At 70.8% G+C, this 112462-nt stretch carries 110 protein-coding genes, 2 tRNA genes and 1 pseudogene (1 of these 113 cut by a window edge); 69 read left to right on the forward strand and 44 right to left on the reverse strand.

Translation table 11 applies throughout. The features are described from left to right. Positions 1-747 carry an MBL fold metallo-hydrolase gene (locus AW271_RS13180; protein ID WP_062336450.1) on the reverse strand — a complete coding sequence of 249 codons (747 nt, stop codon included), beginning with the start codon at positions 745-747 and terminating at the stop codon, positions 1-3. 81 nt (positions 748-828) lie between these two features. Between AW271_RS13180 and AW271_RS13185 the strand changes: the two genes are divergently transcribed. The 8 genes and pseudogenes from AW271_RS13185 (at position 829) to AW271_RS13220 (ending at position 6139) form a co-directional block, all read left to right on the forward strand. Further along, positions 829-1215 (forward strand): YciI family protein, encoded by a 387-nt coding sequence (locus tag AW271_RS13185; protein ID WP_062336452.1) that lies wholly within the window; start codon positions 829-831, stop codon positions 1213-1215. After that, a complete protein-coding gene (locus AW271_RS13190; protein ID WP_062336455.1) occupies positions 1212-2405 on the forward strand; it encodes an RNA polymerase sigma factor in 1194 nt (397 codons plus the stop codon). The genes AW271_RS13185 and AW271_RS13190 overlap by 4 nt, the downstream gene beginning before the upstream one ends. A gap of 85 nt (positions 2406-2490) precedes the next feature. Continuing rightward, a pseudogene (locus AW271_RS13195) lies at positions 2491-2724 on the forward strand (DUF998 domain-containing protein); the annotation flags it as partial. 19 nt (positions 2725-2743) lie between these two features. Next, positions 2744-3565 (forward strand): alpha/beta fold hydrolase, encoded by an 822-nt coding sequence (locus AW271_RS13200; RefSeq protein ID WP_062336459.1) that lies wholly within the window; start codon positions 2744-2746, stop codon positions 3563-3565. Continuing rightward, positions 3558-4112, forward strand: coding sequence for a TetR/AcrR family transcriptional regulator (locus AW271_RS13205; protein WP_062336461.1), 555 nt, complete (start codon positions 3558-3560; stop codon positions 4110-4112). The genes AW271_RS13200 and AW271_RS13205 overlap by 8 nt, the downstream gene beginning before the upstream one ends. 12 nt (positions 4113-4124) lie before the next feature. Next, positions 4125-4847 (forward strand): dienelactone hydrolase family protein, encoded by a 723-nt coding sequence (locus AW271_RS13210; RefSeq protein WP_062336463.1) that lies wholly within the window; start codon positions 4125-4127, stop codon positions 4845-4847. Between the two features lie 85 nt (positions 4848-4932). Beyond that, positions 4933-5463 carry an EF-hand domain-containing protein gene (locus AW271_RS13215; RefSeq protein WP_062336465.1) on the forward strand — a complete coding sequence of 177 codons (531 nt, stop codon included), beginning with the start codon at positions 4933-4935 and terminating at the stop codon, positions 5461-5463. A gap of 31 nt (positions 5464-5494) precedes the next feature. Next, a complete protein-coding gene (locus tag AW271_RS13220) occupies positions 5495-6139 on the forward strand; it encodes a pentapeptide repeat-containing protein (protein WP_062336469.1) in 645 nt (214 codons plus the stop codon). Here the strand turns inward: AW271_RS13220 and AW271_RS40655 are convergent. From AW271_RS40655 to AW271_RS13235, 3 genes are read right to left on the reverse strand one after another with little or no spacing between them, the layout of a single operon-like run. After that, the gene (locus AW271_RS40655; protein ID WP_062336471.1) at positions 6083-6946 is read right to left on the reverse strand and encodes a PrsW family intramembrane metalloprotease; all 864 of its coding nucleotides are present in this window, start codon (positions 6944-6946) and stop codon (positions 6083-6085) included. The genes AW271_RS13220 and AW271_RS40655 overlap by 57 nt on opposite strands. Beyond that, positions 6943-7509 carry a hypothetical protein gene (locus AW271_RS40660; RefSeq protein WP_062336473.1) on the reverse strand — a complete coding sequence of 189 codons (567 nt, stop codon included), beginning with the start codon at positions 7507-7509 and terminating at the stop codon, positions 6943-6945. Before AW271_RS40660 ends, AW271_RS40655 begins: the two co-directional genes overlap by 4 nt. A 43-nt stretch (positions 7510-7552) precedes the next feature. After that, positions 7553-8593, reverse strand: a complete 1041-nt coding sequence (locus AW271_RS13235) for an acetate/propionate family kinase (protein WP_062336475.1) — start codon at positions 8591-8593, stop codon at positions 7553-7555. A gap of 40 nt (positions 8594-8633) precedes the next feature. Here AW271_RS13235 and AW271_RS13240 point away from each other — a divergent pair, with 40 nt between their 5' ends. Next, complete coding sequence (locus AW271_RS13240; protein ID WP_062336477.1) at positions 8634-10931, forward strand: phosphoketolase family protein; 2298 nt, start codon at positions 8634-8636, stop codon at positions 10929-10931. Here AW271_RS13240 and AW271_RS13245 read toward each other — a convergent pair. Next, the gene (locus AW271_RS13245; RefSeq protein ID WP_062336479.1) at positions 10928-12253 is read right to left on the reverse strand and encodes an MFS transporter; all 1326 of its coding nucleotides are present in this window, start codon (positions 12251-12253) and stop codon (positions 10928-10930) included. The genes AW271_RS13240 and AW271_RS13245 overlap by 4 nt on opposite strands. Positions 12254-12407: 154 nt before the next feature. Between AW271_RS13245 and AW271_RS13250 the strand changes: the two genes are divergently transcribed. Further along, positions 12408-12749, forward strand: a complete 342-nt coding sequence (locus tag AW271_RS13250) for a winged helix-turn-helix transcriptional regulator (RefSeq protein WP_342778487.1) — start codon at positions 12408-12410, stop codon at positions 12747-12749. On the opposite strand, the gene AW271_RS13255 is transcribed toward AW271_RS13250, so the two are convergent. Continuing rightward, entirely contained in the window at positions 12727-13890 is a 1164-nt protein-coding gene (locus tag AW271_RS13255; RefSeq protein ID WP_157554076.1) for an AbeC-like domain-containing protein, read from the reverse strand. The two genes, AW271_RS13250 and AW271_RS13255, sit on opposite strands and share 23 nt — an antisense overlap. A 101-nt stretch (positions 13891-13991) precedes the next feature. Here AW271_RS13255 and AW271_RS13260 point away from each other — a divergent pair, with 101 nt between their 5' ends. Continuing rightward, positions 13992-14960 carry a zinc-binding alcohol dehydrogenase family protein gene (locus tag AW271_RS13260; protein ID WP_369408374.1) on the forward strand — a complete coding sequence of 323 codons (969 nt, stop codon included), beginning with the start codon at positions 13992-13994 and terminating at the stop codon, positions 14958-14960. Here the strand turns inward: AW271_RS13260 and AW271_RS13265 are convergent. From AW271_RS13265 to AW271_RS13275, 3 genes are read right to left on the reverse strand one after another with little or no spacing between them, the layout of a single operon-like run. Then, the gene (locus tag AW271_RS13265) at positions 14902-16317 is read right to left on the reverse strand and encodes a hypothetical protein (RefSeq protein WP_062336485.1); all 1416 of its coding nucleotides are present in this window, start codon (positions 16315-16317) and stop codon (positions 14902-14904) included. The genes AW271_RS13260 and AW271_RS13265 overlap by 59 nt on opposite strands. Continuing rightward, positions 16314-17657: a hypothetical protein gene (locus AW271_RS13270; RefSeq protein ID WP_157554078.1), complete on the reverse strand. Its 1344-nt coding sequence runs from the start codon at positions 17655-17657 to the stop codon at positions 16314-16316. The genes AW271_RS13265 and AW271_RS13270 overlap by 4 nt, the downstream gene beginning before the upstream one ends. A 44-nt stretch (positions 17658-17701) precedes the next feature. Beyond that, complete coding sequence (locus tag AW271_RS13275) at positions 17702-19030, reverse strand: hypothetical protein (protein WP_062336489.1); 1329 nt, start codon at positions 19028-19030, stop codon at positions 17702-17704. Positions 19031-19174: 144 nt separating this feature from the next. On the opposite strand from AW271_RS13275, the gene AW271_RS13280 reads away from it, so the two are divergent. The 6 genes from AW271_RS13280 (at position 19175) to AW271_RS13305 (ending at position 23674) form a co-directional block, all read left to right on the forward strand. Next, on the forward strand, positions 19175-20038 hold the full coding sequence (locus AW271_RS13280) for an ABC transporter substrate-binding protein (protein ID WP_062336491.1): 864 nt from the start codon (positions 19175-19177) through the stop codon (positions 20036-20038). Further along, complete coding sequence (locus AW271_RS13285) at positions 20035-20883, forward strand: amino acid ABC transporter permease (RefSeq protein ID WP_062337494.1); 849 nt, start codon at positions 20035-20037, stop codon at positions 20881-20883. Before AW271_RS13280 ends, AW271_RS13285 begins: the two co-directional genes overlap by 4 nt. Further along, complete coding sequence (locus AW271_RS13290; protein WP_062336493.1) at positions 20880-21605, forward strand: amino acid ABC transporter ATP-binding protein; 726 nt, start codon at positions 20880-20882, stop codon at positions 21603-21605. The genes AW271_RS13285 and AW271_RS13290 overlap by 4 nt, the downstream gene beginning before the upstream one ends. A 70-nt stretch (positions 21606-21675) precedes the next feature. After that, positions 21676-22203, forward strand: coding sequence for a cysteine hydrolase family protein (locus AW271_RS13295; protein ID WP_062337496.1), 528 nt, complete (start codon positions 21676-21678; stop codon positions 22201-22203). After that, positions 22200-23093 carry a GlxA family transcriptional regulator gene (locus tag AW271_RS13300; RefSeq protein WP_062336496.1) on the forward strand — a complete coding sequence of 298 codons (894 nt, stop codon included), beginning with the start codon at positions 22200-22202 and terminating at the stop codon, positions 23091-23093. Before AW271_RS13295 ends, AW271_RS13300 begins: the two co-directional genes overlap by 4 nt. Before the next feature lie 41 nt (positions 23094-23134). Then, positions 23135-23674: a hypothetical protein gene (locus tag AW271_RS13305; protein ID WP_062336497.1), complete on the forward strand. Its 540-nt coding sequence runs from the start codon at positions 23135-23137 to the stop codon at positions 23672-23674. On the opposite strand, the gene AW271_RS13310 is transcribed toward AW271_RS13305, so the two are convergent. After that, complete coding sequence (locus AW271_RS13310) at positions 23649-24293, reverse strand: response regulator (protein ID WP_062336499.1); 645 nt, start codon at positions 24291-24293, stop codon at positions 23649-23651. The genes AW271_RS13305 and AW271_RS13310 overlap by 26 nt on opposite strands. Continuing rightward, complete coding sequence (locus AW271_RS13315) at positions 24290-25219, reverse strand: sensor histidine kinase (RefSeq protein ID WP_062336502.1); 930 nt, start codon at positions 25217-25219, stop codon at positions 24290-24292. Before AW271_RS13315 ends, AW271_RS13310 begins: the two co-directional genes overlap by 4 nt. Positions 25220-25402: 183 nt before the next feature. Here AW271_RS13315 and AW271_RS13320 point away from each other — a divergent pair, with 183 nt between their 5' ends. Together AW271_RS13320 and AW271_RS13325 are read left to right on the forward strand one after the other, a co-directional pair. Further along, positions 25403-25846 carry a CBS domain-containing protein gene (locus AW271_RS13320; RefSeq protein WP_062336503.1) on the forward strand — a complete coding sequence of 148 codons (444 nt, stop codon included), beginning with the start codon at positions 25403-25405 and terminating at the stop codon, positions 25844-25846. A gap of 126 nt (positions 25847-25972) precedes the next feature. Continuing rightward, entirely contained in the window at positions 25973-27256 is a 1284-nt protein-coding gene (locus tag AW271_RS13325) for an ArsB/NhaD family transporter (RefSeq protein WP_062336505.1), read from the forward strand. Here AW271_RS13325 and AW271_RS13330 read toward each other — a convergent pair. From AW271_RS13330 to AW271_RS13340, 3 genes are all read right to left on the reverse strand, one after another. Beyond that, complete coding sequence (locus AW271_RS13330; protein WP_245653049.1) at positions 27247-28407, reverse strand: esterase-like activity of phytase family protein; 1161 nt, start codon at positions 28405-28407, stop codon at positions 27247-27249. The genes AW271_RS13325 and AW271_RS13330 overlap by 10 nt on opposite strands. Before the next feature lie 112 nt (positions 28408-28519). Continuing rightward, entirely contained in the window at positions 28520-29179 is a 660-nt protein-coding gene (locus AW271_RS13335; protein WP_174553089.1) for a potassium channel family protein, read from the reverse strand. Next, positions 29172-30536 (reverse strand): TrkH family potassium uptake protein, encoded by a 1365-nt coding sequence (locus AW271_RS13340; RefSeq protein ID WP_062336507.1) that lies wholly within the window; start codon positions 30534-30536, stop codon positions 29172-29174. The genes AW271_RS13335 and AW271_RS13340 overlap by 8 nt, the downstream gene beginning before the upstream one ends. Positions 30537-30610: 74 nt before the next feature. Here AW271_RS13340 and AW271_RS13345 point away from each other — a divergent pair, with 74 nt between their 5' ends. After that, positions 30611-31069: a MarR family winged helix-turn-helix transcriptional regulator gene (locus AW271_RS13345; RefSeq protein ID WP_062336509.1), complete on the forward strand. Its 459-nt coding sequence runs from the start codon at positions 30611-30613 to the stop codon at positions 31067-31069. A 1-nt stretch (position 31070) separates the two neighbouring features. Here AW271_RS13345 and AW271_RS13350 read toward each other — a convergent pair whose 3' ends face one another. Beyond that, positions 31071-31295 carry a hypothetical protein gene (locus tag AW271_RS13350; protein WP_062336511.1) on the reverse strand — a complete coding sequence of 75 codons (225 nt, stop codon included), beginning with the start codon at positions 31293-31295 and terminating at the stop codon, positions 31071-31073. A 169-nt stretch (positions 31296-31464) separates the two neighbouring features. Here AW271_RS13350 and AW271_RS13355 point away from each other — a divergent pair, with 169 nt between their 5' ends. The 13 genes from AW271_RS13355 to AW271_RS13415 all read left to right on the forward strand — a co-directional run bounded on the left by AW271_RS13355 (position 31465) and on the right by AW271_RS13415 (position 40865). Further along, on the forward strand, positions 31465-32415 hold the full coding sequence (locus tag AW271_RS13355) for an AraC-like ligand-binding domain-containing protein (protein WP_169806326.1): 951 nt from the start codon (positions 31465-31467) through the stop codon (positions 32413-32415). A gap of 19 nt (positions 32416-32434) precedes the next feature. Continuing rightward, on the forward strand, positions 32435-33346 hold the full coding sequence (locus AW271_RS13360; RefSeq protein ID WP_062336515.1) for a BtrH N-terminal domain-containing protein: 912 nt from the start codon (positions 32435-32437) through the stop codon (positions 33344-33346). A gap of 125 nt (positions 33347-33471) precedes the next feature. Continuing rightward, complete coding sequence (gene gvpJ / locus AW271_RS43260; RefSeq protein ID WP_062336517.1) at positions 33472-33906, forward strand: gas vesicle protein GvpJ; 435 nt, start codon at positions 33472-33474, stop codon at positions 33904-33906. Position 33907: 1 nt separating this feature from the next. Next, positions 33908-34666 (forward strand): GvpL/GvpF family gas vesicle protein, encoded by a 759-nt coding sequence (locus AW271_RS13370; RefSeq protein ID WP_062336519.1) that lies wholly within the window; start codon positions 33908-33910, stop codon positions 34664-34666. Continuing rightward, the gene (locus AW271_RS13375) at positions 34666-34899 is read left to right on the forward strand and encodes a gas vesicle protein GvpG (RefSeq protein WP_062336521.1); all 234 of its coding nucleotides are present in this window, start codon (positions 34666-34668) and stop codon (positions 34897-34899) included. The genes AW271_RS13370 and AW271_RS13375 overlap by 1 nt, the downstream gene beginning before the upstream one ends. A gap of 3 nt (positions 34900-34902) precedes the next feature. Further along, positions 34903-35160: a gas vesicle protein GvpO gene (gvpO, locus tag AW271_RS13380; protein WP_062336523.1), complete on the forward strand. Its 258-nt coding sequence runs from the start codon at positions 34903-34905 to the stop codon at positions 35158-35160. A gap of 4 nt (positions 35161-35164) precedes the next feature. Continuing rightward, the gene (locus AW271_RS13385) at positions 35165-35497 is read left to right on the forward strand and encodes a gas vesicle protein (protein WP_083976565.1); all 333 of its coding nucleotides are present in this window, start codon (positions 35165-35167) and stop codon (positions 35495-35497) included. Next, entirely contained in the window at positions 35490-36254 is a 765-nt protein-coding gene (locus AW271_RS13390) for a GvpL/GvpF family gas vesicle protein (protein ID WP_062336525.1), read from the forward strand. The genes AW271_RS13385 and AW271_RS13390 overlap by 8 nt, the downstream gene beginning before the upstream one ends. Further along, positions 36244-36456, forward strand: coding sequence for a gas vesicle protein (locus tag AW271_RS13395; protein ID WP_062336527.1), 213 nt, complete (start codon positions 36244-36246; stop codon positions 36454-36456). The genes AW271_RS13390 and AW271_RS13395 overlap by 11 nt, the downstream gene beginning before the upstream one ends. Next, complete coding sequence (locus AW271_RS13400) at positions 36453-36749, forward strand: gas vesicle protein K (protein WP_062336529.1); 297 nt, start codon at positions 36453-36455, stop codon at positions 36747-36749. Before AW271_RS13395 ends, AW271_RS13400 begins: the two co-directional genes overlap by 4 nt. 185 nt (positions 36750-36934) lie before the next feature. Further along, complete coding sequence (locus AW271_RS13405; protein ID WP_157554080.1) at positions 36935-37504, forward strand: hypothetical protein; 570 nt, start codon at positions 36935-36937, stop codon at positions 37502-37504. A gap of 442 nt (positions 37505-37946) precedes the next feature. Beyond that, positions 37947-38606: a DUF6879 family protein gene (locus AW271_RS13410; protein ID WP_157554083.1), complete on the forward strand. Its 660-nt coding sequence runs from the start codon at positions 37947-37949 to the stop codon at positions 38604-38606. A 354-nt stretch (positions 38607-38960) separates the two neighbouring features. Continuing rightward, complete coding sequence (locus tag AW271_RS13415) at positions 38961-40865, forward strand: tetratricopeptide repeat protein (protein WP_169806327.1); 1905 nt, start codon at positions 38961-38963, stop codon at positions 40863-40865. A gap of 55 nt (positions 40866-40920) precedes the next feature. Here AW271_RS13415 and AW271_RS13420 read toward each other — a convergent pair. Then, positions 40921-41006, reverse strand: a tRNA-Leu gene (locus AW271_RS13420). 131 nt (positions 41007-41137) lie between these two features. Here AW271_RS13420 and AW271_RS13425 point away from each other — a divergent pair. The 3 genes from AW271_RS13425 (at position 41138) to AW271_RS13435 (ending at position 45177) form a co-directional block, all read left to right on the forward strand. After that, the gene (locus AW271_RS13425) at positions 41138-42436 is read left to right on the forward strand and encodes a M20/M25/M40 family metallo-hydrolase (RefSeq protein ID WP_062336537.1); all 1299 of its coding nucleotides are present in this window, start codon (positions 41138-41140) and stop codon (positions 42434-42436) included. A 190-nt stretch (positions 42437-42626) separates the two neighbouring features. Continuing rightward, positions 42627-43070 carry a hypothetical protein gene (locus AW271_RS13430; protein ID WP_245653050.1) on the forward strand — a complete coding sequence of 148 codons (444 nt, stop codon included), beginning with the start codon at positions 42627-42629 and terminating at the stop codon, positions 43068-43070. 187 nt (positions 43071-43257) lie between these two features. Next, positions 43258-45177: a chaplin family protein gene (locus AW271_RS13435; protein WP_169806328.1), complete on the forward strand. Its 1920-nt coding sequence runs from the start codon at positions 43258-43260 to the stop codon at positions 45175-45177. 126 nt (positions 45178-45303) lie between these two features. On the opposite strand, the gene AW271_RS42325 is transcribed toward AW271_RS13435, so the two are convergent. Further along, the gene (locus AW271_RS42325; protein WP_081898449.1) at positions 45304-45489 is read right to left on the reverse strand and encodes a DUF5703 family protein; all 186 of its coding nucleotides are present in this window, start codon (positions 45487-45489) and stop codon (positions 45304-45306) included. A gap of 192 nt (positions 45490-45681) precedes the next feature. Here AW271_RS42325 and topA point away from each other — a divergent pair, with 192 nt between their 5' ends. The 10 genes from topA (at position 45682) to AW271_RS13485 (ending at position 59374) form a co-directional block, all read left to right on the forward strand. Then, entirely contained in the window at positions 45682-48414 is a 2733-nt protein-coding gene (topA, locus tag AW271_RS13440) for a type I DNA topoisomerase (protein WP_062336543.1), read from the forward strand. A 143-nt stretch (positions 48415-48557) separates the two neighbouring features. After that, entirely contained in the window at positions 48558-49808 is a 1251-nt protein-coding gene (locus tag AW271_RS13445; protein WP_062336545.1) for a metallophosphoesterase, read from the forward strand. A 165-nt stretch (positions 49809-49973) separates the two neighbouring features. Then, positions 49974-52004 carry a dTMP kinase gene (gene tmk / locus AW271_RS13450; RefSeq protein WP_062336547.1) on the forward strand — a complete coding sequence of 677 codons (2031 nt, stop codon included), beginning with the start codon at positions 49974-49976 and terminating at the stop codon, positions 52002-52004. Between the two features lie 9 nt (positions 52005-52013). Further along, positions 52014-53195 (forward strand): DNA polymerase III subunit delta', encoded by a 1182-nt coding sequence (locus tag AW271_RS13455; RefSeq protein ID WP_062336549.1) that lies wholly within the window; start codon positions 52014-52016, stop codon positions 53193-53195. Positions 53196-53254: 59 nt separating this feature from the next. Continuing rightward, complete coding sequence (locus AW271_RS13460; protein WP_062336551.1) at positions 53255-53782, forward strand: SigE family RNA polymerase sigma factor; 528 nt, start codon at positions 53255-53257, stop codon at positions 53780-53782. After that, the gene (locus AW271_RS13465) at positions 53779-55434 is read left to right on the forward strand and encodes a TolB-like translocation protein (protein ID WP_062336553.1); all 1656 of its coding nucleotides are present in this window, start codon (positions 53779-53781) and stop codon (positions 55432-55434) included. Before AW271_RS13460 ends, AW271_RS13465 begins: the two co-directional genes overlap by 4 nt. A gap of 66 nt (positions 55435-55500) precedes the next feature. Then, a complete protein-coding gene (locus tag AW271_RS13470) occupies positions 55501-56316 on the forward strand; it encodes a PSP1 domain-containing protein (RefSeq protein ID WP_245653070.1) in 816 nt (271 codons plus the stop codon). Then, entirely contained in the window at positions 56313-57752 is a 1440-nt protein-coding gene (locus tag AW271_RS13475; protein WP_157554087.1) for an alpha/beta hydrolase, read from the forward strand. Before AW271_RS13470 ends, AW271_RS13475 begins: the two co-directional genes overlap by 4 nt. Before the next feature lie 57 nt (positions 57753-57809). Continuing rightward, positions 57810-57883 (forward strand) — tRNA-Thr (locus AW271_RS13480). A 426-nt stretch (positions 57884-58309) separates the two neighbouring features. Further along, positions 58310-59374, forward strand: coding sequence for a hypothetical protein (locus AW271_RS13485; RefSeq protein WP_062336559.1), 1065 nt, complete (start codon positions 58310-58312; stop codon positions 59372-59374). 102 nt (positions 59375-59476) lie between these two features. On the opposite strand, the gene AW271_RS13490 is transcribed toward AW271_RS13485, so the two are convergent. Beyond that, the gene (locus tag AW271_RS13490) at positions 59477-64066 is read right to left on the reverse strand and encodes a ThuA domain-containing protein (RefSeq protein WP_083976573.1); all 4590 of its coding nucleotides are present in this window, start codon (positions 64064-64066) and stop codon (positions 59477-59479) included. A 1057-nt stretch (positions 64067-65123) separates the two neighbouring features. Between AW271_RS13490 and AW271_RS13495 the strand changes: the two genes are divergently transcribed. From AW271_RS13495 to AW271_RS13505, 3 genes are all read left to right on the forward strand, one after another. After that, a complete protein-coding gene (locus AW271_RS13495; protein WP_083976576.1) occupies positions 65124-65810 on the forward strand; it encodes an ABC transporter ATP-binding protein in 687 nt (228 codons plus the stop codon). Beyond that, positions 65807-67969 carry a hypothetical protein gene (locus AW271_RS13500; protein WP_062336563.1) on the forward strand — a complete coding sequence of 721 codons (2163 nt, stop codon included), beginning with the start codon at positions 65807-65809 and terminating at the stop codon, positions 67967-67969. The genes AW271_RS13495 and AW271_RS13500 overlap by 4 nt, the downstream gene beginning before the upstream one ends. Before the next feature lie 175 nt (positions 67970-68144). After that, a complete protein-coding gene (locus tag AW271_RS13505) occupies positions 68145-68567 on the forward strand; it encodes a cellulose binding domain-containing protein (RefSeq protein ID WP_083976578.1) in 423 nt (140 codons plus the stop codon). A gap of 51 nt (positions 68568-68618) precedes the next feature. On the opposite strand, the gene AW271_RS13510 is transcribed toward AW271_RS13505, so the two are convergent. Both AW271_RS13510 and AW271_RS13515 read right to left on the reverse strand, forming a co-directional pair. Beyond that, positions 68619-68903, reverse strand: coding sequence for a fascin domain-containing protein (locus AW271_RS13510; RefSeq protein ID WP_062336567.1), 285 nt, complete (start codon positions 68901-68903; stop codon positions 68619-68621). Positions 68904-69014: 111 nt separating this feature from the next. Next, the gene (locus AW271_RS13515; protein WP_062336568.1) at positions 69015-69701 is read right to left on the reverse strand and encodes an SDR family NAD(P)-dependent oxidoreductase; all 687 of its coding nucleotides are present in this window, start codon (positions 69699-69701) and stop codon (positions 69015-69017) included. 82 nt (positions 69702-69783) lie between these two features. Between AW271_RS13515 and AW271_RS42840 the strand changes: the two genes are divergently transcribed. Further along, entirely contained in the window at positions 69784-70413 is a 630-nt protein-coding gene (locus tag AW271_RS42840) for a TetR/AcrR family transcriptional regulator (RefSeq protein WP_062336569.1), read from the forward strand. Here AW271_RS42840 and AW271_RS13525 read toward each other — a convergent pair. Continuing rightward, positions 70320-71174: a helix-turn-helix transcriptional regulator gene (locus AW271_RS13525; RefSeq protein WP_062336570.1), complete on the reverse strand. Its 855-nt coding sequence runs from the start codon at positions 71172-71174 to the stop codon at positions 70320-70322. The genes AW271_RS42840 and AW271_RS13525 overlap by 94 nt on opposite strands. A 150-nt stretch (positions 71175-71324) precedes the next feature. Here AW271_RS13525 and AW271_RS13530 point away from each other — a divergent pair, with 150 nt between their 5' ends. Both AW271_RS13530 and nhaA read left to right on the forward strand, forming a co-directional pair. Then, the gene (locus AW271_RS13530; RefSeq protein WP_062336571.1) at positions 71325-71792 is read left to right on the forward strand and encodes a VOC family protein; all 468 of its coding nucleotides are present in this window, start codon (positions 71325-71327) and stop codon (positions 71790-71792) included. A 64-nt stretch (positions 71793-71856) separates the two neighbouring features. Then, positions 71857-73659, forward strand: a complete 1803-nt coding sequence (gene nhaA / locus AW271_RS13535) for a Na+/H+ antiporter NhaA (RefSeq protein ID WP_062336572.1) — start codon at positions 71857-71859, stop codon at positions 73657-73659. Here nhaA and AW271_RS13540 read toward each other — a convergent pair. Next, entirely contained in the window at positions 73656-73856 is a 201-nt protein-coding gene (locus AW271_RS13540) for a DUF1918 domain-containing protein (RefSeq protein ID WP_062336573.1), read from the reverse strand. The two genes, nhaA and AW271_RS13540, sit on opposite strands and share 4 nt — an antisense overlap. 149 nt (positions 73857-74005) lie before the next feature. Here AW271_RS13540 and AW271_RS13545 point away from each other — a divergent pair, with 149 nt between their 5' ends. Further along, positions 74006-74857 carry a universal stress protein gene (locus tag AW271_RS13545; RefSeq protein WP_062336575.1) on the forward strand — a complete coding sequence of 284 codons (852 nt, stop codon included), beginning with the start codon at positions 74006-74008 and terminating at the stop codon, positions 74855-74857. Here the strand turns inward: AW271_RS13545 and AW271_RS13550 are convergent. Next, positions 74845-75351, reverse strand: a complete 507-nt coding sequence (locus tag AW271_RS13550) for a monooxygenase family protein (protein WP_062336577.1) — start codon at positions 75349-75351, stop codon at positions 74845-74847. The genes AW271_RS13545 and AW271_RS13550 overlap by 13 nt on opposite strands. A 68-nt stretch (positions 75352-75419) precedes the next feature. Further along, positions 75420-77213 (reverse strand): endonuclease/exonuclease/phosphatase family protein, encoded by a 1794-nt coding sequence (locus tag AW271_RS13555; RefSeq protein ID WP_062336579.1) that lies wholly within the window; start codon positions 77211-77213, stop codon positions 75420-75422. Between the two features lie 144 nt (positions 77214-77357). Between AW271_RS13555 and AW271_RS13560 the strand changes: the two genes are divergently transcribed. The 10 genes from AW271_RS13560 to AW271_RS13605 all read left to right on the forward strand — a co-directional run bounded on the left by AW271_RS13560 (position 77358) and on the right by AW271_RS13605 (position 85509). Then, a complete protein-coding gene (locus AW271_RS13560) occupies positions 77358-77684 on the forward strand; it encodes a PadR family transcriptional regulator (RefSeq protein WP_062336581.1) in 327 nt (108 codons plus the stop codon). Further along, positions 77681-78403, forward strand: a complete 723-nt coding sequence (locus tag AW271_RS42335; RefSeq protein WP_083976580.1) for a DUF1048 domain-containing protein — start codon at positions 77681-77683, stop codon at positions 78401-78403. Before AW271_RS13560 ends, AW271_RS42335 begins: the two co-directional genes overlap by 4 nt. 140 nt (positions 78404-78543) lie before the next feature. After that, entirely contained in the window at positions 78544-80082 is a 1539-nt protein-coding gene (locus AW271_RS13570; protein ID WP_062336582.1) for an ABC transporter substrate-binding protein, read from the forward strand. After that, positions 80079-81062 (forward strand): ABC transporter permease, encoded by a 984-nt coding sequence (locus AW271_RS13575; RefSeq protein ID WP_062337505.1) that lies wholly within the window; start codon positions 80079-80081, stop codon positions 81060-81062. Before AW271_RS13570 ends, AW271_RS13575 begins: the two co-directional genes overlap by 4 nt. Beyond that, positions 81062-81880 carry an ABC transporter permease gene (locus tag AW271_RS41460; protein WP_062336584.1) on the forward strand — a complete coding sequence of 273 codons (819 nt, stop codon included), beginning with the start codon at positions 81062-81064 and terminating at the stop codon, positions 81878-81880. Before AW271_RS13575 ends, AW271_RS41460 begins: the two co-directional genes overlap by 1 nt. Beyond that, on the forward strand, positions 81877-82809 hold the full coding sequence (locus tag AW271_RS13585; RefSeq protein WP_062336586.1) for an ABC transporter ATP-binding protein: 933 nt from the start codon (positions 81877-81879) through the stop codon (positions 82807-82809). The genes AW271_RS41460 and AW271_RS13585 overlap by 4 nt, the downstream gene beginning before the upstream one ends. Next, the gene (locus AW271_RS13590; RefSeq protein WP_062336589.1) at positions 82796-83431 is read left to right on the forward strand and encodes an ABC transporter ATP-binding protein; all 636 of its coding nucleotides are present in this window, start codon (positions 82796-82798) and stop codon (positions 83429-83431) included. Before AW271_RS13585 ends, AW271_RS13590 begins: the two co-directional genes overlap by 14 nt. A gap of 105 nt (positions 83432-83536) precedes the next feature. Continuing rightward, the gene (locus AW271_RS13595; RefSeq protein WP_062336591.1) at positions 83537-84181 is read left to right on the forward strand and encodes a hypothetical protein; all 645 of its coding nucleotides are present in this window, start codon (positions 83537-83539) and stop codon (positions 84179-84181) included. After that, the gene (locus tag AW271_RS13600; RefSeq protein WP_062336593.1) at positions 84178-84981 is read left to right on the forward strand and encodes a nickel/cobalt transporter; all 804 of its coding nucleotides are present in this window, start codon (positions 84178-84180) and stop codon (positions 84979-84981) included. The genes AW271_RS13595 and AW271_RS13600 overlap by 4 nt, the downstream gene beginning before the upstream one ends. Before the next feature lie 222 nt (positions 84982-85203). Then, the gene (locus AW271_RS13605) at positions 85204-85509 is read left to right on the forward strand and encodes an STAS domain-containing protein (protein ID WP_062336596.1); all 306 of its coding nucleotides are present in this window, start codon (positions 85204-85206) and stop codon (positions 85507-85509) included. On the opposite strand, the gene AW271_RS13610 is transcribed toward AW271_RS13605, so the two are convergent. From AW271_RS13610 to AW271_RS13630, 5 genes are all read right to left on the reverse strand, one after another. Continuing rightward, a complete protein-coding gene (locus AW271_RS13610) occupies positions 85493-86308 on the reverse strand; it encodes an alpha/beta fold hydrolase (RefSeq protein WP_062336598.1) in 816 nt (271 codons plus the stop codon). The two genes, AW271_RS13605 and AW271_RS13610, sit on opposite strands and share 17 nt — an antisense overlap. An 81-nt stretch (positions 86309-86389) precedes the next feature. Then, entirely contained in the window at positions 86390-89125 is a 2736-nt protein-coding gene (locus AW271_RS13615; protein ID WP_062336601.1) for a helix-turn-helix transcriptional regulator, read from the reverse strand. Between the two features lie 55 nt (positions 89126-89180). Further along, the gene (locus AW271_RS13620; protein WP_062336603.1) at positions 89181-89975 is read right to left on the reverse strand and encodes an alpha/beta hydrolase; all 795 of its coding nucleotides are present in this window, start codon (positions 89973-89975) and stop codon (positions 89181-89183) included. Between the two features lie 90 nt (positions 89976-90065). After that, positions 90066-92810: a helix-turn-helix transcriptional regulator gene (locus tag AW271_RS13625; RefSeq protein ID WP_062336605.1), complete on the reverse strand. Its 2745-nt coding sequence runs from the start codon at positions 92808-92810 to the stop codon at positions 90066-90068. 74 nt (positions 92811-92884) lie between these two features. Next, positions 92885-95599 carry an ATP-binding protein gene (locus AW271_RS13630; RefSeq protein WP_062336607.1) on the reverse strand — a complete coding sequence of 905 codons (2715 nt, stop codon included), beginning with the start codon at positions 95597-95599 and terminating at the stop codon, positions 92885-92887. A 95-nt stretch (positions 95600-95694) separates the two neighbouring features. Here AW271_RS13630 and AW271_RS13635 point away from each other — a divergent pair, with 95 nt between their 5' ends. Further along, positions 95695-96594, forward strand: coding sequence for an alpha/beta hydrolase (locus AW271_RS13635; protein WP_062336609.1), 900 nt, complete (start codon positions 95695-95697; stop codon positions 96592-96594). Between the two features lie 2 nt (positions 96595-96596). After that, the gene (locus AW271_RS13640) at positions 96597-97910 is read left to right on the forward strand and encodes an MFS transporter (protein ID WP_062336610.1); all 1314 of its coding nucleotides are present in this window, start codon (positions 96597-96599) and stop codon (positions 97908-97910) included. On the opposite strand, the gene AW271_RS13645 is transcribed toward AW271_RS13640, so the two are convergent. After that, complete coding sequence (locus AW271_RS13645) at positions 97901-98416, reverse strand: RICIN domain-containing protein (protein ID WP_083976584.1); 516 nt, start codon at positions 98414-98416, stop codon at positions 97901-97903. The genes AW271_RS13640 and AW271_RS13645 overlap by 10 nt on opposite strands. Before the next feature lie 79 nt (positions 98417-98495). Continuing rightward, positions 98496-99047 (reverse strand): TetR/AcrR family transcriptional regulator, encoded by a 552-nt coding sequence (locus AW271_RS13650; protein ID WP_062336615.1) that lies wholly within the window; start codon positions 99045-99047, stop codon positions 98496-98498. Positions 99048-99129: 82 nt separating this feature from the next. On the opposite strand from AW271_RS13650, the gene AW271_RS13655 reads away from it, so the two are divergent. Continuing rightward, positions 99130-100059 (forward strand): SDR family NAD(P)-dependent oxidoreductase, encoded by a 930-nt coding sequence (locus AW271_RS13655; protein WP_062336617.1) that lies wholly within the window; start codon positions 99130-99132, stop codon positions 100057-100059. On the opposite strand, the gene AW271_RS13660 is transcribed toward AW271_RS13655, so the two are convergent. Continuing rightward, positions 100024-101019, reverse strand: a complete 996-nt coding sequence (locus AW271_RS13660) for a helix-turn-helix transcriptional regulator (RefSeq protein ID WP_062336619.1) — start codon at positions 101017-101019, stop codon at positions 100024-100026. The two genes, AW271_RS13655 and AW271_RS13660, sit on opposite strands and share 36 nt — an antisense overlap. A gap of 88 nt (positions 101020-101107) precedes the next feature. On the opposite strand from AW271_RS13660, the gene AW271_RS13665 reads away from it, so the two are divergent. Then, positions 101108-101689, forward strand: a complete 582-nt coding sequence (locus AW271_RS13665) for a TIGR03086 family metal-binding protein (protein ID WP_062336621.1) — start codon at positions 101108-101110, stop codon at positions 101687-101689. 4 nt (positions 101690-101693) lie between these two features. Here the strand turns inward: AW271_RS13665 and AW271_RS13670 are convergent, their stop codons facing one another. After that, positions 101694-102299 (reverse strand): flavodoxin family protein, encoded by a 606-nt coding sequence (locus tag AW271_RS13670; protein ID WP_062336624.1) that lies wholly within the window; start codon positions 102297-102299, stop codon positions 101694-101696. Between the two features lie 50 nt (positions 102300-102349). Between AW271_RS13670 and AW271_RS13675 the strand changes: the two genes are divergently transcribed. Both AW271_RS13675 and AW271_RS13680 read left to right on the forward strand, forming a co-directional pair. After that, positions 102350-102739 carry a hypothetical protein gene (locus tag AW271_RS13675; RefSeq protein WP_062336626.1) on the forward strand — a complete coding sequence of 130 codons (390 nt, stop codon included), beginning with the start codon at positions 102350-102352 and terminating at the stop codon, positions 102737-102739. Further along, entirely contained in the window at positions 102736-103668 is a 933-nt protein-coding gene (locus tag AW271_RS13680; protein ID WP_062336628.1) for a YihY/virulence factor BrkB family protein, read from the forward strand. The genes AW271_RS13675 and AW271_RS13680 overlap by 4 nt, the downstream gene beginning before the upstream one ends. On the opposite strand, the gene AW271_RS13685 is transcribed toward AW271_RS13680, so the two are convergent. The 11 genes in view from AW271_RS13685 to AW271_RS13735 are tightly spaced (at most 11 nt apart) and all read right to left on the reverse strand, a layout consistent with a single transcriptional unit that may run on beyond the window. Next, positions 103665-104291, reverse strand: coding sequence for a GAF and ANTAR domain-containing protein (locus tag AW271_RS13685; protein ID WP_157554090.1), 627 nt, complete (start codon positions 104289-104291; stop codon positions 103665-103667). The genes AW271_RS13680 and AW271_RS13685 overlap by 4 nt on opposite strands. Before the next feature lie 11 nt (positions 104292-104302). Beyond that, positions 104303-104842 (reverse strand): cysteine hydrolase family protein, encoded by a 540-nt coding sequence (locus AW271_RS13690; RefSeq protein ID WP_062336632.1) that lies wholly within the window; start codon positions 104840-104842, stop codon positions 104303-104305. Further along, entirely contained in the window at positions 104839-106038 is a 1200-nt protein-coding gene (locus tag AW271_RS13695) for a glycosyltransferase (protein ID WP_062336634.1), read from the reverse strand. The genes AW271_RS13690 and AW271_RS13695 overlap by 4 nt, the downstream gene beginning before the upstream one ends. Further along, positions 106035-106940, reverse strand: coding sequence for a glycosyltransferase (locus tag AW271_RS13700; RefSeq protein WP_062336636.1), 906 nt, complete (start codon positions 106938-106940; stop codon positions 106035-106037). The genes AW271_RS13695 and AW271_RS13700 overlap by 4 nt, the downstream gene beginning before the upstream one ends. Beyond that, entirely contained in the window at positions 106937-107920 is a 984-nt protein-coding gene (locus AW271_RS13705) for a glycosyltransferase family 9 protein (protein ID WP_062336638.1), read from the reverse strand. The genes AW271_RS13700 and AW271_RS13705 overlap by 4 nt, the downstream gene beginning before the upstream one ends. Further along, positions 107917-108885 (reverse strand): UDP-glucuronic acid decarboxylase family protein, encoded by a 969-nt coding sequence (locus AW271_RS13710; protein ID WP_062336641.1) that lies wholly within the window; start codon positions 108883-108885, stop codon positions 107917-107919. Before AW271_RS13710 ends, AW271_RS13705 begins: the two co-directional genes overlap by 4 nt. After that, a complete protein-coding gene (locus AW271_RS13715) occupies positions 108882-109748 on the reverse strand; it encodes a glycosyltransferase family 9 protein (protein ID WP_157554093.1) in 867 nt (288 codons plus the stop codon). The genes AW271_RS13710 and AW271_RS13715 overlap by 4 nt, the downstream gene beginning before the upstream one ends. Next, on the reverse strand, positions 109739-110416 hold the full coding sequence (locus tag AW271_RS13720; protein ID WP_062336643.1) for an SDR family oxidoreductase: 678 nt from the start codon (positions 110414-110416) through the stop codon (positions 109739-109741). Before AW271_RS13720 ends, AW271_RS13715 begins: the two co-directional genes overlap by 10 nt. Further along, positions 110398-111756: a PfkB family carbohydrate kinase gene (locus tag AW271_RS13725; RefSeq protein WP_062336646.1), complete on the reverse strand. Its 1359-nt coding sequence runs from the start codon at positions 111754-111756 to the stop codon at positions 110398-110400. Before AW271_RS13725 ends, AW271_RS13720 begins: the two co-directional genes overlap by 19 nt. Beyond that, positions 111753-112304: a D-sedoheptulose-7-phosphate isomerase gene (locus AW271_RS13730; protein WP_062336649.1), complete on the reverse strand. Its 552-nt coding sequence runs from the start codon at positions 112302-112304 to the stop codon at positions 111753-111755. Before AW271_RS13730 ends, AW271_RS13725 begins: the two co-directional genes overlap by 4 nt. Then, a protein-coding gene (locus AW271_RS13735; protein WP_062336651.1) for a glycosyltransferase family 2 protein crosses the window boundary here: on the reverse strand, positions 112289-112462 show its 3' portion. It continues 798 nt past the right edge of the window; only the last 174 of its 972 coding nucleotides appear in the window; the start codon falls outside the window, past its right edge — the gene reads right to left on this strand; its stop codon occupies positions 112289-112291. Before AW271_RS13735 ends, AW271_RS13730 begins: the two co-directional genes overlap by 16 nt.

The raw sequence follows: 112462 nt of genomic DNA on the forward strand, positions 1-112462 counted from the left end.
CTAGACCTCCGCCGTCAGCCCCTCGCCCATGGGGAACCAGGTCAGGGGCAGATGAGCCTGGACGATGCCCTCCCGGCCGTCCCGGAAGTGCGACCAGCCCTCCCAGTGGACGGCGAAGACGTTGGCCGGCGCCATGTCGCCGAGCAGGGTCACCGCGTCACGGCCGGTCATGGTGTAGCGCAGCGGGCCGGTGATCGGGAACCGCACCCCGCCCAGGTGGAAGACGACCGTGCCCGGCTTCAGCGCGCGGGCGGTCTGCCGGAGGGGGGCGTACAGGACGGTGTCTCCCGTGATCCACAACGGGCCGTGGGTCTGGCCGGGCCATTCGAGGGCGAACCCGATGACGTCGCCGACGATGGGGTGGCTCAGCGGCGGACCGTGGCGGCAGGGGGTGGCGGTGACCTTGACGTCGTTCAGGTGGGTGCTCTCGCCGGGGCGCAGGCCGGTGCCGCCGATCCGGGTCGCGCCCGAATGGGTGGTGATCACCAGCGGGACGTCCTTTAAGAAGGCCCGCCCGGCGGCGTCGAGGTTGTCGTCGTGGTGGTCGTGGGTGAGCAGCACCGCGTCGACCGGCCCGATCTCGTCGGGCGTGAGCGCCGGTCCGGCGACCTTGGTCGACGAGGTGCCGAAGCCGAAGTCGTACCTGCGGCCGGGCGCGTCGAAGGTCGGATCGGTCAGCAACCGGAGACCCTCGAACTCGATGAGCAACGTCGGGCCGCCGACATGGGTGAATGTGACCTCCGTCATGCCCCGTATTTTGTCGTTCGGGACATGTCCGGCGGGAGTCCCCGGCTCCGACGTATCGGGTGAGCGAAGGGAGAACAGATCATGAAATACATGATCATGCTGTACGGCTCACAGCGTGACTTCGACGCCATGGCGACCGGCGGCCCCGAGGTGGCCGAGATGCACGCGTTCATGGAGAAGTGGAACAACGACCTGGTGGAGTCGGGCGAGTTCGTCGACGCCAAGGGCCTGTCGGCGCCCGTCCACACACGCCGGATCTCGATGCGGGGCGGGGTGCCGGTCGTCACCGATGGTCCCTACCCCGAGACCCAGGAGGTCCTGGTCGGCTACACGATCGTCGAGTGCGCCGGCTTCGACCGGGCCACCGAGATCGCCGCCCAGCTGGCCCACACGCCCGGCCAGGAGGCCGAGGGGCAGTACGTCGACGTGCGGCCCATCATGGAACACTTCGACGACATGTTCGAATGAGTCGTGACGTGGAGGACCTGCTGCGCGAGCACGCGCCGCGGGTCCTCGCCGCGCTGGTGCGCCGCTACGGCCACTTCGACACGGCTGAGGACGCCGTCCAGGAGGCCCTGCTGGCCGCCGCGACCCAGTGGCCGGCCGACGGGGTCCCCGGGAACCCGAAGGCGTGGCTGATCACGGTCGCCGCCCGCCGCCTGACCGACCTGCTGCGCAGCCAGCGGGCCCGCCGCGAGCGCGAGGAGGCGGTGGCCCGGTGGACCCCGGTCCCGGCCGACCCGCCCGCCGCCGGAGACGACACCCTGGTGCTGCTGTTCATGTGCTGCCACCCGTCGTTGTCGCCGGCGTCGCAGATCGCGCTGACCCTGCGCGCCGTCGGCGGCCTGACCACGGCCGAGATCGCCCGCGCCTTCCTGGTCCCCGAGGCGACCATGACCCGGCGCATCACCCGGGCGAAGCAGACCGTCAAGGAGAGCGGCCAGCCCTTCGGCCTGCCCCGCGACCGCGCCGACCGCCTGGGCGTGGTCCTGCACGTGCTCTACCTGATCTTCAACGAGGGCTACGCGACCACCTCGGGCCCCGACCTGCAGCGGGTCGAACTGGCCCGCGAGGCGATCAGGCTGACCCGCATGCTGCGCCGCACCCTGCCGCACGACGGCGAGGTGGCCGGCCTGCTGGCCCTGATGCTGCTGACCGACGCCCGCCGCGCCGCCCGCACCGGCCAAGGCGGCGCGCTCATCCCCATGGACGAGCAGGACCGCTCCCGGTGGGATCCGGCCCAGATCGCCGAAGGCGTCGCCCTGCTCGAAGAGGCCCTCCCGCGCGGCGAACCCGGCCCCTACCAGCTCCAGGCGGCCATCGCGGCCCTCCACGACGAGGCCCCGACCCCTGCCCGAACCGACTGGCCCCAGATCAGGGCCCTGTACGACGCCCTCTACGAGATGACCCCCACCCCGGTGGTGGCCCTCAACCGGGTGGTCGCCCTGGCCATGAGCGAGGGGCCGGGCGCGGGCCTGGCGGCGCTGGCGGAGATCCACCCCGTCGACCACCGGGTGCTGGGCGTGCGGGCCCACCTGCTGGAGATGACGGGCGACCTTCCAGCGGCGCGGACGGCCTACCTCGAAGCCGCGGAGGCGTCGACGAGCCTGCCGCGACAGCGCTACCTCCACAGCAGGGCCGCCCGGCTGTCCGATTGAGGGCGGCCGCTCCGACGTCCCTTGCCGGCCTGCGGGATCGTCGCCGGGCTGATCGTCGGCGGGGTCTTCCCGACCGACGCGGGCGCCGGAGATGTCGTGGCACGGGCTGATCCACACGCTCGGCCCGGTCGTCGCGTTCGGTTCGCTGACCGTGGGCTGCCTGGTCTACCTGCGGCGGTTCGCCCGGGAGCGCAACCGGCTCGCGGTCGCCGGGTGCGCGGTGGCGGCGGCCATCGTGGTGCTGAACGCGTGGCCCTTCGAAGGTGGCGTTCGCCTTCGTCGCGGCGGTGTCGGCCCATGCCTTGACAGCGAAGGCTAAAGCTATTAGCTTTTAAGCTATGAGCATTAGCTATTTGGAGCGCGAGGGCGGCCGGATCGCCTACGAGATCGACGGAGACGGCCCCCTGGTCGTCCTGGTCCCCGGGATGGGCAACAACCGCAACGCCTTCCGGTTCCTCGCGCCGAAGCTGGTCGCGGCCGGTTACCGGGTCGCTTCGGTCGACCTGCGCGGCCACGGCGACTCGTCCACGGGGTGGGCCTCCTACACGCGTACCGACACCGCGAACGACGTCATCGCGCTGATCAGGGAACTCGGCGGCCCGGCCGTCGTCGTGGGCCACTCCTTCGCCGGCGGGTCGGCGACGATCGCCGCCGTCGACGCGCCCGACCTGGTCAGCGCCGTCGTGCTGATCGGGCCGTTCACGCGGGAGCAGAAGACGGACTTCGGCGCCCTGCTGCGCGACGGCCACCACCGGCGCGGGATCATGCTGCTGATGGCGACCGCCGCCCTGCGCAGCCTGAAGTTGTGGAAGAAGTACCTCGACCACGCCTACCCGGGCACCAAGCCGGCCGACTGGCAGGCCTACCTCAGCGAGCTGGAGACCACGTTGCACATGGACGTCGTGGCGAAGATGGGCATGAGCTCGCTGGCCGAGTCGAGCGAGCGGCTCGCCCGGCTCAAGGCCCCCGCGCTGGTCGTGATGGGCGACCGCGACCCCGACTGGGGCGACCCCCGCGCCGAGGCCGAGGGCATCGTCGCGACCGCGCAGTCGGGGACCGTCGCGATGATCCCGGGCGCCGGCCACTACCCCCACGCGCAGTTCCCCGACCAGGTCGCCGACGCCATGTTGCCGTTCCTCGCGGAGCACACACGTGGCTAGGGCGGGCCTGACGCCCGAGATCGTCGTCGACCTCGCCGTGGCGATCGTCGACGAGCACGGCCCGGCCGCCGTCACCCTGTCGGCGGTCGCGGCCCGTGCCGGGGTCGCCACGCCCTCGCTCTACAAGCACGTGCGCAACCTGGCCGAACTGACCGAACTCGTGTCGATCAGGGTGATGGACGAACTGGCCGAGAGGGGCTTCGCCGCCGTCGCCGGCCGGTCGGGCGAAGACGCCCTGCGCGCCTACGCCGACGCCTGGCGCGGCTACGTGAAGGACCACCCGGGCCGCTACGCCGCCATGATCCAGACCGCGTCGCCGGAGTTGTCGAAGGCCGGCCAGAAGATCATCGACATCATCCTGGCCGCGCTGCGGTCGTACGGCCTCGAAGGCGAGCGGGCGATCCACGCCACGCGGGCGCTGCGGGCCGCCATCCACGGGTTCGTCACCATCGAGGCGGTCGGCGGTTTCGGTCTGCCGTACGCCATCGACGAGAGCTACCACCAGCTGGTCGGGATGGTCATCTCCGGCCTGCCGAAACCCGTGTGACAAGATCACCCCATGTGTCACAACACCGACAGCAGGCCGCCCGCGCCGCCGGTGGCGGGGGCGGTCGCCTCTCATGAGCAGACCACGCTGACCAGCGAAGACGGCACCCGCTTCCTGGCCTACCGGGCCGAACCCGCTGAGCCCAACGGCCGTTCGGTCGTCATCCTGCCGGACATCCGCGGCCTCCACCCCTACTACCGGGACCTGGCCGTCCGGTTCGCCGAAGCGGGTTTCCACACCATCGCCATCGACTATTTCGGCCGCACCGCCGAAACCGACGATCGGGGCGAAGACTTCGACTGGCAGCCCCACATCGCCCAGGTCACCCAGGAGCAGGTCGGCATGGACGTCGCCGCCGCCCGCGCCGAGCTGCCCGCGCCGGTCTTCACCGTGGGCTTCTGCTTCGGCGGCTCCCACTCGTGGCGGCTGGGCGCCCACGGCAGCGGCCTGGCGGGCGCGATCGGCTTCTACGGGGCCATCCGCCGCATCGGCGAGGTGCCGGCCACGCCCGGCGCCCCGATCCTGCTGCTGCGCGGCGGCGCCGACACGGCGTCGACCCCGGAGGAGTTCGACGGCTTCACCGCCGCCCTCGACGCCGCCGGCACACCCAACACGTCTGTAATTTATGACGGCGCCCCCCACTCGTTCTTCGACCGTTCGTTCGCCGAATGGGCCGAGGCCTGCGACGACGCGTGGCGGCAGATCATGGAGTTCACGGCGAATCACTCCCAGTAAGAGAATTGTCACTGAGGGTGTCATCGTGGCCGCTCGCCCGGGTTGGTGACCATCAAGGTCCCCCACCCGTGAAGGGAGTGGCCCGATGGCTACCAAGTTTCAGTACCGCAAGATCACCGGTGTCTTCCGCGCGATGGACGTCGACGGCGACGGCTACCTGACCGAGTCCGACTTCGAAGCGCTGGCGAGCCGGTGGGCGGCGATCCAGGGGCAGCCCAAGGGCCGCATCTACGCGATCATGATGAACTGGTGGGCCACCCTCCTCACGGCCGACCGCGACGGCGACGAACGGGTCACCCTCGACGACGTGATGGTGATCGTCGACCGCCTCAACGAGATGCCCCACGCCATGGCCACCACGGCGCTGTCGATGTTCGACGCGGTCGACGCCAACGGCGACGGGCTGATCTCGGCCCGGGAGTACAACCAGCTGATCGTGGGGTGGACCGGCGTGCCGACCGACACCGACGACGTCTTCGACGAACTCGACGGCGACGGCGACGGCTACCTGTCGCGCTCGGAGTTCGGGGAACTGTGGGCGGAGTTCTGGTCGGGCGACGACCAGCGGGCGTCGGGGTCGCTGGTGTTCGGGCGGATCGACGTACCGGCCCGCTGAAACTGACACACCCGGTTGCGAGAATGGCGCGATGCCGCGCGAACTCGAAGACCTCCCCTACGCCCCCTACCTCGAACTGCTCAAAGGCGATCTCGAGCGGGAGGGCGACTACGACGGCGTCCATCTGCGTGACGCCACGTACGACGACGTCAACACGGTCGGCGCCCGGTTCATGGAGTCGGCGGTCCAGCAGGTCACGATCAACGACAGCCGCATGGACCGGAGCCGCTACAACGACGTCTGGTTCCACACCGTCCGGTGGATCGGGGTGAACCTCGCCGAGAGCGACTGGTTCGACGTCGAGGTGATCTCCAGCGCGATGTCGGGAGTGCCGATGTTCGGCTCGAAGGTCCACCAGGTGACCTTCCACAACTGCAAGCTCGACTCGGTCAACCTGCGGACCGCCGCGTTGCGGAACGTCACCTTCGTAGACTGCCTGCTGCGCGAGGTCGACTTCGCCGGGGCGACCCTCAAGGAGGTGTCGTTCCCGGGGTCGGAGCTGGAGGACGTGCGGTTCGACAAGGCGCAGCTCACCAAGGTCGACTTCCGGCAGGCCCGCAGTCTCGGCGTCGACGGCGGCCTGGAGTCGTTGCGCGGCGCGACGATCTCGACGAGCCAGCTACTCGACCTGGCCCCACGAATGGCTCACTCGCTGGGCATCTCCGTACGCGATTGACCGCCGGTCCAGGTGCCGGGCCGCGATGAACACCACGATCGCGATGACCAGCAGCGGGATGCCCTTGGCGAAGGTCGAGTCGGGGAGCAGGGGCGAGTCCCACCAGGCGTGCATCAGCATGGCCAGGATCCAGGCCGCGACGGCCACGGTCACCCGGGTGGCGGGGGTGCGGTCGGTGCGCGCGATGGCGTAGCCGAGGCCCGCTCCGGCGACCGCGGTCATGGCCCAGTGGCTCCACCAGGCTGAATACACCAGCCGGGCGAACAGGGAGCCGAGGGTGTCGCCGCTCTGCATGATGCCGCCGGTCGCGATGATCGTGTTGAAGACGTACAGGAGGTCTTCGACGATCTGGAAGGCCAGGCCGATGATCGCGCCGTAGCCGAATCCCGCCAGGGCGCCCGACATGACCCAGGGGGCGATCAGCGCGATCAGGGCCACTCCGGCCAGTTTCGCGGTCTCCTCGTCGAGCGGGGCGACGATGGCGTCGGCCCAGCGGTCGGCGAAGAGCGGGCTGGTGGTCTTGGTGAGGATGGCGTTGAAGGCCGAGTTGGCCAGGAACGCCACACCGAACGCGGCCAGGCCGCCCCAGGCCAGGGCCATCCACGAATAGCCGATCGGCGCGGCCCGCAGCGGGCGGATGCGGGTGAACAACCAGAACGCGACCAGCAGGACCGGCACCAGCACGCACAGGGCGATCAGGGCGCCGACCGTGAAGACCCGGGCCTGCGGGACGAGCGTCGTGTAGACCAGCAGGACGCCCATGACGACGCCGAGGAGCCAGACCCAGAAGGCAGGGCGGGCGGTCACTGCTCGACTCCGGCGAACTGGATGGAGGCGATCATCTGGGTGATGTCGTCGCTGCGGGAGGCGATGGCGGCCGGGTCGCCGGCCACCAGGACGCTCGCGCCCTGCTGGGGCGCCGCGAAGACGGCCTGGGTGCCGATGCGGTCGTCCACGCTGATCATGCCGGCCAGGCCGGGCACCCCCTGCGTGGTCGTGACCGGGGTGGGGCTCTCGGCGCTGATGGGCACGCCCTGCGCCTTGAAGATCAGGCGCTGGCCGGTCCAGAGCTCCTGCGGGGTGGCCGACTGCACGTCGATCACGCCGAGCTGCACCGTCGCCCCGCCGCTGACCAGCGACACCGACTCCGACAACGACGACGCGCCCTCGTCGAGCGCCCACCCGGCGGGCACCAGCATGGAGACGGGGCGTGATCCGCCGTCGAACTCCTGGCCGACCTCGATGACGGTGCCCGCCCTGATCGGCACGGTGGCGTCGGCGACGACGGAGTTCGCCAGCGGCAGGCCGACGGCCAGGATTCCGAGTATCACCAGGACCACGATCGATCCGGGCCATCCGGTGCGCGACATGAGACCCCTAAAGACCAGGGGGGATGCCCCGACTCATAACCGGCTACGTCAGAACAAAACCTGCTTCCCGGGCGAGCTGGAGCTCTTCCCGCGTCTCGACGACCAGGACCGGCACCCCGTCGGTGCTGATCAGGCCGTCGTCGGTACGGTTGCCACCCACCGGCTCCCGCACCCCCAGCAGGCCCAGGCGGCGGCAGACGCCCGCCCGGACCTCCGGCTGGTCCCAGCCGATCTCGCCGGTGAAGACCAGGGCGTCGAGGCGGTCGAGCGAGGTCGCGGCGGCGGCGATCTCGCGGGCGACACGGTGGCAGTAGACGTCGAGGGTGAACGTGTCGCCCGCCTTGACCAGGTCGCGGGTGTCGCCGGAGAACCCGTCCGAGAGGCCCAGCAGGCCGGAGTGCCGTTCCAGCCCGTCGCGCAGCTCGGCCAGGGTGAGCCGTCCGTCGAGCAGCCAGAGCAGCATGCCGGGGTCGACGCTGCCCGACCGTTTGCTCATCGGCACGCCCTCCAGGGGCGTGAAGCCCATCGAGGTGTCCATCGACCGCCCGTCGCGCACGGCGCAGACCGACGCGCCGCCGCCCAGGTGGCACATGACCAGCTGGGACGCCTCGACCAGCTGGTCGGCCCGGCGGAGCGCGTGGGCGTAGGACAGGCCGTGGAAGCCGTAGCGGCGCAGACCGTAGCGGGTCCGCCAGTCGGCGGGGATCGGGTAGGTCGCGGCGACGGCGGGCATCCCGGCGTGGAAGGCGGTGTCGGGGCAGAGCACCTGCGGCACGTCGGGCAGCGCGTCCAGCGACGCCTTGATCAGCTTCAGCGCGGGCGGCAGGTGCAGCGGGGCCAGATCCGCCATCTCCGACAACCGGTCGACCAGTTCGGCCGTGGCCCGAACCGGTTCCCGGACGATCGGCCCGCCGTGCACCAGGCGGTGGGCGATCGCGTCGGGCTTGTCGTCGAGGAACTCCAGCAGGGCGTCGGCCGAGGTGGGGGCCTGTTCCACATGGTGCGTGGCGAGCACCTCGCCGTCGGAGGTGACGAGGTGGAGCTGCAGACTCGACGAACCGGCGTTGACCGTCAGAACTCTCACAACAGGGACACTTCCCAGCGAAGCCGGGTAGAGACCCCGAATGGATGCACTCCAGCAGGTCTCCGCGTACTGGCGCGCCGCCAACTACCTCTCGGCCGGGCAGATCTACCTGCTCGACAACCCGCTGCTGACCGAGCCGCTGCGACCGGAGCACATCAAGCCGCGCCTGCTGGGCCACTGGGGCACCACCCCCGGCCTCAACTTCGTCTTCGCCCACCTGAACCGGATCATCACCGAGCGCGGCCAGGACATGATCTACATCGCGGGTCCGGGGCACGGCGGCCCGGCGACGGTGGCGCACGCGTGGCTGGAGGGCACGTACAGCGAGCTCTATCCCGACGTCTCCCAGGACGCCGCCGGGATGCGCCGCCTGTTCCGCCAGTTCTCCTTCCCCGGCGGGATCCCGAGCCACGCCGCCCCCGAGACGCCCGGGTCGATCCACGAGGGCGGTGAGCTGGGCTATTCGCTGGCGCACGCCTACGGCGCCGCGTTCGACAACCCCGGCCTGGTGGTGGCCTGCGTGATCGGCGACGGCGAGGCCGAGACCGGGCCGCTGGCCGGGAGCTGGCACTCGAACAAGTTCCGGCACCCCCGCGACGACGGGGTCGTGCTGCCGATCCTGCACCTCAACGGCTATAAGATCGCCAACCCGTCGTTCCTGGCCCGCATCCCCCCGGCCGAGCTCGCCAAGCTCATGGAGGGCTACGGCTACCGGCCCTACGTCGTCGAGGGCGACGACCCCGACGTCGTCCACCCCCTGATGGCGAGCACCCTCGACGCGGTCTTCAACGAGATCGCGACCCGGCCGGAACACCTTCCGATGATCATCCTCCGGACGCCGAAGGGCTGGACCGGCCCCAAGGAGGTCGACGGCAAGCCGGTCGAGGGCACCTGGCGGGCCCACCAGGTGCCGCTCTCCGAGGTGCGCACCAACGACGAGCACCGGGAGCAGCTGGCGGCCTGGATGCGGTCGTACCGGCCCGAGGAACTGTTCGACGAGAGCGGCCGGCCCCATCCCGAGGTGGTCGGGCTGGTGCCGAGGGGCACGAAGCGCATGAGCGCGAACCCGCACGCCAACGGGGGAGAGCTGCTCCGGCCGCTCAGACTGCCCGACTTCCGCGACTACGCTGTGGCGATCGAGCGGCCCGGCGCCGCGTCGACCTCGCCGACGCAGGTGCTCGGCACCTTCCTGCGCGACGTCATCGCCGCCAACCCGCACACGTTCCGGCTGATGGGCCCCGACGAGACCGCCTCCAACCGGCTCCAGGCGGTCTACGAGGCGACCGGCAAGGAGTGGCAGGCGGCCATGTTGCCGACCGACGAGAACCTCCAGCCGGGCGGGCGCGTCATGGAGGTGCTGTCGGAGCACCTGTGCCAGGGCTGGCTGGAGGGCTACCTGCTGACCGGCCGGCACGGGTTGTTCAACTGCTACGAGGCGTTCATCCACATCGTCGACGCCATGTTCAACCAGCACGCCAAGTGGCTCGACACCGCCCGCGAGATCCCGTGGCGGCGGCCGGTGGCCTCGCTCAACTACCTGCTGTCGTCGCACGTCTGGCGGCAGGACCACAACGGGTTCACCCACCAGGACCCGGGCTTCCTCGACGTCGTGCTGAACAAGAAGGCGAGCGTCGTGCGGGTCTACCTGCCGCCGGACGCCAACACGCTGCTGTCGGTCGCCGACCACTGCCTCCGCTCGCGCGACTACGTCAACGTGATCGTCGCCGGGAAGCAGCCGGTCCTCGACCTGTTCGGCCGGGAGGAGGCCGTCACCCACTGCACCCGCGGCCTCGGCATCATCGACTGGGCCTCCAACGACGCGGGTCAGGAGCCCGACGTGGTCATGGCCTGCGCGGGCGACGTCCCGACGCTGGAGACGCTCGCCGCCGTCTCGCTGCTCCGGGAGAAACTGCCCGACCTGCGGGTACGCGTCATCAACGTCGTCGACCTGATGCGCCTGCAACCGCCCGGGGAACACCCCCACGGCCTGCCCGACGCCGAGTTCGACGCCCTGTTCACCACCGACAAGCCGGTGATCTTCAACTTCCACGGCTACCCGTGGCTGATCCACCGGCTGACCTACAAACGGCACGGCCACGACAACTTCCACGTGCGCGGCTACCGAGAGGAGGGCACCACCACGACCCCGTTCGACATGGCCATGCTCAACGGCATCGACCGGTTCCACCTGGTCAGAGACGTGATCGACCGGGTGGAAGGGCTCGGGGTCCGGTACGCCGCCCTCCGCCAGGAGATGACCGACGCGCGCCTGCGGGCGCGTGCACACACCCGTGAACACGGGGAGGACGCGCCCGAGATCCGCGACTGGACGTTCTAGGCCGGTTCGAGCACCGGGGCCGGCCGCCGGGAGAGCACCAGCACGCCGGCCAGGGCCGCCCCCACGACCGGGATGACCAGGGCGGCGTGCAGCGACCCGGTCGCGTAGACGGCGGTGGCGGCCGAGATCCCGAGGGCCATGCCGAACTGGGCGCACGTGTAGAACAGCCCGCCGGCCACCCCGTGCTCCCGTTCGGCCACCCCGTCGGTCGCGGCGATCGTGTAGGGCCCGTAGGCCAGCGCGAACGCCACCCCGATGAGCAGCAGCGCGGGCAGCATGACCAGCGCCGCCTGGTCGATGCCGGTGGGCAGGAACAGCAGGTAGGCGGCCGCGCCGACGACCGCGCCCGCGAAGATCACCCGGACCGTGCCGTACTTCCTGATCAGCCACGGGGTGACCGTCGGCCCGAGGATGGCGTCGACGCCCATCGTCGCCATGATCAGCCCGGTCTCCAGGGTCGTCCAGCCGCGCTCCTCCTGCAGGTGCAGGGTGACCAGGAACTGGAACGCCGAGAAGGCCGCCATGAAGAGGATCGTGCTGACGTTTGTACGGGCGATCGTGCCGGTCTTCAGCAGCCCGAGGCGGAGCAGCGGATGGGCGGTCCGGCGCTCGATGGCGACGAACGCCGCGACCAGCCCGAGCCCGGCGGCGAAGATCGGCACGACCCAGAGGTCGGGCCGCTCCAGCCGGACCACCCCGTAGATGAGCAGCAACATCGCGCCGGTCACGGTGAACGCCCCGGCGAGGTCGAAGCGGCCCTCGGCGCGCCGGCCGTCGTCGCGGATCAGCGGGATGGCCGCCGCGAGCAGCAACGAGGCGAAGATGACCGGTGCGAAGAACACCCACCGCCAGCCGAACGTGGTCAGCACGCCCCCGGTGACCATGCCGAGCGAGTATCCGGCCCCGCCGACCGCGCCGTAGATGATCAGGGCCCGGTTGCGTAACGTGCCCTCGGCGAAGTTGGTCGTGATCAGCGACAACCCGGCCGGGGCGATGAACGCCGCCGCCACCCCCGTGACGAACCGCGCCAGCAGCAGCATCCACCCCTCGGTGGCCAGCCCGCCCAGCCCGCTGAAGACCACGAAGACGCCCAGCCAGAGCAGGAACATCCGGCGGCGGCCCAGCATGTCGGCGGCCCGCCCGCCCAGCAGGATGAACCCGCCGAACCCGAGCACGTAGGCCGACACCACCCCGCTCAGCACCCCTGTCGACAGGCCGAGATCGGCCCTGATGGCCGGCAGGGCGACGTTCAGCAGAGCGACGTCGACGCCCTCCATGAAGATCGTCCCGCACAGCACGAAAAGCACACCCCACGTGCGCATGTGTCCCCCTGAGTCGGTTACCTCTTGTAAGCGACTCCATCCTGGGTAACCATTGCGAGCTATGGAAGACGGGACTTTTTTGACACCCGGTCACTGTGGAGATACCGGCCCCGACTACGACGCTTTCCAATGGGACAGCCGCGAAGACTGCGAAGTGCGGCAGATCCTCGACCGCATCGCCGACAAATGGTCGCTGCTGGTGATCGCGCTGCTCGACAACAAGACGATGCGGTTCACCGAGCTGAAGCGGGAGATCGACGGCATCAGCCAGCGCATGCTGGCCCGCACCCTGCGCCACCTCGAACGCGACGGCCTGGTCAAGCGCACCGTCTTCCCCGTCGTGCCGCCCCGGGTCGACTACGAGCTGACCCCGCTCGGCGAGAGCCTGCACGAGACGATCCAGGCCCTGGTGACCTGGACCGAGGCCCACCAGACCCAGATCGCCGCCGCCCGCGAGAACTACGACCGCGTGGTCAGTGGATCTTCTCCGGGATGATCTGGGTCAGCCGGGCGCGCGGCGTCAGGCGTTCCCGCAGCAGGACGACCTGCCGCTGCACGTCGAGTTCCTGCAGGCAGGTGAGGGGTCCGGCGCCCAGTTCCCGTACGGACACCCGGGCCCCGTAGTCATAGGCGACATCGGGCCTGCGGGCCCGGGGCGCGAGGAGGCGGCACAGGCGCAGCGGCGCGAGGAGCACGTCCACGGTCAGCTCCTCGCGGCGGATCGCCAACGAGCTGCGCGCGATCTTCAGCAGGCCGCGCGGCAGCAGGTCGGCCAGCCGGTAGTCGTCGGCCACCGGGGGCAGCACGGTCACCACGACCTCGCCGTAACGGCCGTCGGCGCGCAGGAACGCGGTGACGATGATCTCGTCGTCCTGGAGCACCACCCGCCGGTAGCAGCGGGCGCCCTCGGTCACGCTGATCACCGGGCGGGCGTGGCCGAGCAGCGGTGAATCGGGTTCCAGCACCCCCGGCGCGACGAAGACGTCGGTCCCCTCGGGTGGTTCGAGGCCGGGCGAGGGCCAGGTCTCCCTGACCGTTCCCCACCCGATGAACGCCCGCTTCGACAACGTGAGGTTGCCGTACTGGGCGCGGCCGAGGTAGTCGAGCCTGGGGTCGTCGACCGGCGGCGGCGCGGCTCCGGCCCGCAGCCGTTTCGCCAGGATCACCCCCGAGCGCACCCGGAACCCGGCCACGACGACCAGCGTGAGCGTGATCGCCGACATGCCGACCGGCATGGTGCCCAGGTCGACCGGCTGGCCGCTGACCAGCGCCTCCAGCCACGGCACCTTGATCATCAGCAGCACCCCGAGGCACATGACGACGACCGGGCCGCCCCTGCGGGAGTGCCGGAACCAGACGAACCCGCCCAGCACGACAAGCCAGCTCACCATCCGCCAGAAGTCGAGCACCAGCCCGGCCGCGATCACGAGAGAGACGAGCAGATCCCGGTACGCCATCAACCGCCGCGCCCGCAGGCAGTGCCGCACCACCGGGACCACGTCGAAGTCGCCGGCCGAGGGGGCCACACCCCGGTAGGGGTCGCGGGTCAGTTCCCGGAGGACCGCCTCGCGGAACCGGGTGTCGAGATATCCGGCCGCGCAGAGATAACGCGTCGTGTTCGACATGATTGTGGCCACGACACCAGTAAGGAGGGCGGTATTCATTTTGTCTGCCATCAAATGCGGCTATTGGCTACCTTTTGTCAATTCCTTGCGGGCTGCCGCCTATCGTCGGACAGATGGAGATGAACGCCTGGGTGGTGGCCCGGCCGGGCACGCTGGAGGCCACCCGGTTGCCGGTTCCCGTGCCGGGGCCGGGCGAGGTGCTCGTCCAGGTCGAGGTCTGCGGCGTGTGCCGTACCGACCTGCATCTTCTCGAAGGGGACCTCGACGTCCACCGGCCGCGTACGGTGCCCGGTCATCAGGTGGTCGGGCGGGTCGTCGGCACGGGTGAACGCGTCGGGGTGGCGTGGTTGCGGTCGACCGACGGGACCTGCCGTCACTGCCGGCGCGGCGACGAGAATCTGTGCCCGAATTCGACGTACACGGGATGGGACGCCGACGGCGGTTACGCCGAATATCTCGTCGCGCCGCGCGACTACGTCTATCCACTGCCCGACGACTATCCGGCCGGGAAACTCGCGCCGTTGTTGTGCGCCGGGATCATCGGCTACCGCTCGCTGCTCCGGGCCGAACTGCCTCCCGGCGGGCGGCTCGGGGTCTACGGGTTCGGCGCGTCCGCCCACCTGACCGCCCAGGTCGCCATCGCGCAGGGGGCGACGGTGCACGTGCTGACCCGCTCGGAGGACGCGCGGCGGCTCGCCCTCGAACTCGGCGCGGCCTCCGCCCGCGGCGCCTACGACCAGCCGCCCGAGAAGCTCGACGCCGCGATCCTGTTCGCGCCGGTCGGCGACCTGGTGCCGGTCGCGCTCGAAGCCCTCGACCGGGGCGGCACCCTAGCCGTCGCGGGCATCCACCTGACCGACATCCCGTCGTTGAACTACGACCGGCACCTGTTCCAGGAGCGCGACCTGCGCTCGGTGACCGCCAACACCCGCGCCGACGGCCGAGCCTTCCTGGAGTTCGTCGCCGGCCACCCGCTCACCGTCGAGACCACGCCCTACCCGCTCGGCGAGGCCGACCGGGCGCTCAGAGACCTGGCAGGCGACCGAATACATGGGGCCGCGGTGTTGAATACCACCGCGTGACCCAGACCGCCGACGCCCCGACCACCGTGCCGAGCACCACGGCCACCACCTCGGCCTGGGCGTAGGTCGGGATCCACCCGACGCTCCACGCCTCGAACGGGGCCATGATCGCGAGCCAGGTCAGCCCGCCCGCCGCCAGGCTGACCGGCAGGATCCACAAGGGCGGCCGGGCCAGGATGGCGAAGAACAACATCAGGGCGAAGGCGGTCGGCGGCAGCAACAGCGCGACGAGCAGGATTCTGACATCGGGATAGAGCGGCTCGTATCCCGATGATGTGATGTCGTAGAACTCCTGCCGGGGAGCCAGCCAGACCCACGCGGCCACGCACCCGACGGCCATGCCGACGGTGAACCCGATCGTGCGCACGCCCGTGGCGAGCGCGTAGAGCCCCACGATGACCGCGATCAACGCCGCGTTCCTCGGGAGGAAATCGTCGTAGCGGCCGAGGGCCTCCGTGGACACCGTCGCGGCCGGATCGAGCTCGTAATCGTCGATGCCGATCCTGCTCCAGGTCCCCGAGGAGTCGCGGACCGCGACCCCGTCGGCTCCGTTGGCGACGACGACCACACCCGGGATCGCCGAGACGCTGAGCGACTCGACCGGCTGCCGGTCTTCGGGCCGGTCGGGCGGGTAGGCCCGGAAGAGCCGGTCCTGCACCTCGGGGGAGAGCTGCCACGCGGTCGTCCAGGCCCCGCCGTCCGTCGACTCCATGACCTGCAGACGTCCGGGGACCACGCGGAAACAGTGGTCGCCCGCACAGGAGGAAGCGGCGGGGATGGGCCGGACGGCGAACTTCCACTCCTCCCAGGTGTGCCCGTCGCGGGTCAGGTAAGCGAAGGGCGACATGGGTTCATCGCTTCTGAGGTGGACGATGATCGCCCCGTCGCGCACCTCGGTGGCGTACGCCGAGTACGGCACATAGGGCTGCTCGGGACTCGTCGCGGTGATGGCGAGCACGGCGGCGGGGGTCAGCAGCATGACGACGGTCCGGCCCACGGGCACGGGGTGCCGGGAGGCGTGCCAGGCGACGTACAGGGCGGGCAGGGTGAGCAGGTCGGTCGGGTCGGCGAGGATCACCGACGGCCCCCACGCCAGCGACCACGCCTCGGAGGCCAGCCAGGCCCCGGTCGCGGTGGCCTTGACGAGGGTGAACCCGACGCCGGTGACGGCGATGGAGAGCGCGGGCCGGCGGAGGACCAGGTCGAGCACGGCCGGCAGCAGGATCAGCCCGGCGACGTCGCTGAGCTTCCCGGTGACCACTCCGGGCCAGGTGTGTTTCAGCAGGTGGTCGTTGACGACCAGGACCACCAGGGCCAGCACGGTCAGGGGGTGGCCGATCCACGTGATCCGTCTCATCTGCGCCTGCCCGTCAGGTATCCGGCGACCATGCCCGCCGTGGTCGCCAGCGCGAACGCGACGACCGCGGCCCGCTCGGCGCCGGTGTAGAAGTCGAGGCCGCCCGCGCTCCAGGCGGCATAGGGGGCCAGCACCGCCAGCCCCGTCAGCAGACCCGCGACCAGGCTCACCGTGACCAGCCGCCACGACGGCCCGGCCCGGCTGACACCCCAGGCCAGCAGCCCCGCCCCCAGCACCATGAACACGACGCCGGGAGGCGCGGCGAGGAAACCCAGGTCCGTCACCATGGCCAGGGATATCCGCAGGCTGACGAGCAGCACGATGCCGCCGCCGATCATCAACGCCGGGTTGCGCACGCCCGCCGACAACGTCAGCACCGCGGCGACCAGCGCCGCCTGGGCCACGAGGTCGTACACCTCGTAACGGCCCGGCGTGGGCAACGGCGTCGCGGTGGCCGCGGCCAGGCCGCCGGGTCCGACGCCGAGCCGGCGCCAGTCGCCCGTGGTGTCCCGGACGGCGATCCCGTCGGTGCCGTTGGCGACTGCCACCAGCCGTCCGGTCACCGCCACCGCCAGCGACTCCGTCGGTTCGGGGTGGCCGAACGGGGGGTCCGGATGGAGCCGGACCAGCCGGTCGCGCTCCTCGTCGGGGATCTCCCACGCGGTCGTCCACCGCCCGTTCCGGATCTCCTGGACGCGCAGGTGGCCGGGCACGACCCGGTAGCAGGCCGTGCCGTGGCAGTCGCGGACCACCGGCTCGACCCGTTCGTGCTGGATCCACTTGCTCCAGGTGATCCCGTCGCGGGTCCGATAGGAGACCAGGTCGTCGCCCATGCCGAAGCCGCCCCGGGTGTGCACGACGATCTCGTCCCCGACCTTCTCGGCGGCGTAGGCGGTGTAGGGCCAGTCGAACGGCGCGGCGCTCGTCGCGGCCACCGCCAGCACGGCGGGCGGCACGACGAGGAACACCACCGCCTTGTGCACGGAGACCGGATGCGTGTACGCCCACCAGGCCAACCCGAGCGCGGGCAGCGCCAGCAGGTCGGTCGGATCGGCCAGCACCCGCGACGGCCCCCAGAGGGCCGTCCACGCTTCTGAGGCCAGCCAGGCGCCCGTCGCGGTCGTCTTGACCAGTGTGAACGCGACGCCGGTGACGGCGATGGAGAACTTCGCGCGCCCGACCACGAGGTCGAGCAGCGCGGGGAAGAGGATCAGCCCGGCGACGTCGCTCAGCTTGCCGGTGACGAAGCCGGGCCAGGCGTGTTTCAGCACGTGGTCGTTGACGACGAGAACGACCAGGGCCAGCACGGTCAGGGGCTGGCCGATCCACGTATGCCGCACCACTTAAGGGAACGCGCCAAACCGGTTGAAACCGATACCCGTGATCATTTTGGGACCGGATCGTACGTACGCCGATGCGCCACGACCGCCCCGACGACGAGGATCACCACGAACAACACGGTCGCCAGCCGGACGGCGTCGGCGTAGTAGGTCAGCAGACCGGCGTTCCAGGCGGCGAACACCGTCGTGGTCGAGGAGTAGGCCAGGACCCCGAAGGCCAGCCCCCTGAGGGGGACCTTCCACAGGATCCTTCGCGGGTCGTAGGCCAGGCACAGGATCAGGGCCCCGGGGACGGCGAACAGGCCGCCCAGGGAGAGGGCGACCAGGAGGGCGTCCCGCGCCCAGGCCGCCAGCACCCAGCCGACGGCCACCAGGACCGCGCCGACGCCGACCCAGGCTCTCCGGGAACCGGCGACCACGACCAGCAGGGCGGCGAGCACCCCGGCGGTCAGCGCGTAGTCGAAGGTGTCGTGCCGGCCTGAGGTGGTCAGGGAGACCGCGGGGTGCCAGCCGCCCAGGGCCTCCATCGGGACCCGCCGCCACGTGCCCGTCTCGTCGCGGACGACGACCCCGTCGGCGCCGTTCGCGACGACCACCAGCGTGTCGGTCGCGGCCACCGACACCGACTCGACCGTCGCGCGGCCCGAGGGGTCGTGGGCCCGGGACACCCGGTCGCGGGTCTCCTCCGGCACCTCCCACGCGGTGGTCCAGCCGCCGCCGGTCGACTGCTCGACCTTCAGCCGGCCCGGCACGATCCGGTGGCAGCGCTCCCGCACGCATGCGCTCGCCGCCGCCGTCCCCAGCCCCGCCTCGGGGTCGTAGATCCAGCGCCGGCCGTCGGTGGTGTGCCGGGCGGCCAGGTAGGGCGCGGCGCCGGGCACCTCGGTGAAGACGGTGACGCGGTCGCCGTCCGACTCGGTGGCGTAGGCGACGCCGAGCCGTTCCGGCAGCGTCGACGACGCGGCGAGCCCGAGCATCGCCAGCGGGACGATCGTCAGGACCACCGCCTCGCGCACGGGCGCCCGCCGCCGGGAGGCCCACCAGGCCGCCCCGAGCGCGGGCAGCGCCAGCAGGTCGGTCGGGTCGGCGAGCACTCGCGACGGCCCCCAGACGATCGTCCACGCCTCGGAGGCCAGCCACGCGCCGGTCGCGGTCGTCTTGACCAGCGTGAACCCGAGGCCGGTGACCGCGATCGAGGCCATCGGGCGGCGCAGCGCCAGGTCGAGCAGGGGAGGCAGGACCAGCAGCCCCGCGACGTCGCTCAGCTTCCCGGTCACCAGGCCCGGCCACGCGGCCTTCAGCACGTGGTCGTTCACCACGAGCACCACGAGGGCCAGCAGGGTCAGGGGGTGGCCGATCCAGGTACGCCGCACGCCCCACAGCTTGGTGATCGAAGATCGCGAAAGGATTTCGCAGACACTCTGTGACCACATCGGAACGGTTCCGGGTATTTGCCGAGGTCGGACATTTCCGACATCATCTGGGGGTTAGTCACGTTCGACCCCGGAGGCTCCCTCATGCACCGTTCCTCGCTAGTCCTGGCGGCCGGTGTGCTCATCCTCGCGACCGCCTGCGCTCCCGAAGAGACGCCGGCGGCGGCCCCCAACACGGCGGCTCCGGCCGCCGACGCGTGCGCCAAGGAGAGCCTCACGCTCATCACGCCCGGCAAGCTGACCATCGGGACCGACAAGCCGGCCTACGAGCCCTGGTTCAAGGACGACGACCCCGCCAACGGGCAGGGCTTCGAGGGCGCGGTCGCCGCGGCCGTCGCCAAGGGGCTCGGGTTCACGCCGCAGGAGGTCGCCTGGGAGACGGTGCCGTTCGACTCCTCGTTCGCGCCCGGCCCGAAGAAGTTCGACTTCGACATCAACCAGATCTCCATCACGCCCGAGCGGGCCATGGCGGTCGACTTCTCCGACGGCTACTACACGGTCAAGCAGGCCGTCGTGACGCTCGGCGACTCGAAGTTCGCCGCCTCGGCGAACCTGGCGGCGCTCAAGGACGCGAAGATCGGCGTCCAGGTCGGGACGACCGCGCTGAGCGCGGTGCGCGAGGTCATCCAGCCCGGTCAGGACCCGAGCGTCTTCAACCAGCAGATCGACGCCGTCAACGCGCTGAAGAACGAGCAGATCGACGCCATCGTGGTCGACCTGCCGACCGCGTTCTACGTCACCGCCGCCCAGGTCGAAGGGTCGAAGATCGTCGGGCAGTTCGCCGCCTCCGGCGGTACGCCCGAGCAGTTCGGGTTGCTCTTCGAGAAGGGCAACACCCTCGTGAGCTGCGTCAACAAGGCGCTGGCCGGGATGAAGTCCTCCGGTGAGCTGGCCGCGATCGAACAGCAGTGGCTGACCTCGGCCGCGGGCGCGCCCGAACTGTCGTGACGACCACCTGGGTCAAGAGCGACCGCCAGAAGGAGCGCGAGAAACTCCTCAGGGCCCAGGGACGGCGGTCGGTGTCGGCGGCGACGATCTCGACGGTCGTCGTGGCCACCCTGGTCGTCGCCGGGCTGCTCGCCTCGCCGGGCTGGCCCGTGGTTCAGAAGACGTTCTTCAGCTGGGACGCCCTGGTCGCCTCGCTACCGGACGTCCTGCGCGGGTTCCTGCTCAACGTGACGATCTTCCTGATCGCCGAGCCGGTCATCCTGCTGCTCGGGCTCGGGGTGGCGCTGCTGCGCGGGCTGCGGTCGCCGGTGTTCTTCCCGCTCCGGATGCTGGCCGCGCTCTACACCGACATCTTCCGCGGCATCCCGGTCCTGCTGCTGATCTTCCTGGTCGGGTTCGGCGTCCCGGCGCTCCGGCTCCAGGGGGCGCCGAACGATCCGGTGGTGCTCGGGACGATCGCGCTGATCCTGTCGTACACCTCCTTCGTCGCCGAGGTGTTCCGATCGGGCATCGACTCCATCCACCCGAGTCAGCGGTCCGCCGCGCGGTCGCTCGGGCTGTCGCACGGGCAGACGATGCGGTACGTCGTCGTCCCGCAGGCCGTCCGCCGGGTGATTCCACCGCTGCTGAACGACTTCGCGTCGCTCCAGAAGGACACCGCGCTCGTCGCGACGCTCGGCCCGCTGGAGGCGCTGCGGCAGGCGCAGATTTACGCGAGCGACAAGTTCAACTACACGTCCTACGTCGCGGCCGCGCTGCTGTTCGTGGCGCTGACGGTGCCGATGGCCCGCTTCACCGACCACCTGGCCGCCCGCGCGGCACGTCAGCGCGGAGGCGCGACATGACCCTCCTCACGATCGACGGGGTCTGGAAGCGGTACGGCGACCACGACGTCCTCAAGGGCGTCGACCTGACCGTCGACTCCCACGAGGTCGTCTGCCTCATCGGCGCCTCCGGCTCCGGGAAGTCGACCCTGCTGCGCTGCGTGAACCTGCTGGAGACCGTCGACGACGGCGCGATCCTGCTCGACGACGTGGAGATCACCGACGTCCGGGCCGACCCCGACGACGTGCGGAAGCGGATCGGCATCGTCTTCCAGGCGTACAACCTGTTCCCGCACATGAACGTGCTCGACAACATCACCCTCGCGCCCCGGAAGGTGCACGGCGTCGGCCGGGCCCAGGCCGAGGAGCAGGCGCGCGAGCTGCTGACCCGGTTCGGGCTGGAGTCGAAGGCGCGCGACTACCCCGACCGGCTGTCGGGCGGCCAGCAGCAGCGGGTGGCCATCATCCGGGCCATCGCGACGCAGCCCCGGTTGCTGCTGCTCGACGAGGTGACCTCGGCGCTCGACCCGACGCTGGTCAACGAGGTGCTCGGGGTGATCCGCGAGCTCAAGGAGTCGGGCATGACGATGATCCTGGCCACCCACGAGATGGGCTTCGCCCGCGACATCGCCGACACGGTCTGCTTCCTGGCCGACGGGGTGCTGCTGGAGCGCGGGCACCCCGACCAGATCTTCGGCGCGCCGAAGCATCCGCGCACCCGGGAGTTCCTGTCGCGCACGTGACCGGATCGGTCCGGCCCGGGACCCGATCCGGCCTGGTCTCCCGGTGTTCGGCGAGGTCAGACTGGTGGACATGAGTCGAGCCCTCGTCGTCATCGATGTCCAGGAATCCTTCCGCGCCCGGCCCGAGTGGGATCAGATCGGCAACACGAAGATCTTCGAGCCGGTGAACCGGCTGGTCCGCGCCGCGCGGTCGAACGGCGACCTCGTCGTGTGGGTGCTGCACGCCGAGCGCGGCAGCGGCGGGGTCTTCGACCCGGAGAACGGGTTCGTCCGGCTCATGCCGGAGCTCGACCACCCGGAACCCGGCGACCTGCGGATCGAGAAGTCCTCCCACAACGCGTTCACCACGACCAACCTCCAGCAGAAGCTCACCGAGGCCGGAGTGGGCGAGCTGGTGGTGTGCGGGATCCGTACCGAACAGTGTGTGGAGACCACCGCGCGGCTGGCCAGTGACCTGGGCTATCAGGTCGTCTTCGTGACCGACGCGACCACCACCGAGGGGGTCGGCGGCTTCTCCCCCGAAGAGATCGTCGCTCGCACCGAGGCCGTGCTCCGCGACCGCTTCGCCCGCATCGCGACGGTGTCCGAGCTGGTATGACACTGGTCGTCTTCGCCCTGGTCGACGGCGTGCACCTGCTCGACCTGGCCGGCCCGGCCCAGGTCTTCGACACGGCCGGCTACCGCCTGGCCTACGTCGCCGACCGCCCGCAGGTGGTCAGCGCCCAGGGCCTGCCCGTCGTGGCCGGGCGGGCGTGGCCCTCTCTGGGCGTGGACGACCTGGTCGTGGTGCCCGGCTGGCGCGGCGAGACCGAGCTCTCCGACCGCCTGCTCGCGGGGCTGCGGCGTCACCACGAGGCGGGCGGCGTGGTCGCGAGCGTCTGCGCCGGCGCCCGCGCGCTCGGCGCGGCCGGCCTGCTCGACGGCCGCCGCTGCACCACCCACCACGACCTCCAGGACGACCTGGCCCGCCGCCACCCGGAGGCCACCGTGGTCCGCGACGTGCTGTTCACCGTGGACGACCGCGTCATCACCTCGGCCGGCATCGCCAGCGGCGTCGACCTGGCCCTCCACGTGATCGCCACCCGCCACGGTCCGGCCAGGGCCGCCCGGGTGGCCCGCGAGATGGTCGTCTACACCCGCCGCAACGGCGCCGAACCCCAGGCCAGCACGATGCTCCGGCACCGCGACCACCTCGACGACACCGTCCACCAGGTCCAGGACCTGATCGACACCCGCTTCACCGAACCCCTCCCGCTGGCGCGCCTGGCCGCCCACGCGGGCGTCAGCGCCCGCACCCTGACCCGCCTGTTCACCCGCGCCACCGGCCTCACCCCGCTGCGCTACCAGCAGGCGCTCCGCATGGAACACGCCGAACACCTGATCGGCCACGGGACGACGGTGGAGGCGGCGGCGAGAGAGGCCGGCTTCGACGACGCCCGCATGCTGCGCCGCCTGCGCTCCCGTTTCCGCCCGGTGCAAGCCGGGTAAAACTAAACGAATGGGGTGATCTTAAATAGGGGCGAGGTGCCATGGCGACGTTCGACAGAGACGCCGGTTTAGCCGAATACCACGAGGCCCTCGCCAAGGTGAACGCCGGGGCCCGCGCCGTCCGTTCTCCGACGCACCACCGTCCCAAGGGCATCGCGATCGGGCTCCTCGGCCTGTTCGTCCTGGGGATGGCCGCAGCCTTCTTCTACGCCAACTGGTACGGGCCCACCTATGGCAGGCCGGCGACCGGGACGATCACCGCGGTCGAAGGACGGACGATGTACGTCGCGTTCACGACCTCCGACGGCGTGCTCAAAGTGGGGAGCACCAAGAAGCTCCCGCACGCGCGGGTGGGCGAGCAGCGGGAGATCCTCTACGTGGTGACCGGGTCGTCGCCGGGGGAGGTCGGCATCTGGAACCCTGACGTCCCGCCGACCATGACCTTCCCGGTGATCATCGCCCTCGTGGGTCTCGGTGTGGTGGCGGCCGGTCTCCTGGAGTTCTCCGGCCGTGCCCCCTGGCGCGGCGCCGTCGTGCTCGACGAGACGTCGATCGTCACGGCTCGATCAACCCGGCCCTGATCGCGTAGCGGGTCAGGTCGAGCCGGTCGCTCATGCCCAGCTTGGCCAGGATGTTGGCCCGATGGCGGTCGACCGTCTTCGGGCTGATGACCAGCGTCTCGGCGATGGCCTTGGCCGTGTTGCCCTCGGCGATCAGCTTGACGATCTCCTCCTCGCGCGGCGTGAGGATCTGGTCGGGCAGCGCCTCGCCGCGCCGGTGCCGGTGGAGGTAGTCGCGGATCAGTGCGGTGACCGCGCCCGGGTAGAGGAACGGCTCGCCGCGTACGGCGGCCCGGCAGGCTTCGATGAGGTCGCGGTCGGCGACCGACTTGAGCACGTAGCCCGAGGCGCCGGCCTTGAGCGACTCGAAGAAGTACTGCTCGTTGTCGTACATCGACAGGATCAGGATGCGGATCCCGGGCCAGCGCTTGGAGATCTCCCTGGCGGCCTGCAGGCCGGTCATCCGGGGCATCGCGATGTCGAGGACGGCCAGGTCGACGTCCTCGTCGCGGCAGGCGTCGACGGCCTCCGCGCCGTCGGCGGCCTCCGCGACGACCTCCAGGTCGGGTTCGGCGTCGAGGATCAGGCGCACCCCCCGGCGCACCAGCGCATGGTCGTCGGCCAGCAGGATCCGCGTCATCCGATCACCCCGGGTATGGTCAGCGTGACCTCGGTGCCCTGCTCCGACGTCACGGTCAGGCGGGCGCCGATCAGCAGCGCCCGTTCCTGCATACCCCGCATTCCGGCCCCTTCGGCACGTACGCCGCCGATTCCGTCGTCGGCGATCCGCAGGACCAGGTCGCGGCCGTCGGGGCGGAGCGACAGGCGTACCGAAGAGGCTTTGGAGTGGCGCACCACGTTGGTGAGGCTCTCCTGGGCGATGCGGTAGATGACCAGTTCGACCTCGGGGGCGAGCGGCGGCAGCGCCTCGATCCGGCGGATCACGTCGACGGCGGGGGCCACGTCGGTGGTCAGCGCGGTCAGCGCGCTGTGCAGGCCGAGGTCTTCGAGCACGCCCGGGCGCAGCCGCCGGGCGACCTGCCGGACCTCGTCGAGGCTGCCCCTGACGGTGTCTCTGACCAGTTGCAGTTCCTCGGACAGTTCGGCGGGGGCGCGGTCGGCGACCCGTTTCAGGCCGAGCAGCGCCACGGTCAGGCTCTGGCCGATCTCGTCGTGCAGCTCGCGGGCGATGCGCTGGCGTTCGTTCTCCTGGGCGGCCAGGGCGTGCGCGCTGGCCGACGACCGTTCGGTCTCCAGCCGTTCGAGCATGGTGTTGAACGAGTCGATCAGGTAGGTCAGGTCGCCGTTGCCGCGGTCGACCGCCCGGTCGTGGGTGTGCAGGTCGACGCGGTGCATCAGGGCCGTCAGCGTCGTGAGCGGGGCGAGGCTGCGGCGCAGCAGCAGCGCGTTGGTGATCAGGATGATGGCCAGCCCGGCCCCCAGCACCAGGATCTCCCGGAGCAGGATCGGGGAGGACACCGTGGCCGGCGAGAACGCCAGCGCGAGCGTGCCGATCGTGAACACCGCGCCGTTGATCACGCACAGTCGCCAGAACAAGGGCCCCATGGTTCCAGGTTGGCAAGGCTTGTCCGTTCTGTCTATGCAGGCTGTGTGGCCCCGAAGATGGGTGTCAGACCCCATAGCCGGACAAAGGGGTGCAAGGAAGACTGAAGGAGTTCCTAACTCCGGAGGTGACAGGCCGTGACCGAAACCTACGCGACCTACCGTCCGGCGCGAGTGGATGGTGACATGCAAGCGCGCGACATCGCCGCGACCCTGCCGACCGTGACGTCGACCGACTCGGTCGTCCGCGCGGTTCGGATCATGGTCCTGAACCGGCTCCCCGGCCTCATCGTGGTCGACGGGCAATCCCGGCCCTGGACGGTGCTGCCGGGCACCCAGGTGCTCCGGCTCGCGATCCCGCTGAGCATCCACGAGGACCCCGCCCTGGCGCGGACGCTGGATGAGACCCACGCCGATGTGTTCTGGCAGGAGATCGGCAACCTGACCGTGGGCGACTGCCTGCCCAAACCCGTGGCCCGACCCGTGACCGTCCCGATGGGGGCGACGCTGCTGGAGATCGCCGCGCTGATGGCGCGGGCCCGCAGCCCGCTGGTGGCGGTGGTCCGCGACGACGGCACACTCCATGGCGCGATCACGCTCGAACGTCTGCTGATCAGCCTGTCCATCTGAGGCCTGACCTTTTCTGAACTTGGGCGCCGGCGGCCGCGACTGTGCGGGCGGTCCCCGCCGGCGCCCAACCCCTCACCTGCTCGGAGGTCGTTTTCGCATGCCCACTGTTCCGCTGGTCAGGCCGGGATGAGCGCAATCCTCGCCGTGATCGTCTTCGTGATCGCGTTCTACTTCATCGCGACGGAGAAGGCGAACAAGGTCAAAGTCGTTCTCATCGCCGCCGGGGTCATGACCGTCCTCGGATTCGCGCCCGGAGCGGAAGTGTTCTTCTCCGAGCATTCCGGCGTCGACTGGAACGTCATCTTCCTGCTGCTCGGCATGATGGTCATCGTCGGCGTGGTCAAGCAGACCGGGCTGTTCGACTACCTGGCCATCTGGGCGGCGAAACGCTCACTCGGGCGGCCCTACCGGCTGATGGTGATGCTGATGGCCATCACGGCCGTCGCCTCGCCGTTCCTCGACAACGTCACCACGATCATGCTGGTCGCGCCGGTGACGGTGATGGTCTGCAACCGGCTGCGCATCCCCGCGCAGCCCTATCTGATCGCCGAGATCATGGCCTCGAACATCGGCGGCGCGGCCACCCTGATCGGCGACCCGCCCAACATCATCATCGGCAGCCGCGCGGGCCTGACCTTCAACGACTTCCTGATCCACATGGCCCCGGCCGTCGTCGTGATCTTCGCGGCGTTCGTGCTGCTCACCTATCCGCTGTTCCGCAAGTCCTTCGAGTACCACCCCGAGCACGTCGCGGCCGTCATGGCCCTGCAGGAGAAGCGCGCGATCACCGACGGGCGGCTGCTGGTCAAGTCGCTGATCGTGATGGGCGGCGTGGTCGTCGCCTTCGGCCTGCACGCGGTGGTGCACGTCCAGCCGTCGATCATCGCGCTCGTGGGCGCCGGGGTGATGCTCCTGGTCACCAAGGTCGACCTGTCCGACGTGCTCAAAGAGGTCGAATGGCCCACGCTGGTCTTCTTCATGGGCCTGTTCGTGATGGTCGCCGGCCTCACCCACACCGGGGCGATCCGGGCGATCGGCGAGTGGACCGTCGACCTGTTCGGCCAGAACCACTTCGCCGCCGCCACGTCACTGCTCTTCGGCTCGGCCGTGCTGGGAGCGTTCTTCGACAACATCCCGTACGTCGCCACGATGGCCCCCGTCGTCGAGGGCATGGCCGCCGCCGCCCCCGACCCGCAGACCTCGCAGGCCCTCTGGTGGTCGTTCGCCTTCGGCGCCGACTTCGGGGGCAACGGCACGGCCGTCGCGGCCAGCGCCAACGTGGTCGCGATCGGCATCGCCGCCCGGACGGGCAACGCGATCTCGTTCTGGCAGTTCACCCGCTACGGAATCGTGGTGACCCTGCTGAGCACGACCATGGCGTGGGCGTACATCTGGCTGCGTTACTTCTGACGGTCCCTGCCGTGCGCCACGGGGCAGCCCTTGGCGGCGTACAGGAGGAACTGGGTCGACTCCTCGGCCGAGAAGTTGTCGTCCGATCCGATCACCAGGGTGCACTCGCCGGTCTTCAGGCGCGGCCCCCACGCCAGGCTCTCGAGGTTCTGGGTGGGCTCGGGCCGGTTGATGTCGAGGACCAGCGTCTTGCTGACCGGCCGGTAGAACATGCGGGTCATCAGGCTGTCGCGGTTGAGGATGTTGGTCGCGCCGCGCAGGTCGATCTCGTAGAGCCGCACCCGGTAGTTGACGCCCTCGATCCACGACCGCTCCAGCGCCAGGTAGCGGTGGTCGTCGATGGCCAGCAGCTCCGAGACCCCGCTGTCGGTGGCCCCGGTCGGCGGGATCGGGGCGGCGGGCAGCTTCTCGATCGGGTAGGCGTACTGGCCCCGGACCCGGCCGTTGCGGTTCCACACCGTGATCCGGGCCGGGGCGCCGCCGTCGACGGCCGGCGGGGTGCCGTCCTCGAAACGGGGTCCCTCGACGATCGCGGTGATCCGGTGCTTGGTCAGCGTCAGGCCCTCGATGCCGAAGTTGCGGCGCGGCCCCCGGTTCTCGTCCGTCAGCAGCAGGTTGTCGGGCAGCTGGAGGCCCCGGACGTGCTCGCCCTGCCGGTTGACCCAGCGGATGAACTGCTGCGACAGCGGAATGGCGGTGTTCTGCGGGTCGGGCCGGTCACCCTCGCTCGACCAGACGAGCTTGCGGGTCAGCGGGTCCCACCGGATGCTCTCGGGGTCGGCCGACTCGGGCTGCGCGTAGGCGGGGTAGGGCGACCCGTCGGGGCGCTTGAGGGTGTGGACGCTGTCGAGCGACACCCCGCGGAACTCGCCGGTCCGCTTGTTGATGTCGAGCTTGCCGGTGTAGAACCGGGCCGGCTGGTAGCGCCAGCGGTCGTCGGAGATGAAATACCAGGTCCCGGTCGCCGGGTCGCGGTCGATCCCGGAGATCCCGCCGAACGTGGTGCCCTCGACCTGCGTCAGGTGCGGCAACCGCTGCTCACCGAGGAACCGGGTGATCCGGAAGTCCGGCCGGTCGGCCGCCGAAGCGGGCTGGGCCAGGCCGACCACGGCCATGGCCACCAGGGCGATCCGGGCAATATGGTGTCGCACGATTCTCCTCGTCCCCCGAACAATTCGATCGGGGTCATGAGATCGCGGACGACCGCGCAAGTCACGGCAATTCACGCCTAGCGGGATGGTTCCTTGACCTATCGCTGATGACTCACGGAAGTTCGGCGAAGCGCTCCACGTCGTCGGTGCGGCCGGAGATCAGGATCACGTCGCCGTAGGTGAGCTCGGTCTCGGCGGTGGCGTACGTGAAATCCTCGTTCGGGCTCTTCACCGCCACCACCGTGACGCCGTACTTGCGCCGCAGGTTCGACTCGCCGAGGGGACGCCCGACGTACTCGCGCGGCGGGCGGGTCTTGCACAGCGCGAAGTCGTCGTCGACCTGCATGTAGTCGAGCATGCGGCCGCTCACCAGCCGGGCCACCCGCTCGCCCATGTCGTTGTCGGGGAAGACCACGTGGTGGACGCCGATGCGGCGCAGGATCTGCCCGTGCTGCTTGGTGATCGCCTTGGCCCAGATGTCCTCGATCTCCATCTCGACCAGCAGGGCGGCGGTCAGGATGCTCGCCTCCAGGCCGGTGCCGATCGCGACCACGGCCCGGTAGAAGTCGGGCACGCCCAGCTGGCGCAGCGCCTCCAGGTCGGTCGCGTCGGCGGTCGCCACGTGGGTGATGTGGCCGGCCAGGTGCTGCACGGTCTTGGCGTTGTTGTCGATGGCCAGCACCTCGGTGCCGCGGCGGGTGAGTTCGAGAGCCAGCGAGCTCCCGAACCGGCCCAGGCCGATCACCACGACGGCGTCGCTCTTGTCAGCCAACGATCACACGCTCCTCGGGAAGTTCGTAGCGGCGCGTGCGTTCGTTCAGCGCGAGCGCCGATCCAAGAGTGAGGGGCCCGATACGCCCGATGAACATCAGGATCAACAGCAGCACCTGCCCCGCCTGCGGAAGTTCAGCCGTGATGCCGGTCGACAGGCCCACCACGCCGGTGGCCGACACGACCTCGAATAGCACCTCGCCCAGCGGATGGGGGCTGATCACCAGCAGGATGTACGTCGACACCACCACCAGCGCCGCGCTCATCGCCGTGATGACGACCGCCTGCCGCTGCACCGACGACGACAACCGCCGGTGACCGACGTTGACGTGGGTCTCGCCGCGCATCTCGGCCCACACGATCAGGATGATCAACCCGATGGTGGTCACCTTGATCCCGCCGGCCGTGCCCGCGCTGCCGCCGCCGATGAACATCAGCAGCTCGGTGGCCAGCAGGCTCGACGGCTCCATCGAGCCGATGTCGATGCTGTTGAACCCGCCCGACCGGGGCATCACGGCCGTGAAGAACGCCGCCAGCAGCTTCCCGGGGTCGTCGAGCGCGCCCAGCGTCTTCGGGTTGTGCCACTCGGCCGACAGGAAGACCAGCGTGCCCCCGGCCAGCAGGATGGTCGTCATGAACATGGTCACCCGGGTCAGCACCGACCAGCGGCGGGGGTGCCGCCAGATCCGTACCAGCTCGAAGATGACCGGGAACCCCAGGCCGCCGACGATGACCGCGACGGCGATGGTCAGGCAGATCCACGGATCGGTGGCGAACCTGATCAGCCCGTCGGGCCACAGGGCGAATCCGGCGTTGTTGAACGCCGAGATCGCGTGGAAGAAGCCCAGATAGACGCCCCGCAGGACCGGCTCGTCGTAGGCGACGATGAACCGGACGGTGAGGATCGTGCCCGCCACGGTCTCGCAGAAGAGGCTGAACAGCACCACGTTGCGGACCACCCGCCGCACGTCGCTCATGTTCATCGCCCGGGTCTCGACCTGCGCGATCATCTGGGTGCGCAGCTTCAGCTTCCGGGCGATCAGGACCGTGAACAGCGTGGCCAGCGTCATGATCCCCAGGCCGCCCATCTTGATGAGCGCGGCGATCACGATCTCGCCGAACACCGACCAGTGGGCGGCGGTGTCGACCATGACCAGGCCGGTCACGCAGGCCGCCGAGGTGGCGGTGAACAGGGCCGGCATCAGCCCGGGGGAGGTGCCGGCGGTGGTGGCGATCGGCAGCGACAGCAGCAGGGTGCCGACCAGGATGGCGAACCCGAACCCGCCGACGACGACACGAGCGGGATGGTGAAAGATCGACGGTCGGCGTACGCGTCGCGCCGTTAACAACCCAGCCATTGGAGAAACGCCTTCGGGAGCACGGCGTGATCGGCCCCCACGCTAACAGCAACCGCCGGGTTAGGGTGGATCGCATGGCTCCCCGGCATGCATCCACCTTCGGCTGGTCCATGAGCGTGGTCCTGCGACGCTGGCAGCAGTTCGCCGACGAGACGTTCAAAGACCTCCCCCACGGGGCCCGCGGGTTCCACCTGCTGTCGGTGGTGGTGCACGAAGAGGTCCGCACCCAGGGCGCGCTCGCGATCAGGCTGGCCGTCGACCGGACCGTCCTGACCTATGTGATCGACGACCTGGAGAAGGCCGGGCTGATCGAGCGTCAGCCCGACCCCCGCGACCGGCGGGCCCGCCGGATCGTCGCGACCGAGCAGGGGCGCAAGGTCCAGGCCGAGGGCGAGGAGCGCATGGCCGACGTCGAGGAGCACGTGCTCGGCGGCCTCACGGAAGACCAGCGGGAGGTCTTCCGCGAGTGCGCCGGCCGCGCCGCCGAGGCGATCTACAACGCCTCTCCCGGCGCCGATCTGTGCGGGCCGTAGGTCAGGCGTACAGGAACCAGAACCACTGGTTGCCGCCCATGGTCTGGTAGGAGCACCGGTAGGTGGTCCACCAGCCCCACTGGATGCCCAGGTTGCCGCCGTTGTAGCAGTCGGCCTGCATGTAGTAGGCGTAGCGGATGCTCTCGGCCTGCGCGGGCGCGGCGGTGACCGAGACGGTGAGGAACACGCCGCTCACGAGGGCGGCCGAGGCGAGCAGTCTGCGCATGTCGATCCTCCGGGGGTGGGGGTGCCGGCACCCGGAATATCGCACCGGCCCGCGCCGCCGCCCAGGCGTGTGCGCAAGGGCCGAGGGGCGACCTCGGAAGATTTCGACCGCGGGGTGAAACCTTCAACGGATCTTGAGGGTCTGACATATCGTCCAAAACGGAGGAATGATGCAGACCACCCTCATTCGGCTCGACCACTTACCGGCGTGCGAGCGGTTCGACTTCTGGTGGGAGGCCGTCGGCCAGTCCGTGGTGTCGGTGGACGCCGCCAGCGCCCACGCGGCCGACTTCTGGGCCGAGATGACCGCCGTCGACCTCGGGCTGGTCCAGATCTCCCGGGTCCGTTCGGCGTCGTTCGAGGCCCGCCGGACCACCCGGCGCATCCGCCTGTCGGATCCCGAGTTCTACCAGCTCAACTACACCGTGACCGGCAGGTCGGGGCTGGAGCAGCAGGGCCGCCAGTGCTCCCTCAGCGCCGGAGACTTCGTTCTGTACGACACCTCGCGGCCCTTCCACGCCTGGTCGGCGGCCACCCCGAGCCAGCCGCCCCACGGCATCGTGGTCCAGTTCCCGCACCGGGCGATCCCGCTTCCGCCGGGCACGGTCGAACGCCTGCTGGCGCAGCCGATCCCCGGCCGCACCGGCGTCAACGGCCTGCTGGCCGGCCTGCTCATGCGGCTCGCCGGCCCCCGGCCCGCGCCGGCCCCGCTGACCACGACCATCCTGGAGATGATCACCAGCCTGCTGGCCGACCACGCCGGCGTCGCCGAGCCCGGAGACCTCCCGCTGATCAGGGTCCAGGCCTTCGTCGAAGACCGCCTCGCCGACTCCGCCCTGTCCCCCGCGTCCATCGCCCAGGCCCACCACATGTCGTTGCGCAATCTCCAGCGCCTGTTCGAGCGCCACGGCCTGACCGCCGCGACGTGGATCCGCGACCGCCGCCTGGCCCGGGCCCGCCGCGACCTGACCGACCCGCGCTGCGACTCTCTGGCGGTCAGGTCGATCGGGGCCCGGTGGGGGTTCCAGAACGACGCCCACTTCAACCGCACGTTCCGGGCGGCCTTCGGGATCTCGCCGGGGGCCTACCGGATGGGGATCCGCTCGACTCTCACACCGTGAGAGGGTCCAGGCTGGACGCATGCTCCACTGCGAGACCACGGCCCTCGGGGTGCTGCTCCGCCGCGAAGGGCTCGACCTGTCAGAACCGATGACGTTCGGGCTCGGCGCCGGGTTGTCGTTCGTCTACTGGGACGCCAGGGCGATGCCGTTCCCCTTCCTGGGCGGCCGGGTCAAGCCCTTCGAGCTCACCAGGAACCTGGCCGCCCGGCTGGGCCTCACCCTGCGGGTCGAGGAGACCGCCTCGCCGCGTAGGGCGTGGCAGAACCTCGCGGCCGTCGTGGACGCCGGGCGTCCGGTCGGCCTGCAGCTCGACTGCTTCCACCTCGACTACTTCAAGACCAAGGTGCACTTCGGCGGGCACGTGGTCGCCGCCGTCGGCTACGGCGAGCACGACGTCCACCTGGTCGACACCGCGCAGCAGGGCGGGCAGGTCCGGACCAGCCGCGCGAGTCTGGCCCTGGCCAGGGCCGAACGCGGCCCGATGACCGCGCGGAACCGGTCGTTCACCGTGACCGGGGCCTCTCCGCGGTGGCGGGACCAGATCGTGCCGGCCCTGAGAGACTGCGCCGACGCCTTTCTCGCCGCGCCCATCGCCAATCTCGGCCATCGCGGCATCGGGAAAGCCGCGAAACGGGTGCCCGAATGGCGGATCTCCCCGGAGAATCGACGCCAGGCCGCCCTTCTCATGGAGAAAGGCGGCACCGGCGGCGCGCTGTTCCGGAATCTTTATCGCGATTTTCTGCGCGAATGCCTGGAGACGGTCGACCGCCCCGAGATCCGCGCCGCCCACGGCCTCTACACCGAGGCCGCGGCCCTGTGGACCGAGGTGGCCGCGCTCATCGAGAACGGGCGTCTCGACGACGCGGGCGCCATTCTGGGCGACCTTTCCCGCATCGAGGAAAACGCCATGCGGGAGCTGCGGCGGATGTAGCGCGGGGGTCATGGGCTCCTCAAGCTTGCCCCTGGTGGGGTGATATGTGGTTGTTTGTCTGATTTGTGGGGATGGGGGGCCTGTTCGGGAGGGATCAGCCAACGACCACCAGGGAGAGGTAACTCATGACGGTGCAGCCTGTGGGCAGCCGGCCGGGAGGCGGCGTACAGAAGGGCTCCTCCGGCAACGGCCTGGCCGACGTCATCGACACGATCCTCGACAAGGGACTCGTCATCGACGCCTACGTCAGCGTCTCGCTGATCGGCATCGAGATCCTGAGCATCGACGCCCGGATCGTCGTGGCGAGCGTGGACACCTACCTGCGGTTCGCCGAGGCGACGAACCGGCTCGACCTCACGAAGTCCAGGAAGCCCGGGCTTCCCGAGGTCGTCCAGACCGCCATGAGCGGCGGAGGCGGCCAGCAGGCCCCCCAGCCAGAGCAGCTCGAACAGCTCGAACAGCTCGAACAGACCAAGGAACGCAGCTCGCTGGAGGCCGCGGGTGACAAGCTGAGCGACTTCTCCCAGGCGATTCCCCGTCAGAGCAGGCAGGAGGGCTGACATGGCCGAGTCCGCGACCTACATCTACGGCGTCGTCCCGCAGGACATCGAGGTCGACGCGGAGGCCACCGGAGTCGGCGACCCGCCCGCGCCCATCACCTCGATCCGCCACGGCAAGATCGCCGCGCTGGTGAGCGACGTCAGCTCGGGCCGTCCGCTCGGCACACCCAAGGATTTGTACGCCCACGAGCAGCTCCTCAACGCCACCGCGGCGGAGGTGCCCGTGTTGCCCATCCGCTTCGGCGCGGTGGTGGCCAGCCGCGACGCCGTCGTCGAGGAGTTCCTGGCCCCGTACCACGACGAGTTCGCCGCCGCCCTGGACGAGCTGGAGGGCCGCTGCCAGTACGTCATCAAGGGCCGCTTCGTCGAGGAGACCGTGCTCGGCGAGATCCTCACCGAGAACCCCGAGGCGGCGCAGCTCCGCGAACAGATCAGCGAACTGCCCGAGGACGCCGCCCGCGACCACCGCATCCGCCTCGGCGAGATCATCAACCAGTCGATCGAGGCCAAACGCGACGCCGACACGGCCGCCATGTGGGACCAGGTCGAACCCGTGACCGTCATGCAGACCGTACGCCCGCCGTCGCACGAACTCGACGCCGTCCACATGGCCGTGCTCGTCGACAACAGCCGGCGGGACGACCTCGACCGCGCCGTCGAGGACCTCGGCCGCAAGTGGGCCGACCAGGTCACGCTGAGCCTGTTCGGCCCGATGGCGCCGTACGACTTCATCGTCTCGCAGGACCAGGACGGCGAGTGATGGGCCTGTTCACCTCGATCCTGGAACTGCCGCTGGCCCCCGTCAAAGGGGTGATCCGGCTGGGCGAACTGCTGCGCGACGAGGCCGAACGCAAGCTGCGCGACCCGACGGTGGCCAGGCGGGAACTGGAAGAGATCGAGGCCGCCCAGGCCGCGGGCGAGCTCACCGAAGAGGAGGCGTCCGAGGCCATGAACGCCGTCCTGCAGCGGATGATGCCGCCGGAGGGAGAGTGACCGATGGCCACCCTGACGGCCGTGACGGCAGGCGAGGCCGGAGTGAAGCTCATCTCCGGCCTCACCTCGAAGGAGGCGGAGGGCGTCACCCTCGTCGAACCGGCGGAGTCCGGCTGGCTGGTGGTCGTCGAGGTCGTCGAAGACCGCCGCATCCCCTCCTCGGGCGACATCCTCGCGCTGTACGAGGCCGACCTCGACAAGGAGGGCAACCTGCTGTCGTACCGGAGAAAGGCCAGGTACCGCCGAGGCACGGGAGGTTGATGAGATGACCGACGGGTCACGATACGCGCCGGCCGTGCGTCCCGGCTCCCAGCCCGCCGCGCGCAGAGAACCCGCCAACCTCGGCGACATCCTCGAACGGGTCCTCGACCGGGGCGTGGTCATCGCGGGCGACATCCGCGTGAACCTGCTCGACATCGAACTGCTGACGATCAAACTCCGCCTGGTCATCGCCTCGGTCGACACGGCCAAGGAGATGGGCATCGACTGGTGGGAACACGACCCGTGGCTGACGGGCGACAGCAAGGCCCTCCAAGACGAGAACCGCCGGCTCCGCGCCCGGCTGGACGCCCTGGAATCGGGAGACCGCCATGACTGACACCGGCACCTACCTGTACGCGGTCACCTCGGCCCCGTCGCCCGGTATCGAGGACCTGCGCGGCGTCGCCGGCACCCCGGTGCGCACCATCCCGTGCGAGGGCCTCGTGGCCTACGTGAGCACCGTCTCCCTGGACGACTTCGGCGCCGAGCCGCTGCGCCGGTCGATGGAGGACCTCGACTGGCTGGGCGAGACGGCCGGAGCCCACCACCACGTGGTGGAAGAGGTGGCCGACCGAACCCCGGTCGCCCCCGTGCGCCTGGTCACCGTCTACCGCGGCGACGAACAGGTGAAGGACCTGCTCCGAAACCGCCATGACGATTTCGTGGACGTCCTCTCGACCGTCACCGGGCGACGGGAGTGGGGCGTGAAGGCGTACGTCGACCTGAGCGCGCCCGGCCCTGCCCAGACGGCGCCGTCGCTCGGCGGTCCCGGGACGGCCTACCTGAAGAGACGCCAGGCGGGCCTGCGCAGCCGGGAAGAGGCGTGGAGGCAGGCCGCCATGCAGGCAGAACGGCTGCACGAGACGTTGTCGTCGGTCGCGGTCGCCTCTCACCGGCACCGGGCTCAGGACCCCGAGCTGTCCGGGCGCACGGAGGCGATGCTGCTCAACGGCGCCTACCTCGTCGAGAGCACACGCGACGACGAGTTCCTCAAGACGGTGGACGACCTGCGCGACCGCGGTGTGGAGATCGAGCTGACCGGCCCTTGGGCGCCCTACTCCTTCACCGACCTGGAGGTGCGCGGTGACGGTTGAGGCTCCTCGCGGGGCGGCGCTGGCCGAGCAGGGACGGCTGCCGGCTGAGCGGGTCGCCCTGGTCGACCTGCTCGATCGGCTGCTGGCCGGTGGGGTGGTGGTCAGCGGAGACCTGGTGCTGTCCATCGCCGACATCGACCTGGTGCGGATCTCGCTGCGCGTCCTGATCATGTCGGTGCGGGAGAACCTGGGGGAGGCATGAACGAACCTGTGCGGACTCCACGGATGCGGATCCAGGCAGATTCCGAGGCCATGGAGCGGGATCTGTCTCGGCTGGTGTTGACATTGGTGGAGCTGGTGAGGCAGCTGGTGGAGCGTCAGGCGATTCGGCGGATGGAGCAGACGGATCTGACTGACGAGCAGATCGAGGTGCTGGGGTTGACGTTGATGCGGCTGGAGGAGGCGATGACGGAGGTGTGCGAGCGGTTCGGGTTGTCGCCTTCTGAACTCAACCTGGATCTGGGGCCGCTGGGGACGTTGCTGCCGGAGAACTGAGCCGGCGCAGTTGGTCGCTGCGGAATTCTTGAGGCAAATCGCAGGTCCCATTCTGGTCCATCAATATTGAAAGCTTCAGAGTTCCAGAATCCGGAATGCACGCCGGTCTTTCCCCCGCCGCGGACGCTGAGCTGGGCGGATATTTCACTCCGGCCGGAGGCGCCGCCATGGCGAGACCAACACAAGTGCCTGCAAAAGTCAACATTGTGATTCAATTTGTCTCAAACAGGCTAGTGGTGCTCGTCTCAGAAAGCACTTTCTTCCTTTCTCCGCTGCCGTGCGCTTGCAATACTGGCCACTACCGTCCAGAGAGGTGGCATCCGGTGTTGAGCGAAGCTCTTGCAGCGTTGGCCGCGACTGCGGGGGCCGGCATAGTCACCGCCATGGCCACAGACGGTTGGCAGGCGGTGCGAGCACGAACCGCCACGCTTCTCGGCCGGGGAAACAAGGAAAGCGAAGACGAGATCCACGCGCTCTTGGAGCAACACCGGGAAGAGACCGCGGAAGCGCCACCTGAGAAAACCCTCGAGATTCGGGCCCGGCAGGCCATGGTGTGGGAGGGCCACGTAGGGGACCTCCTCGCGGAGGTTCCCGACAGCGAAGCAGAAGTCCGCCGGTTCGTCGGCTTCGTGGGCCAGAGAGGCGTCGCCACTCAGTCCGCCGACCTGACCCTGAACGTGTCAGCGTCCGGACGGGCTCAGCAGGCGGTGCAGGGCCACGGATTCCAGACGAACACCTTCACCCAGTCAGACTGACGGCTGAGCGGTCCGGGGCGGTCTCGCCAGTGCAGGTCCAGCTGAGCGCACCCGGACGCTCCGTATCTCGAGCAAGCGCACGAAATCCTGATTACCCTCGGCCTCGATCGTTCGGCTGTCGACGTGTCTCGATAACGGAGGCGAAATGTTCAAACGCCGCATAGGGCCCCACCCTCACGAGGGTGGGGGCAACGCCAGCGCAGGAGCGAACAACTGCCCGGACATCTGGGAGCTCGAGTCGGGTGATTTCGCGATCATCGGATTCGAGCGTACTGCGGAGCTCGCTCCGCTCCTGCCCAAAGACGCTTTTCTGGACCCCGGCGAAGGAATCGTGGTGCTCCCTCGCCACGTGCTCGTCAAGGCTCGGGAGAGCATTCCAACGGAGTAGCTCGACGCGCGATTCCCGTGCCGGTGCCGCGGCGAAAACGGCGCTGGCACGGGAATGATCCCGCTGCGATGTCATGCCGTTAACAACACCGAGGAGAAGTCGGCAGTGCTGATATATCCGCCCACTGAATACCGGCGGCTGAGTATCGAATCCGGCGGAGTGGACGAGTTCTCCAGCCTGTTCAATCAGTTGCGCTCCAGATGGGTGAAGGTGGAGCGGCTGCAAGAATATGACGAGTCCGGCTTCGCCGGATACGAAGCATACAGGGCCGGCAGGTTCGACGACGCCGCAAGGCTCGTGCAGGAGATGGTCAAGGCTCAGGTCGACGTCTACTCGCATGCCCGGAAGTTCGGCGTCTCGATGATCCGCATTCGCATCTGCGAGCTTCCGCTGAGCTCATACCTGATCAATTATGAGATTCCAGCATATCTGGCCGACATCGAGTGTGGAGAACAGGTGCGCTTCGTGACCGTCGACGACATCGAAGATCTCTTGGATGAAACGGGAATCTCTGACTATGTGCTCTTCGACGATGTGAGAGTCACCGCGCTCATCTATGACCACGGGTCGTCTCGCCTGCGCGAAGCGCGCCTGGTCGAGTCTCCCGAGTTGCTGCACCGCTATATCGAGGTCACCGGAGAACTCATTCGCCGTTCGGTCCCCATGTTGGAGAGTCCCGTTTTCAGGGCGCTGGAGAATAGTTCCCGAAAGTAGCCTGCAGTGGTATCAGGGAATCATGATCACACCAGTGCGGATGAGGCGAACTCTACGAACATCCGGGCCTCCGACAGAGCCCAACAGGCGGCTCAGTTATCCGGAACGCAATACAATTTCTTCGTAGGGCCGGCAGAAGCACGATCCATGGCGGCCTCGGCGCCATCCATAGCCACACCCCAGCCCAAGGTTCTGTCTGCGGCGCTTCGAGGTCGCGATTCATTCTCTTATCCGGAGCCCTTCGCAACCGATGAGGATGCGAGAGACGGTCGTGTGTGCGTCTTCTACGGGCTGGGGGGTGTGGGTAAGTCGACGGTCGCCCTCGACATAGCCCATCGCGCCATTCGGCGTGGAGTGAAAGTCTTCTGGATACCGGCTGAAGAGCCGGAGGGGATGCGAGCCGCCCTGTATGCGCTGGCATTCCTGGCGGGAGCCGGGGAAAGCGAATTCAGCCACGCCCACCCGGCAGACATCCTGTGGCGCCGCCTGAACGCGCTGGACTTCTTCTGGCTGTTGATCATCGACAACGTCGACGATCCGGCGGTTCTGGGCGGGTCGCGGCGAAGGATCACCGAGGGAACGGAATGGATTCGCCCGCCAGAAACAAGTAACGGAGCCATCATCATATCGAGCCGCAATGGGAGACCTGAACGATGGGCTCCGTGGATAAAAATGCGGCATATAGCGCCTTTGGATCCCGAAGCGGGTGCGCTGATCCTGCTGGATCTCGCTCCGTCCGCTGGTAGCCATACGCATGCCAGAGATCTCGCCCGGCTACTCGACGGACTTCCTCTGGCCCTGGAACTCGCAGGTCGATATCTTGCCGCGGTTTCCAGCTCACCTTTTCCGATCCGTGGGTCGGCCACGACCTTCGCTGAATATATGGAGACGTACAGCGAGAGAATCGAGCGCCTCGGCATGGATGAGTCACGGTCGCACGAACCCGAAGAGGACCGGCGTGTTCTCTCACTCACATGGGAGATCTCCCTAGATCTGCTGAATGAGCAGGGGCATGACCTGGCGCGCCCGCTGCTGCGCCTTTTCTCGTGTTGTGCCCCCTCGCCGTTCCCCTATCAGGCGATATTACGTCCGGAAGTCCTGTCAGCCAGTCCCCTTTTCCCCGATCCGACGCCGGAGCGCCTGGCTGGAGCGCTTCGGGCGCTCGCCGGATTGAGTCTGATCACTTTGGACTTCGTGCCACGGGCCGATGACCTATGGGCCGCCAAGATAAACATGCACCAGCTGGTGCGCACGATGACCCGGATCAACGCGAAGAGATCCGGCTCGTTGGCGAACTACCTGACCGTCCTGATCCAGCTGCTGGAGACCGCGTCTCAGGACCTTGAGGCCGACAACGCGGGCGATTGGCCCAAGTGGGCGGCCATCGCACCGCACTGCACTGCCGTCCTCGAACTGGTCGTGGCTGATGGCATCGACCCCGCTTCGGACGATCTGCGCCTGGCGATGCAAACGGCCCAGCGTGTGGCCTGGTACCGGTACATGTCCGGTCAGTACAACCAATCGGTCATCGACCACGAACAGGCGTGGAATCTTGCGGTTCGATCGTGGGGAAGAGGCAGCATCGAGGCACTCGAAACAGCCGGCAATCTCGGTCGCGCCATGCGGGAGAACGGCGACGCATCCGGTGCGGAGGAGTTCTTCAGATCGACACTCGCCATCGCCCACGAATCCGTGGGCGACGAGCACCCGGTCTCCTTGACCATCCGGCTCAGCCTCGCCCGGACGGTCCGTGAAACCGGGCGCTTCTCCGAGGCCGAGGCCGAATTACGAGCCTTGCTGTCCATAGCCCGGAGGGTTCTCGGAGGGCGCCACGCCGACACACTCATGATCGTTCTGAATCTGGCCGTATGCCTTCGAGCTCAAGGGCGCTTCGAGGAAGGCATCAGGTACTACGAAGAAGCGCTCGCGGGGTGGCGCGAGGACCACTCCGAAGACGATTTGAATACTCTCGACATCCGATTCGAAATCGCCCAGAGCAAGCACAGCATCGGTTTGGTCGATGAGGCCGTCGGCGAGCTACGGGGCATCGTGGAGATCGCGGCCCGCGTCTATGGTGACGAACATCCGAACACGCTGACCATCCGACACGGGCTGGCGATGTCCCTCAAGACTCTGGGAGAAACGCAGGCGGCCATCGAGGAGTTGCGGCAGGTCCTCGAGGGGCAGCGGGCCCAACTCGGGGCCGACCATCCGCTCTACCTGTCCACCCGGAGGGCTCTGGAAGAGCTGACCCAGTAGAAGCCGAAAAGAGAAAAGTCCTGGCGGGCTTCTTCAGCCGACCAGGACTTGTTTGTGTCCGAGGGGGGACTTGAACCCCCATGCCCATCACTGGGCACTAGCACCTCAAGCTAGCGCGTCTGCCTATTCCGCCACCCGGACCGGTGACCCACACACGGAACGTCTTCCCCGCGTCGGCTGTTAAAGGTTAGCACTCCCGGCCGCGTGGTTCATCCCGAGATCCAACCGGCAGGATGGGAGGGGCAAGCCGAACCACGCTCTGGAGGAACGCCATGACCGCCGTCACCGGCGAGGACGACGTCGTCACCCTGTGCCAGGAACTCATCCGCATCGACACGACCAACGCCGGCGACAACCGCGGGCCCGGCGAACGTGAGGCGGCCGAGTACGTCGCGGCGAAGCTGGACGAGGTCGGGGTCGCGGCCACGATCCTCGAAAGCGATGACAGGCGGGCCAACGTCATCGCCAGGATCGAGGGCACGAATCCCGGCCGTGAAGGGCTGATCCTCCACGGTCACCTCGACGTCGTCCCCTTCCGTGCCGAGGACTGGCGGCATCATCCCCTGTCGGGCGAGATCGCCGACGGGTGCGTCTGGGGGCGCGGGGCGGTGGACATGAAGGACATGGACGCCATGATCCTCGCCACCGTCCGCAAGCGGCTGCGGGAGGGGCGGCGGCCCGAGCGGGACGTGCTGCTCATCTTCACCGCCGACGAGGAGGCCGGCGGGAACTACGGCGCGCAGTGGCTCGTCGACAAGCATCCCCATCTGTTCGAGGGGGCCACCGAGGCCATCGGCGAGGTGGGCGGGTTCAGCGTCACGGTGGCCGACGACAAGCGGCTCTATCTCATCGAGGCGGCCGAGAAGGGCATCGCCTGGATGAAGCTGACCGCCACGGGGCGGGCGGGGCACGGGTCGATGCTCAACCACGAGAACGCCATCACCGAGTTGTCCGAGGCGCTGGCCCGGCTGGGGCGGTACGAGTGGCCGATCCGGATCACCCCGACGGTCCGGTCGTTCTTCAAGGAGGCCTTCGACATCGAGATCGAGGCCGAGAGCGCCGAGGCGGCCGTGGCCAAGCTCGGGCCGCTGGCCCGGATGATCGGGGCGACGCTCCGCAACACGACCAACCCGACGATGCTGGAGTCGGGGTACAAGGCCAACGTCATTCCGCAGACGGCCACCGCGCGGGTCGACGGGCGGTTCCTGCCCGGTACGGAGGAGGAGTTCTTCGAGAAGGTCGACGAGCTGCTCGGGCCCAACGTCACGCGGGAGTTCGACTACCACGACATCGCCGTCGAGACCGCGTTCGACGGGCGGCTGGTCAAGGCGATGGCCGACGCGCTCGAGCAGGAGGACCCGGGGTCCCGGGCCGTCCCCTACATGCTCTCCGGCGGCACCGACCTCAAGGCGTTCACCCGGCTGGGAATTCGCGGGTTCGGGTTCGCGCCGCTCAAGCTGCCCGCTGACCTGGACTTCTCTGGGATGTTCCATGGCGTGGACGAGAGGGTGCCGGTCGATTCGCTCCAGTTTGGCGTGCGGGTGCTTGATCGATTCCTGGACTACTGCTGAGTTTCCGGTTGCGATCACTTGGCGTGGCTGTAAAGTTACTCCGCGTTGAGGGGTTGATCCGCACTGGGCGGCTCGACGGCACCTGGGAGGTCGCGTGTTCCGCATGCCGAGTGTTCAGCGAGGGGCGTTCGCGCCCGTCGTTGACCGGCGTGCAGACGCGACCGTCCCGGCCGCGGGCCGGGAAGCTCGGATGGCGCGGTTCGCGGCCGGTTCCCGGCTGAGTCGCCTTTTGGTCGTCGGTGGTCTGATCGCCGTCGGCTGGGTGCTCGGAGTGGTCTTCGGGTTCGCCGGTGAGGCACACGCCTCCACCGGCCCCCTCCCCTCACCTGTCGTCGCCGGGTCGGTGCAGGTCGCCGACGGATTCCCCACGGCGGGCGACGCGCAGGCCATGGCCGGGCGCAACGTCGACGGGCTCACCAGTTCGTCCACGCCGGTCGCGCCTCCACCCGCCTCCGCCGAACACTCTCAGGGCAACGGGCTCGTTCCCCAGAACGGCGGCGGTTCCATGCTTTTCGGGGATGTCGCTCGGTCCTTCTCCGGCCCGCGGCCCGCGGCCCTGCCTGTTCCCATGGCGGCCGTGCTTCCCCCGGTCGTCCGCACAGCGGCGGACGACCCTTCTTTCTCTCCTGACTGATCCCGCGATCCGGTGGTCGGTCTCGCCTGAGTCCTGGCTCTTCCCCGTCAGGCAGGCATCTCCTTCTCCGCGCTGATGTCGCGGAATTCCCCAATCCTCGTGACGCTCCATGGCACCGCTGTGCCTTCGGCCTGGAGTTCTTCTGTCGCGAGTTGTCAGGTACCCCCAGAACAAATGGAGTTTCATCATGCGAACGTGGGCGAAGGGCTCTGCCCCCGCGGCTCTCCTCGCGGCCGGCGTCATGGCCCTCGGCACGGGGACCGCTGTCGCCGACACCGACGGTCAGAGCTCGATCGGTGGCGGCAACCAGGTCAACCTGCCGGTGTCCCTCCCGATCGACCTGAGCGGCAACGCCGTCGGGGTCGCGGGCGGCTCGACCGCCACGTCGAAGGGCGGCGCGTCCGTCGACAACAGCAACACCTCCGGCAAGGGCATCCAGGGCAGCACCTCCGGCAAGAGCAGCGTCCTGGGCGGAAACCAGGTGAACGCGCCGGTCAGCGCGCCGATCAACGCCTGTGGCAACGCGATCGCGCTGTTCGGCAACTCCGACGCCGGGTGCAAGGGCGGCTCGGAGGTCAAGACCTCGGGTCAGGGCGGCGCGGGCAAGAACACCACCAGCGGCGCCAACAGCCTGCTCGGCGGCAACCAGGTCACGGCGCCGATCACCGCGCCGATCAACGCCTGCGGCAACTCGGTGGCGATCTTCGGTGACGCCGTCGCGGGCTGCAAGGGCGGCTCGACCGTCAAGAACACCGGGACCGGCCCCGGCGGCAACTCCACGTCCGGACGCTCGGCCGCCCTCGGCGGCAACCAGGTCATCGCGCCGGTCAGCGCGCCGATCAACGTCTGCGGCGTCACCGTCGCGGTGTTCGGCGACGCGTTCTCGGGCTGCAAGGGCGGCTCGACCTCGACCAACGGCGACCCCGGTCCGAAATACCAGCACGGTCCCGGCAGGCCCGGCTCGACCGGCAACGACACCGACGGCCGCTTCGGCGCCGGCAGCGGCAACCAGGTGATCGCTCCGGTCAACCTGCCCGTCAACGTCTGCGGCAACGCCATCGGGGGCGCGCTGGCCGGATGCAAGGGCGGTTCCGAAGCGGTCAACACCACGCCGGGCACCGGTGCGGGCGGCAACACCACCGACGGCCGTTCGGGGGTCGTCGCGGGCAACCAGGTCATCGCCCCGATCACCGCCCCGATCAACATCTGCGGCAACGCGGTCGCCCTGTTCGGCGAGGCCTTCGCCGGGTGCAAGGGCGGCGCCACGGCCAAGAACGGCGGCAAGGGCGCCGGTGGCAACACCACCTCCGGCCGGTCCGGGGTCGTCGCGGGCAACCAGGTCATCGCGCCGATCACGGCGCCGATCAACGCGTGCGGCAACGCCGTCGCGGCGGCGGGCGGGGCCGAGGCCCACTGCACCGGTGAGGTCTCCGCCGAGGGCGGGCCCGGCGGCGGGGGCAACAAGACCGACGGCAAGTCCGGCGTGCTCGCCGGGAACCAGGTCATCGCGCCGATCACGGCGCCCATCAACGCCTGCGGCAACGCGGTCGCCGGGCTGGGCGACGCCGCCGCCGGGTGCCTCGGGGGCAGCCGCGTCGGCCGTTCGGTCCACCACACCACCGGTGACGGTTACGACAACCTGACCCAGAGCTGGGGCAAGGTCGACGCGGCCGAGACCTCCGGCCCGCTGCCCGCCCTGCCGGCGATGAGCTCGGCCCGTCAGCTCACCAAGATGAGCGCCGCCGGTCTGCCGCTGGTCGGCGACCTGCCCGGCATGCTCGGCCTCCCGGCGCTGCCCGGCCTGCCCGGCGCTCCGGCCGTCCCGGCCGCCGCCGCGGGCAAGAAGGCTCCCGGCAAGAACGCCCAGGCCAGCCCGCTCGCTCCGGTCACCGGTGCGGCCCAGGGCCTGCCGGTCGCGGGTTCGCTCGGTTCGGCCGCCTCGGCTCTGCCCGTCGGCGGGCTCGGCCTGATGAGCGCCGCCCAGCCCGACTCGATCACCGGCATGAACTCGGGTTCGCTGGCCGCTCTGCTGCTGGGCGCGATGTTCGCAGCTTCGGCCACGTTCTTCGCCGGCGCCCGTCGCCTGCGGTTCGGCCGTCGTAAGTAAGACGTGCCGCCGCCGTTAGGGCGGCGAGCCCACAAGATGTCTCCCCCGGCCGGGCGGTTCCCGCTGGGGGAGGCGGGAAAGCTTTGCCCGTCTCGGGGGCGCGGCCCGGGGCGGGCAAAGCCATGTTTAAAGAGTGCTGACCGCGCGTATGATCTTCCGTCGCAGCCAGACCCTGCGGCTGCCGTCGGAATAGAGGCGCAGACGGTGGAGTTCCCAATGGCCGTATTCGGCATGTTCCGTCAGGAGTTGACGAGCCGCTTCACGCGAGGTTCCGCGTGGAAGGAAGAGCTCCATGTAGGAGTAGTCGAGCACAGCGATTAGTCTCCCGTTGGGGACGGTGGAGTCCGATGGGCTCTATTCTGCGTCCTCGTGGGATAACGGGTCCAGGTGGTTACAGACCGGGGCCCACCCGGGTAGCCCGAGGGGGAGGGCCGCTCGTGACGGGTTACCGTGAAAGGCCCACACCGACGGGGATAAGCAGCGAACAGCGAGGTAGGTAGCAGCGTGCCAGCGAACAACGGCAACGCCGGCGGAACCCGCCTGGTCATCGTCGAGTCGCCTGCCAAGGCGAAGACGATCGCCGGGTACCTCGGGCGCGGTTACGTCGTCGAGTCCAGCATCGGCCACATCCGCGATCTTCCGGGGAAGGGCGACACGATCCCCGAGGAGTACGCGAGCCAGGCCTGGGCCAAGCTCGGCGTGAACGTCGACGACGACTTCGAGCCGCTCTACATCGTGAACAGCGACAAGAAGTCGCAGGTCTCGAAGCTGAAGCAGCTTCTGAAAGAGGCCGACGAGCTCTATCTCGCCACTGACGAAGACCGCGAGGGCGAGGCCATCGCGTGGCACCTGCGCGAGGTGCTCAAGCCGAAGGTGCCCGTCCACCGGATGGTCTTCCACGAGATCACCCCGCAGGCGATCCGCGACGCCGTGGCCAACCCGCGCGACCTCAACCTGCGTCTCGTCGACGCGCAGGAGACCCGGCGCATCCTCGACCGTCTCTACGGCTTCGAGGTCAGCCCGGTCCTGTGGAAGAAGGTCAAGCAGGGGCTGTCCGCGGGCCGTGTGCAGTCGGTCGCGACGCGTCTGGTGGTCGAGCGGGAGCGCGACCGCATCGCGTTCACCAGCGCCGCCTACTGGGACCTTTCCGCCGCTTTCGACACCGGGCTCGACAGTGACGATCCCAGCCGGTTCGGTGCGACTTTGCTGTCGGTCGCGGGCAAGCGGGTCGCCCAGGGCCGAGACTTCGGCTCCGACGGCCGCCTGACCAGGCAAGACGTGCTCCACCTCGACCAGGCCGCCGCCACCGCGCTGGCCGGTCGGCTGAACGGGGCTTCTTATTCGGTACGTTCGGTCGAGCGCAAGCCGTACACGAGAAAGCCCTATGCGCCCTTCCGGACGACCACCCTCCAGCAGGAGGCCAGCCGGAAGCTGGGGTTCTCGGCGAAGTTCACCATGCAGGTGGCCCAGAAGCTCTACGAGAACGGGTTCATCACCTACATGCGTACCGACAGCATCACGCTGTCGGAGACCGCCGTCGCGGCCGCCAGAGCGCAGGCGATCAAGCTCTACGGCTCGGCCTACGTGCCCGACAAGCCGAGGGTGTACGCCAGCAAGGTCAAGAACGCGCAGGAGGCCCACGAGGCGATCCGCCCGTCGGGTGAGGAGTTCCGCACCCCCGGCGAGACCGGGCTGTCGGGCGACATGTTCCGCCTCTACGAGCTGATCTGGCAGCGCACCGTCGCCTCCCAGATGAAAGACGCCGAGGGCGAGTCGGTCTCGGTTCGGGTTCTGGCCGACCGCGAGCAGGCCGAGTTCAACGCGACCGGCCGCACCATCACCTTCTACGGCTTCCTGAAGGCCTACGTCGAAGGGGCCGACGACCCGTCGACCGACCGCGACGACTCCGAGAAGCGGCTGCCGAACCTCGCCGAGGGGCAGGCGGTCAACATCCTGGAGCTCGCCCCGGTCGGCCACGCGACCAAGCCGCCCGCCCGCTACACTGAGGCGTCGCTGGTCAAGGAACTGGAAGACCGCGAGATCGGGCGACCGTCGACCTACGCGTCGATCATCGGCACGATTTTGGACCGCGCCTACGTGTTCAAGAAGGGCACCGCCCTGGTGCCCTCGTTCCTGGCGTTCGCCGTGAACAACCTGCTGGAGCAGCACTTCGGCAATCTGGTCGACTACGACTTCACCGCCGAGATGGAGAAGATCCTCGACGACATCGCCAACGATCGCGCCGAGCGGGTGCCGGAACTGCGGCGCTTCTATTTCGGCGACGGCGGCGACGGCGACGAGGGTCTGAAAGACCTGGTCAGCGACCTGGGCAACATCGACGCCAAGGAGATCAGCTCGTTCCCGATCAAGGGGACCGACATCGTGATCCGGGTGGGCCGCTATGGCACCTACCTCGACCGCGAGGGCTCCAAGGTCAACGTGCCCGACGACGTCACGCCCGACGAGCTGACCGCCGAGAAGGCCGAGGAGCTGTTCGCGCAGCCCTCCAGCGCCCGTGAGCTGGGCCCCGACCCGGTCACCGGCAACGCGATCTGGGTGCGCAACGGACCCTACGGCCACTACGTGACCGAGGTGCTGCCCGAGGAGCCGCCGGCCGCCGACGCCCCGAAGAAGCGGGTGAAGAAGGCCGACCAGCCCAAGCCGCGCATCAGTTCGTTGTTCAAGACGATGGACCCCGAGACGATCACCCTCGACGTGGCGCTGAAGCTGCTGACGATCCCCCGCGTGGTCGGGGTGATCGACGGCGAGGAGGTCGTCGCCTACAACGGCAAGTACGGTCCCTACATCAAGAAGGGCACCGACTCCCGGTCGCTGACGACCGAGGACGAACTGCTCACGGTCACGATCGAGCAGGCCGGGGCGATGTTCGCGCAGCCGAAGGTACGCGCCCGCAGGGCCGCTGCCGCGCCGCTGCGTGAGCTGGGCGAAGACCCCGTGTCGAAGAAGCCCGTCGTGGTGAAGGAGGGCCGGTTCGGGCCCTACGTGACCGATGGCGAGTCGAACGCGTCGCTGCGCAAGGGCGACACGGTCGAGGAGATCACCATCGAGCGCGCGGCCGAGCTGCTCGCCGAACGGCGTGAGAAGGCTCCGGTCAAGAAGGCGCCCGCGAAGAAGGCCCCGGCGAAGAAGACCGCCACGGCCACGAAGGCCAAGACGGCGGCGGCCAAGTCGACGACCGCCAAGCCGACGGCCCGGGCCAACACCAAGGCCAAGTAGCCGTTTTACAGCTTGTCAGCCTGCGCGGTCCGCCGCGCAGGCCGCGGTTGTCCACAAGCGACAGGTTGTCCACAGGCGGCTCTCCCGGCTGCGCCGCGCGGGTTCTTTACTCGTAGCATGAGCGCGGTCCGAAGGGGGTCACCGTGGGTTTTCTCGTCGTCGTGTTCGGCGTGGTCTTCGCCGTCCACTACTACCTCTACCGGCGGTTGATCCGGTCGACGACCCTGCCGGGCCGGGCCCGCAGGGTCCTGACCGGCGTCCTGGTCCTCCTGCTCGTGCTGCTGCTCGTGGCGCTGGTCGGCACCCGCGTGGCGTCGTCGTGGATCGTCCACCTGCTGGCCTGGCCGGGGTTCATCTGGGTCGCGGTCATGTTCTACGTGACGCTGATCTGTCTCGCGCTGGAGATCCCCCGGCTGATCCTCAACCGCTTCTTCAGGGGCGATCCGGTCAAGGCCGCGCCGCCGCCCAAGGTCGTGCCGGCCACGATCGGGTCGCCGTTCGGGCCCAGGAAGATCGAGATCGAGGTCGAAGACGTCGTCGAGCCGCCCGAACGGCCCGACCGGCGGTTGTTCATCAACCGCGCGGCGGCCGTGGTGGCCGGGGTCGGCGCGGGCACGATCGTCGGGTTCGGCCTCAAGTCGGGGCTGGGCGATCCCGTGCTGGAGCGGGTGCCGATCAAGCTGGTCAACCTCGACCCCCGGGTCAGCGGCCTGCGGATCGCCCTGGTCAGCGACATCCACCTCGGGCCGCTGACGGGCCTCGCCCACACCGAGCGCATCGTGGAGCAGATCAACCGGTGCGACGCCGACATCGTGGCCATCGTGGGCGACCTCGTCGACGGGACCGTCCGCGACCTCGGGCATCTGGCCGCCCCGCTCGGCGACATCCAGGCCCGCCAGGGCACCTACTTCGTCACCGGCAACCACGAGTACTACATCGAGGGCGGCCCCGGCGAGTGGATCGACACCCTGCAGTCGTACGGCATCCGCACGCTGGCGAACGAGCGCGTGTCGATCTACCACGACGACGTCCCGGCGATCACGCTGGCCGGGGTCAACGACGTCAACGGCGCCACCATGCAGGCCGGCGCCGACCTCCACCCCGCCCTCTACGACCGGCCCAAGGGGGTGCCGACGGTCCTGCTGGCCCACCAGCCGGTCATCGGCGCCCAGGCGGCCGAGTGGGGGGTCGACCTCCAGCTCTCCGGCCACACCCACGGCGGCCAGATGGTGCCGTTCGACCGGATCGTGCCGCTCCAGCAGCCCGTGGTCCGGGGGCTCGACACGATCGGCGAGATGCAGATCTACGTCACCAGGGGCGCCGGGTTCTGGGGGCCGCCGGTCCGGGTCGGGGCGCCGCCCGAGGTCACCCTGATCCGGCTGGAGCGCGGCTGACGTGGCGACCCGGCGATGGGTTGGCGCTCCCGCCGAAGTCGTCGCTAACGCGCATGACTACTGCGGCACCTCGCGGTTCGTAATACCCTCAGGCGATGAGCAGGCGGGACAAACCGGCCTGCTCCAGCCCCCCACCCGCAGCGAGCACCTGGATACGCTGACACCATGAGCACCCCTGGCCGGGCCCGCAAGCCGTCTCACGTGCTGGCCATCGCTCCGTTCCGCCGCCTGTGGACCGCGATGTCCGTCGGCGGCCTGGGCGACTGGCTGGCCCTGATCGCGTTGACCGCCCTGGCCGGGACGCTCACCCAAGGAGACGGCTACCCGACGCAGAGCCTGGTGATCGGCGGGGTCTTCCTCGCCAAGCTGCTCCCGGCCGTCCTGCTCGGGCCGCTCGCCGGGCTGCTGGTCTCCAAGGTCGACTGGCGGCTGGCCATGGCCGCGGCCGACGCGGTGCGGTTCGTGGTGGTCCTGCTGGCGTTGATCGTCGGCGGCCACCAGTGGCTCATCCTGGCGATGTTCCTGATCGAGTGCGCGTCCCTGGTGTGGGGCGCGGGCCGCGACGCCGCCGTCTCCGGGCTGGTGCCCGCCTCCCGGCGGGCCGACGCCGACCGGGTCGGCCTGCTCGCCTGGTACGCCATGGCGCCCCTCGCCGCCTTCCTGTTCGCCCTGATGGCGGGCCTGGTCAACGTGCTCACGGCGATCATCCCCGGGTTCGGGCTCGGGGCCGGCAAGATCATGATCGTGGTGGCCGGGATCTGCTACCTCGCCACCGCCGCCCTGGTGTTCACCCTCGACCTGCGCAACGCGGGCGGGGCGCCCCGGCCGTCGGTGCTGACCCAGCTCGCCGACGGATGGCGGCTCGCGACCGCGAACAAGGCGGTCAAGCGCCTCTACGTCGGCATGATCGGCGTGTTCGGCGCGGTCTCCATCGTGGTGGCCGTCGGGCGGGCCTACGTAGGGGTGCTCGGCGGCGGCGACGCCGGATACGCCACGGTGTTCTGCGCCGTGTTCGCGGGGGCGGCCGTGGGGTCGTTCTTCGGCCTGCGGTGGCTCACCGAGTTGTCGCGCCGGCGGTTCTTCGGGCTGTCGATCATCATGGCCGGGCTGACGGTCGCGGCCATGGCGTTGATCCACAACCTGGTGCTCGTGGCCGTGCTGACCTTCGTCTCCGGGGTGTTCGCCGGCATCGCCTGGATCATCGGCTTCACCACGATCGAGGCCGAGTCAGAAGGCCGGCGGCCGGTCGACTTCCTCCACGCCGCCACCCGGGTCGTGTTCCTGGGCGTGGTCGCCGTGGCGGCGCTGGTGGGCGGCTTCTTCGGCGAACACGAGCTGGTGGTCAACGGGCTGGCCTACGCGTTCGACGGCGCCAACCTGGTGCTGCTCGTCGGGGCCGTGACGGCCGTGGTGATCGGCGTCCTGTCGCTGCGGCGGCTCGACGACCGGCCGGAGGTGCCGCTGCGGGTCGACCTGGTGGCCGCGCTGCGCGGCGAGCGGTTCGCGCCCGAGCCCCAGGAAGAGGCGCCGGGCATGTTCATCGCCTTCGAGGGCGGCGAGGGCTCCGGCAAGACCACCCAGTCGCGGCTGCTCGCGATCTGGCTGCGCGACCAGGGGTTCGACGTCGTCCAGACCCGGGAGCCGGGGTCGACCAAGGTCGGCATGCGGCTGCGCGCCATCCTGCTCGACTCCACCCACCAGGGCCTGTCGGCCCACGCCGAGACGCTGCTGTACGCCGCCGACCGGGCCGAACACGTCGAGAAGGTCATCCGGCCGGCGCTGGAGCGCGGGTCGATGGTCGTCTGCGACCGCTACGTCGACTCGTCGCTGGCCTACCAGGGCGCCGGCCGTGTCCTCGGGACCGACGAGGTTGCCCAGGTCAACCAGTGGGCCACCGGCGGGCTGGTGCCCCATCTGACCGTGCTGGTCGACGTGCCGCCGTCGGTCGGCCTGCGGCGGCACGCCCACCCGGCCGACCGGATCGAGTCGGAGCCGCTCGACTTCCACGAGCGGGTGCGCTCGGAGTTCCGCGCGCTGGCCGCCCGCGACCCCGAGCGTTACTTCGTCGTCGACGGCACGCTCACCCAGCCTGAGGTGTCCCGGTTGATCCAGGATCGGGTGCGTGAGGTGCTGCCCGACCCGGTGCCCCGGGAGACCGAGGCCAACACCGGAACGATGCCCGCCATCACGGACTAGCCTTTCCGCGTGGACGTGTTCGATGACCTCGTCGGCCAGGAACAGGCCGCGACGGTCCTGCGCCGGGCCGCCGCCGCTGCCGCCGAGGTGCTCGCCGGGGGCCGCGGCGCGGGCATGACCCACGCGTGGTTGTTCACCGGCCCGCCCGGTTCGGGGCGTTTCGACGCTGCCAAGGCCTTCGCGGCCGCGCTGCTCTGCCCCGACCGGGGGTGCGGCCACTGCGACGCCTGTCACCAGGTGATGATCGGCTCCCATCCCGACCTCGAGTCGGTCCGGCCGCAGGGGCTCTCGTACGGCGTCAAGCAGACCCGCGAGCTCATCCTCCGGGCCGCCGGGCGGTCGACGATGGGCCGCTGGCGGGTGGTGCTGTTCGACGACGCCGACCGGGCGACCGAGCAGGCGGCCAACGCCCTCCTGAAGGCCATCGAGGAACCGCCGCCCCGCACGGTGTGGCTGCTCTGCGCGCCGGCCCCCGACGACATGATCATCACCATCCGGTCGCGCTGCCGGGTGGTGACCCTGGTGACGCCGTCGAGTCAGGCGGTGGCCCACGCCCTCGTGACCCGCGACAACGTGGCTCCCGGGGTGGCCGAGTCGGTGGCCAGAGCGGCCCAGGGCGACCTGGCCAGGGCCCGGCGGCTGGCGCTCGACGAGTCGGCCAGGGGGCGGCGCGAGGCCGTACTGTCGATCCCCAAGAGCCTGACCAACGTCGGCGAGTGCATCTCCGCGGCCGAGAAGCTCGTGAAGACCGCCGACGAGGACGCCGCGGCGGCCACCGCCGAGCTCAACGAGAGCGAGATCGCCGAGCTGCGGGCCATCTACGGCGAGGGATCGACCGGGAAGGGCCTGAACAAGGGCCTGGTCAGGGGCGGCGCGGGCGCGCTGAAGGAACTGGAGACGGCGCAGAAGTCGCGGGCGACCCGGATCAAGCGCGAGTCGCTCGACACGGCGCTGCTCGACCTGATGGCCTTCTACCGCGACGTGCTGGCGGTGCAGTTCGGGGCCCCGGTCGAACTGGCCAACGGCGACCGGCGGGCCGAGCTGGAGGCGGCCGCGCGGGCGTCCAGACCGGAGGACACGCTGAAGCGCACGGCGGCGATCCTGCGCTGCCGCGAACGGCTGGCGGCCAACGTGAACCCGCAGATCGCCGTCGAGGCCCTGACCCTGGCCCTGTGGAAGCCGACCGGCTGAGTCTGGACATTCGGCCGGGCGGGCGAGCAACCTCGGAGGGTTCTGTACGTCTCTGAAGCATGCAGGCCGAAACGGTGGACATCGCCCTCTCCTCCGGTGATCGCGACGAGGCGATCAGCCGCCTCTACGAGGAGCATGCGCTCGGGCTGACCAAGCTGGCCCTGATCATGCTCGGCGATCGGGAGAGCGCGGAGGACGCCGTCCAGGACGCGTTCCTTGGGCTGCACCGGCGGTGGCGGCTGCTGCGTGATCCGGCCGCGGCGCTGCCCTATCTGCGCAGTTCGGTGCTGAACAACGCGCGCAGCGTGCTGCGCCGAAGACGGTTGCCGTCGTGGTTCGCGGGGGCCTACGACCCACCCGTCTGGTCGGCGGAGTCGGCCGCGTTACTCGGGGCGGAGCGCCGGGAGGTGCTGGAGGCCCTGCACCGGCTGCCGCAGCGGCAACGGGAGGCGCTGGTGCTGCGGTACTACGCCGAACTGTCGGAGGAGGAGACCGCCCAGGCGATGGGGGTCAGCAGGGGGACCGTCAAATCCACGACCTCCCGGGCACTCGACGCGCTGGGTCGCATTCTTGGAGAGAACGCATGAACGACGTCATTTCCCGCCTGAAGGACGCGACGACGGCCGTCGGCGACACGATCTCCGAGGTCCCTCCGCTCCGGCTGGAGCGGGTCAGGAAGGGCTTCGTGGCGCCCCTGGCGGCGGCGCTGGCGGTCGGGCTGGCGATCGTGGGGAGCGTGGTGATGACACGGGGCGGGCTGAGCCAGATCGCGGTGAGCACGGCGGCCCCTCGGTTCATCGTGGAGGCCGCCGATCCGTCGGCGTTGATCGTCCGGTCGGCGGGCGACGGAGCCGAGCTCGACCGGGTCGAGGGGGCGACGGGGTGGTTCTACCACCAGGTCCAGGCCGCGCCGGACAACCGCACCTTCTACGCCTCCCAGGGTGGGCCCGTGCTCTGCTCCAGCAGGATCGTGCGATTCACCGTGGACGAGGAAGGGCGGGCCGGGACGCTCGCCGAGGTGCCGGTCGACCTGCCGGACCGCACCAGGATCAGCGCTTTCGCGGTGAGCGGGGACGGGACGAAGGTGATTCTCGGGGCGGCTCCCTGCGTGGCCGACGGGTCCGGGTCCGGCTTCCTCGTGGTCGCCGACCCCGAGACGGGGGAGGGGCGGCGGCTCCAGGTGGGGGCGAGGTCCTGGTTCGGGTCGATCTCGACGAGTGAGGACGGGTCCAAGATCGCGTACACGACGATGGCGGCGGGCCACCAGGTGACCGTCTCGGAACCGGCGGTGATCGTGGCCCCGCCTTCGGGCGTGCCGACTCCGCTTCCGGGTGGCGGGCCCCCGGACGTCGTGCTTTCTGACGCGCCGACACCGTTTCCGAGCGCCACACCCTCGGAGGTCGTGCCGCCAGACGCGCCGACGCCGCTCCCGAGTTCTGGGCCCACGACGGACATTTCCGCTGCCACCGGTATGCCGATACGCGAGCCTGCGGCGGTCGTGTCCGTGCCTCCGGGTGTGCCGACGCCGCTTCCGGGTCCCGGGCCTGCGGTGGTCACGGCCACGCCTTCGGCCGTGCTGACGCCGGTTCCTTCCGTCGGGGCGCCGGAGAAGCCGGTGGCCGTTCCGGTGCCCACGTACGTGATCTCCGACCCCGGCCCCTCCGGGAACGTGGTGGTCGTCGTTCCGTCTGCCGGTCCTTCGCCGAGCGGGAACATCGTCGTGTACCCCGCTCCCACGGACGTGTCGCCCACCCTGGGCACGCTGGAGGGGGTCAGTTCGTGCCGGTTCTTCGCGCTTCGGGAGAACCTGCAGATCCCGGCCGACCAACTGCGCATGGTCGACTGCGCCGACTCGCCCGAGGTCTACGTGGTCGACGCCGACCGGCCCGGGGAGCCGCCGCGCCGCACGGTGTTGTCGGGCGAGCTCGACGGGGCGAAGGTGCAGTTCTACGGGGTGCGGATGTCGCCCGACGGCACGCGGCTGATCGCCGGGGTGAGCACCGGGCTGACCCGGCTGGACGACCCGCAGGCCGCGATCATGGCGTTCGACCCGGCCGGCCGGGAACCGGTCGAGGTGCTCTACCGGGGGCGTGCCTGGTTGCGGGTGCTCGATCTGGCCGCCGGGGGGAGTCGCATCCTCGTCCAGAGCGAGATGGAGATCGGGGAGGTCTCGGAGAACGCGTACCGGAAGGTGATGGACATTCCCGGCCGTGTCATGAACGGAGTGGTTGCCTGGTAAAGCGGGCGCGTAGGGTGGCGGGAAGGCGCAACCACACGAGGAGGCCGGGCTCCCTTGGGCATGATGATGGCCGTGAGCTTCACCCGATACGGGCGGTTGTACTACCTCGACCCGGGTGGCCACTCCCCGAAGGTGGGTGATCGGGTCCTCGTGCCGACCGACGCCGGTTTCGAGGTCGCCGAGACGATCTGGGCCCCTCAATGGGTCTCGGAAGACGTCGACGGCCTGCCCGTCTGCGGCGGTCTCGCCGGTGACGAGCACCTGACCCGCGACGAGGCCAACAAGCGCCGCCGCGCCGAGGCCCGCAGCGTGTCCAAGCGCCTGATCAAGCGCCACGACCTGCCGATGAAGGTGGTCGGCGTCGACTACATCGACGCCGACAACGTCTACACGGTCTACTTCTCGGCCCCCCACCGGGTCGACTTCCGCGCGCTCGTCCGCGACCTGGCCCGCAACCTGCGCGCCCGCGTCGAGTTGCGCCAGATCGGCCCCCGCGACGAGGCCCGGCTGCAGGGCGGGATCGGCCCCTGCGGGCGCGACCTGTGCTGCGCGACCTTCTTGAAAGACTTCGAACCCGTTTCGGTACGCATGGCGAAAGACCAGGACCTCCCGGTCAACCCGCTGCGGATCGCGGGCGCGTGCGGCCGGCTGATGTGCTGCCTGAAGTTCGAGCACCCGCTTTACCAGGAGTTCCGCGCCGGAGCGCCCCGGGTGGGCCTGACCGTCGACACCCCGGAGGGCGCGGGCGTCGTCGTCGGCCACAACGTGCCGTCCGACTCGGTGATCGTGCGGCTCAACGACGGCGGCCGGCGGTGCGCGTGCTCGAAGGCGAGTGTGTGCGGCCCGCGGAAGGCGTACGAAGAAACCCACGAATCGTCGTGAGGCGGCTGCTGCTGGCCCTGGCGCTGCTGGCGGCCGGGTGCTCGGCGCCGGAGGCGTCGTCGTCGCCCCCCGACCAGGCGTTGTCGTGGACGCCCTGCCATGAGGGCCTGCAGTGCGCGACTCTGGCCGTACCGCTCGATTACGACCAGCCCGACGGCGAGAAGATCGAGATCGCCGTCGCGAAACTCCCCGCCACCGGCGACCCGATCGGGTCGCTGCTGATCAACCCGGGCGGCCCGGGAGGTTCGGGCATCGATTACGTACGCGATTCTCCCGTCTCCGCCACGCTCCGCCAGCGCTTCGACCTGGTCGGCTTCGACCCCCGCGGCGTGGGCGAGTCGACGCCGCTGCGGTGCCTGTCGGAAGCCGACGTCGAGTCCTACCTGTCGCTCGACATGACTCCAGACACGCCCGAGGAGAAGGCGGCGATGGTCGCCGGGGCGAAGAAGTTCGCCGAGGGGTGTCAGAAGAACAGCGGCTCCCTCCTGGCCCACGTGGGCACCGCCGACGCCGCCCGTGACATGGACGCGCTGCGCGAGGCCCTGGGCGACGAGAAGCTGACCTACCTCGGCAAGTCCTACGGAACCTACCTGGGCGCGGTCTACGCGCAGCTGTTCCCCGACCGGGTGCGGGCCCTGGTCCTCGACGGGGCGATCGACCCCCGGATCTCGGCGCTCGAACAGAACGAGACGCAGGCCAAGGGCTTCGAAGTGGCGATGCGGGCCTTCGTCGAAGACTGCTTCACCACCGCCGACTGCCCGTTCTCCTCCCGCACGGTCGACGGCGCCCTCGACGAGATCTCCCGGCTGCTCCAGCGCGCCGACCTGCTGCCGCTGCGCAACCAGACCGACTCCCGGGTGATCAACGACACCTGGGCGGCCTTCGGCGTGATCACCCCGCTTTACGATCGCGGGTCGTGGGAGATCCTGCGGGGGGCGCTCAAGGAGGCCTTCGCCGGGGACGGAACCCAGCTGCTGCGCATGGCCGACGTGCTGCTGGGGCGGCGTATCGACGGATCGTGGACGAACCAGACGGAGTCCAACAAAGCGGTCAACTGCGTTGATCACGCTTACCCGGGGGAGGTGGCCGACTACGAGGCCGCCGCCACGGAGGCGGCCGAGGTGGCGCCGCGGTTCGGGAAGTTCGTGATGTGGGACAGCCTGGCCTGCGCCTACTGGCCGGCCCGGTCGGGTGACGCCGACCTGAAGATCACCGGGGCCGGGGCGGCGCCTATTTTGGTCGTGGGAACCACGCGGGATCCTGCGACGCCTTATGAGTGGTCCGAGGCGCTGGCTTCCGAGCTGGAGTCGGGGGTTCTGTTGTCGTATGACGGGGATGGGCACACGGCCTATCTGACGGGGTCGTCGTGCGTCGATCGGGTTGTGGACGGGTACCTGGTGGATCTTGCGGTGCCCGAGGAGGGCACTCGGTGTTGATCGTGGGCGCGGAGTGGGGGGCGGAGGCTGTACAGTAGGACTGCTGCTTGCCAGCATGCCGCCTTAGCTCAGTCGGCCAGAGCGACGCACTCGTAATGCGTAGGTCTGGGGTTCGATTCCCCAAGGCGGCTCTCTCGGAACGGCCCGTGGTTGACGCCCCTTCGGGGCGGCTTTCACGGGCCGTTCCTCGTTTCTACCGGGGGGCGACCCCCGGAACCCCCGCTGTCAGGGGGCTGCGCCCCCTCACGCTCCCCCTGGTCCGCTGTCGCGGCCCCGGCGTCGCTTCGCTCCGGGTCGCTGCGCTCCTGGCGAAGGGCTCCGCCCCTCGCGCTCCCTGGGCAGGCCTCGCTTCGATCGGGTTGTGCTCGCTTCGCTCGGGCGTTGCTGGACGCCTTGATCGGTTCGGGCATCGGCGCAGTGATGGTGTCGGGGTAGATCGGTTCGCCCTATCCGGCGGTGCAGATGCAGACGAAGCGACCTCTACCTCATGGGAATGTAGTGAGGAGCCGGGCCCGCACACTCCCGCTGGAGTGAACTGACCTTGCTACGTTTCCCACATGCAGCCGAGGCGCCTGGACATCGTTGACGCCGTTGAGGCGGTTGGTCTTGCGGGTGCGGGGGCCGAGGTATTCAATGCCGGCGGTGCCGAGTTGGCTGTCGGACCAGGCGGCGCAGTGATCATCGCGGAGGCTGTGGACGATCTGGCCGCCAGCGGGGTGTGGAGCAGCGAGACGTTCAGGCTGCTGGGCCTACCCGGGGCCATCGCTGAACGGTGGTTGGGCCCGGAGGCCCAGCTGATTCATCTGTTCGTCCGGGTGGAGCAGGGCGTGCTCTACCTCGGCGAGGGACACCACGCGGTCAGCAACTGGACCGACGATGTGCTCAAGGACTATGAACTGCGGATCGATCATCCGCTGAGCGTCGAGGTGCTCGACCGGGTGCGTCCGCCGAGCACGCCCAGCGCCCTGCCCGGGTTGAAGTGGCTTGAGCACGTCAACGGTGACCGCGCTACGGCGTTGCGGCTGTTCGTTGAGGGCTGGCACCCCGCACCCGCCCCGTCTGCGGAACCGGTCGCGCCATCGGGCCCGGTCCCTGCGGCGCTGACCGAGTTTTACCGGCTTGCCGAAGGCCGGCCGCAGGTCCTCGGTGTTCAGAATTTCATCTGCTCCGCGGCTGAGCTGCGTACCGATGGTGAGGGCCTGCTGCTGTTCGGCCATGAGAATCAAGGTGGTTTTGAATGGTTCCTCGACCCGTCTGAGGACGACCCGATCGTGTGGACGGCTGAAGATCCCAGCGAGCGGCATGCTGAGCGTGAACGTTTGAGCGGCTTCCTGATTCAGTTCTCGTTGTTCGAAGCCGTGATGAGCGCGCCCTACAAGGCTTGGAGTCGCCGCGTACCGGAGCCGATCGCCGACGAACTGACCCGGGGGCTGCGCCGGGTGCCGCTCAAGACCTGGATGTGGCCTCTCTGGCAAACGTCTTTCTACGTCGCGCCGGGTCTGGTCGTCGCCGAGGACAGGAACGAGGACGAGGAGTGCTACGTCTGGGTCGGCGCTGTACACCGCAGCCTGCTGCGTCCACTGACCGACTTTGGCATCCAGTGGCAATACTTCGAAGGCTGATGAACTGCCCGGGCCGGAGCCAGCAGGCGTCTGTGCCGTTGCCGCTTTCGTTCCCGACTTCGGAGGGGACGGACATCGTCCCCTCCGGAGGTCCGGGCGACTTTACGAGGCGTAGACCTCGAATTCCGAGACCTGGCCTGCGGGCCAGCCGGTGTTGGCGGTGATGGTCAGGCGCAGGTAGCGCCTGCTGGTGGCCGGGAACGTGATGGTGGCCGTGTTCCCGGTGGCCGGGTTGAAGGTGTACGCCGCCGAACCGACGACATTGGTGAAGGTGGTTCCGTCAGTGCTGCCGAGGACGGTGAGCGTCTGGGTGCGGGTGGCCCAGGCGGTGGCCGGGGGCAGCTTGAGGACGACCCGGCCGACGCTGACCGAGGAGCCGAGGTCGACGGTGATCGACTGCGGGAAGGCGTTGTTGGCCGACTCCCAGTAGGTGCCGGAGTTGCCGTCCACGGTGTTGCCGGACGCGTAGGTCTGCACGTGGCTGGTTTCGGTGGTCGGCCGGCCCTGCGCCAGGTTGCTGACCGGGACGGCGGTGCCGGTGCCGCTGAGAGCGACGGTCAGCGGGCCGTTCGGGTCGTTGCTCGCCACGCTCAGGGTGCCCGTGCGGGTGCCCGTCGCGGTCGGGGTGAAGGTGACGTTGACCGTGCAGGACGCGCCGGCGGCCAGGGTGGTGCCGCAGGTCTTGGTCTGCGCGAAGTCGCCGGTGGTGGCGACCGTGCCGAGTGTCGCCGATCCCGTGCCGGTGTTGGTGATCGTGACGGTCTGCGCGGGGCTGGTGCTGCCGACGGTCCTCGCGGCGAACGACAGGCTTGTCGGGGAGGCCGTCAGGTTCACGGTCGGCGGCTGGTCACCACCGCCCGGGAAGATCTGGAACTCCGCGATCTGCGCCGCGGGCCAGCCGGTGTTGGCGGTGAGGTTCAGCCGGACGTACCGGGTGCTGGTGGTGGTCAGCGGGATCGTGACGGTGTTGCCCGTCGCGGGGTTGAAGGTGTACGGGGCGGACGGTTTGAGCGTGGTCCACGTCGTGCCGTCGGTGCTGCCCTCGACCGACAGGGTCTGGGTCCGGGTCGCCCAGGCCGCGGGCGGCGGCAGCTTCAGCGTGATCGAGCCGATGTTCTGGGTGGAGCGCAGGTCGGCCTGCAGCCACTGCGGGAAGGCGTTGTTCGCCGACTCCCAGTAGGTGGCGGTGTTGTCGTCGTTGGCGTTGCTCGGCGGGTAGCCGCCGTTGGAGCTGCCGGCGGTCATCGCCGCGCCGAGGGCGAGGTTGGTGGTCGAGGTGACGCCGCTGCCGGACAGTGCCACCGACAGCGGGCCGTTCTCGTCGTTGCTCGCCACGGTGAGCGTGCCCGTGCGGGTGCCCGTCGCGGTCGGGGTGAAGGTGACGGTGACCGTGCACGACGCGCCGGCGGCCAGGGTGGCGCCGCAGGTGGTGGTCCGCGCGTAGTCGCCGGTGACGGTGACGCCGCTCAGGGTCGCGGCGGCGGTGCCGGTGTTGGTGACGGTGACCGCCTGGGGCGGGCTGGTCGTGCCGGTGTTGCGCGACCCGAAGGACAGGCTCGTGGGATTGGCGCTCAGGGTGACGCCGTTGACGCTCCTGCTGACGAAGTCGGTCCAGTTGACGTTGATCAGCGCGCCGTTGCCGGTGCTGCCCGTCGGCTTGCGGACGACGAAGTACAGCGGCCCGCTGGTCGTGGGCGGGTTGGTCAGCGTGACCGAGAAGTTCTGGTACGTCTGCCAGCCGCCGGTGCCGGTCACCGTGGCCCTGCCGACCAGCGGACCACCCACGGATCCCGTCCGGATCTCGATCGTGCCGCCGGTCGAGCCCGAGGCGGCGCGGAAGGTCAGGCGCTCGATCGCCGACAGGTTGGCCGGGTCGTGGCTCCAGTAGTCGCCGTCCTCGATGGCGGTGATGTTGTGGAAGCCGCCCTGGGGGTCGGAGGTCGTCTCCACCCGCACGCCGGGGTCGCCGGTGCCGGTGCCGTCGGGGGCGCGCCCGGTCGCCGTGAAGAACTCGGCCTGCTTGTGCTTGGGCTGCAGCAGCGCCTGGGTTCTGGTGGTCAGCGGACCGGAGGACCCGGCGCCGCCTCGGTCGGTGTAGCTGGCCTCCAGCACGTAGAAGACGTTGTCGCCGTCGCTGTGCCCGGAGGACAGGGTGGTCTGGACGGTGCCCGAGCAGCCGGTGTACTGGTCGAGCGGGTGGCCGTGCGTGTCGTGCCCCAGGAAGGCCTGGAGTTTGACGTTCGCGCAGTTGATCGTGCCGTCTTCGGGGTCGGTGACCGTGACGGTGAAGCCGACCCGGTCGCCGAAGTTGAAGAAGCCGCCGTTGGACGGCACGTTGATCGTCACTGTGGGCGCGTTGTTGCCGGCCACGATCGGCACGTTGGCGGTGGCGGTCGCGCCGCTCTGGTCCCGCACGGTCAGCACGGCGGTGAAGTTCCCCGCCGTGGTGTAGGTGCGAGCAGGGTTCGCCTCGGTGGAGTCGACGCTGCCGTTGCCGTCGAAGTCCCAGGCGTAGGTGAGCGGCGTCCCGTCGGGGTCGGCGGATCCGGCGCTGGAGAACTGCACGGTCAGCGGCACGGGGCCGTTGGTCCTGTCGGCCTTGGCCTGGGCGACCGGCGCCCGGTCGCCCTTCGTGTAGTCGATCCGGTAGATGCCGGAGTCGGCGTTGTTGCCGCCGAAGCCCGAGCCCCACTCGATGACGTACAGCGCCCCGTCAGGGCCGAACTTCATGTCCATCGGCTTCTTGAAGCTCATCGCGCCCAGCAGGGGGTTGATGTCGACCAGTTGCGAGCCGTCGGCGCTGAGCTGGAAGGAGTACAGGCGGTTCTGGTTCCACTCGCCGAAGACGGCCTTGCCGTCCCAGTAGGCGGGCCACTTGCGGGCCGACACCAGCGCCGGGTCGTAGCGGTAGGCGGGCCCGGCATGGGGTGCGCCGCCGCCGCCGAGTTCGGGGAACGCGGGGTCGGCGGAGTAGTGGTAGTAGACCGTGGCGGCCTTGGCCGCGGGCAGGTCGGTGAGGCCGGTGTTGTTGGGCGAGTCGTTCTTCGGCGCCGCGCAGTTGAACGCGCCCTTGGACGTGTTCGTCGCGAAGTCGAAGTCGACGTAGGCCTTGTTGTTGCCGACGCAGTAGGGCCAGCCGTAGAACCCCGGGCCGTTGAGGATGTCCCACTCGACGGTGTTCTCCGGGCCGCGGGTGGCGCTGGCCTGGCCGGCGTCCGGGCCGTAGTTGCCGACCAGCAGCTTGTGCGTCTTGGGGTCGATGCCGATCCGGAAGGGGTTGCGCAGACCCATCGCGTAGATCTCCGGGCGGGTCTTCGGCGTGCCCGGCGGGAACAGGTTGCCCGTGGGGATGGTGTACGTGCCGTCCGGCTCGGGGTGGATGCGCAGCACCTTGCCGCGCAGGTCGTTGGAGTTGGCCGAGGTGCCCTGGGCGTCCCAGCTCGACCGTCCGGCGCGCTCGTCGATGGGGGTGTACCCATCGGAGGCGAACGGGTTGGTGTTGTCGCCGTTGGCGAGCCACAAGTCGCCGGTGGCCTTGTCGAACACCATGCCACCGCCGTGGTGGCAACACTCCGCCCGCTGGACCGGCACCTCCAGCACGACCTTCTCGGTGGCCATGTCGAGCGTCAGGTCCGGCCTGACGGTGAAGCGCGACAGCCGGTCCACGGCAGGGGACTGGGGCGAGTAGTACAGGTACATCCAGCGGTTGGTGGCGAACGCCGGGTCGAGGGCCAGACCCAGCAGGCCGCTCTCGTTGGCGTTGAAGACGTTCAGGTGACCGGAGGTCACCACGCCGCCGGCCGGCCTGACCGCTTTCACGTCACCGCTCAGGTCGATGTAGAAGACGGTGCCGTCCGCGGCGACGTCCAACATCATCGGGTTGGACGTGTTGTCGTCGACGGTGACCTTGGCGAACGACGAGCCCAGGCTCGCCGAGCAGTCGGCCGGCACCACACCCGCGGCGGTCTGCAGGCCGCCGAGCAGCATCTTCAGGAAGTTGGGCTCGGCGAAGGACTCGTCGGTGTGGCCGAACGCGGTGTACCACGAGCGGCCGCCGTCGTAGTTCTGGCACCAGCTGCTGGGGTGGTCGGCGCCCATCGTGCCGCCGCTGTAGCTGGTCTCGTCCATGGAGGTCAGGACGTGGACCGCGGCACGCGGGTTGGTGCGGAAGTCGTACCACTCGTCGGTGCGCGTCCAGCGGGCGGGCAGCCCGGCGGTCGAGGGGTGCGCAGGGTCCTCGACCTTGACTGCGGCCTGCTGGGGCGCGGGGTGCTGCTTGAAGTACGCGCCGACCAGATTGCCGTACCAGGGCCAGTCGTACTCGGTGTCGGAGGCCGCGTGTACGCCGGCGTACCCGCCGCCGCCCTTGATGTACTGCTCGAAGGCGGTCTGCTGGGTGGCGTTCAGTACGTCACCCGTGGTGGAGAGGAAGACCACGACCTGGTATCTGGCCAGGTTGGCGGAGGTGAAGGCGGCCGAGTCCTCGGTGACGTCGACCGTGAAACCCTGTTCCTGGCCGAGCTGCCTGATGGCGGCGACGCCCGCCGGGATGGAGGTGTGCCGGAAGCCGGCGGTCTTGGAGAAGACCAGCGCGGCGAACGGCGGTCCGGCGGCGGCCTGCGCCGGACTCATCTGCAGGGGGATGACGAGGGTGGAGACGAGCAGCAACAGGGCGGTGAGAATTCTTCTCATGCCGCACCTCGCGCGCTGCGCAGGTGAACGTCCATGTGCATGTGCATGTCGACCTGACCTCACGACTCAGTCAGGCAAGGCGCGCGCCGCCACGCTGATTGCCCGGGGGGGATACGAGGGTCGGAGTGTGCCGACTCCGTCGTGCTGTCGAACGGTTGTAGGGCGTGCCAGTAACAGCACATTTACGCGGCGGACGCTAGCCAATGCGGTTTTAACACGTTCGTGCCGGGCGTGTATAGATGCGAGGCGCGCGTGCGCGTTTCTCGAAAAGACCCGAGGCCGTCGGTCGTGCCATTCGCGACAGCGGCCGCAGAATGAGGCCGGCGGCTCATCCATTCTCGGCCCCGACGAACGCGCCGACCACGACGCGCCCGAAGCCGGGCGGTATGCGGAGCAGATCGGCCGTGCGGCCCGGGGCCCTGGCGGCGACCAGTTGGACGGGCCCGTCGAGCTGCACTTTTCCGGCCGGGCCGCCGCGCATCCACCAGGTGGTCAGGGCGTCCCGCTCGTAGAGTTCGATGCAGCGCCGACTCCTTGGCCGCCGGGATGCCTTCTGCTGCGTTCGACCGTCGGCTTCAGCTTTCCGGTGGACGACGGCCTCGCCTTCGGGATCGATCTACCGCTCCTGCCTCCATCGCAATCTGGAGTTTCCGTGCGGCACTCCAACACCGATCGAGCGCATCGCCGTAGACGACCTGGACGGGATCTTGCAGAGACTCTCGGCACGACCCCCGCGCCGTCCACGCTGTGTGTTGCCTCGTGAGTGGCGTGGTGAGCCTGTCGTCCAAGAACCAACTATTAGAGGCGCGTCCGCGCTGAGCGCGACCGAGGACTACACCCGCAGCGGCTCGGGAAGCTCGGTGTTCAACCTGAACAACCCCAACCGGGGGACCTCAGTCCAAAGCGGCACGGGAACCACGGTGACCAGTCTGCGCGCGTGTGTCAGCATTCCGGTGCTCCCGGATGACTGCAGCGCCTGGGACGAATAGCAATACTTGATGCCGGGCGGAGCCGCTGCTCCGCCCGGCGTTTTTCGACAAACCAGAAGCGGAGTTTCATGGTCAGCCGTGCCCACGGGCGTCCGGTGCTGAGAATCGAAGAACTGCGATTGGCGGTCTCCGGTCGCCACTTGTTCGGAACGCTTTCATTTGAGCTCCGATCGGGAGAGTCGGCGGTTCTCTGTGGGCCCAGCGGGACTGGTAAAACCACCCTGCTGAACTGCATCATGGGGCTCACCGCACCTGACGATGGAGCGATCTACGTCGCTGGTGAAAACGTTCTCGAGATGCCCAATCGGCGGTTGGCCGCACACCGGCGGGCGTGTATCGGCATGGTGTTCCAATTCGGGGAACTGCTGCCTGAATTGTCGCCGGTCGAGAACGTGGCCATCGCGGCGCTGCTGGCCGGGCAACCACGCAGGACCGCTTACGAGAACGCCAAGACGCTGCTCTACGACCTGGGCGTGCCCGTCACCGGAACGCCGACAGGGCTGCTGTCCGGCGGGGAACGGCAACGCACGGCCGTTGCGCGGGCGTTGATCACTGAGCCTGTGCTGCTGCTGGCCGACGAACCGACCGGCGCGCTCGACCGGCAGGCCCGCGAGTCGGTGGCCGAGTTGTTGTTCACCCTGCCACGCGTGCGTGACTGCGCGCTGCTGGTGGTGACCCACGACGAGGAGGTGGCCCGCCGGGCCGACCGCAGATTCGACCTGCGTGGCGGCGATCTTGCGGAGACCAGGGCATGAGCCCTCTGTGGCGGCAATTGCTGCGCGTCGGGTTCGCGGCTGGAAGGGGCGCGCCGGGAAGCCGGATCAGGTTCGCCGGGCTGCTGCTGGCCTCGGCGGTGTTGACGACGACGATGTTGGCCGGCCTCGTCGTCGTGGCGACTTATGACGGTCGTGAGCAACGGGACGCGGCGCGTGGACCGGTGCCCGCGGGCGAGGACGTGCGCAGGCCGGCCGTGTGGCTGAACATCAACAGGGACGCCATCGGAACCGTGCCCCATTCGGTGATTCATGTGGAGCCGCTCGCCGAGTCCGTCAGTCCGCCGCCGGGATTACCGCGCTGGCCTGAACGGGGTGAGGTGTTCCTGTCACCGGCGCTCCTGGAAGCCGGTTCCAAGGAGCGCATTCTCCACAGGTACGGGACGTTCGCAGGACTCATCGGAGCTGCGGGCCTGGCTTCTCCGGGCGAGCGGTTGGCGTATGTACGGCCCGACGTAAACGGCGGCTATGAGGGCTGGCGCGGGATCAAACGGTTCGGGGGGATGAACACCATGCTGATCGGCGACTCACGAGACGTCGCGCCGATCGGGCAGTTCCTCACCATGTTGGCGGCCACGCTGGGCGTCGCAGCGGCTGTGCTGCTGGTCATCGCCGTTCGGTGCGGCTCCGCGGCCAGAGATCGGCGAACGGAGCTGTTGGCGGCCCTGGGCGCGTCGTGGCGACACCGGGCTCTGTTGAACCTGGGCGAGGGCGTCGTCCCGGCGCTGGCCGGTGCGGTGATCGGTTCGACGCCTTACCTGATTACGTTGATCACCTATGTCCGCCTGCCGGGGCCGGGGTATGTGATCAACTCCGATGACACTCGCGCGTGGTCGTGGGCCGTTCCGCCGACTGTGGCCGGCGCTGTCATCGTCGTGCTGCTGGCTGTAGTGATGCTGCACCGCGTGGACGCGACCGGCCGTTCGGGACGTCCCCGGACGTTCGCGCGGCGGGTGCCCCGGTGGAGGCTCGTCGCCGGTGTGGCCGGGCTGGTGGCAGTCGTACTGACGCCCTACTTGCCGCGCATGTTCGGGTTTCTGGCCTATCTCGGCGGCACAGCGGTGTTGTGGGCCGCGCTTCCTTCGGCGTCGGCGATCGTGATCCAGCGGTTCGGCGGCGCGATGGCTGCGCGTGCGGCGAAAGCAGGGTACGTGGCGATGCTGATCGCGGGGCGGTGGACGGCCGCGCGCCCCGGCATCGTCGTCCGCCTGACTGCGGTGATCGTCATCGGGATCGGAATCGTCGTACAAGCACAGGTGTGGACCAGCAGACTCGGCGAGCCATCGGAGAGAGCCCTCGAATTTCAGAAGAGTCTCCAGGACAGCGTTCTCGTCGTCAGTTCTCCTTACCTGGACGGTGAGTCGATCGAGTCTTTCGCCGGGAAGCTTCCGGCGGGTTCGGCGATGCTGGGTGTGGTGGTCCCGGAGGACGAGACACAGCCGAGACGGCTCTGGGGGTCCTGCGCTGCTTTGCGCGGGTTGGTGTCAGGCTGCGCCGGGAATCGGGTGTCGTTGTGGGACGGCGATATCCGGGCGCAGACGCTGGTCGGTCATTTCCGGCGGAGCGGAGACGACGTCCACGTGCGCCTGACGAATGAGCGAAGCGCTTGGCCGCGTGTTCAGGAACTCGTCGTCGTCTCGGCGGTCGGGACGGGTGGGCTGGCCGCGCACGTGAACGAAGAGGCGCATCGGGCGTTCGCCATGGCGGAAACGAACCGCCCCGGCGACTCCTGGGCGCAGGGGTCGAATCGGTTGACGACGATTTCCGCTTGGGTGGTCTTCCTGGTCACGATCGTGCTGACTGTGCTCTTGATGGCGATGGGACTCAGTTCGGCGGCCGAGTTTCTGACGTTCACCGCCGCGCTGGCACCGTTGACCGTGCTCACCGAGCGGCGCCGGTTCGTGTTCGGCGTGGCCGCCTGGAACCTCGTGGCACCCTGCCTGATCGCGGTCGCGGCCGGGGTGACCATAGCCGCTTGGCAAGGCAACTTCTTCGTGGCGATGTCGAGATCTGGAGACATGTCATGGAGCCTGCTGGTGAACGTGGCCGTGGCGGCTGCGGGGTTGTCGGTTGCCATTGGAGCCGCCGGCGGGGTGAACGCCGTCCGCGTCGCCGCCCGCTGGCGCCCCGTGGCCGACTGATTCGCAAAGAGAGATCAGCGGCCGAATTGAGTGGCGAGCATGTTCGGAATTCGAATAGGCGATTATCGAAAAGCTGAAAGTTTCACGATAATTGACCGAATTCGACGCCGACCGTACCGTTCGGGCATCGCCTGTGCGTGTGTTCAATGCGCGCACTCCCTGACAGGAGAGGCCCATGACAGAACGACGTGTACGTCGGCGACCGACCACCTGGCTGGTGGTCGCCCTGCTCGGCGCGGCGACCGCGCTCACCGCCCCGGCTCCCGCCGGCGCCGCCACCACCTGCACGTTGACGTTCAAAGCCAACTGGATCGCGAGCACCGCCGACCGGCACAAATGGATAGTGGAGGCGAAAATCGCCAACACCGGTACGGCGTCGTCGACCACGTGGGAGACGATCATCAATTTCCCCGCCAACGCGGTCATCGCGTCATTCTGGAGTGCGACGAGGCCGGCGCCGAACGTGTGGCAGCCGGTGGAATGGAACAACGTCATCCCGCGGAACGGGGCCGTCTACTTCGGGTTCGACATCCGCATGCCCCTGACCGACACCACGCCGCCTGTTCCCCCGTCGAGCTCGTGCAGCATCACCTATTAGCGTCACGATAACGGGCGGGTCTCCGGTGGGGGCCCGCCCGTTTTCGCGGGGTCAGGAGATCAGGAACTTCTCGTATGATCCGACGGTGTCGGCCCGGGCGCGGAGCATGGGGTAGCAGTCGTTCGCGTATTTGCCGTTGGCGGGCGACCTGATCGTGCAGTAGTTGCCGGTATTGCAGTCGACCGTGAACTGCTCGAACGGCTTGACGCTGTCGGAACGCGCCCGCAGCATGCCCTTGTCGGCGCCCGCGTAGCGCTTGGCGCCGCAGGAGTAGAGCGTTTTATAACCGGGGCCGGGGCACAGGGAGAATTTCTCCCATTCGCCGGGCGATTTCATCCGCGCAGCCTGCCGGAATAGTATCCGCCGTATTCGACCTCGGCGGCGACGAACCGGTCGCTGGCCGCGGACCGCGACGGCCCCCGACCGCGCGGGCGGCCGGGGCGGGGGCTACCAGCGCAGCGTCCCCGACTCGTCCTGAAGGGTGCCCGTCGGGCCGTCGGGGCCGAGTGTGGCCAGCCGCACGACGACCTCGGCGCTCTCCTCGGGTGACCTGCCGATTCCGAAGGCGGCCGTCATGTCGGTGGCGGTGGTGCCGGGCTCGATCGCGTTGAACTTGATGCCGGGCTGGGATTTGGCGTACTGGAGGGTGAGCATGGTGGCCGCCGCCTTGGACGCCGAGTAGAGCGCGAGCGGCAGGCCGAACTCCGGCCGGTCAGGGTTGGTCACGGCCCAGAATGACCCGGCGCTGCTCGACACGGTGACCACCGTGGGGTTCGCGGATCTGCGCAGCAGGGGCAGGGCGGCCTCGGTGACCCGCACGATGCTCACCGCGTTGGTGTCGAACACGTGGAGGGCCGTGGGGCCGTCGAGCGGCCCGTCTCCGAGGATGCCCGCGTTGTGCACCAGGACGTCGAGCCGCCCCTCGGCCGCGTCGACGACCGCCAGCGCTTCGGCCACCGACGCGTCGTCGGTCACGTCGAGCCGGACGAACCGGGCGCCCAGCGTCGCGGCGGCCTTCTCGCCCCGTTCGGGGTCGCGGGCGCCGAGGTAGACGGTGTGGCCCAGGTCGAGCAGTCGTCTGGCCGTCGCGAAGCCGATGCCCTTGTTCGCGCCGGTGATCAGTGTGACGGACATGCGTCCACCTTCCCCAATTTTTGTACCGATCGGTTGCATCCGCCACCGTACCAGGTTTTGTACCGAGCGGTAGGATGAGCGCATGAGCATCGGGCGGCCACGGGCCTTCGACGAGGAGGCGGTTCTCGACCGGGCCGCCGAGGTCTTCTGGCGGCACGGCTACGACGGCGCGTCACTCAGCGAGCTGACCAGGGCGATGGGCATCAACCGGCCGAGCCTCTACGCCACCTTCGGCAGCAAGGAGGAGCTGTTCCGGCGCGCCTTCGCCCGCTATCACGAGACCAAGGTGGCCAACGCCCGCGCCGCGCTCGACCAGCCGACCGCCTACGCCGCCATCGAGGTCTTCCTGCGCTCCAGCGCCGACGCGCTCACCACCGGCGACCATCCGCCGGGCTGCCTGTCCATCCAGGGAGGGCTGGCCTGCTCGCCCGAGAACGCCCACGTCGCCGAGGTCCTGGCCACCGGGCGGGCCGACACCGAGGCGGCCCTCGAAGAGCGGTTGTCCCGCGCGGACGACCTTCCCGACGGCATGGACGTCCGGGCGCTGGCCCGGTTCGTCATGACGCTCAGCGAGGGCCACGCCGTCCACGCCGCCGCCGGGGCGAGCAGGGATGACCTTCAGGCCTCCGTCGACATCGCCATGCGGGCGCTCGCCCATTCGGCGAGCCGGCGCAGCTTCTCCTCCGACGGGGAGCCGGTGGCCGCCGAGTAGATGATCAGCGACAGGTGGGGGTCGGCGGGCGGGATCAGCGACTCGTAGTTGATGGTCATCGTGCCGACCGCGTCGTGGTGGAAACGTTTCGTGCCGTGGCTGTGCTGGAAGACCTCGTAGTCGGCCCAGAAGCGGGCGAACTCCGGTGAGCGGGCGGTGAGCTCCTCGACGAGGCGGGTCAGCCGCGGGTCGCGGGGGTCCTGGGCGGCGGCGGCCCGCAGGATCGCGGTCATCTGGTCGGCCACCTCGTCCCAGTCGGGGTAGACCGACCTCGCCTTCGGGTTCAGGAACATCCAGCGGACCATGTTGCGCTCGGCCGCCGGCATCGCCGCGAAGTCGTCGAGCAGCACCGCGCCCATCCGGTTGATCGCGACGACCTCCAGATAGGGGCCGTGCAGGACGGCGGGCACCGGGTCGAGGGCGGCCAGCATCATCCGGACGGCCGCACGGGCCCGGGGCGGCCGGTCGGGCGACGGGTCGGCGGCCGGTCTGACCAGGTCGAAGAGGTGGCGTCGCTCCAGCGGGCCCAGGCGCAGGGCGTCGGCGACCGCTCCCAGCACCTGCTCGGAGGCGTGCGGCGCGCGGCCCTGCTCCAGCCGCGTGTAGTAGTCGACGCTGACGCCGGCCAGCATCGCCAGCTCCTCGCGGCGCAGCCCGGCCACCCGCCGGGAGCCGCCCTTGACCGGGAGGCCGACGTCGGCCGGAGCCAGCCGGGCCCGGCGGGAACGGAGAAACTCGCGGATCTCTTCGGGCCGTGCCATCTGCCCAGTATCACCGACCGCATCCGGGTGGTTCCGCCGGAACCAGGTTGAGCGGGACCAGCCTGGCCGTTCAGCCGGAGGCTTCCGGCTTGTTGACTGCTTCGTGCCGCCCGATCGGGCGGCGACCCCGTTTCCCGTTTGGAGTGCGCCATGCCGATGCCCGCCCATCCGCCCAGGAACCCCGCCAGCCCGTTCGCGTCGTTCACCGGCCACCACGTCGGCATCCGGGTGCCGGACTACGAGGCCGCCAAGACCTGGTACGTCGAGAAGCTCGACTTCCGGGTGCTGCAGGAGTGGCCGTACGGGGACCTGAAACTGGCCTACCTCAGCCCCGCCGACGACGACGGCTTCCACGTCGAGATCCTCGCGGGGCCCGTGCCGTTCCCGAAGGAGGTCGTGGACGACCTGGAGGTGAGCCTGCGCCACGGCGGCTACCAGCACATCTGCGTGCACGTCGACGACGTCGACGAGGCCCGCGCCGAGCTGCTGCGCCGGGGGGTCGACGTGATCGGCGAGCCGTTCGAGATCGAGGACATCAGCCGCCGCCTGGCCTTCTTCCGCGACCCGTGGGGGAACATGATCGAGCTGTCGGAGACGCTGCCCGGCGCGGCCGCCTGAACACCGGGTGTTTGCCCGAACATGACGGTTCCTTCGCAGGTCAGGCCCTAACATCGGGGCTTCTATGTTGCGGGCGTTCTTCAGGACCGAGGCGGGCAGCACGAGCGTGCTGCTCGGGGCCACCCTTGTGGCGCTGCTGTGGGCCAACTCCCCGTGGGGCCACACCTACGAGGCGTTCTGGCACATGGAAGCCGGGTTGTCGTTCGGCGACGCCGTCTTCTCGCTCGACCTGCGCCACTGGGTCAACGACGGCTTCATGACCCTGTTCTTCTTCCTGATCGGCCTGGAGATCTCCTACGAGGTGCGCCTCGGCCAGCTCACCGACCGGCGGCTGCTGGCGGTGCCCGCCGTCGCCGCGTTCGGGGGGCTGCTCGTCCCGGCGCTCGTCTACCTGGCCCTGAACGCGGGCGGGCCAGGGGCGGGCGGCTGGGGCGTGCCGATCGCCACCGACACGGCGTTCGTGCTGGGGGTGCTGGCCGTCGTGGGGGCGCGCTGTCCCGAGCCGTTGCGGGCGTTCCTGCTGACGCTCGCGATCGTCGACGACGTGCTGGCGATCATCGTGATCGCGGTGTTCTACACCGCCGACCTGTCGGTGCCGTCGTTGTTCGTGGCGGCGGCGCTGCTGGCCGCGATCGTGATGCTGCGCTGGCTCAAGATCTGGCGGGCGCCGGCGTACATCGTGCTGGGGTTCGCGTTGTGGGTGGCGACGCTGGAGAGCGGGGTGCACCCCACGTTGATCGGCATCGCGCTCGGGGTGCTGGTCTTCGTGTACGCGCCGAGCGAGTACAAGCTGCTGACGGCGGGAGAGGCCGTCCACGAGTTCACCGCCGACCCCACCGCGCGCGGGGCCCGCAGGGCGGCGCGGCAGGTGCAGTCGGCGGTCTCGGTGAACGAGCGGCTCCAGCTCAGGATCAGCCCGTGGAGCAGCTACCTGATCGTGCCGGTGTTCGCGCTGGCCAACGCGGGGGTGGTGCTCGACGCCGAGTCGCTGCGGCGGGCGGTCACCTCGCCGATCACCATCGGGATCGTGCTCGGGCTGCTGCTGGGCAAGTTCGTCGGCATCGCCCTCGGCACGTGGTTGCCGCTGCGGCTGAAATGGGGGGTGCTGCCGGGCAACCTGGTGTGGGGGCAGCTGCTGGGCGGCGCGGCCGTCTCGGGCATCGGGTTCACGGTGTCGTTGTTCATCGTCGGGCTGGCCTTCGACGATCCGGCCGTGCAGAGCCAGGCCAAGATCGGCATCCTGGCCGGGTCGTTGTTGTCGGCGCTCACCGGCTGGCTGATCTTCCGGATGGCCTGGGACCGGGGCGGCGTCTGCGCGCCGCCGGAGGCGGCCCTCGAACCGGTCGAGGAGCTGCCCGTACTGCTCTCGGAGCCGGTGGGGCCCGACGACCATGTGCGCGGACCGGCCGTCCACAAGGTCACGGTCGTCGAGTACGGCGACTTCGAGTGCCCCTACTGCGGCCGCCTGCACCCGATCATGCAGGAACTGCTCGCCCGGCACCCGACGACCCGGCTGGTGTTCCGCCACTTCCCGCTGCGGACCATCCATCCCAGGGCGGTGCCGGCCGCGCTGGCCGCCGAGGGCGCGGCGGCCGAGGGGAAGTTCTGGGAGATGCACGACACGCTGTTCGCCAACCAGCGTTTCCTCACCGTGAACGACCTGACCCGCTACGCCGCCGACATCGGCGTCGACCCGTGGCCCGACGTGCCGGGCATGCTCGCCAAGATCGGGCACGACGAGGCGACGGGCCGGGCCAGCGGGGTGCGCGGCACCCCGACGTTGTTCATCAACGGCCTGCGCTACCAGGGCGGCATGGACCTGGAGTCGATCAGCCGGGCGATCGCCGAGGCCGAGCGGCGGCCCTAGCCGTCGGCTCTCCGCCCGCTCACCACGTGGGCGTCGGGTCCCGGGAACACCAGGGACTCGTGGTCGTCGCCCGACCAGCGCACCAGGTAGGGAGGGGAGCCGTCCGGGTGGCGCACTTCGGTGATCACGCCGACCCTCCGTGACTCGTGGTCGCTGCTGCCCTCGACGATCAGCCGGTCTCCCATAGCGGCCTTCATCGTGTTCTCCCTCCTCGTCTTTCGTCCATCGTCCGTCAGGGCTCAGGGGGTGGACGCCCAAGAGAGGTGAAAAAGCTCTCCTCGTGGACCAAGGCCCCTATGGCTTCCGCGACCGGTGGACGAAAGTGGAATCAGAGGGAGGACCCACCATGATTCCCATCATCGTCGTGGGGGTCGACGGATCGGCTCCCGCGCTCGCGGCCGTGGAGTACGCGGCCCTGGACGCGGCCCGCAGACGCGCCGCCCTGCGGATCGTGCACGTGCGTCCGGCGGCCGTCCTGCAGGGCGAGCTGAACACGATGCAGGAGAGGTACCACCAGGAGATCCTCGCCGCGGCGCAGCAGCGGGCCTGGGAGTGCGTCCCGGACCTCCAGATCAGCGCGAAGCTCGTCGTCGGGCCGCCCGCCGAACGGCTGCGGGAGGCGGCCCGCGACGCCGACGAGATCGTGATCGGCAGCCGGGGCAAGGGCGGTTTCGCCGGGCTGATCCTCGGTTCGGTCGGCCTGTCGATGGTGGGCCACACCCCCGGCCCGGTCGTCGTCGTCCGGAAGCCCGCCCATCGCACCTACGGGAAGCTGGTCGCCGGTTACGACGGCGGCGAGGAGTCGGAGACGGCGCTCGACTTCGCCTTCGCCGAGGCCGACCGGCGCGGCGCCCGCCTCGAACTCGTGTACGCGTGGGAGCCGCCGTCGTTCGCGGCCTCCGCCGTGGTCTACGGCGCGCTGATCCAGGAGTTGTACGACGAGCACGTCGCCCGCGTCTGGGAGCGGCTGGCCCCGTGGACGGACAAGTACCCCCACATCCCGGTGGAGCGCCTGGCCCACTGCGGCCACCCCGTCTTCCTGCTCTCGGAGGAGTCGCGGTCGGCCGACCTGGTGATCGTCGGCTCCCGCGGACGGGGCGCCTTCGCGTCGCTCGCGCTCGGCTCGGTCGGCCACGGCCTGCTGCACCGGGCGCACAGCCCGGTCGCCGTCGTCGCCGAACGGGCTCAGGACTCGTAGAGGTCCGTCTCGCTCAGCACCGCCTCGCCGTGGTCGGAGCGGCCCAGGCGGGACGCGGAGCCGAACATCGGGCCACGGGCCCGCTGCACGCCCGCGAACCGCCCGAACCCGATGGGCTTGGGCACGTCGTCGTAGACGGCCTCCATGCCGCCCCGCACCGAGTAGGTCTCGTGCCAGAACCCGGTGCCGCCCGAGTCGCGCAGGAAATCGAGCCACCACTGCCGATGCGGCTCGGACCGGGCGAAGGCGAGCAGCGACGGCAGATCGCGCCAGTACTGGCGCATGCCCATGTTCATCGGGAAGAACGAGTAGTAGACCGGTTCGTGAAGCAGCAGACCGTCGGGTTTCCCCGCGACCGACTCCTGGATCTTGCGGCCGAAGCCGAAGAAGGTCCTGATTCCGTACAGGTGGTTCACCCGCATGCCCAGGTAGAGGACCATGAGGTCGGGGTAGGCGGACAGGTCGACGGTCTGCCGGTTCACTCGGGTAGCCATGCCACGCTCCTTGGGGCTCGGTGTCCTCAAGGTACGAACGCGGACTGGACGACTACTGAACGGGCGGCTCAGTTCAGCCGGAAGACGGTCAGGACCGCGGCGTGGTCGGAGGTCCAGGCGTTGGCCGACGGGTTGTGCTGCGAGGGCGTGCCCTCCCACACCGCCTCCGACGACAGGACGGTCAGCGGCCCCCGGTAGTGGACGAAGTCGATGCGGTCCTGGGGTTCCGGCTCGCCGGTGCGGGAGTCGTAGCCGTAGCCGCCGGTGAAGGTCGTGAAGACCGGCGACCACGTGGTGCCCGGGTGGGTCGACGGGTTGGGGTTGGCCTGGCGGTAGGAGTCGACGAGGCCCGCGTTCGCCGGTGCCGTGGAGGTCGGCCACGCGACCGCGCCGTAGCCGCAGCGGGAGTTGCCGGACGTCCAGTCGAGGTGGGAGGGGGCGTTGAAGTCGCCGGTCAGCAGGACCGGGGTGGTCGCCGAGGCGGCGAGGTCGGCCGACATGGCGCTGATGATCGTGGTGATCTGGCCGGTGCGACCCGAACTCGCCTCGCGGTTCATGAGCTGCTGGACGCTCATCCGGCCGAAGCAGGCGTCGTACGGGCCGTAGGGCGTGTAGCCCAGGTGGGCGCTCCAGAGGCGCAGGGAGCGCGAGCCCAGGTCGATCCTGGCGGCGACGGCGCTGCCCGCGACGGTCGGCGTGGTGCCGGTGATCGGGTAGCGGCTGAGGACCGCGGTGTCGGAGTTCTGGAAGTACGACCACCCGAGCGCGGCCGCGAGGGTCTGCGCGGCGGAGCCCTGGTTCTCCTGGATGCCGACGACGTCGACGTCCCGTTCGAGCAGGAACTTCAGCTGCTTCTCCAGGCCGTTGGCCACCTGGGTGCCGCCGTGCCACAGGTTCCAGCTGAGCGCCCTGAACTGCGGCACCAGCACGCCCGACTGGACGCGGATCGTCACGGTCGCGTCGGCCGTGCCGGCGGCGGTGGTGGCCCTGATGCCCACGACGGCGTCGCCGGCCGAGGTCGGCGTGCCGGTCACGGCGCCCGAGGAGGACACCGACGCCCATGCGGGACCGGAGGTCTTGGTGAAGGCGGCGCCCGGGACGAGCCCGCCGACCGTCGCCGAGTAGGCGGCGCCGACCTTGGCGTTGCGCAGCGTGAACGCCGAGGCCGGGAAACGCGGCGCGGCGTTGCTGGTGATCCGCAGCGTGACGGGCGGGGCGAGCCAGGTGTACCCGTCGTTGAACAGGTAGTAGACGACGTAGTCGCCCGCACTGAGGCCCGAGGTCGGCAGGGTGGCCGAGCCGCTGGAACCGGGGGTGTACGCCCAGGTCAGCGACGGCCCCACCTGGGTCTGGCCGACCGGGCCGTTGCCCGGGTTGCGGTAGAGCCCGACCCAGTTCTTGTTGTTCGGCTTCGACGTGGTGTAGCCGAGCCGGATCGGGTCGCCCGAGTTCACCGTGGCCGAGGCGAGTGTCAGGGTGCCCGACCCGGGGGCGGTCAGCCGCACGGAGACGGGCTCGGCGAGCCAGGTGTAGCCGTCGTCGTACAGGAAGAAGAGCTTGTAGTTCCCGGCGGCCAGCCCCGAGGTCGGCAGGGTGCCGGTGCCGTTGGCCGAGGGGGCGTACACCCATTTGAGCGACGGTCCGACGTAGGTCTCGTCGACGGGCCCGTTGCCGGGGTCGGCGTACAGGCCGACCCAGTTGGCGGCGTCCGGCCGGGGGGTGGTGTAACTGAACCGGAGGTCCGAGCCGACCGCGACGGACGCCGACGTGACGCTCAGCGTTCCGTCGGCGGCGGCCTCGGCGGGCTGGACGGTCAGGGTGACGGCCGCGACGGCCAGGACCAGGGCGAGAAGCCTGCGCATGTCGGTGATCGTCCGTTTTCGGCGTGCCCACCGGGTGACATCGCGGTCGCCTCGAACCGAACCACGGCCCAACACTGGGCGGCTCCCACTACTGCGTGGTACTTTGTAGTGGTACTCGGTGGCACCGAGTACCGAGGAGGCGCGATGGATGATCTGACGGAGATGCTCAAGGGCACGCTCGAAGGCTGCGTGCTGGAGATCATCGGCAGCGAGGAGACCTACGGCTACGCCATCACACGCCGGCTGAACGACCTCGGCTTCGCCGACGTCGTCGAGGGCACGGTCTACACCATCCTGCTGCGGCTGGAGAAGAACGGGCTGGTCCAGGTGGCGAAACGACCGTCGGGCCTGGGGCCGCCCCGCAAGTTCTACGCCCTCAACGAGGCCGGACGCCGCGAGCTGGCGACCTTCTGGGCGAAATGGGAGTACGTCACCGCGCGCATCGAGAAGCTCAGGGAAGGCGGGAGATGAAGGTCTGGGACACCATGACGGGCAACGACCTCACCCGGGACTGGCTGGCGTTCGAGGCCCGCGCCGAGAAGCTGCCGGCCGACTACCGGGAGGCGTGGGAGCAGATCAAGGGCCATCTCTTCCCTTATGGAGACTTCAGCGGCCGGAACCTGATGCCGATCCTCGACGGCGCGCTGGGGCTGCTCGAGGAGACGGCGGCCGACGGGCGGAGCATCCACGAAGTGCTGGGCGACGACGTCCCCGGTTTCTGCGCGGCGCTGGCCGGCGGCGAGGGGGCCCGCAGCCATCGCGACCGGTGGCGGGCGCGGTTGAACAGAAAAGTGGCCCGCAAACTGGGCATCCGGAACATCGTCGAAGGCAAGCGGCAGTGGCGGGCGTACGTCGCCCGGATCAAGGCGCTGCCGCCCGACTACCAGATCGTCTACAAGGAGATGCAGCGCTACTTCTTCAGGGTCGGGGCGGCCGACCTGCTCGCCGGCGTCCTCGACTTCTTCGAGGAGGGCGCGGCCGAGGGCAAGGGGGTGCTGGAGCTGACCGGAACCGACGTCGCGGCCTTCTGCGACGACCTGATCGACGGATCGCGCCTCCGCATGACCGGGCATCCCGACCTGCGGACCGCCGCGGGCGTCGTGCTCGCGGGCGGCCGGTCCACCCGGATGGGACCGGCCCAAGGCGTGGCTGGAGTGGCCGGCTCGACCCGGCGCTGGAGTCGGTGGTGAACGTCACCTCGCCCGACGAGTACGCGGCGGCCCGCGACGGGCGGCTGCCTCTGGTGGCGGGCGATGCCGTCGCCTTCTGGTCATCTGCTGTACTTGCGAATAACTTGCAATAACCAGATGATCGCTTTACCTTCGCTCCCATGACGCCCTTTCGCGCCAGATTCGCCCCTCTCGTCCTGATTTTTGCGCTCACCGCCTGTGCCGCGCCCGCCCCGAGCTCACCCGACGACACGTTCGTGCTCGGGATGAGCTCGGAGCCGGACACCCTCAACCCGGTCCTCGGCTACGGCGCCGACGGCGGTTCCTTGTTGTACGACGGGCTGGTCCGCCGCGACGCCGACCTTTCGCTTCAGCCCGCCCTGGCGGACACGCTGCCCGAGATCGACGGCACGACGGTCACCTTCGCTCTGCGCAAGGACGTCAAGTTCCACGACGGGACCCCGCTGACCAGCGAGGACGTCGTCTACACCTACGAGTCGGTGCTCGACGAGAAGAACAACTCCGGCATCCGCGGCGACTTCGCGGCCATCGCGTCGGTGGAGGCGCCCGACCCCGCGACGGTGGTGTTCCGCCTCAAGTACCCGTACGCGCCGATCCTGCAGCGCGCCACGCTGGGCATCGTGCCGGCCGGTCGCGCGTCCGGCACGCGGCCGATCGGCACCGGGCCGTTCAGCTTCGTGTCGTGGACGCCCGGCGACAAGATCGTTTTGAAGGCCAATCCGGCCTACTGGGGCGGCGCGCCGGCGATCAAGCAGCTGGTGCTGGCCTACGCCGCCGACGACAACGTGCGCGCCACCCGGATGGCGGCCGGGGAGTTCGACGCGACCGTGTTGCCGCCGAAGGCCGCCGCGCGGTTCGACGGCCAGGCCGGGCTGACCGTGCACCGGGTGCCGAGCGCCGACTACCGGGGCGTCATGTTCCCGTTCGGCGTCCCCGTCACCGGCGACCCGGCGATCCGCAGGGCGGTGAATCTGGCGCTCGACCGGTCGGCGATGGTCGACATGATCCTGGCCGGAGCCGGCGAACCGGCGTTCGGGCCCGTCGCGCCCGGCACCACCTGGCACAACCCCGCGATCACCGGGTCGGCCACCGCCGACCAGACGGGGGCCGCCGAGGTTCTGGACGAGGCCGGCTGGCGCGCCGGCGACGACGGCGTGCGCGTGAAGGACGGCGCCCGCGCGAGCTTCACGCTGATGTACCCGGCGGGCGACTCGCTGCGCAAGGACCTGGCCCTGGCCGTCGCCTCCGACGTCAAGAAGGTCGGCGTCGACGTGCGGCTGGCCGGCCTCGACTGGGACGCGATCGAGCCACGGATGGCGAAGGACGCCCTGGTCATGGGCTACGGCACGCCGTTCGACCCCGACTACACCAATTACGAGCTGTTCCACTCGGCCTTCGCCGGCCAGGGCTTCTTCAACCCGGGCGGCTACCAGGTCCCCGAGGTGGACGCACTGCTGGAGAAGGGCCGCGAGGAGCCCGACCCGGCCGTGCGCAAGCAGACCTACGACGCCTTCCAGCAGCGCATCAGCGACGACGCCGCCTGGGCCTACCTGGTCTACCTCAAGCACGTCTACGTGGTGCGCGGCAAATGGGCAGGCATCACGCCGTCGGTGGAGGCGCACGAACACGAGACCGGCGGCCTGTTCCGGAACATCGCCGAGTGGAAGCCGGCGGCATGACCCGTGCGCTCGCCCGCATGGCGCTCTGGCGGCTGGTGTTCGCCGTGCCGCTGGTGTTCGCCGTCACCCTGGGCATGTTCGCGCTGGCCAAGGCGTCGCCGTTCGACCCGGTCAGGCAGTATCTCGGCGACCGCGCGGTCGTCACAAGTCCCGAGGTCGTGGCGCGGATCAGGGAGAACTGGGGGCTCGACCGGCCGGTCGCCGAGCAGTATCTGACGTGGCTGGGCAACCTGCTGCGGGGCGACCTCGGCGACTCGCGCAGCATGCACCGGCCGGTCGCCGAGGTGATCGGCGAGCGGATCGGCTGGACCCTGCTCGCGGTGGGCTGCGCGCTGGTGCTGATGCTGGTGGTCAGCCTCGCGGTCGGCGCGCTGGCCGCCTGGCGGCGCGACTCGTGGCTCGACCGGCTGATCTCCGGCACCGCGTACGCCAACGAGGCGGCCCCGGTGTTCTGGGTCGCGCTGATCGTGATCTGGGTGTTCGCCGTGCAGTTGCGGTGGTTGCCGCCGGGCGGGCTGACCGACCCGGCCGCCACCACGCTGGAGGCCGGAGACGTGCTGCGGCACCTGATCCTGCCGGTGACGGTGCTGGCGTTCTCGCAGTCGTCGTGGTTGTTGCTGTTCGTGCGCGAGTCGCTGATCGCCACCCTGCGGGAGGACTTCGTGCTCGGCGCGCGGGCCCGGGGCCTGCGGGAGCGCACGGTGATCGGGCGGCACGCGCTGCGCTCGGCGTTGTTGCCGTTCATCACGCTGCTCGGGGCGCGTATCCCCGAACTGGTCACCGGCGCGATCCTGGTGGAGAGCGTCTTCTCGTGGCCGGGGGTGGCGTCGGCGTCGGTGCAGGCGGCGCTGGCCGCCGACTTCCCGCTGCTCGCCGCGCTCACCCTGCTGGCCACGCTCGCTGTGGTGGTCGGCAACCTGCTCGCCGACGGCGCCTACGTGATCGCCGATCCGCGGGTGCGGGTCCTGGGGGTGAGCTGATGAGGACGTCGGTGCGGATCGCCGCCGGAGTGCTCGTCGCGCTCGCGCTGGCCGTGCTGCTGGTGCCCGCGATCGTGCAGCTCGACCAGCAACTCGTCGACCTGCGGTCGGCCAACCAGGCGCCCTCCTTCGCGCACCCCTTCGGCACCGACGAAGTGGGGCGCGACGTGCTGCTCCGGGTCGTCTACGGACTGCGCGTCTCGTTGCTCATCGGCCTGGTGGCGGCTCTGGTGTCGGTCACGGTCGGGACCGTGGCCGGGCTGACCGCCGGCGCGCTCGGCGGGGCCGCCGACCGGGTCATCATGCGGGTGGTGGACGGCTTCAACTCCGTGCCGCACCTGCTGTTCGGCATCTTCATCGTGGCGCTGTTCTCGCCCAGCGCGACCGCCGTCGTGGCCTCGGTCGGGCTCACCCACTGGACGACCGCGGCCCGGATCGTGCGCTCGGAGGTGCTCACGCTGCGCGCCCGGCCGTTCGTGGACGCGGCGATCTCCGGCGGGTCGGGCCGGTTGCGCGTCGTCAGGCGGCACCTCCTGCCGCACCTGCTGCCGCACATCGCGCTGGCGTCGGTGCTGATGGTCCCGCACGCCATCTGGCACGAGACCGCGCTCAGCTTCCTCGGCCTGGGCCTGCCCCCGCACCTCGCCTCACTGGGCAACATGATCAACGACGGGGCGCGGTCGCTGCTGGCCGGCAACTGGTGGGCCTCGCTGTTCCCCGGCCTGTTCATCCTGCTGCCGACCCTGGCCGTCTCGGTGCTCGTCCAACACTGGCGCGACCGCGCCAACCCGCGCCGGCGATCGGAGCTGCAGCTGTGACCTCCTCCCTGACCGTCGAGAACCTGTCGGTGCGGTTCCGGCTGCCCGGCGCGACCGTGCACGCGGTGAGCGACGCCTCCTTCGCGGTGCGCCAGGGCGAGTGCCTGGCGCTGGTCGGCGAGTCGGGCTGCGGCAAGTCGGTGATGGCGCACGCCCTGATGGGGCTGCTGCCCGGCAACGCGACCGTTTCCGGGTCGGCCTGGTTGCGGACCGGCGACGCGCCGCCGCTCGACCTGATCGCCGCGCCGGAACGGGTGCTCGCCCGCACCGTGCGCGGCCGCCGGATCGGACTCGTCCCACAGAGCCCGGCCGCGCACCTGACCCCGGTGCGCACCGCCCGCGCCCAGCTCGCCGAGGCCCTGCGCGAGCTGGGCAACCCGGCCGCCGCCGACGAGCTGGCCGCGCGGGCCGGGCTCGACCCGGCGCAGCTCGACCGCTATCCGCACCAGTTGTCGGGCGGCATGGCCCAGCGGGTCGTCAACGCCATCGCGCTGGCCGGCGACCCGTGGCTGATCGTCGCCGACGAGCCGACCAGCGGCCTCGACCGCCCGCTCGTCGACGCCACCATGGCCGAGCTGCGGCGGCTCGCCGACGACGGCCGCGCCGTGTTGCTCATCACCCACGACCTGCGCGCCGCCGAGCGGGTCGCCGACCAGATCGTGGTCATGTACGCCAGCCGCGTGGTCTCGCAGGCCCCGGCGGCGGAGTTCTTCGCCGGCCCGCAGCACCCCTACGCGGCCGGGCTGCTGGAGGCGCTGCCGTCGCGGAGTTTCACCGCGATCCCCGGGCGGCCCCCGGAGCTCACCGACCTGCCCCCGGGTTGCGCGTTCCGGCCGCGCTGCGGGCGATCCACCGCCGCCTGCGCGGTCGTGCCCGAGGCCGGGCCGGTGGCCTGTCACCACCCTTTGGAGCACCATGTTGCGCGCTGACGGCATCACCGTCTCCTACGGCCGTCAGCGCGTGTTGCGCGGCGCCGACCTGACCGTGGCCCCCGGCGTCGTCACCGGGCTGGCCGGGCCGAGCGGCTGCGGCAAGTCGACGCTGGCCCGGGTGCTCGCCCTGATGTTGCGGCCCGACGCCGGGCGGCTCACCGTCGACGGGACCGAGGTCCGCCGCTGGCGGCAGCGGGCCGCCCGCGACCTGCGCACCCGGGTCGCGCTGATCTTCCAGCAGCCCCGGCTCGCCGTCGACCCCCGGCTCACCCTGCGGGAGATCGCCGAGGAGCCCTTCCACGCCACCGGCCGCCCGGTCGAGGACCTGACCGACGACGTGGGCCTCACCCCCGAACTGCTGGTCCGCCGCCCGCACGAAGTGTCCGACGGGCAGCTCCAGCGCGCCTGCGTCGCCCGCGCGCTCGCGCTGCGCCCCCGCTACGTGATCTGCGACGAGATGACCACCATGCTCGACGCCTCCACCCAGGCCCATCTCGTCGCCCGGCTGGAGGCGTACCGGACCGAGACCGGCGCCGGGATCCTCGCCATCACCCACGACGACGAGCTGCTCACCCGCTGGACCGGCCCGTCGGGCGGCCCTACCGTGCGTATGGGGTAAATCTTCGCGAATCGGACGTTCATTCACTGGTTGCCCTCCCGTCGCACGCCCGCTGATCGCACCTGGCTGAATGTGAACGCTCGACCCATTCGTGCAGGAGATCGTGTGACCATCCCCAGCCGCGCGCCGGTGGCCGTGCTGCTCGTGGCAGCCGTGCTGACGGTGTGGGCGGGCCTCGCCGGGCCCGCCTCCGCGCACCCCTTCGGCGCGCCGCCGACCGCGCGGATCAGCGCCAGCGGGTCGCAGGTGGCGATCCACTACACCGCGAGCGCCGACGACTGGTTCGCCCTCGGCACGGCCAAGGGCGCGTTCGACGACGCGGCCCCCCAGCTCACCGGCGAGGAGAAGCTGGAACGCTCCTCGGTGGTCCGCGACTACCTGCTGCGCACCATCGCCGTCGCGCAGGACGGCAAGCCGTGCCCCGGCCGCCTGGCGTCGCTGGTGGGCGTGACCGACAACGGCGCGCAGTTCGACTACGACTGCGGCCGCCCGGTCGACGGCCTCGACGTCACCCTGAGCGCCCTGACCGACCTCGACGGCAACTACCGCACGGTGCTCGTCTTCGCCCCGCCGGTCGAGCGGGAGCAGATGCTCTTCACCTCGACGACGACCACCCAGCACCTGGACTTCTCCGCCTCCGGCGTCTCGACCGCCGTGGTCGGCGTCGCCTTGTGGCTGGCGTTCGTCGTGGTCGCCGGGGTCGGCGGCCTGGTCGTGCTGCGCACGCGGCGCCGGAGGGTGGCGGCGTGAACGGCCTGAACGGCATCGACAGCCGGTTCGTCGCGTTCTTCGACGGCGGCGGGGCCTTCTGGATCGCCCTGGCCATCGCCCTGGGCGTCGGCGCGATGCACGCCGTCGCGCCCGGCCACGGCAAGAGCGTCACCGCCGCCTACCTGGTCGGCACGCACGGCCGTTACCGCGACGCCGTCCGGCTCGGCGTCATCGTCGCGATCATGCACACGTTCTCGGTGCTGGTGCTGGCCCTGTTGTGGGTGGGCGTCTCCGACCTCGCCGGGGTGGGCACGGAGTCCGTCACCGCGTGGATGCAGGTGGTGGCGGCCGTCGTCGTCATCGGCGTCGGCGTGCACCTGGCCGTCCGGCACCTGCGGCAGAGGGCGCACGTCCATAGCGGACACGGACACGGTCATGGGCACGGCCATGGTCATGGGCACGGCCATGGGCATGGGCATGGGCACGGGCATGGTGAGGAGGCCACCGACCCGTGGTCGCGGAAGGGATTGATCGCGCTAGCCTTGTCCGGCGGTCTGCTGCCGTCGCCGTCGGCCTTCATCGTGCTGGTCAGCGGCCTGCTGACCGGGCGGGCGCTCGACGCGGTCGTGCTGGTGCTCGCGTTCGGGTTCGGCATGGCGTGCACGCTGACGGCGGTGGGGGTCGTCACGATCAAGGGCCACGGCCTGCTCACGCGGGGTCTGCGCGGCAGCTCGGCGGCCGCCGCCGTGTCGGCGTGGACGCCGGTCGCGGCGGGCGTCGCCGTCGCCGTCGCAGGGTGTTTCTACCTGGCGAGTGCGGTCTTCGTCCTCACTGGTTAGAGACGGTTTCTTTCCGATCGCCACCCCCTATCTCGACTTCCGCAATCACCGCATTCCGGAAGTCCTGGGATATGGTGAAAGTCACCGAGGACTTTTCGAGCGTTGGCACTCAGGTCGGCGTCGCCCCCGGCGAACCATGACTGTGTCAGCCAGTGCGGCCTTGACGTTTTCCCCTGCGAGCGGGGCAATTCGGCCGCCCATGACTCACGAGGAAGTTTCGTAATGACCGTGCTCGGAACCACGGCGCCCACGATTCTGTACCTGACCGGAGACATCGACGTCTGCACCACCGCCGAACTGCGCCGCCGCATTCTCGTCGCCGTCGACCAGAGCGTCGAGGTGCTCCTCCTCGACCTGTCGGGGGTGACCTTCTGCGGCGCCGGCGGGCTCGGCATGCTGCTCCACGTGCAGGGCAGGGCCCGATCGCGGGGCGTGACCCTGGCGTTGACCGGCCTCACCCCGCAGCTGACCCGGCTGCTGGAGATCACTGAGCTGAGTGACCGCTTCCCGATCATCGAGGCGATGTAGCCCCTCCGGAGACGAACTCCAGGATGTCGGCGTGCAGGCGGTCGCGGTCGGTGTCGGGCAGGGCGTGGCCGCCGCCCTCGTACACCTTCAAGATCGCGCCGTCGATCAGCGCGGCTGACCGCTCGCCGCTCACCTCGATCGGCACGATCTGGTCGTCGTCGCCGTGGATGACCAGCGTCGGGACGTCGATCTTGGCCAGGTCGGGGCGGAAGTCGGCAGCCGTGAAGGCGGCGGCGCACTCGTACGCCGCCCGGTGGCCGCAGGCCATGCTCCGCGACCAGAAGGCGTCCCGGAGGCCCTGCGTGACGTCGCCCTTGCGGTTGTGGCCGAAGAAGGGGCCGTCGGCCAGGTCGCGGTAGAGCTGCGCCCGGTCGGCCAGCTCGGCTGCCCTGATCTCGTCGAACGGCTCGGCCGGCAGGCCCCCGGGCGTGACCGCGCCGACCAGGACGACTCTCGCGATGCGACCGGTGCCGTACCGGCCGATGTAGCGGACGATCTCGCCGCCGCCGGTCGAGTGGCCGACCAGCGTGAGGTCGCGCAGGTCGAGGTGCTCGATCAGGCAGTCGAGGTCGTCGGCGTAGGTGTCCATGTCGTTGCCGAACCACGTCCGCGACGACCGGCCGTGGCCGCGCCGGTCGTGCGCGACGGCGCGGTGGCCGTGCCGCGCCAGGAACAGGGCGGCGGCCTCCCAGGCGTCGGAGTTCAGCGGCCACCCGTGGCTGAACAACACCGGCGGGCCGTCGAGCTCCCAGTCCTGGTAGAAGATCCGCGCACCGTCGTCGGCGATGACAAAGGACACCGTGGCCTCCTGCTCACATGGGTCGGAAGTCGAGCATGGCCGCCGGTGGCGGGTAAGGCACCACGCACCCTGCGTAGTCCGTCAGGTCACCGCGATCGTGATCTTGTCGACCAGCTGGCGGCGGGAGGAGACGCCGAGTCTCTTGTAGATCTTGCGCAGGTGGTAGTCGACCGTGTTGACGCTGATGAACAGGGCCGTGGCGATCTCCGGATTGGTGTGGCCGAGGGCGGCCAGCCGGGCGATCGTGAACTCCTGCGGGGTCAGGTCGGCGGTGCCGGGATCGGCCGCGGCGGCGGGTTTCAGGCCGACCGCCTCCAGACCGGTCATGGCCCGGGGCACGAACATCTGCGCGCCGCTCTGCTCGAAGAGGGCGATCGCCTGCTGGAGTTGTTCCCCCGCCTCCCTGCGGCGGCGCATGCGGCGCAACCATTCCCCGTACAGGAGACGGGTTCTGGCGAGGTCGATCTGGGCGCACGTGGGGGCGAGGGCCCGCAGGGAGGCCGTGAAGCCGGCCTCGGCGGTGTCGTCGTTGCTGATCAGGGCGTCGGCGCGGGCGGCCACGCCCCGGCACCACGAAGAGCCGGTGGCCTCGGCCGACTCCGTCAGCAGGCCGACCAGGGGGCGCGCCTCGCCGGGGTGGCCGCTGCGCACGGCCGCCTCCACGAAGTCGGCGTACTGGGTGGGGGTGACCTGGAGGAACGGGTCGGCGATCAGGGGCCTGAGCCGGGCGTGGGCGTCGCGGTAGTTGCCCTCGGACAGGTCCCGCAGGGCCAGGGCGTGGACGGCCGACGCGCCGACCCCGCCGAAGCCGACGGCGTTCGCCCCGTCGGCGATCTGCTGCACGACCTCGCGGGGCGAGCCGGTCCAGGCCATCAGGGCGGCGTTCTGGACGTGCTCGGCGTCGTAGCCCATGGCCAGCCGGCCCTCGCGGACGTGCTCCATGGCCTCCTGGGCGTGCCGGACGGTGCCGCCGGTGAGCTCGGCCAGCGAGGTGACCCACAGCAGCGTGTCGAGGGCCTGGAGCGCGCCCGCCTCCCGGGCCGCCGCGACGGCCCTGCTCAGCCCGGCGCGACGACCCGCGTCGTCCCAGAGGTAGGTGCCGAGCGCGGCGATGGCCGACCCCATGTGCATCATCTCGTTGCCGGGCAGCGCCAGGATCACGTCGAACGCGGCTCTGACCAGCGGCACCGCCTCGGAGTGGGGACGGGACATGAGCGCGCCGAGACCGGCCAGGATCGTCGCGGCCGGGCCGCCGCCGCAGGCCGCGCCGATCTCGATGCGCCCGGCCAGCTCCCGGCGGGTGGCGTCGGGGGTCAGCCGGTCGGTGGTGGCGCAGAACTCGAACGCCTTCAGCAGGGTGCGCTGCTCGCGTTCGAGGTCGTGGCCGTGGAACGCCTCGGCCGCCTCGACCAGCCCCGCCGTGGCCGACCGCAACACGGCGGGGTCGGCGGCGAACATGCCGAGCGCGTGGCGCACGACGAGCACCCGGCCCCGGGAGACCGGGTCGGCCGCCGCGACGTCGATCCGGGCGAGCAGCTCGCCCGCCGTCTGCGCGGCCCCCACCGCCAGCGCCGCCTCGGCGGCGCCCGCGAGGCGGGAGTCCCTGACCGGGCCGGGCGGGGTCAGGTCGGCGGCCATGGTGAGGATGCTCGCCCGGGAGGCCAGCCCGCCCCGGCGGGCGGCCAGGTCGGCGCTGTGCTCCAGCCGGTCGGCGACCGTCGCGTCGATGCCGAGGGTGGCCTTGGCCGAGTGCCAGGCCTCCTGCTCCACCATGCCGAGGTTGTCGGCCGCCCTGGCCAGGGCCCGGTGCGCGCGGCGGCGGCCGGCGCTGGGCGCGGCGTTGTAGACGGCGCTGCGGACCAGCGGGTGGCGGAAGCGGACCGTGTCGCGGAGCTCGCGGAGCTCGATCAGCCCGGCGGCGTCGGCCCGGTCGGCGACGTCCTCGCCCAGGCCGAGTGTGCGGGCGGCGGAGTCGATCAGGCCCAGGTTGCTCGTGGTGTCGGCGGCGGCCAGCAGCGCCCACTGGCGTACCTCCGGGTCGGTCTTGGCGACCTGGTCGGCGTAGTAGGCCTCCAGCCGCCGGCCCACCGGCATCGGGGTGGTGGCGGAGAGGCCGAGGCCGGTCAGGTCGCGGGCCTGTTCGGCCAGGTCGATCAGGGCGAGCGGGTTGCCACCGGTGGCCTGGGCGATGGCCGCCGCAGACGCGGGGTCGATCGGGGCCGACAACGACCGCAGCAGCAGCGCGGTCGCGGGCTCCTGGGTGAGCCCCCTGAGGGGGAGCTCGGGCATTCCGGCGAGCCGGGCGGTGACGCCCTGCTCGTCGCGGGCGGCGAAGAGCAGCGCGACCGGCTCGACCGCGATGCGCCGGGCCACGAACGCCATGACGTCGAGGCTCTCCTGGTCGAGCAGGTGGGCGTCGTCCACGGCGCAGATCACGGGGTTCGTGGCGGCGGCCGCCGCGAACAGGCCGAGCACCCCGAGGCCGACCAGGAACCGGTCGGGCGGCGGGCCCTCCGCGAGGCCCGAGGCGACCCGGATCGCCTCGCGGTGGCGTTCGGACAACGAGGGGAAGTGCTCGCTCAGCGGGATCGTCAGCCGGTGGACGGCCGCGAACGGCAGCGCCATCTCCGACTCGAAGCCGTCGAGGCGGAACAGCGTCATCCCCGTCGGGCCGGCCGCGGCCGATTCGAGCAGCGCCGTCTTGCCGATGCCCGGCTCACCCGTGACCAGCAACGACCCGCCGCGGCCGTTGCGGGCGGAGGTGAGCAGCTGGTGCAGCCGCCGCTGCTCGTCGTCCCGGCCCAACAGCTCGAACACGGGAACGTACGTTAGTGGAGAAGGCCCGCATTCCGGGCGGGCCTCTCCCGTCGGGTCACTTCGCGTGGTCGAGGGCCCACTCGAGGACCTCGTCCGCGATGGCCTCCCAGCCGGGGGCGGCGGGCAGCAGGTGCGGGTAACCCTCGTAGTGCTTGAGCTCGGTGATCGTCTTCGACTTGTAGTGCTTGGCGTTGGAGCTCTGGATGGCCGGCGGCATGATGTGGTCTTCACTCGCCGAGACGAACAGCAGGGGCGCCCGGTCGTCGTTGTGGTAGTCGACGGCGACGGCCTGCTTGCCGGGCTGGAAGTTGGCCAGCACGCTGTCCCACAGGATGCGGCCGGAGACGGGGATGGAGTAGCGCTCGTAGAGGGCGCGCGACTCGTCTTCGGGGAAGGTGTTGGTGAAGGCGTACTTCCACTGGTCATACTCGATCGGCACGGCCTTGTGGTGGTTGGCCGGGTTCTTCAGCACCGGGAAGGTCGACTTCACCTGGCTCAGCGGGACCACCCGCACGCCCTCGGTGGGGGCGGAGTTCAGCGCGACGCCGGCCGCGCCGTAGCCGTGGTCGAGCAGGATCTGGGTGAACGCGCCCCCCGCCGAGTGGCCGATGATGATCGGCTTGCTGTCGAGGCCGTCGAGCACGCCTTCGAGCTTCTCGATGATCTGCGGCACCCGCAGGTCGACGATCGGGGTGGGGTCGGCGCGCAGGGCCTCGACCTCGACCTCGAAGCCCGGGTAGCCGGGGGCCAGGACGCGGAAGCCCTTGGCCTCGTAGTGCGAGATCCAATGTTCCCAGCTGCGAGGTGTCACCCAGAAGCCGTGGACGAGGACGATCGTGTCGGGTCTCATGTAAGCCGCTCTCTGTGGGGGTCGGGGTGGGTGTCGGGTGATGCCATGCTGCGGGAGGCCGCGCCCGTTGCAATCCCGTGGAACACGTAGTCACGACCTCTCTCCGAGGACCTCCTTCAGCTGGCGGCGTGAGCTCACGCCGAGCTTCCGGAAGATCTTGCGGAGGTGGTAGTCGACCGTGTTGGCCGACAGGAACAGCTGCCCGGCGATCTCGGGGTTGGTGGCGCCGCCCCGGGCGAGGGTGGCGATCGTCAGCTCCTGCGGGGTGAGGTCGGAGCCCGTCCCGGTGGACCGGGCGCGGGCGTGCTCGCCGGTGGCCGCGAGCTCGGTCCGGGCGCGGGCGGCGAAGCCCACCAGGCCGTTCTCCTCGAAGAGGGTGAGCGCGGCGCGGAGGTGGTGGCGGGCGTCGCGGCGGCGTTTGCGGCGGCGCAGCCACTCGCCGTACAGCAGGTGGGCGCGGCCCAGGTCGCTCGGGGCGGGCAGGTCGCCGAGGTGGTCCAGCGCCTGCTGGTAGAGCGGTTCGGCGTGGTCGTCGTCGGCCGACAGCGCCGCCGAGAAGGCCAGCACGCCCAGCGCGCGGGGCGCGCCGCTGGCGGTGGCGCGGCGGGTGAGGGTGTCCAGCGTGCGCTCGGCCAGCTCCCGGTCGCCCGAACGCAGCGCCGCCTCGACGAGGTCGGGCAGCACGCGGGTGTGCGCGCCCAGGCCGTCGGCGTCGACGAGCCGCCGCAGCGCGCCGCTCGCCTGGGCGTAGTCGCCCCGGCCCAGCGCGGAGAGGGCGCCCGCGATCCGGCCCTGCGCCTCGATCGCGCCCAGGCCCAGCGCGGCCGCGGCCTCCATCGTGCGGGCCAGGCGCACCTCCAGGTGCTCGACCTGCCGCCGGGCCAGCAGCTCGGGGTGGCGGTAGACCTCCCACAGGTCCTCGCTCGCGCCCATCGCCGACCTGATCTGGTGGCACTGGACGATCAGCGCGTCGGCCCGGTCGAGGTTGCCCAGGATGGTCTCCTGCATCGACCAGGCGTACAGGGACGTGTCGAGGCTGAACAGGGAGCCGGTCCGGCGGGCCACGTCGCCGATGCGCCGGAACAGGGCCTCTTCGACGTCGTCGTCCCAGAGGATCATCGCCATGGTGACGGTGAGCATGGCCTTGAGCAGCACCTCGTCGTCGGAGGTGGCCGGGTCGAGCATCCGGCCGGTCGCGCGGCGCAGATGGGGGACGGCCGGCTCGTAGCCGTCGAGGACCAGGACGGTGAAGGCCGACAGGACGGGGTCGGCGGGGCTGAGCGTGCGCGCGGCCTTGGCGATCTCGGTGAGGGTGGTGCCGGTCATCAGGTGCTCGGAGGTCACCGCGCGTTCGGCGGCCCGCAACACCGCGCCGCCCGCCAGCTCCGGGGCGACCCCGGTGAACGCGCGGGCGGCCTCCATGAACGTCGCGGACGCGGTCGCGAACGAGCCCGGCAGGCCCAGCGCGAAGGACGCGCCGCCCCGGACGACCAGCGCACGGCCCCGGATGACGGCGTCGACGGCGTCCCGGTCGAGGGTGTCGAGCAGGGTCTGGGCCTGCATGGGCGCGCCCCCGCTGAAGGCGGCCTCGGCGGCGGCGACCCTGCGCCGGTCGCGGAGGGGGCCCTGCGGGGTGAGCTCGGCGGCCCTGGCCAGATAGGTGGCCCGCGCGGCGTGGCCGCCGCGTGCCCCGGCCCGGTCGGCGGAGCGTTCGAGCTCGGCCGCGACCTGCTCGTCGGGCAGCAGGCACGCCGCCGCCAGGTGCCAGGCCCGCCGGTCGACGTCGGCCGGACGTGTCGTCGCCTCGGCCAGCGCGCGGTGGGCGTGCCGGCGGGCCACGCTGGTCGCGCCGCCGTAGACGGCCGAGCGGATCAGCGGATGGCGGAACGCGGCGGTCGTCCCCACGGAGAGCAGCCGGGCCGACTCGGCCGGCCCGGTCGCCGCCGGCCCGAGCCCCAGCGCCTCGGCGGCGGCGGTGATGTAGGCGAGGTCGCCGCCCGGTTCGGCGGCGGCCAGCAGCAGCCAGGTCTGGGTGTCGGGCGGCAGGTCGCGCGTCTGCCGGAGGTAGAGCTCCTCCAGGCGGCTGCCGATCGGCAGCGGGTCGGGCAGCGAACGACCACCTCTGAGCTGCTCCGAGGTCAACTCCCGGCCCAGGTCGGTGAGGGCGAGCGGGTTGCCGGAGGTGGCGGCGACGATGCGGGCGGCGACCCGTTCGTCGAGGGTGCCGCCGACGGTGGCGCGCAGCAGTTCGAGCGCCTCCGGCTCGGGCAGCCCGGTCACCTCGGTCACCGGCAGCCCGTCGAGGCCCGGCAGCTCGGTGCGCATCGCGAAGGCCAGCCCGATGCCCTCGGCGTGCGCCCGGCGCGCCACGAAGGCGAGCACCGCCAGCGATTCGCCGTCGAGCCACTGCGCGTCGTCGACGCACAGCAGGATCGGCTGCTCGGCGGTCACGTCGGCCAGCAGGCTCAGCGTGGCCAGGCCGACCAGGAACCGGTCCGGCGGCGGCCCCTCGGCCAGCCCGAACGCCACCCGCAGGGCCCGCGCCTGGGTGGGCATCAGCCGGTCGTGCCGGTGCAGGAAGGGGATCAGCAGGCGGTGCAGCGCGGCGTACGCGAACGCCGCCTCCTCCCGCACCCCCGCCACGCGGGCGACCTCGGCGGAGGGCCGCGCCTTCGCCGAGGCGTAGTCGAGCAGCGCGGTCTTGCCGATGCCGGCGTCGCCGCGCAGCAGGACGACGGCGCTGAAGCCGTTGCGGACGGTGGCCACGAAACGGTCGAGCGCCGCACGCTCGCCGGCCCGTCCGATGATCACACTGGGCGTGCCGCCCGGCACCATGCTCAGCACCCTTCCCGAAGCGCCGACTCCCGGCGGAAGCGACGCTATGCGCCGTCGCCTCCGGGCGGCATCCGTCAGCCGACGTACGCTGACGGGCCCAGCGCGTCGCGCAGCTGCCCGCGCGCGGTGATGCCGAGCTTGCGGAACAGCCGGTAGAGGTGGGTGCTGACGGTGCGGTGCGACAGGTAGAGCTGCTGGCCGATCTCCCGGTTCGACAGGCCGCCCGCCGCCAGCCGGGCGATGTGCAGCTCCTGCGGCGTCAGCCGGTCGACCCCGCTCGACACGCGCAGTTCGCTGGCCTCGCCCGCCGCCCGCAACTCCTGCCGCGCCTTCTCGCCCCACGCCAGCAGGCCGAGCGCGTCGAAGGAGTCCCGCGCGGTGCGCAGCGGCACCCGCGCCTCCTGGATCCGGCGGCGGCGCCGCAACCAGACCCCGTAGGAGAGGGTCAGCCGGGCCCGGCCGATGGGCAAGGACGACTGGTCGGCGTTGAGAGCGTCCCGGTAGAGGCCCTCGGCGTCGGCGTCGTCGGCCATGAGCGCCCGCGCGTGCCGCAGGCCCTGGTGCAGGAGGGGGACCGGGGTGCGCTCGCCGAGTTCCTCCGCTTCGGCGATCAGCGATGCGACGTCGTCCCGGTGCGCTGGCAGCGCCGCCTCGACCAGGTCGGTGAGGGCCCACAACCGGGTCACCGGGTGGAAGGCCACGTCCGTGGGGTCGAACAGGCGCCGCAGGTGGGCGTAGGCGTCCTCGTGCCGTCCCGCGCACAACGCGAGCACGCCCCGCGCGTGCTCGATGAGCGCGAGGTTGGAGCTGTTGGCGCGGGCGCCGAGCGCACGCTCGCCCTCGGCCGCCAGGGCGAGGCCGTGCGTCTCCTCGCCCCGGAACGCCGCGATCATCGCCTGCCCGACGTATGCGGACGTCTGCCAGCGGGCCTGGCCGGTCTCCCGGGCCAGCCGCTCGGCCTCCTCGGCGGCCAGCAGGGCGCCGGGCAGGTCGCCGCCGTAGATCAGGCTCCACATGAGGGAGACCAGGGCCTGGGCCAGCAGCCCCAGCCGGCCCTGCGCCCGCAGATCGGCGACGGCCGCGGCCAGGAACGGCATCGCCAGGTCGTACGCGCCGACGGCGCCACCCGCCACTCCGAGGATGCGGGCGACGGGCGCCTCGAAGCGCGTGTCACGCAGGGCTTCCAGGCGTTCCATCACGAGGCCGCCGCTCTCGATGGGGCTGACGGTGCCGAGGATCTGCAGCAGGTCGGGGTCGTGGGGGCCGGTGGCCAGGCGTTCGGCCAGGGCGACGACCCGCTGCCGCAGGTCCCGGCCTGAGCCGGTCCACCAGCAGCGCAGCGCGGCGGCGCGCAGGAAGTTGAGCGCCATCGTCCGGTCGGCGACGCTCTCGGCGGCTTCGACGAGCCGCAGGATGCGGGGCGGTCCCTCGTTGCGGTTCTCCTCCAGCACCTCCTTCAGCCACGCCAGCCGCGCCTGCTGGCGTTCGCCCTTCAGCTCCGGTTCGGCCAGCGCGATCAGCTCGGCGATCTGGCCGGTCTGGCCCAGCTCGAAGGAGAGTTCTGCGGCGCGCAGCAGCCGTTCGACCCGGCCGCCCTGGTCTTCGCTCACCTCGGCGGCGCGGCGCAGCGCCGAGACCGCCACGGTGATCGCGCCGCGCCGCCGGGCCCGGTCGGCGACCTGGTCCAGCTCGGCGGCGACCGAGTCGTCCCGGTGGGCGATGGCGGCGGCCCGGTGCCAGGTCCTGCGGTCGGGGCTGGCCTCGTGCACCTCGGCCAGCGCGGCGTGCACGGCCAGGCGGTCGGCGGTTCCGGCCTTCTGGTAGACGGCCGAGCGCACCAGCGGGTGGTGGAAGTGGATGCCGTCGGCGTCCGCCCTGACCAGCCCGGCCTCCACGGCGGGGAGCAGCGCGTGTGCGGTCGTCCCGGCGCCCGCGACGATGGCGGCGGCCTTCAGGGCGGCGGTCAGGTCGGGCCCGTCGTTGGCGGCGGCCGCCAGCAGCAGCAGCCGGGTGCCGGGCGGCAGCAGCGCCAGGCGGGCGGCGAAGGCGCGCTCCAGACGGGCGGTCAGCGGCAGGAACTCCAGGTTGCCCGTGGACGCCGCCGCCAGCGCCCGGGGCAGCTCCACCAGGGCCAGCGGGTTGCCCGCCGCCTCGGCCAGCACCCGCCAGCGCATGCCCACCGGCAACGCGGGGGCCCGGGAGTCGAGCAGTTCCTCGGCGTCGTGCGGGCCCAGCCCGGTCAGCCGCAGCTCGGCGACGTCGCCGTCGTCGAGGCTGGTGGGGTGGCCGTCGCGGACGGCCAGCAGCAGCACGATCGGCTCCGACCGCACCCGTCTGGCCACGAAGCCGAGCACTTCGGTGGTGGGCCGGTCGAGCCACTGCACGTCGTCCACGATCATGAGCAGCGGACGGTGCGCCGCCGCCTCGCCGAGCAGGTTGAGCACGGCGAGCGCGATGAGAAAGGGCTCGGGAGAGCTCACGTCCACCATGCCGAAGGCGCCCAGCAGGGCGTCGCGCTGCCGGACGGGCAGGTCCTCGGCCGATTTGAGCAGCGGATGCACGAGCTGGTAGAGCCCCGCGAACGGCAGGTGCGTCTCGCTCTGGACGCCGGAGGTGCTCGACACGGCCACCTCGCCCGCCCGCGCTCGGGCCGCCGCGACCGCCAGCAGCGCCGACTTGCCGATCCCGGGCGCGCCGCGCACCACGAGCGCGTCTCCCCGCTCGCGGATGCCGTCGACGAGGGCTTCGAGACGCGCGGTCTCGGCGCCGCGCCCGATCAAGGAGTTCACGGTCCGGCTCCTCCCGTGATCGTCATGGGAATTGTCTCAGACTTACGTCATGTGACGAATGTCCGAGATGCTGACTCCTCTTAAGGTCAACCGTCATGCGCAGACCCGTGCTGGAGCCCGCCGCCCGGGCGCTGGCCGACGCCACCGCCCAGCCGCCCTTCCTGTACGGCATGCCGCCCCACGAGGCCCGCACCGCCATCCGCGACCTCCAGAACCCCGAGATGCTGGTGCCGGGCGTCACCCGCGACCACCTCGACGACGCCAACCTGACGATCTTCCGCCCCGAGCGCGTCCCCGGCCCGCTGGCCGTCGTTGTCTACCTGCACGGCGGCTGGGTCTTCGGCGGCGAGCACAGTCACGGCCGGCTGGCCCGGGAACTGGCCCTGGGTTCCGGGGCCGCCGTGGCGTTCGTCCACTACGGCCGCTCGCCCGAGGACCGCCACCCCATGGCCCTCCACGAGACGCGGGCCGCGCTCGACTGGCTGCGCGTGCACGGGCGCGCCCACGACCTCGACCCCACCCGGATCGCGGTCGCCGGAGACGCCGAAGGCGGCACGCTGGCCGCCGCGCTGGCCCTGCTCGACCGGCGTGGCCTGGCCGGGCAGCTGCTGCTCTGCCCGGTCACCGACGCCTCGTTCGACACCGGCTCCTACCGGGAGTTCGCCGAGGGCTACTTCCTGCGCGCCGCCGACATGCGCCGGGTCTGGGGCCGGCACCTCGCCCAGATGACCGTCGGCCCGCTGCGCGCCCCGGCGGAGGACCTGGCCAGGCTCCCGGCGGCCCTGATCATCACCGCCGAGGCCGACGTCCTGCGCGACGAGGGCGAGGCGTACGCGGCCCGGATGCGCTCGGCCGGCGCCACGGCCACCTCCGTACGCTACGACGGGGTGATCCACGGGTTCGTCGTGCTCGACGCGCTGCGCGGCACGCACGCCGCAGCGCTCGCCATCGATCAGGCCGGGCGCTTCCTGGCCCACATCCTGCAGAGGAAGTGATCATGACCGCGAAACGCGTCGTGAGCGCCGCGGTGGTCGGCAGCGTCGTGGAGTTCTACGACTTCGCCCTCTTCGGGCTGGCCGCCGCGCTCGTCTTCAACGACCAGTTCTTCCCCTCCAGCAGCCCCGTCGCGGGCACGCTCGGTTCCATGGCCGCCTTCGCCGTGGGCTTCCTCGCCCGGCCGATCGGCGGCGCGGTGTTCAGCCACTTCGGCGACCGGGTGGGCCGCCGGCCGATGCTGGCCGCCACGTTGCTGCTGATGGGCGTGTCCACGGCGGGCATCGGGCTGCTGCCCACCTACGAGACGGCCGGCGTGCTCGCGCCGGTCCTGCTCGTGGTGCTCCGGGTGGCACAGGGATTCGGCGCGGGCGCGGAGTACGCCGGGGCGCTGGTCGTCGCGGCCGAGGCCAGCGAACCCCGGCGGCGCGGCTTGTGGGCCTCGTTGCCCGGGATGGGGGTGGCCATCGGCATGCTGCTGGCCACGCTCGTCTTCACGGCGGTGTCGGCGCTGCCCGAGTTCCACGCGTGGGCCTGGCGCATCCCGTTCCTGTTCAGCCTCGTGGGGGTCGGCATCGGCCTGTACGTCAGGTCGCGGCTGCCGGAGTCGGAGGTGTTCGAGCGCGAGCGGCAGCGGGGGCGCAGCCGTTTCCCCATGCTGGAGGTGTTGCGGCGGCAACCGCGCAGCGTGCTCATCGCCTTCTTCGCCAACGCGCCGTTCAGTGCGATGGGCTACCTCATCCAGGTGTTCGTGTTGTCGTACGTCAGCCGGACGCTCGGCGTCTCCGCGACGGTGGCCCTGATCGCCAACCTGGTCTCGTCGGGCCTGTCGATCGTGACCGGCCCGCTGTTCGGCCTGCTCAGCGACCGGATCGGGCGGCGGCCCGTGTATCTCGGCGGGGCGGTCTTCCTGCTGCTGTTCTCGTTCCCGATGTTCTGGCTGGTCGACACCGGCCACCCGGTGCTGATCGTGTCGTCGGTGGCGCTGGCGTACGGGGTCGGCGTCTCGGCCCTGTTCGCCGCGCAGGCCGCGCTGCTCGCCGAGTTGTTCGACACCCGTTACCGCTACAGCGGGGTCGCCGTCGTGCGCGAATGGGCGGCGGCGCTGGTCAGCGGCCCGGCTCCGCTGGTGGCCACGGCCCTGGTCGCGGCGGCGGGCGGGGCGTCCTGGCCGATCGCGCTGCTGATGGCGGGCTGCGCGCTGGTCTGTCTCGTCGCCGTGGCCCTGGCTCCGGAGACCCGCGACCGCGATTTGAACGAGCCCGTGGGCCGGATGGAACGGACGCCGTCCCACCCGGCCCCGGCGGGTCACAGGTAGACGTACCAGGCGCGCGAGGGGTGGCTGTCGCAGGTGAACTGAACGAGGGACAGGTTCGGGGCGGTGGAGACGCCGCCCGCGACGGTCAGGCACTTGCCCGTCTGCACGTTCTGCAGCTTGTAGAGGCCCGGCGTCCCGGTGTAGTTCAGCGACCAGGAGCGCGAGTTGTGGTTGTCGCAGTCGAACTGGACGATCGGCAGGTTGTTGTCGGTGGAGACGCCGCCGGCGGGGCTGAGGCACTTGCCGGTGTAGACGTTCTGGAGCTTGACGCCGCCGCCGACGCCGGGGGCGAGGTTCCAGCGGCGGGAGCCGTGGGAGTCGCAGTAGTACTGGACCGCCGCCACGTTGTTGGCGGTCGACACGCCGCCCGCGATGGTGGCGCACATCGACGTCTGCTGGTTCTGGACGTAGTAGCCGACCGACGCCTGCGCGGCGGGCACGGTCGCCAGGGCGACGGCGGCCACGGCCGCGAACGCCACACCGGCACGAGCGAGGTTGCGGAGCATGGGTCTCTCCCTTTCTCGATGGGACTGGGTGAGACCAGGCTCCGGACTTTTGGCACGGTCCACCTGAGTAGCCCGGTACTCATCTGGGGGAGAGGCCGGCCCGGATCACCGGGTAGAGGCGGTCGGCCCGCTCGCCGCGGAACCGCCGCATCGCCTGGAGGCCCACGATCAGGGTGCGGACGTCGTCGACGTCGACGTCGCGGCGTACGGTGCCCGCGCGCTGCGCCTGGGCGAGCAGGCCGGCCATCAGGCCGGTGAACTCCCGTTCGGCCTCGGGGAGCGAGGTGGCCAGGTCGACGCCGACGCCGGCGAAGGCCTCGGTCAGCCCCAGGTCGGTCGCGCCCTGTTCGGCCAGGTGGAAGAGGAAGGCGAACAGGCCCTCGCCGGGGTCGGCTGCCGCCTGCTCGCGGGTGTGTTCGACGACCTGCCGCAACCGGTCGGCCACGATCGCCTGGAACAGCGACTCCTTGGTGGGGAAGTGCCGGTAGATCGTGCCCGCGCCGACTCCGGCCCGGCGGGCGATCTCGTCGATCGGCACGTTCGCGCCCTCTTCGGCGAACGTCTCGTAGGCGACCCGCAACACGCGGGCGCGGTTGCGGGCGGCGTCGGCGCGCAGCGGCTTCTCGGTCACTCGGGTCCTCCTCGACAAACGGGGCGAGCGTTCCGGTATGGTGCTAAACGGAACGACCGCCCCGATTCTATCTGGAGGACCCATGCCCCCACGGCACTGGACCGCCGCCGACGTGCCCGACCAGCGGGGGCGCGTCGCCGTGGTCACCGGAGGCAACACCGGCATCGGCTTCGAGACCGCCAAGGTGCTCGCCGCGCGGGGGGCGTCCGTCGTGCTGGCCGTCCGCGACGCGGACAAGGGCAAGCAGGCGGCGGCCGAGATCACCGCGGCGAGCCCGGAGGCGGACGTCACCGTGCAGCGCCTCGACCTGGCGTCGCTGGCGTCGGTCCGCGCCGCCGCCGACGAGCTGCGGGCCGCCCACGACCGCCTCGACCTGCTGATCAACAACGCGGGCATCATGTACACCCCCCGCACGACCACGGCCGACGGCTTCGAGTCGCAGTTCGGCACCAACCACCTGGGCCACTTCGCCCTCACCGGGCTGCTGCTCGACCTCATGCTGCCGGTCGCCGGCTCGCGGGTGGTCACCGTCAGCAGCGCGGGGCACCGGCAGGGCCCGCCGATCGACTTCGGCGACGTCGGCTGGACCACCCGCGACTACAACCGGGTGGCCGCGTACGGGAACTCCAAGCTGGCCAACCTGATGTTCACCTACGAACTCCAGCGGCGGCTCGCCGGCACGGACACCCTCGCCGTCGCCGCCCATCCCGGCGGCTCCGACACCGGAGGGTCCCGGACGTCGGTGTCGCTCCAGCCTTTCTACTTCCGGGCCTTCTTCGCGCTGGTCCGGCCGTTCCTGATCCAGCCGGCCGCGATGGGGGCGCTGCCCTCGCTGCGCGCCGCGACCGACCCGGGCGTCGAGGGTGGTCAGTACTTCGGCCCGGACGGCTTCCAGGAGAGCCGGGGCCACCCGAAGGTGGTGCGGTCGAGCCCCCGGTCGTACGACGTGGCGGCCCAGCGCCGCCTGTGGACCCTGTCAGAGGAGCTGACCGGGGTGCGGTTCCCCGTCTGATCCTGCGAGCGCCTCGGTGTAGCGGCGGGCGATGGTCCGGACGTGGGCGACCAGCTCGGGCGGGCCGTCGACGCGGAAGTCCATCATCAGCATGCTCAGGTAGATGGCGATGGTCTCCAGCGCGTCCGCGCCGGTGACCAGCACGCTGGTGCGGGAGTCGACCGGCTCGACGAATCCGACGGCCGGGTTGATGCGGGCGATCACGGTCTCGGCCGGGGCGAGCACGGTGACCCGGGCCTGGACCTTCCAGCCGGTCTGCGCCACCTCGCGCAGGACGAAGGCGACGAGGTCGTCGTCGGGCAACGAGCGGGCGGCGAACCGGCGCGACGTCGACCTGACCGATGAGAGACCGGCCACGGGCAGCGCCCGCCAGGTGTGCGTGCCCAGGTCGTAGGCGACCAGAAACCAGCGCCGCCGCCAGCTGATCAGCCGGTAGGGCTCGACCTCGATCTCGGCGTCGTCGTGCTCCGTCAGCAGGGTCGCGCCGTCGCGGATCGCGCCCGCGACGACCGTGAGGGTGGCGGCGGGCACGGGGGCGTCGGGCTCGCGGGAGCCGACCGTGGCGGGCCCGACCGCGGTGGCCGACCGCAACGCCGACACCTTGCGCTGCAGGTGCCTGGGCAGGATGCGCTGGAGCTTGGCCAGCGCCCGGGTGAGGCTGGCGTCGATGTCGGCGATCCCGCTGGAACCGTCTTCGGCCAGGCCGACCGCGACCGCGACGGCCACCGCCTCGTCGTCGTCGAGCAGCAGCGGGGGCATCGTCGCGCCCTGGCCGAGCCGGTAACCGCCCACCGCGCCGCGCGCGGCGTGGACCGGATAACCGAGTTCGCGCAGCCGCTGGATGTCCTGGCGCAGGGTGCGTTCGGTGACGCCGAGGCGTTCGGCCAGTTCACGGCCGGTCTGCGAGCGGTCTTGCAGCAGCGACAGCAGGCGGAGCACACGGGTCGTCGTCTGGGCCATCTCAACCTCTGCACTATTAGGAAGGAATCTAGCCTAATGGGCCCATAGCCTTGTCTCATCAGCACGAACGAGAACGAAAGGCGTAACCATGAACGCTCGTGAGGTTCTGGCCATCTCGTACCAGGCTCTGGAGAACGCCGTCGCCGGTGTGCGCGACGACCAGTGGAACGCCGCCACCCCGTGCTCCGAGTGGACGGTCGCGCAGGTCGTCCAGCACGCCGCCGCCGACCAGCTGGTGTGGGCCGGCGCGCTCGGCGTCGGCCCCGGCCCGGCCTACGACCCCTTCTCGCCCTCCGGCTTGATCGAGGGCGGCGCGGCCGAGCTGGTGAAGAACGCCGTCGAGGTGGGCACGGCGGCGTGGGCCACGGTGTCCGACGACACCGCGGCGGTGCCGACGCCGCTGCCGCACGGCGAACTGCCCACGCCGGTCGCGATGGTGATGTGCGCCCTCGACGCCCTCGTGCACGCCTGGGACGTCGCGATCGCCACCGGCCAGCCGTCGCCGATCGACGACGAGCTCGGCGGCCACCTGCTCGACGCCGCGCGGCAGGTCGTCGAACCGCTGCGCCAGTGGGGCGCCTACGCCCCCGTCGTCGAGGCCGCCGGCGACCCGTCGGCCACCCCCGTCGCCGACGAGCTGCTCCGCTACCTGGGCCGCACCCCCGCGTAGGCGGTCACTCCGGCGGAGCGCCGATCGGCTCGGCGGCCAGGGCCGCCGCGACGGAGACGAGGTTGGCCGCCATGGCGCGGCCGGTCTTGTCCGACCAGTCGTGGCCGCGCTGGTCGTCGAGGTAGTCGGGCCCCGCGCCGGGGCCCAGGTGCCAGTACGTCCACGCCTGGCCGGGGATGGTGAAGCCGATGTCGATCAGGGCCCCGCAGATCTCGCTGATGACGTGGTGGGCGCCGTCCTCGTTGCCGGTGTTGACCACGCCGGCCACCCGGTTGTACGCCACCGGCCGCCCCTCGTCGTCGGTCTCGGAGATCATGGCGTCCATCCGCTCGATCACCCGCTGGGCGACCGACGACGGATGCCCGACCCAGGTCGGGGTGGCGATGACGACGATCTCCGATTCCAGCACCTTGGCGTGGACGGCGGGCCAGTCGTCGCCCGGCCCCATGTCGGTCTCGACGCCGGGCAGCAGGTTCAGGTCGACCGCGCGTACCGTCTCGACCTCCACACCCCTCCGGCCGAGTTCGGCGATGACGACGTCGGCGAGCGCCTGGGTGTTGGACGGCGCGGGCGACGGCTTGAGCGTGCAGTTGATGACCAGTGCCTTCATGAGCTTCCCCTGCCCCGGGACGTCTCCCTGATCCCGGGTAGGGCTGATTCATGACCAATGACGTGTTCTCCTTCGAATTCGACGACCGCTACCGCCGGTTCCTGGGGTTCATCGGGATCCGCCCCGAAACGTGCCGGGTGGAGGTGACCGACGACGGAATCCGGGTGGCGTTCGGGCCCTGGAAGGCGGCCACCGACCTCGCCAACCTGGCCGGGGTGGAGCTGAGCGGGCCCTACTCGGCGATCAAGGCCATCGGGCCCCGGGTCTCGCTCGCCGACCGGGGGCTGACCTTCGGCACGAGCACCCGGCAGGGCCTCTGCCTCCGGTTCCGCCGCCCGATCGGGCCGCTGCGCCATCCCGGCCTCACGGTGACGGTCGCCGAGCCCAAGGCGCTGATGGAACGACTGCTCGCGAAGGCTCCGGGTAGCGGAGGTCCATGACCGAGCCCCAGGTGCCCGACCGCCCCACGCAAGTGCTCAGACGCTCCTGGTGGCAGGTGCTCCGGCGCACGGTGGCGGAGTTCCAGGAAGACAAGATCGCCGACTGGGCCGCGGCGCTGACTTATTACGCGATCCTGTCGATCTTCCCGGCCCTGCTGGCCGTGGTCTCGCTGCTGGGCCTGTTCGGCCAGTCGGCCACGCAGCCGATCTCCGACAACCTCGCCGCCATCGCGCCCGGCCCGGCCCGGCAGATCATCGACACGGTGCTCCAGTCGCTGCAGGACAGCCGGGGCGCGGCCGGGATCGCCACCGTCATCGGGCTCGCCGTGGCGCTCTGGTCGGCGTCGGGCTACGTCGGGGCGTTCATGCGGGCCGCCAACATCATGTACGAGATGCCCGAGGGCCGCCCCATCTGGAAGACCCTGCCGCTCCGCCTGGGCATCACCGCGGTGCTGGTCGTGATGATGGCCGCCGGCGCCGTCGCCGTGGTGTTCACCGGCGGCCTGGCCGAGCAGGCCGGACGGGTGCTGGGCATCGGCGACACCGGGCTGACCGTCTGGAACATCGCCAAGTGGCCGGTGCTGGTGGTCGTCTTCATCTTCGTGCTGGCGCTGCTCTACTGGTTCGCGCCCAACGTCGAGCACCCGGGCTTCCGGTGGATCACGCCCGGCAGCACCGTGGCGGTCATCGGCTGGATCGCAGCCTCCGGCCTGTTCGGCTTCTACGTCGCCAACTTCGGGTCGTACAGCAAGACGTACGCGACGCTGGCCGGGGTCGTGGTGTTCCTCATCTGGTTGTGGATCACCAACATCGCCATTCTGCTCGGGGTCGAGTTCGACGCGGAGATCGCCCGGGGCCGCGCGATCGCCGCCGGGCAGCCCGCCGACCAGGAGCCCTACGTCGAGCCCCGCGACACCCGCAAGCTCTAGATCTCCCGGGCGATGAGGCGTTCGGCCACGTCTCTGAGCTTCAGGTGGGCGTTCTGGGAGGTGCGGCGCAACTCGGCGAAGGCCTGTTCGGCGTCGACCCCGAGCGCCTGCATGATCATGCCCTTGGCCTGCTCGATCGTCTCCCTGCCCTCCATGGTCTCGCGGAGCTGGCGGACCTCCCGCGACTGCCGCTCCTGGGCGTCGGCGAAGGTCGACAACCGGGCCGCCTGCCGGGCCAGGGTCTCGGCGAACGGGGCCGCCGACTCGTCGGGCTCCCCCGGGCGCAGGCCGTAGACGGTGACCACCGCGGTCACCCCGGGGCCGTGGCCCGAGGCCGCCACACAGCCGCGCAGGCCGCGCGCGAGGGCCTCCCGCCCGAACCTGACCCAGCGGGGGTCGCGGCCGAGGTCGGGCACGGCCACCGGCCGCTCCGAGCGCAGGGCGGCGAGGCCGGGGCCGTCGCCGAGGAAGTGTTCCAGCTCGACGAGTTCCCCGAGTTCGGGGTGGGAGGCGACCAGCACGGTCTCGGCGCCGGGGCGCGGCCAGACCGCCATCGTCGCCCCGCACCCGCCCGGCATCGCCGCCGCTTCGTCGGCCAGGGCGTGCAGCACGTCGTCTCGCATGAGGATCTCCGTCACAGGCAGTCGGTGGCCGGGAGCAGGTCGGCCCGCATGTTCCGCTCCATCATGCGCAGGGCCGCGGCGCCGAGGTCGTCGTGGATGGCCGCCACTCCGTCGACGGCGACCCTGACCGAGAACTCGCGCACGTAGGCGTCGAGCGCGCTGTAGAGCACGCACTGCTCGGTCACCTGGCCGGCCAGGACGACCGTCTCGACGTGTTCGCGGTTGAGCGCGTACTCCAGCGGGGTGCCGTAGAAGACGCTGTGGCGCACCTTCGGCAGGAACGCGAAGTTCCCCGGCGGCACCAGCGGTTCGACCAGGTCGGGACGCCGGCCGGCCAGCGCGCGCCGGATCAGGTCGTCGCGGGTCGCGCTGAAGTCGCCGTGGTTGTCGTTGACGAAGATCAGCTCCACGTCGGCCCGCCGGGCCTTGTCGATCAGCCGGACGATCGGCCCGATCGTCTTCTCCACGTTGGCGGCCAGCGTCTCGGCGTCCTCGTGGTCGTAGGCGTTGAGCACGTCCATCACCACGACCGCGGTCGAGGCGCCGCTCATGAGGCCGTGCGTTCCACGCGGCGCATCGCCTGGGCGTAGGCGGCGACGGTGTCGCGCGCCACCCGGTCCCAGCCGTAGCGGGTGGCGGCCCGGTCGGCTCCGGCGATCCCGAAGGAGTCGCTCTGCAGGGGGTCGTCCAGCAGCCGCCGGACCGCCGCGGCGACGGCCGTCGGCCGGCGGGGCGGCACCAGCAGGCCCGTCACCTCGTTGACGACGGTGTCCTTCTGGCCGCCGACCGCCGAGGCGATCACCGGCACCCCGCAGGCCATCGCCTCCAGCACGACCATGCCGAAGGGCTCGTACCAGGGCACGCAGACCACGGCGGCGGCCGAGCGCATCAGGCCCGGCACGTCGTCGCGCGCCACCTGGCCGGTGAAGGTCACCCGGTCGGCCACGCCGACGCGGTCGGCCTCGGCCCGCAGCCGGATCGCCTCCTCGTCGTGGTCGAGCTCGCCGGCGGGCCGGCCGCCGCCGACGACCAGATCGGCCTCCGGCACGTACGGCAGCGCCTGGACCACCGTGTCGACGCCCTTGCGCGGCACGAGCCGCCCGATCGACAACAACCTCGGCCGCACCGGGCGCGTACCGGGCACGCCGGGACGGAACAGGCCGAGGTCGACCCCGCACGGCACCACGCGGGCACGGTGGCGGGGCACCCCCATCCGGGCCAGTTCGTCGACCTCGTCGGGGCAGGTCGAGACGATCACGTCGGCGGCGCGCCCGATGGCCGTCTCGGCGGCGATGCGCTCGGCCGGGCTGGTGTCGGCCGGGCCCTGGTGGCGGCGCTTGACCGTGCCCAGCGCGTGGAAGGTGTGCGCGACCGGCACGCCCAGCCGCCCGGCCGCGCCGAGGGTGGCCAGGCCGCTCATCCAGAAGTGGCTGTGCGCCACGTCCGGGCGCTCGAAGGCCCACTGCTCCCGCAACCAGGAGGCGAAGTCGGGCACCCACGGCAGGATGTCGTCCTTCGGGATCGGCGCCGGCGGCCCGGCGGGCACGTGGGCGACCGTGACGCCGGGCCCGAGCGGCACCCGTTCGGGCAGGCCGGGATCGTCTCTGCGGGTGTAGACGGTGACCTCGTGGCCGAGCGCCGCGAGCGCGGTGGCCAAGGCCGCCACGTGCACGTTCTGGCCGCCCGCGTCCGGGGTGCCCAGCCCGGCCAGCGGGCTGGCGTGCTCCGAAACCATCGCGATCCTCATCGCACCACCTCCTTGAGCAGCCGGTCCCAGTCGGCGAGGAACCGGTCGAGTCCGTAGCGGCCGAGGGCCGCCGCACGGGCCGCCTCACCCGTGTGGCGGGCGAGATCGGGGTCGGCGGCGAACTGCCGCGCCGCCTCGGCGAGCCGGCCGGGGTCGGTGGACAACACGCCCGCCCCGGGCGGCACCGCCTCCCCGGCCTCGGTCGAGGCGACCGCGACGACGGGCATGCCGAGGGCCATGGCCTCCAGCAGCGACAGGCCGAGCGAGGTCCATCGGTACGGGTGGACGTAGACCCGCCGCCGCGCCAGCTCGGTCAGCATGCGGTCGTGGGGGAGGTCGCCCTGGCCGTTCTCCAGCGCCTCGGTGCCGATGCCGAAGACGTCCACGGGCGAGAAGAGGTGCAGCAGGTCGGTGCCGGCCACGCGGGTCCGGCGGACCGGCTCGTTGATCACGGCGGCGGCTCTGGGGAGCTCGCCGGTGTACCGCCTCCCGGGGTCCGGGACGCCGTGCTCGATCACCCTGGCGGCGGCCCGGCCGTTGTCCCAGAAGAGACGGTTGAAGTGGGTGACGTGCACGAGCGGCCCGCCCCGGTCGGCCATGGGGTGGCGGGTCTGCACATCGGGCGGGGTGTTGTGCTCGACGTACACCCACGGCACGTCGCGGCCCAGCCAGCGGCGGGCCAGCTCCAGCTCGTCGGGGCGCTGCAGGACGACGACGTCCACGGGTTCGTCGCGCAGCCGCTCGGGGGCGACCTCGCGGGCGTTGGCGGGCCAGTCGTAGGTGCGGGCGCGGCCCCGGCCGTAGGGGCCTCGGTCGGGGGTGACCGGGACCAGGTAGTCGTGCGGGCCGTGCACGAACGCCGTCATCCAGGAGCCGTGCACGTGCCAGGCCAGGATCCTCATCGCCGGACCTCCTCGATCGCCGCGTACACCTCGGCCGGGACCACCGAGCTCAGGCACGGGTGCCCGGCGACCGGGCAGACCGTGGCCCGGGTCCCGGCGCAGGCGGCGTGCTGGTCGCCGAGCAGCCGGTACGGCACGCCGTAGGGCGCCCACCGGACGGCGGGCACCGTCGGCGCGAACAACGACACCACGGGCGTGCCGACGGCGGCGGCCAGGTGGGCGGGTCCGGTGTTCCCGGCCACCACGACCCGGGCCCCGGCCAGCACCCCGGCCAGCTCCTCCAGGGTGGTTCGCCCGCCGAGGTCGACGCCGTGCCGCCCGGCGACGCGGGCGGTGAGCCCGCGTTCGCCCGGCGAGCCGGTCACCACCACCGGATGGCCGTGCCGGGCGAGCAGGTCGACCAGCCCGGCGCAGTGCCCCGGCGGCCACGCCCGCGCGGGCACCGAGGCGCCCGGGTGGACGACGAGGTACCCCGGCGGCAGGTCCGGCTCGGGCAGCGGCCGCCGCACCGCCAGGTGGAAGCCGCGCGGCGGATATCCGGCCGCCGTCGTCAGGCTGAGGGCGCGTTCGGCCTCGGGGAGGTCGTCGGGCACCCGGTGCCGCAGGTCGAGCAGCGAGCCCGGGTAGTCGTCGCTGATCGCGCCGATCCACGGCACCCCGGCCATCCGCAGCAGCAGCGCCAGCGGCAGCGGCGACTGGTGGAACGAGGTGAAGATCAGCGCCCGGTCGACGTCGTCGGCCATCTTGACCAGCAGCCGCAGGTGCTCGGGGTCGACCGGGTCGGGTTCGGGCTCGATCCAGGGCGCCGGCCACTCCAGCACCCGGTCGACGCCCGGCAGCAGGTCGGCGGCCGACCGGCCGCGCGGGCCCGCCAGCAGGGTCACCCGGCCGGCCCCCGCCGCCACGGCGCGGACCGCCGGGCCGGTCAGCAGCACGTCCCCGACGCTGTCGAGGCGCGCCAGCAGCACGTGTGCGCTCATCCCCTCGTCGATCCCCTCGTCGATCCCTTCGTCGGCTCCCGTTCCTCCGCGAACCAGCGGATCGTGCGGCGCAGCCCGGCCGTGGCCGGCACCGCCGGCCGCCAGCCGAGCCGGGCGGCGGCCAGCGAGGTGTCCGGGCAGCGCCGGTGCGGGTCGTCGACCGGACGGTCGACGTGGACGATCGGGGACGACGACCCGGCCAGGTCGCGGATCTCCCTGGCCAGCTCGGTCATGGTCGTCTCGGCCGGGTTGCCGATGTTCACCGGCCCGGCGAAGTCGCTGTCGGCCAGGGCGAGCACGCCGTCGACCGTGTCGTCGACGTAGCAGATCGAGCGGGTCTGCTCGCCGCTGCCGGTGACCGTGATCGGCTCCCCGGCCAGGGCCTGGCGGATGAACGTCGGGATGGCGCGGCCGTCGTGGGGGCGCATGCGCGGCCCGTAGGTGTTGAAGATGCGGACGATCGCGGTGTCCATGTCGTGGGCGTGGCCGTAGGCGGTGGTCAGCGACTCGCCGAACCGCTTGGCCTCGTCGTACACGCTGCGGGGGCCGACCGGGTTGACGTTGCCCCAGTAGTCCTCCCGCTGCGGGTGCTCCAGCGGGTCGCCGTAGACCTCGCTGGTGGAGGCCAGCACGAACCGGGCGCCCTTCTCCCTGGCCAGGCCCAGCGTGTGGAGGGTGCCGGTGCTGCCGACCTTGAGGGTCTCGACGGGATAGGCCAGGTAGTCGGCCGGGGAGGCGGCCGAGGCGAAGTGGAGCACCAGGTCGACCGGTCCCGACACGTGCAGGAACTCGGTCACGTCGCAGTCGACCATCCGGAAACCCGGCCGCTCCATCAGGTGGGCGACGTTCTCGGGGTCGCCGGTGAGCAGGTTGTCGAGGCAGACCACCTCGTCGCCCCGGTCGAGCAGCCGTTCGCACAGGTAGGAGCCGAGGAACCCGGCCCCGCCGGTCACGACGGTCCTCATGCGACGCTCACCTCCAGCCGGTCCCGGGCCGCGCCCAGCACCTCGGTCACCGTGATCTCCAGCAGCCCGGGGTCGGGCACGCGGCCGTGCGGGTCGCCGGTGCGGCCGTGCCAGATGACCCGGTGCGGCCCCGGCGGCGGCCCCCACGACGACGGGGACGTGGGGCCGAACAGCACCACCGACGGGGTGCCGTAGGCGGCGGCGAGGTGGGCCACGCCGGTGTCGCCGCAGATCACCAGCTGAGCCCGGCGCACCGACTCGGCCAATTCCGGCAGGGTGGGCGTCAGAACCGGCAGGTCTCCCGCGACCCGCGCGGCCAGGTCGGTCTCGCCCGGCCCGGCCGTGACCACCACGGGCCGTCCTTCCGCGGTCAGCGCGGCGGCCACCTCGGCGAACCGCTCCGCCGGCCAGCGACGGGCCGCGAAGGCCGCGCCGGGGTGGACGACGATCGGCCCGCCGCCCTCGTGCGGGCCGAGCCGGAGGTCGGCCGGGTCGGCGGGCACGCCGTACCAGCCGAGCAGGTCGCACCACCGGGCCACCTCGTGCGCGGCCGGGTTCCAGGGCGGCCCGGCCGTGTGGCTCATCAGCAGGCGGGGCCCGGCCGCGCGCAGCGCCGCGACGCTCTCGGGCCCCCGGCCGTGCAGGTTGACCGCGACGTCGCAGCCGGTCACCGGAACCGGACCGGGCCCGCGCACGTCGAGCCACGCGTCCGCCTCCCCGCCCAGCAGTTCCCGGTACGTCTCGGGCGCCGCCAGCACCAGCCGGTGGCGGGGGAAGGCCCGCCGCAGGGCGCGCAGCGCGGGCAGCCCGGTGAGCAGGTCGCCGAGCCCCAGGCCGCGCAGCACCAGCAGGTCTAGGGCCACGACGTCTCCATCGAGTGGCAGACGACCAGTTCGCGCACCTCGCACCCGGACGGCTGGGACAACACGAACACGACCGTCTCGGCGACGTCCTCGGGGCGGTTGAGCTGGGCGTCCGGGCCGGGTTTGTACTGTTCGGGGCGGCCGTCGAAGAAAGCGGTGCTCATGCCGCCGGGGATCAGCAGCGTCACGCCCACCGTCCCGGCCAGCTCGGCCGCCAGCGCCCGGGTGAACCCGACGACGCCGAACTTGCTCGCGCAGTAGGCCGTGGCGTCGCCGACGGCCTTGATCCCGAGCGTGGACGCGCAGGTCACCACCCGTCCCCGGCTCTCGATCAGAAACGGCAGCGCGGCCCGCACCACGGCGGCCGTGCCCAGCAGGTTCACCCGCACGACCCGTTCCCACGTGCCGGCCGGCACGTCGGCGAGCGCGCCGCAGGCGTCGGTCCCGGCGGCGGTGAAGACGCCGTCGAGCCCGCCCGCCTGCTGGGCCAGCGACCGGACGGCCGCCTCGGTCGCCTGGCCGTCGGCCAGGTCGGCGCGGACGTGCTCGAAGTCCTCCGGCACGGCGCGGTCGATGATCAGCGGCCGTCCGCCCGCCTTGGCGACGGCCCGCGCGGTGGCCAGCCCGAGGCCGGACGCGCCTCCGGTGATCAGGATGTTTCCCAGCATCGACGTTCCTTCCAGAGATCGGGCCGTCGGGCGGCGGCCGTGATGAGCCGGGTGGTGGAGCGTTCGGGCACCGTGTCGAGCAGCACCAGTTCGGCGCCGACGTCGGCCAGCACCGCCGACTCGGGCAGCACCCGGCCGCCGTAGTCGGAGCCCTTGACCCACACGTGGGGCCGCAGGGCACGGATGACCTCGGCCGGGGTGTCCTCGTCGAACACGACGACGCCGTCGACGTCCTCCAGCGCGGTCAGCACGGCCATCCGGTCGTCCTGCCGGGAGACCGGGCGGCCCTTGCCCTTGAGGCGGCGGACCGACAGGTCGGAGTTGAGGCAGACGACCAGCAGGTCGCCGAGCTCGCGGGCGCGGCGCAGCAGGCTGACGTGCCCGGCGTGCAGCAGGTCGAAGCAGCCGCCGGTGGCGACCACCCGGCCGCCCGCGCGGCGCACCCTGTCGGCCCGGCGCAGCACGTCGGCGTCGCCCTCCGGCGGCGCGGCGGGCACGCTCGCGACGCCGCCGGCCGACACGAACGCGGTGGCCGCCGTGGTCGCCGCCACGGCCGCCTCTGCGCAGGTCGCCCCGCCGAGCAGCGCGGCGGCCGCCGCCGTGGCGAACCGGTCGCCCGCGCCGCAGGTGTCGCCGCTGGTGACCGGCTCGGGCACGGGCACGTGGAAACCCCGGTCGCCGGAGTGGAACCGGGCGCCCTCGGCCCCGAGGGTGACCGCCACCGCCTCTCCGCCGAGCATGGCCAGCAGGCGGCGGGCCGCCTCGGCGGGCTCGCCGGAACCGGTCAGCGCGGTCGTCTCGGCCAGGTTCGGGGTCACCATCGTGCACTCGGGCGGCAGCGGGCCGCGCGGGTGCGGGTCCCACACCACGGGCCCGGCGGCCAGGCCGGGCAGCAGCTTCGCGACCAGGTCGGCGGCGCCGCGCCCGTAGTCGGAGACGAGGATCGCCCCCGCGCGGCGCAACACCGGCAGCGCCCGGCCGGTCAGGTCGCCGGCCACGCCGTCGCCGGAGTCGAGCCGGGCCAGCGTCGCGCCGCCCACCCTGATCCGGGTCTTGCGCACGGTCGTGCCGCGCATGGGCAGCGGGACGACCATCACGTGCCGGGCCAGCAGGCGGTGCAGCAGGCGGCCGTCCGGGTCGTCGCCGAGCGGCGTGACCAGCACGACCTGCATGCCGTCGGCCGCCGCCAGCAGCGCGGCCAGCCCGGCCCCGCCCGGCCGCACGCGCTCCGAGGCGTCCTCGACGACGGGCGCGCCGGAGTCGGGCGCGACCCGGTCGCTGCGCCCGTCGAGATCGCAGTCCAGCAGGGTGTCGCCGATGACGACCAGAGGTCCGGTCACGGCAGGGCCTCCTCGATCGCCTCGCAGAGCAGGTGCACCAGCACCAGATGGACCTCCTGGACGACGCACGGGCTGCCCGACGGGACCGGGATCGCGTCGTCGCAGAGGGTCGCCAGGTCGTTGGGCGGCGGGCCGGTCAGCGCCCAGGTCATCAGGCCGGCGTCGCGGGCGGCGTGGGTGGCGGCCAGCACGTTGGGGCTGGTCCCGCTGGTCGACAACGAGAGCAGCACGTCGCCGGGGCGTCCGTGCGCCCGCACCTGGCGGGCGAAGACCTCCTCCGGGCCGTAGTCGTTGACGATCGCCGTGGTCGACGAGGTGTCGGCGTGCAGGGCGATGGCCGCGTACGGCCGGCGGTCGGCCCGGAAGCGGCCGACGAGTTCGGCGGTCAGATGTTGCGCCTCGGCCGCCGAGCCGCCGTTTCCGCAGGCCAGCAGGCGTCCCCCGTCGTTCAGGACACCGGCCAGCTTGCGGCCCCACACACGGACCCGGGCCGTCTCGTGCTCCAGCCGGTTCAGCGTGGCGGTCAGATCGTTCAGGTGCGGATGCACGCGCCTCCCCCTCTCACTCGGACCCGCAGTTCGCCGCCCAGCCGGTGCAGGCAGGCGGCGGGCGGTATCAGCACGCTGGTCGCGGCCATGCGCAGCACCTCCGAGGGTGTTCTCGGCCCCGGCGCGATCCGGCTCCAGGCGAACCGGGCGGTCAGCGC

The organism is Herbidospora sakaeratensis (assembly GCF_001570525.1).
GTDB lineage: Bacteria > Actinomycetota > Actinomycetes > Streptosporangiales > Streptosporangiaceae > Herbidospora > Herbidospora sakaeratensis.

Bases quoted from the DNA above. Each gene is read 5' to 3' on its own strand.
- AW271_RS13180 (WP_062336450.1), bottom strand. From the start codon at position 747: ATGACGGAGGTCACATTCACCCATGTCGGCGGCCCGACGTTGCTCATC.
- AW271_RS13185 (WP_062336452.1), top strand. From the start codon at position 829: ATGAAATACATGATCATGCTGTACGGCTCACAGCGTGACTTCGACGCC.
- AW271_RS13190 (WP_062336455.1), top strand. From the start codon at position 1,212: ATGAGTCGTGACGTGGAGGACCTGCTGCGCGAGCACGCGCCGCGGGTC.
- AW271_RS13200 (WP_062336459.1), top strand. From the start codon at position 2,744: ATGAGCATTAGCTATTTGGAGCGCGAGGGCGGCCGGATCGCCTACGAG.
- AW271_RS13210 (WP_062336463.1), top strand. From the start codon at position 4,125: ATGTGTCACAACACCGACAGCAGGCCGCCCGCGCCGCCGGTGGCGGGG.
- AW271_RS13215 (WP_062336465.1), top strand. From the start codon at position 4,933: ATGGCTACCAAGTTTCAGTACCGCAAGATCACCGGTGTCTTCCGCGCG.
- AW271_RS13220 (WP_062336469.1), top strand. From the start codon at position 5,495: ATGCCGCGCGAACTCGAAGACCTCCCCTACGCCCCCTACCTCGAACTG.
- AW271_RS40660 (WP_062336473.1), bottom strand. From the start codon at position 7,509: ATGTCGCGCACCGGATGGCCCGGATCGATCGTGGTCCTGGTGATACTC.
- AW271_RS13240 (WP_062336477.1), top strand. From the start codon at position 8,634: ATGGATGCACTCCAGCAGGTCTCCGCGTACTGGCGCGCCGCCAACTAC.
- AW271_RS13245 (WP_062336479.1), bottom strand. From the start codon at position 12,253: ATGCGCACGTGGGGTGTGCTTTTCGTGCTGTGCGGGACGATCTTCATG.
- AW271_RS13260 (WP_369408374.1), top strand. From the start codon at position 13,992: ATGGAGATGAACGCCTGGGTGGTGGCCCGGCCGGGCACGCTGGAGGCC.
- AW271_RS13265 (WP_062336485.1), bottom strand. From the start codon at position 16,317: ATGAGACGGATCACGTGGATCGGCCACCCCCTGACCGTGCTGGCCCTG.
- AW271_RS13280 (WP_062336491.1), top strand. From the start codon at position 19,175: ATGCACCGTTCCTCGCTAGTCCTGGCGGCCGGTGTGCTCATCCTCGCG.
- AW271_RS13290 (WP_062336493.1), top strand. From the start codon at position 20,880: ATGACCCTCCTCACGATCGACGGGGTCTGGAAGCGGTACGGCGACCAC.
- AW271_RS13295 (WP_062337496.1), top strand. From the start codon at position 21,676: ATGAGTCGAGCCCTCGTCGTCATCGATGTCCAGGAATCCTTCCGCGCC.
- AW271_RS13300 (WP_062336496.1), top strand. From the start codon at position 22,200: ATGACACTGGTCGTCTTCGCCCTGGTCGACGGCGTGCACCTGCTCGAC.
- AW271_RS13305 (WP_062336497.1), top strand. From the start codon at position 23,135: ATGGCGACGTTCGACAGAGACGCCGGTTTAGCCGAATACCACGAGGCC.
- AW271_RS13310 (WP_062336499.1), bottom strand. From the start codon at position 24,293: ATGACGCGGATCCTGCTGGCCGACGACCATGCGCTGGTGCGCCGGGGG.
- AW271_RS13315 (WP_062336502.1), bottom strand. From the start codon at position 25,219: ATGGGGCCCTTGTTCTGGCGACTGTGCGTGATCAACGGCGCGGTGTTC.
- AW271_RS13320 (WP_062336503.1), top strand. From the start codon at position 25,403: ATGCAAGCGCGCGACATCGCCGCGACCCTGCCGACCGTGACGTCGACC.
- AW271_RS13325 (WP_062336505.1), top strand. From the start codon at position 25,973: ATGAGCGCAATCCTCGCCGTGATCGTCTTCGTGATCGCGTTCTACTTC.
- AW271_RS13340 (WP_062336507.1), bottom strand. From the start codon at position 30,536: ATGGCTGGGTTGTTAACGGCGCGACGCGTACGCCGACCGTCGATCTTT.
- AW271_RS13345 (WP_062336509.1), top strand. From the start codon at position 30,611: ATGGCTCCCCGGCATGCATCCACCTTCGGCTGGTCCATGAGCGTGGTC.
- AW271_RS13350 (WP_062336511.1), bottom strand. From the start codon at position 31,295: ATGCGCAGACTGCTCGCCTCGGCCGCCCTCGTGAGCGGCGTGTTCCTC.
- AW271_RS13355 (WP_169806326.1), top strand. From the start codon at position 31,465: ATGCAGACCACCCTCATTCGGCTCGACCACTTACCGGCGTGCGAGCGG.
- AW271_RS13360 (WP_062336515.1), top strand. From the start codon at position 32,435: ATGCTCCACTGCGAGACCACGGCCCTCGGGGTGCTGCTCCGCCGCGAA.
- gvpJ (WP_062336517.1), top strand. From the start codon at position 33,472: ATGACGGTGCAGCCTGTGGGCAGCCGGCCGGGAGGCGGCGTACAGAAG.
- AW271_RS13370 (WP_062336519.1), top strand. From the start codon at position 33,908: ATGGCCGAGTCCGCGACCTACATCTACGGCGTCGTCCCGCAGGACATC.
- AW271_RS13375 (WP_062336521.1), top strand. From the start codon at position 34,666: ATGGGCCTGTTCACCTCGATCCTGGAACTGCCGCTGGCCCCCGTCAAA.
- gvpO (WP_062336523.1), top strand. From the start codon at position 34,903: ATGGCCACCCTGACGGCCGTGACGGCAGGCGAGGCCGGAGTGAAGCTC.
- AW271_RS13385 (WP_083976565.1), top strand. From the start codon at position 35,165: ATGACCGACGGGTCACGATACGCGCCGGCCGTGCGTCCCGGCTCCCAG.
- AW271_RS13390 (WP_062336525.1), top strand. From the start codon at position 35,490: ATGACTGACACCGGCACCTACCTGTACGCGGTCACCTCGGCCCCGTCG.
- AW271_RS13400 (WP_062336529.1), top strand. From the start codon at position 36,453: ATGAACGAACCTGTGCGGACTCCACGGATGCGGATCCAGGCAGATTCC.
- AW271_RS13410 (WP_157554083.1), top strand. From the start codon at position 37,947: ATGATCCCGCTGCGATGTCATGCCGTTAACAACACCGAGGAGAAGTCG.
- AW271_RS13425 (WP_062336537.1), top strand. From the start codon at position 41,138: ATGACCGCCGTCACCGGCGAGGACGACGTCGTCACCCTGTGCCAGGAA.
- AW271_RS13430 (WP_245653050.1), top strand. From the start codon at position 42,627: ATGGCGCGGTTCGCGGCCGGTTCCCGGCTGAGTCGCCTTTTGGTCGTC.
- AW271_RS13435 (WP_169806328.1), top strand. From the start codon at position 43,258: ATGCGAACGTGGGCGAAGGGCTCTGCCCCCGCGGCTCTCCTCGCGGCC.
- tmk (WP_062336547.1), top strand. From the start codon at position 49,974: ATGAGCACCCCTGGCCGGGCCCGCAAGCCGTCTCACGTGCTGGCCATC.
- AW271_RS13460 (WP_062336551.1), top strand. From the start codon at position 53,255: ATGCAGGCCGAAACGGTGGACATCGCCCTCTCCTCCGGTGATCGCGAC.
- AW271_RS13465 (WP_062336553.1), top strand. From the start codon at position 53,779: ATGAACGACGTCATTTCCCGCCTGAAGGACGCGACGACGGCCGTCGGC.
- AW271_RS13470 (WP_245653070.1), top strand. From the start codon at position 55,501: ATGGCCGTGAGCTTCACCCGATACGGGCGGTTGTACTACCTCGACCCG.
- AW271_RS13485 (WP_062336559.1), top strand. From the start codon at position 58,310: ATGCAGCCGAGGCGCCTGGACATCGTTGACGCCGTTGAGGCGGTTGGT.
- AW271_RS13490 (WP_083976573.1), bottom strand. From the start codon at position 64,066: ATGAGAAGAATTCTCACCGCCCTGTTGCTGCTCGTCTCCACCCTCGTC.
- AW271_RS13495 (WP_083976576.1), top strand. From the start codon at position 65,124: ATGGTCAGCCGTGCCCACGGGCGTCCGGTGCTGAGAATCGAAGAACTG.
- AW271_RS13500 (WP_062336563.1), top strand. From the start codon at position 65,807: ATGAGCCCTCTGTGGCGGCAATTGCTGCGCGTCGGGTTCGCGGCTGGA.
- AW271_RS13505 (WP_083976578.1), top strand. From the start codon at position 68,145: ATGACAGAACGACGTGTACGTCGGCGACCGACCACCTGGCTGGTGGTC.
- AW271_RS13510 (WP_062336567.1), bottom strand. From the start codon at position 68,903: ATGAAATCGCCCGGCGAATGGGAGAAATTCTCCCTGTGCCCCGGCCCC.
- AW271_RS13515 (WP_062336568.1), bottom strand. From the start codon at position 69,701: ATGTCCGTCACACTGATCACCGGCGCGAACAAGGGCATCGGCTTCGCG.
- AW271_RS42840 (WP_062336569.1), top strand. From the start codon at position 69,784: ATGAGCATCGGGCGGCCACGGGCCTTCGACGAGGAGGCGGTTCTCGAC.
- AW271_RS13525 (WP_062336570.1), bottom strand. From the start codon at position 71,174: ATGGCACGGCCCGAAGAGATCCGCGAGTTTCTCCGTTCCCGCCGGGCC.
- AW271_RS13530 (WP_062336571.1), top strand. From the start codon at position 71,325: ATGCCGATGCCCGCCCATCCGCCCAGGAACCCCGCCAGCCCGTTCGCG.
- nhaA (WP_062336572.1), top strand. From the start codon at position 71,857: ATGTTGCGGGCGTTCTTCAGGACCGAGGCGGGCAGCACGAGCGTGCTG.
- AW271_RS13540 (WP_062336573.1), bottom strand. From the start codon at position 73,856: ATGAAGGCCGCTATGGGAGACCGGCTGATCGTCGAGGGCAGCAGCGAC.
- AW271_RS13545 (WP_062336575.1), top strand. From the start codon at position 74,006: ATGATTCCCATCATCGTCGTGGGGGTCGACGGATCGGCTCCCGCGCTC.
- AW271_RS13550 (WP_062336577.1), bottom strand. From the start codon at position 75,351: ATGGCTACCCGAGTGAACCGGCAGACCGTCGACCTGTCCGCCTACCCC.
- AW271_RS13555 (WP_062336579.1), bottom strand. From the start codon at position 77,213: ATGCGCAGGCTTCTCGCCCTGGTCCTGGCCGTCGCGGCCGTCACCCTG.
- AW271_RS13560 (WP_062336581.1), top strand. From the start codon at position 77,358: ATGGATGATCTGACGGAGATGCTCAAGGGCACGCTCGAAGGCTGCGTG.
- AW271_RS42335 (WP_083976580.1), top strand. From the start codon at position 77,681: ATGAAGGTCTGGGACACCATGACGGGCAACGACCTCACCCGGGACTGG.
- AW271_RS13570 (WP_062336582.1), top strand. From the start codon at position 78,544: ATGACGCCCTTTCGCGCCAGATTCGCCCCTCTCGTCCTGATTTTTGCG.
- AW271_RS13575 (WP_062337505.1), top strand. From the start codon at position 80,079: ATGACCCGTGCGCTCGCCCGCATGGCGCTCTGGCGGCTGGTGTTCGCC.
- AW271_RS41460 (WP_062336584.1), top strand. From the start codon at position 81,062: ATGAGGACGTCGGTGCGGATCGCCGCCGGAGTGCTCGTCGCGCTCGCG.
- AW271_RS13590 (WP_062336589.1), top strand. From the start codon at position 82,796: ATGTTGCGCGCTGACGGCATCACCGTCTCCTACGGCCGTCAGCGCGTG.
- AW271_RS13605 (WP_062336596.1), top strand. From the start codon at position 85,204: ATGACCGTGCTCGGAACCACGGCGCCCACGATTCTGTACCTGACCGGA.
- AW271_RS13620 (WP_062336603.1), bottom strand. From the start codon at position 89,975: ATGAGACCCGACACGATCGTCCTCGTCCACGGCTTCTGGGTGACACCT.
- AW271_RS13625 (WP_062336605.1), bottom strand. From the start codon at position 92,810: ATGGTGCCGGGCGGCACGCCCAGTGTGATCATCGGACGGGCCGGCGAG.
- AW271_RS13635 (WP_062336609.1), top strand. From the start codon at position 95,695: ATGCGCAGACCCGTGCTGGAGCCCGCCGCCCGGGCGCTGGCCGACGCC.
- AW271_RS13640 (WP_062336610.1), top strand. From the start codon at position 96,597: ATGACCGCGAAACGCGTCGTGAGCGCCGCGGTGGTCGGCAGCGTCGTG.
- AW271_RS13645 (WP_083976584.1), bottom strand. From the start codon at position 98,416: ATGCTCCGCAACCTCGCTCGTGCCGGTGTGGCGTTCGCGGCCGTGGCC.
- AW271_RS13655 (WP_062336617.1), top strand. From the start codon at position 99,130: ATGCCCCCACGGCACTGGACCGCCGCCGACGTGCCCGACCAGCGGGGG.
- AW271_RS13660 (WP_062336619.1), bottom strand. From the start codon at position 101,019: ATGGCCCAGACGACGACCCGTGTGCTCCGCCTGCTGTCGCTGCTGCAA.
- AW271_RS13665 (WP_062336621.1), top strand. From the start codon at position 101,108: ATGAACGCTCGTGAGGTTCTGGCCATCTCGTACCAGGCTCTGGAGAAC.
- AW271_RS13670 (WP_062336624.1), bottom strand. From the start codon at position 102,299: ATGAAGGCACTGGTCATCAACTGCACGCTCAAGCCGTCGCCCGCGCCG.
- AW271_RS13675 (WP_062336626.1), top strand. From the start codon at position 102,350: ATGACCAATGACGTGTTCTCCTTCGAATTCGACGACCGCTACCGCCGG.
- AW271_RS13680 (WP_062336628.1), top strand. From the start codon at position 102,736: ATGACCGAGCCCCAGGTGCCCGACCGCCCCACGCAAGTGCTCAGACGC.
- AW271_RS13685 (WP_157554090.1), bottom strand. From the start codon at position 104,291: ATGCGAGACGACGTGCTGCACGCCCTGGCCGACGAAGCGGCGGCGATG.
- AW271_RS13690 (WP_062336632.1), bottom strand. From the start codon at position 104,842: ATGAGCGGCGCCTCGACCGCGGTCGTGGTGATGGACGTGCTCAACGCC.
- AW271_RS13695 (WP_062336634.1), bottom strand. From the start codon at position 106,038: ATGAGGATCGCGATGGTTTCGGAGCACGCCAGCCCGCTGGCCGGGCTG.
- AW271_RS13700 (WP_062336636.1), bottom strand. From the start codon at position 106,940: ATGAGGATCCTGGCCTGGCACGTGCACGGCTCCTGGATGACGGCGTTC.
- AW271_RS13705 (WP_062336638.1), bottom strand. From the start codon at position 107,920: ATGAGCGCACACGTGCTGCTGGCGCGCCTCGACAGCGTCGGGGACGTG.
- AW271_RS13710 (WP_062336641.1), bottom strand. From the start codon at position 108,885: ATGAGGACCGTCGTGACCGGCGGGGCCGGGTTCCTCGGCTCCTACCTG.
- AW271_RS13720 (WP_062336643.1), bottom strand. From the start codon at position 110,416: ATGCTGGGAAACATCCTGATCACCGGAGGCGCGTCCGGCCTCGGGCTG.